The following is a 112,163-nucleotide window of genomic DNA, read 5'->3' as shown; positions in this document are numbered from 1 at the left end:
GTCGAGATCACGCATGTGCCTTACCGTGGCGGCGGCCCGGCGATGAACGACGTGCTCGGCGGCCATGTCGACATGATCGTGGGATCGGCGGCGCTGATCACGGCGCAGCTCGGCACCAACATGCTGCGGCCGATCCTGCAGATGGGGCGCGAGCGGATGCCGGTGCTCAAGGATACCCAGACAGCGATCGAGGCAGGCTTTCCCGATTTCGAGACGCTGGCCTGGTGGGGCATCTTTGCGCCCAAGGACACGCCGGCCGATATCATTGCCGCCATGGCGAAATCGGTGAAGGAGATTCTGAGCGAACCGGCGGTGGCGAAACAATTGCAGGAAACGCAGCAGATGACGCTGCTGCTCGCCGACGGCAAGGAATTTTCGACGTTCTTTGCCAAGCAGGTCGGCATCTGGGGCCAGGTGGTGCGCGAGAATAATATCAAGGCGTAGCGCGGCGGGACGCTAATTCCGTCATCTTCGTCATGCCCGGCCTTGTGTCGGGCATTCACGTCTTTGCTTCAACCAGGCACCATGCACCATGCTCATGAAAAAGGCCCCACCAAGGTGGGGCCTTAATCATCAAAGCGTCAGACGCCTCAGTTGTAGTCTGAATATTTGAACTGCGGCATCGCCTTGAGCTGCTCCTTGGTGCCGCTCATCATCGCGTGATCCGGCGTCCAGTCGTTCGCGTCGCTGGTGCGCGTTGTCGTGGTGGTCGTGGCCGCGCCGGTGGTCGTTTCGCGCGGCGCGGTCGCGGTGTCCTTCGTCGTTGTCGTCGCCGTCGAGCTGGTGCGGACAGGCTCCTCGATGAATTTGAGCTTGTCCATGGAAACGGCGATGTCGTGCTCGCCCATACCCAGGAAGCCGCCGACGCCGATGACCACGGCAGCGACCTTGCCGTTCTTGTCGAGGATCAGCTCGTTGATGTCGCCGAGCTTCTCGTTGGCTTCATTATAAACGTCGAGGCCCATGAGCTTGGACGCGCGCCAATTGCCCTTGAGCATCATCTTTTCCTGGGCACCGGCGCTGGTCGCGGCAGGCGCGGCTTTATCCGCGGGCTGGGGCGACTGCGCATAGGCGGGAGCACTGAACACGGCGGCGCTCAAGAGAGCCGCAGCTAAGATCTTCTGCATTTTATCCTCCTCGAAAGTGATCGATGCTCCTAGAACAGGGCGCATGCGCGAATGTTCCTGACCGTTTCGGAGAAGTTTCGAAATAGGCCTGAAGCGACGGCGCAGCGATACCGGCAGGCAGGGCCGGGCTGGCAAAACTAGTCCGCTCGCTAACGGACTTATTGCGTCTTGGTTCGGAAACATGTTCTGGCGGTCTGCGTTGAAATATCGGCTCATGCCGGGTGGCAACCGACCGCAACGGAGAACGATGGACGCAGTTATTTTGCCGGTTTCTTGCTGCGACACCAACGCACCGGTACGCGCTGACATCTAACCCGTTCCCGGCGTGAGCGCTCTTTGCTGGCCCGCTGCTCCTCAACATATGTGACCCGATTTCGGCAAATCCGTTATGCCCGGGCCTGTCCCGGGCATCCACGTCTTCGTCTCCGCCTGACAAGAGCGTGGATGGCCGGGACGTAGGCGAGCGGAAGCGACGCCGTCCCTCAGACGGCTATGCCCGGCCATGACGACGCTGAGACATCTGCGCAACCTGCGCTTTGCGTCTGGCGGCCTGGCGAAGAGGGCTGGCGATGCCAGACCTGCTTTGCTATGAAGCCTCCCAAGCACCTGCTTGTCCGAGCGGGTCCGCGGTCCCGTAGCTCAGCCGGATAGAGCGACGGTTTCCTAAACCGTAGGTCGGAAGTTCGAGTCTTCCCGGGATCGCCAGCTCTTAGCGCAATGAAGTCTTATTTGGTCCCGGAGCAATAGCTGGCGGCCGGGGTGGGCCGTCACTCACGCGCCCTTCTCCAACAACGCCCTGAAATCCGCCCGCGCGCGTTGCGCCTCGCGTCTCGCGGTTTCCGATGCTTCTCCAAGCCCGAAATAGCCGTGGATCAGGCCGAGGCCGTCGTAATAGCTGGTCGGCACGCCGGCGGCCTTTAGCGCTTCCGCATAGGCCTTGCCTTCGTCGCGGAGCGGATCGAACCATGCGGTGCAGACGATGGCGGGCGCAAGGCCTGTGAGGTTTTTGGCGCGCAGCGGCGAGACGCGCCAGTCGGTGCCGTTGGCGCTGTCTTCGAGGTAATGGCTGCAGAACCATTCCATGGTGGCGCGGGTGAGGAAATAGCCGTCCGCGTTTTCGGCGCGTGAGGGAAAGCGTCCGTTCTCTTTCGGGTCGGCGAAATTTCCGGCGACGTCGGTGACGGGATAGACCAGCAATTGCGCTGCGAGCTTGATGCCGGCGTCGCGGCAGGCGATGGCGGTGGTGGCCGCCAGATTGCCGCCTGCGCTGTCGCCGGCAACGCCGACGCGCGCCGCATCGCCGCCGAATTCGGCGATGCGGGCGATGACGTCCCGGGTGGCTGCGAAGGCATCCTCGAATGCGCCGGGAAAGCGCACCTCGGGCGGACGGCGATAATCGACGGAGACCACGACCGCGCCGGTCTCGATCGCGAGCCAGCGCGCCTGCCGGTCATGGGTCTCGAGATCACCGGCCACCCAGCCGCCGCCATGGAAGAAAACGACCGTCGGCGATTTGCCGCTTGAGTTCCGATAGGCACGCGCGGCCAGGAAGCCGGCTGCGCCTTTCACCTTGATATCCTCCGCGCTCATCACCGGCGGCGGCGGAACCGCTGCGCGCGAGGCCGCCAGGGCGCGCAGCGCATCGCGTGCGCTCTGCGGCGTCATCGTCGTGGGATCGCGCAGTGGCAGCAGCGGAATGATCTGGGCGACGACGGGATCGAGCGGCGGAATCATGCGGGACCTCACGAGGAGCGATGGAATGCCAGAATAGGTAACGGGCATGACTGCGGCAATTGCGCCGGACGCCGCCCAGACCTGCCGATTTCCTTCAATTGATAACGATTCGTGCAAGCAGGCGCGTTGGTAGAATCGGGGCACCGTTTACTTCTGGTTATCCCTAAACAAGCGTGCACGGGAACGGCTGGGGCACGCCGCTCATTACTCCCTCCAGAGGGAGTGTGTGATGGATCAAATTTCCGGATTGGATCGGGCGCTCGACGAAATGCTGGTGCATCTCGGCGGCATGGTGCTGAAACTGTCCAGCCCGCAGGTGACGCGCACGGCCGAGGAGCGGCACGCGCTGGCGTGCTCGGTCAATCAATATTCGGTTTGCGCAGCGCGCTCGGGCGATCCGCGCGTGCACCAGCTCAAGGCCGAACTCGAAGAGACGATCAAGCCGCATCTGCGGCTGGTTGCCAGCAGGTAATGCAGCCGTTCGATTGCGGCGACGTCGACGTGCAGATGGACGGCCCACAGCCGGGACACCGGCCGTGGTAGCGCCAACGGCTCAGAGCGTCTTGAGGTATTCGATCAGCGCCTTCCGATCGCCCTCCGACAGCTCCGGCCCGATCACGCCCTTGATTTCCTTGTCCTTGTTGTAGTCCTTCCGGAATTCGTGGCCTCTGTTCGAGTTTCCGCGAATGGAGGTATCGAATAGAAATCCGTTCTTGATCGGATCGGTCTTGTAACCGAGCTTCACGGGGTCGTACTCGCGGCTGCCGAGGAAGAATTTCTTCGGTCGTTTCTCGGGGTCACCGAGCAGGTCGTCGATGGTCGGCACCGAGCCGTTGTGCAGATAGGGCGGCGTCGCCCAGACCCCGTTCAGCGGACGGACCTTGTAGGCCAGTTCACCGCGGAGTTCGTTCGGCATGTAACCGTCGATTCGTTTCCGCTCTGCTTCGCTGACTGGCGGCTTCTTCTGGTCGAAGCTGTAATTGACGGTCTTCTCGACCAGTTCGCCCAGCGCGAATGCGAAGCTGGGATTCTTGATGCCGAGATTTTCGGGCACGGCGACCGTGCGGGCCAGCATGTCGGCGGCCTGTGCGTCGTCGGTTCCGATATGCGAGATCGGAACGTTCTCGACCTTGAGGATCGCCTCGCCGGCCTCGTTCTTGGTCCACCAGTCCTTGTTGTTGAAATCGTAGAACTCCGCGCTCGTCACCGGCGGCCGGTGACACTCCTGACAATGCGTCTTGTAGAGCCTGGCGCCCTCGTCGGCCAGTTTCTGGTCGATCGGCGACAGGATGTTGCCCGGCCATTTCGGCGACTGCAGGCCGGAGAATCCGTCCTTCGCGTTCGGCGGCTTCTTGCCCTTTATCATCATCTCCATGTCGTCGAGCGCCTTGATGTTGACGCTCGATTTGTAGAGTCCCTTCGACGGCTCGGTCAGATTGAGCTCCGCCGACACGCCGAGCGATTCGCCGGCGTTGCGCACCATCGGCTGCATGATGGAGCCGTTGTACTGCACCCAGTCGAACCACGGCGTGTTCCAGATCCGGGGGAAATGCACCGGCGCGGAGGAGCCGGCATAGTTTTCCGGCTTGTTCAGGTCGATGGAGAACACCTGATTGCCGATCCGGTTCAGCGCGTCGAGCCGTCCGTAACCCTCCAGAATGCTCTGGGAGGCGACGCGTTCTTCCAGATTCTTGACCCGCTTGTACTGCGCGAGCACCTGATCGAGCTGGGTCTTCAGCGTCTCGCGTTCGTCGACGGTGGAGTCCGGTCCCAGCACGGCGTCGGCGAAGCGGCTGAAGCGACCGGGCCACACCCGCGTCAGCAGGAGCGAGATGCCCATGCCCTGCTTCATCGCGAAGAGATTGGTGAGCGCCGGCCCACCGTCGATGACGACGGCGGTGCCGTTATAGGTGAGGCTGCCGGTGTGGCAGGCCGCGCAGGTAAGCCCGATGCCGTTCATCTCCTTCTTGTCGCGCGGGTTCTTCCACGTCGCCCCGGTCGGGTCCAGCATCGGGGTGCCCTCCGCAAACCCGATCGGAAGCGCCGTCTTGCCCGGGATGATCGTGTCAGCAATGAAGCCGTAGCGATCGAGATAGGCGGGGTCGCTGAACAGGCCGGGCGAGGTGAACAAGAGCCAGGGAATCGTCGGCTGCTCCAGCGCCATGAACCATTTATAGGGAAAGCCGAAGGTCCGCGTTCCCTGGTCGGCGTGATAGAACCAGCTCAGCGTTTCCTTATCGATCCCCTGGTCGAGCCAGACGGTTTTCTTCGGGGTCGGATGCTCCACGATCTTGACGTGAAGATTCTGCCAGGTCTTGGCGATGTCGTCCTTGAAGACCGCGTAACCGATGCCGACGACCGCCAGCGCGATCACGATTTTTGCAATCCTCCTGCCCCGCATGGCCTGCCCCTTCCTAAAACCGCGCTGCTCGCGCGCAATATCGGTCTGTTATCAAAAAACGCCGCAAGGCGAATCACCCTCGGCGTGCGATTGAATATGATCCCATCTTATAGTGGCGTCATAGGTCTGTCCATAAATCCAGCTTCTTCGCGCTCGGGTGATTTTGATGGTTGGTCTCTCGGTCCGGCTTTTCCAGTATTTTTCCAGTATAAAGTGCCGATGATGCCATTGAATGTCAGCCAGATCACATGACGGCAGCCGAGGCGCAATCGCTCCGGATTGAGGTGGGCTCCGATCAGGCGGTTTCCGCGCTGCTGATCGAGCCGCCGCAGCCTCGCGCCTGTTACGTGTTCGCGCACGGGGCCGGCGCCGGCATGGCCCATGCGTCGATGGAAACCGTTGCCACGGGCCTTGCCGAACGCGGCATTGCGACGCTGCGCTACCAGTTTCCCTATATGGAGAAAGGCAGCAAGCGGCCCGATCCGCCCGCGGTCGCGCACGCCGCGGTGCGGGCGTCGGTGGCGGTAGCTGGGCGGCGCTTTCCCGCGCTGCCGCTGATCGCGGGCGGCCGATCGTTCGGCGGGCGCATGACGTCGCAGGCGCAGGCGAAGTCAGCCTTGGCCGGCGTTCGCGGGCTGGCGTTTCTCGGCTTTCCCCTGCATCCGGCCGGAAAGCCTTCCAGCGAGCGGGCCGGGCATCTCGCCGACGTCAAGATCCCGATGCTGTTCCTGCAGGGCACGCGCGACACGCTGGCGGAATTGAGCCTGCTCAAGCCGGTCGTCCAAAGCCTGGGATCGCGGGCGACGCTGCATCTGCTCGATGGCGCCGATCATTCCTTTCATGTGCTGAAGAGCTCGGGACGAAACGATCGCGCGGTGCTGGATGAGGCGCTGGATGCGTTTGCGGCGTGGGTGGAGGAGGTTGTGGCCCAAGCTCTCAGATGACAGAGTTGCGCCGCGCGCCATCCTGGCTACGATGTATCAATGACAAAAATCCTGATCGTCAATCCGAACACGACCGCCGCGATGACCGAAACGATCGGCGCCGCCGCGCGCGCTGTCGCCGCATCCGGCACCGAAATAATTGCCATGACCTCGGCGATGGGGCCGGTCTCGATCGAAGGCTATTACGACGAGGCGTTCGCCGTGCCCGGCCTGATCCAGGCGCTGATGAATGCGCCGGACGCCGATGCGGCGATCGTCGCTTGTTTCGACGATACCGGGCTCGACGCCGCGCGGACCGCCGCGCCTTTTCCGGTGGTCGGCATTTGCGAGGCGGCGCTGGTGACGGCAGGCCAGATCGCCAAGCGCATCGTCGTCGTCACTACGCTGCCGCGCTCGATCGTGCCGCTGGAAGAGCTGGTGCGCCGCTACGGTTTTGCGGAGAGGGTGCAGGTCACCGCCTGCGACGTTGCGGTGCTCGATCTCGACAAGCCCGGCTCGGGTGCCGAAGCCAAGCTTGAAGCCGAGATTGCCCGCGCGCTCGACAAGGGTGCGGAAGCGATCGTGCTGGGCTGCGCCGGCATGGCCGATCTCCCGCAAAAACTGTCGCGGAAATTCGGCGTGCCCGTCGTCGATGGCGTGGCGGCGGCGGTGAAGCAGGCCGAAGCACTGGCCGGGCTGAAGCTGACGACGTCGCGGCGCGGTTCTTATGCGTCGCCGGGCGTGAAGAATTACACAGGGCTCTTGGAACAATTCTCGCCGTCGGAGCCGTCATTGCGAGCGAAGCGAAGCAATCCATAGAACAGCGTTGGGATAGATGGATTGCTTCGTCGCTTGCGCTCCCTTGCGCAAACGCTTCGCGTTTGTCGCAGGCAATGACGGTGGTCAGATTGATTGCGGCGCGCCGTAGATCTTGTCGCGCAGCCGCCGCATGCCTGTTAGCCAGCGGTCGCGGTTGGAAGCCTTGCGCTGCATGTATTCGGCGACCTGCGGGTGCGACAGGATGAGGAAGCGTTCTTCCGCCATCGCCTCGATCACCATGCGCGCCACTTCCGGCGGCTGCAGCACGCCGTCGACCCTTGCAGCGCTCGGGCCGGGCGTCGTCATGGCTGTCTGCACCGATTGCGGGCACAGCACGGAGACGCGGATGCCGCGGTCGCCATATTGAATGGCGAGATGCTCGGCGAGCGCCACCGCGGCGTTCTTGGTCACGCCGTAGGGCATCGAGTTCAGCGACGCCAGCAGGCCTGCGGCGGAAGCGGTGTTGAGGAGATAGCCGGAGCCGCGCGCCAGCATGCCGGGCACCAGCGCGCGCGCCGCGAATACATGGCTCATGACATGAACACGCCAGCTCACGTCCCAGTCGGCATCCGACGCGGTCTCCTGGCCCTTGCGGGAAAGCCCGGCGTTGGAAAAGAACACGTCGACCGGACCGTATTTGTTCTCCGCCGCAGCGATCAGCGCCTTGATGTCTTCCTCCAGTCCGACATCGGCCGTGATCGGCAGTCCGTCGATATCGCCCGCGACCTTGGCGAGCTTCTCGCGCGAGGTCTTGAGATCGGCGACCACGACACCGCGTGCTCCGGCCTCCGCATAAGCGCGCGCCACCGCTTCGCCAATGCCGCTGGCGGCTCCCGTGACGACACAGACCTTGCCCTTGACGTGCATGATGCGGTTTCCCCTTGCTGTTCTCTGGCCTAGTACAGCCCCTTGTCGCGCGCCTGGCGGATGGCGAGCGCGCCCATCATGTCGAGCATCGGTGTCGAAAGTCCGGCGGCGCGCGCGAAGGCGGCGGGCGCGCGGACCAGCGCGTCGATCTCCATGGCGCGGCCGAGTTCGTAATCCTGCAGGATCGACGGCTTGTGATCCGGCGCCGGACTGGAGCGGGTCACGCGCTTGACCTCGGGAAAACAGCTTCGGGCTATGCTGTTGGCCTCGTCGAGCAGGCGCGGCACGATGTCGGCAAGGTCAGGATCATCGCGCACGGCGCGCGCGGTCTGCCCGGTCAGGAGGCAGAGAACCGACATCGACATGTTGGTCAACAGCTTTGACCAGATCGTCTCCCTGATCTGCGCGACTTCGGGCGAGTCGATCGCGGCGGCGTTGAGCGCCATGCGCAGCTTTGCGGCTCGCTCGCTCTGGCGGTCGTCGCACTCGCCGATCAGCAGCCGGTTGCGCTCCGGCGAGAGGTTGGCGACCACGCCCGGCGCGACGACTTCGTTCGATGAAAACACCACGCCGCCGACGATGCGCTCTTTCGGGATCGCTGCGCGCAGTCGCCCGGCCGGATCGAGGAAAGCCAGATCCGGCACCGGCGGATGTTTTGGCGAGAGCCCGATATCGTACCACCAGGGAATACCGTTCTGCGCAAAGACGACCGCAGTATCGTCGTCGAGCAGCGGCTGCAGCCCGGTAGCGAGGCTGGAGAGAGCTGTCGCCTTCAGCGTGCAGATAACAGCGTCCTGCCGGCCCAGCGCCGCGGGATCGCTCGATGCACGCACCTTCGCCTTGAACTCGCCATCTCCAACCCGCAGCGTCAGCCCGTTCGCTTTCACGGCATCCAGATGCGCACCCCGCATCACGCAGGAAACGTCATGGCCCGCCAGCGCGAGCCGCACCGCAAAATGGCTGCCGACGGCGCCCGCACCGAAAATGCAAATCCGCATGGATAGGAAATCCTGCTGGGGGAAATGGCCGTGCTAGTTTTCACAAGCCTTGATCGGGCGCAACCGGCTCGCCGCACAGGCTGGGTTGCGGCGCACGCGGCCTTGTCGGCGCGGGAACTTTTGGCATTCGGTCGGCGTTCGCCCACATGCCGTCAAGCTTGCGGCCTAGTGATAATGGGACATGCGACGATGAGGGGACGTGCCATGTCAAGGATCGCCGTGGGAATTGCCGCCATTGTCTTCGCAACGGCGCTGTGCGTGGCGGACTTCGCGATCGCGAAAGGAGGACATGGTGGTGGCCACGGCGGTGGTCGTGGCGGCGGCCATCATGGCGGCGGCCATCGCGGTGGCGGACATGGTCACGGCCATCATTTCGGCGGGCGTCATCATGGCGGCCATTTTCACGGCAGGGCGCATCACCGTTCATTCAGGGCGCATCACCGTTCATTCTCTGCACACCGTTCATTCTCTGCACATCGCATGAACTTTGCCGGCAGCGGCCGCGCGCTGAATTCGCGCGCACTCGCCCGCAGCTATCGCCACACCGCTGCGCTGCATAGTCCCGCCATGCGGGCCAGCGTGACCGCGGGCGCCGCACTGGCAGGGTGGCAATACGGGCGCGGCAGGGGTGGCGGCTGGTGGCGGCACGGCAATGGCGGGTACGGCTGGGTCGGGCCGCTGTTCTGGCCGTTCGCCTATTACGACATCTACGACTATACGCTTTGGGGACCGAATGTCGGCGCGCCGTTCTGGTACTATGGCTACGACGATATTTATGCCGGCCTGTTCGGGCCCTACGACTATCAGGGCCTTACCGGCTACCTGCCGCCGCGCGGTTCTCCGGGCGGCGGACCGGACCGGCTGGCGCTGTTATGCGGTGAAGACAGCCGCGAAATCGCAGGGCTCCCGATCGACCTGATTGCGCAGACGATCGAGCCGACCGAAGCGCAGCGCACAGCCCTCGACGATCTTGCCAATGCGTCGGTGACATCTGCACAGAAGATCAAGGCGGCATGCCCGACGTCGATCGCGTTGACGGCGTCCGGCCGGCTGGCCTCGATGCAGCAGCGCATCGAGGCGATGATATCAGGTGTCGCGACCGTGCAGGCGCCACTGGACAGGTTTTACAGTCTTCTGAACGACGAGCAGAAAGCGCGGCTGAACGCCGTCGCTGAAGAACAGGAACGGAAAGCCGAAAGGCGCCGCAGCAGGTCCCTGGCGCGGCCCTGCGACGTCGCGCAATCATCGGCCCTGCAATGGCCGACCGAGGAAATCGATGCAAGGCTGCAGCCGACTGACGTGCAGCGCACCGGCCTGAAGGCCCTGCAGAACGCTAGCACCAAGGCCAGCGAGATGCTGAACGCATCATGCCGGCCCGAAGAGGCCGCCACGCCGTCCGCGCGGCTCGCCGCCGCAGGCAAGCGGCTCGATGTCATGCTGCAGGCGGTCAAGCAGGTGCGCACCGCGCTTGATGACTTCTATGTCACCTTGAACGACGAGCAGAAGGCGCAGTTCGAGGCCATCGGCCCGCGGCGGACATCTTTCGCCGACAGGGCGGACATGATGCAACGGCGCAGCCGCCGCTAGTTCGGAGGCGGTGACAACGCCTGCGATCCCGGCCTATGGTTCGGCATAACAACATGCCCAACAAAAGAGGCCGCCGAATGACTGCCAATCCGGTTCTGTGGAATCTCGACGCGCGCGGCGTCGCCACCGTCACGCTAAATCGCCCCGAGGTGAACAATGCCTATGACGCCGGGCTGATCGGCGGCGTGCTCGCGGCGATGGACGAGCTTGGCAGGAAGCCGAGCCTTCGCCTCGTGGTGCTGAAGGGCAATGGCAAGCATTTCCAGGCCGGTGCCGACCTGAAATGGATCAATGGCGTGCGGCCGAAATCAACGGAAGAGAACGAGGCGGTCTCGCGCGCGACGTTCGAAGCGGTGCAGCGGCTGAACACGCTGCCGATCCCGACGGTGGCGTTGGTGCAGGGTGGCTGCTTTGGCGGCGGCACGGGGGTGATCTCGGCCTGCGATGTCGTGATCGCCGCCGACAACGCGATGTTCTCGATCACCGAAGTGCGCTGGGGCCTGACGGCTGCCATCATCATCCCACAACTCTGCGACGCCATCGGCGTCCGCCAGGTCCGCCGCTATGCACTGACCGGTGAACGCTTTGGCGCGGAGGAGGCACGCCGTATCGGGCTGGTGCATGAAGTGGTGCCGCTGGCCGAGCTGGAGGCCGCGGGCGCCAAGGCGGTCGAGCAACTGCTTGCCAATGGCCCAGAAGCTTTGGCCGAAACCAAGCGGCTGGCGATGGAAAGTTCATTCGGTGGCATGAGCGTCGATGACGCGGCTTATGCGCGGCTGGTGAAGTTGCATTCCGCGCGGCGGCAGACCAGCGAGGCGTCCGAGGGGCTGGCGTCGTTTGCGGAGAAGCGGGCAGCGAATTGGGGGAAGGGCGCATAAGCTCAATCTCACGCGCTGTATGATGTCCATTGCAGGAGTATCGGATTTGCCATCCAAGCGAATCGCGATTGCCGGGCTGGGCGAGATCGGACGAACCGTGGCGCGCAAGCTGGCGGAGGGACTGCCGGGTCTTTCGCTCGCGGCCATCACGACGAGGGATCACGGGAAGGCGCAAGCCTGGCTCGATCGCGAAGGCTTCTCCTGCCCGCTGGTTACGCTCGATGAGATACCCGCTCACTCCGACCTCGTTGTCGAATGTGCGCCGGCAGCGATCCTCGATCAGATCTGCCGGCCGATGCTGAGCGCCGGCAAGCAGGTCATGGTGCTGAGCGCCAGCGCGCTGCTACCGCGTTCCGATCTCGTCGAACTGGCCAAAGCACACGGCGGTCAGATCATCGTGCCGACCGGTGCGCTGATCGGCTTCGATGCGGTTTCGGCCGCCGCCGAAGGCACGATCCATTCGGTGCAGATGGTTACGCGCAAGCCGCCGAAGGGGCTTGCCGGGGCGCCTTACCTGATCGAGAACCGGATTTCGGTGGAGGGGCTGACATCCGCTCTCTGCGTGTTCAAGGGCTCGGCGCGCGATGCGGCTGCCGCCTTTCCCGCCAACGTCAATGTCGTGGCGGCATTATCGCTGGCCGGCATCGGTCCCGACCGAACCACGATCGAAATCTGGGCCGATCCGGCCGTGACGCGGAATTGCCACCAGATCAGGGTCGAATCCGACTCGGCGTCGTTTTCGATGTCGATCGAGAACGTGCCGTCGGAAAATCCGAGGACGGGCCGCATCACCGCACTCTCGGTGATCGCGGCGCTGCGCAAGCTGACCTCGCCGCTGCAGGTCGGAACGTAATCCCTTTTCTACAGCGCCGGCGCTAGCGCGCGCTTCAATTGCTGTAGCAGCGCCTGCACGGCGGCGGCGTTGACCCGTCGTTCGGGAATAGCCGCCTTGACCCACAGCTCGGGAATTACAAATTCCGGCAGCACGGCCTGCAACGTGCCGTTGCTCAGCGCGTCCGCAACGAGATAGTGCGAGATCAAGGCAATACCATTGCCTGCAACCGCGCTCTTCACCAGCACGTGGCCTTCGTTCGAACTCAACAGCGGGCGCACCTGGATGCTGGTTCGGCCACGCGGGCCGTCAAAAGTCCATTCCGATCCGGTGGGCAGAAAGCTCAGGCACTGATGATCGACCAACTCGCGCGGATGCCGCGGCACGCCATGCTCGGCGAGATAGGCCGGCGAGGCGCACAGCAATCGCTTGAGCGAACAGAGCGGCTCGTCAACGACGCCGCCGAATGAATGCGGGAATGCGCCGATGGCGATGTCGAATCCTTCCGTCACTGGATCGACCGGGCGGTCGATCAGCACGATCTCAAGCTTCAGCCGCCGGTTTTGGGTCTGGAAGGCGCTGAACACATCGGCAAGCCGGGCGATGGTGAGCGAGGTCGGGGCCTTGATGCGGAGGTGATCGACCAGATCGCTGTCCTTCTCGCCCATGCGCGCGAGCAGGTCGCCGACGTCGGCCACCACGCCGCGGGCGCGATGCAGATAGCGTTGACCCGCCTCCGTCAATCGCAACTGGCGGGTCGAGCGTCGGAACAGCGCGATGCCGATCTGGGCTTCGAGCTGCGTGACCCGCTTGGACACCACCGAGGTCGAAACATGGAGCTTGCGGGCCGCGGCCGAAAAGCCGCCAGCCTCGGCCGAGGCCAAAAAGGCCTGAAGGTTGGTGAGCGTATCCATCCACTTTTCACGATTCGAGAAAGCTGATCGCGCAATTTGCTGGATTGTAGTCTGTTGCGCATCAATTCATAGTGCCGGCAACAAAACCAGGGACGGAAAGCCACCAGTGTCGGCCAAAACGATCGAAGAACCCGCGCGCCGGGTGCCCGTCTATGGCGAATATGAAGTTGCCGTCCTCGGCGGTGGGCCCGCCGGCATTGCGGCTGCCGTGGCTGCTGCACGCGCGGGCCGCCGCACGCTTTTGATCGAGCGCTACGGCTTTCTCGGCGGCATGGGCACGGCGGCGGGCGTGACCAATTTTTGCGGGCTGCATGCCAACGTCCATGGCGAGATGCACCGGGTGGTGCAGGGCATCGCCTCCGATCTGCTGGCGCGGATCGACCGGCTCGATGGGCTCAACACGCCGCATCTGATCCTCGGCAAGATTTTTGCGCAGGCCTACGACACCGCCGCCTACAAGATCGCGGCCGATGACCTCCTGGCCGCGCACAAGGTCGACATCCTCTTTCACGCGCTCGGCGCCGGCGTGGTGATGGATGACGACCGGCGCATCCATGCGCTGATGGTGGAGACCAAAGCGGGCCGTCAGGCCGTGCGCGCCGGCATCTTCATCGATTGCTCCGGCGATGGCGATCTCGCGGCCCGGGCGGGCGCGCCGTTCGAGGTCGGCGACAATGCCGGCAGCATGCTCTACCCGTCGATGATGCTTCGTCTCAACGGCATCGATCCCGAAAAGGCGGGCGAAGCCTGGCGGACGATACCGGCGCTGATGGAAAAGGCCGAGGCCGCGGGCACGCATCGTTTCCCGCGCAAGTCCGCGATTGTGCGACCGCAACGCTCCGGCATCGAATGGCGGGTCAACTTCACCCAGCTTGCGCGCGAGGACGGCAGCGCGGTCAGCGGGATCGACCCCGACCAGATGACGCGCGGCGAGATCGAGGGACGGCGGCAGGCGGTGCAGGCGTTCGAATTCCTGCGCACCGTGCCCGGTTTTGAGAAATCCTACATCGTCGATCTGCCGCCGCAGCTCGGCATCCGCGAGACGCGGCGCGTGATCGGCGGCTACATGCTGTCGGGCGAGGACGTGCTTGGCTGCGCCTCGTTCGACGATTCCATCGGCGTCAATGGCTGGCCGATCGAAGCGCATGTCGCGGGCGATGTGATCTTCAAGTTCCCGCCAATCCCGGAATCGCGCGGTTTCAACGAATTGCCGTATCGCATGCTGGTGCCCGAGGGCATAGACAACCTATTGATGGCCGGGCGCTGTGCCTCGATGACCCATGAGGGCCAGTCGGCGGCTAGGGTCTCCGGCGCCTGTTTTGCGATGGGCGAGGCGGCGGGTCTCGCGGCGGCGCTGGCGCTGTCGGGAAATACGATTCCGCGCGACATTGCGGTTGAAAAGTTGCAACAAACGTTGAAACAACAGGGCGCGTTCATCGGGCGGGACCAGAGCGTGCCCGAGGGGTTATAAAAGAGTTGCGGAGGAAACCGGATGTCAAAATTTGCACGGCTCGCGCTGGCGGGCCTGCTCGCGGTGGCGGCAAGCGGGATCGCGCGGGCTGACGAGGCGAAGGCAAAAATCGGCGTGCTCCGGCTGTCGTCGTCGGCGCCGGTGTTCATCGCGCAGGACAAGGGCTATTTTCGCGAAGCGGGCCTCGATATCGAACTGAAATTCTTCGACGCGGCGCAGCCGATTGCGGTCGCGACCACGTCCGGCGACGTCGATTTCGGCATCACGGCGTTTACCGCCGGGCTCTACAATCTCGCCGGCAAGGGCACGCTGAAGGTGATCGGCGGCATGAGCCGCGAGAAGGCCGGCTATCCCCTGATCGGCTATTTCGCCAGCAATAACGCCTATGCGGCGGGTTTGAAGACGCCGAAGGATCTCGCGGGCAAGCGCATCGCGGTGACACAGGTCGGCTCTTCCTTTCACTATTCGCTGGGACTGCTGGCCGACAAATACGGTTTCAAGCTGGCGGACGTGAAAGTGATGCCGCTGCAGTCGCTGTCGAACGCCGCGGCGGCGCTGAAGGGCGAAACCGTCGACGCCGCACTGCTGCCGATTTCGACGGCGCGGGCGCTGGTGGATTCCGGCGGCGCCAAATTTCTCGGCTGGGTCGGCGACGAGACGCCGTGGCAACTCGGCGCAGTGTTCGCCGCGCCGAAGACGATTGCCAACGAGGCGCTGGTCACCAAGCTCTTGGCCGCGCTGGTGCGCGCCGACCGCGAATATCACGACGTGATCCTGGCCTCCGTGAAGGACGGCAAGGCCGAGATCAACGACAAGACAAAACCGCTGCTCGAGATCATCGCCAAATACACCAATCTGCCGGTCGAGCAGGTGGTCGTCAATTGCGCCTATATCGATCCCGACGGCAAGCTGGATGTGAAGAATGTCGATAACCAGATCGCGTGGCTGCAGGAGCAGGGCTTTGTCGACAAGGGATTTGCAGCGGATGCGATCATCGCGAAGGAATATGTGAAGGCGGATTGACGGAGCCAATGCCGTCATTGCGAGCGAAGCGAAGCAATCCATCTCGCCAGGCAAAGGAAGAATGGGTCGCGTCGCTCCTCGCGATGACGGAGCCAGTATCGAGCGCGGAAGCACATGGACCTTATCGCCGACCATATCAGCCATCGCTTCGGCGCCCTCGACGTGCTCGACAAGGTGTCGTTCACCGTTGCCTCCGGCGAGGTGGTCGCGATCGTTGGTCCTTCCGGCTGCGGCAAGAGCACGCTGCTGTCGATCCTCGGCGGGTTGCTGCGCCCGAGCGGTGGAAGTGCGGAGCTGCGCGGCGCGCCGCCGGCCGACAGCCTTAATCCACTGACGTTCGTGTTTCAGGATTTTGCGCTGCTGCCGTGGTGCACGGTGGAGGCGAATGTGGAGTTTCCGCTGGTTCATACCGGCTTGAGTGTCGCCGAACGCTGCGCCGTTGTTGACGATGCGCTGCGCCGCACCGGGCTATCGGATTTTCGTACCGCCTATCCAAAGCAATTGTCCGGCGGCATGCGCCAGCGCGTCGGCATTGCGCGGGCGCTGGCGGTGCGGCCGGCGATCCTGTTGATGGACGAGCCGCTGTCGGCGCTGGATTCGCAGACACGCGAATTGCTGATGGAGGATTTCATCCGCCTGCTCGCCGACGGCGCGATGGGCGCGGTCTATGTCACGCATAATCTGGAAGAGGCGGTGCGGCTCGCCGACCGCGTCGTGGTGCTGTCGCGGCGGCCCGGCCGGGTCCGCGAGGTCGTGACGATCCCGATGACGCGCGCCGAGCGCGGCGGTATCGACGCCCGCGGCCAATTGCTGTCCTTGCAAAACCAGTTGTGGTCGCTGATCCGCGACGAGGCGATCGATGCCGAGCGCGAGGTGCAGCATGCTTGAGCGCATCCCCGCGCAGCAGCAGGACGAGAGCCAGAAGCGTCCGGTCGGCTTCCGCGGCGCGGGTTTTATGCCCGGCGGTGGTCGCGTCTCGGGGTGGATCGCGCTGGTGCTGGTGATCGCACTCTGGCAACTCGCCGGCAGCGCGGGCTGGGTCAATCCGCTGTTCCTGCCGGCGCCTTCGGCGATTGCGGTCGCGATCTACAAGCTCGCCATCAGTGGCGCGCTCTGGCAGCATATCTCGGCATCGGTCGTTCGCATCGGCTCAGGCTGGTTGATCGGCACGGCGCTGGGTGTGATCGTCGGATTTGCGATCGGGCTGTCGACGCTGGCGCGCGGCGTCGGCATCACCTTCATCTCGGCGCTGTTTCCGATTCCAAAGATCGCGCTGCTGCCGCTGCTGATTCTCTGGCTCGGAATCGGCGAGGAGCCGAAGATCGCGACCATTGCGCTTGGCGTGTTCTTTTCCACCGCGATCTCGGTCTATAGCGGCGTCGACGCGGTGCCGCGCAACCTGATCCGGATGGCGCAGAGTTTTAATGTGCCGTTCCATGCCATTGTCCGCCGTGTGATCTGGCCGGGCGCGCTGCCCTCGATCCTCGCGGGGTTTCGCATTACGGCGTCGGTGGCGCTGTTGCTGGTGGTCAGCGCGGAAATGATCGGCGCCCAGTTCGGCATCGGCGCCTTCGTGCTGCAGGCCGGCAATCTGATGCAGACCGATCAGCTCCTCGCCGGTGTCGTGATCCTGTCGCTGTTCGGGCTGGCGGTAGGGAAGGCGATCAACGTGCTGGAAGCGAAGCTGCTACACTGGCGGTGAAGCGGCGCGAGAAGCGGCCCTCGGCGTCATTGCGAGGAGCGAAAGCGACGAAGCAATCCATACTTCGCTTGCGGCACTATGGATTGCTTCGCTTCGCTCGCAATGACGGGGGAGAGACCGTCACATCACCTCACGCATTCCCGCGATCTTCGCGGAACAGATCCAGCTTCTGCTGCACCGGACGGTCGGAGAACGAGAACAGCACCGCATCGGTGTCGGCCTCGTGCGTGACCCAGTGCCAGCTCGGCACCACGAACAGGTCGCGCGCGCTCCATTCGAAGGTCTGCTCGCCGATCCGCGTGCGGCCCTTGCCTTCGATCGCCGCGAACACGGTGGCGTCGGTCGAGCGGTAGCGCGCGGTCTTGAAACCCTTCGGCAACAGCTGGATGAAGGTGCCGATGGTCGGCATCGCGAAATCGCCGGTCTCGGGGTTGGAGAATTTCAGCTTCAGCCCGTGGCAGGCGTCCCATTCGTCGCGCGTCTTGGCCTGCTCCAGCGCCTCGCGGGTGTAACTATAGGGGTAGTTGAAGATCGGCGAGGTCTTTGATTTGCGCTTCCCGTCGACCGGCAGCAGGTTGTGGCCATAGCGCGCAAAACTGTCGCCGGCGGGTTTGGAGAGCTTCTGCTGGTCCTCGTTCGATCCTTCGGCAAAGGAAGCGTCGAAGAATTGCACCATCGGGATGTCGAGGCCGTCGAGCCAGAACATCGGCTCAGAGGTCTCGTTGGAATGGTCGTGCCAGGTCATCGAGGGCGTGATGATGAAATCGCCGGGCTCCATCGCGGTGCGCTCGCCGTCGACGGTGGTATGGGCGCCCTTGCCCTCGAGCACGAAGCGGAGCGCCGACTGGCTGTGTCGGTGGGCCGGCGCGACATCGCCCGGGACCACCATCTGCACGCCGGCGAACAGCGAGGTCGTGACCTTCGATTGGCCGCGCAGGCCTGGATTCTCCAGGACCAGCACCCGCCGTTCGGCTTCCTTGGCGGTGATCAGCTTGCCCGCTTCGTTCATGTAGTCGCGGATGGAATCGAATTTCCACAGATGCGGGCGGCAGGCGCTGCGCGGCTCCGGCGTGACGAGGTCGCCGAGCACGTTCCACAATGCCGAGAGATTTTCGCCGTCGATCTTCTTGTAGAACGCCTCGCGCTCCGGGGTCTTCTGCACGGCTTCCATGGTCAAGCCTCCCGTCATTTTTGTGTTCTGCCGATTGACAGTATACTTACAATATGGGTAGCGTCAATGACCGCCGATCAAGGGCGTAATGACAATAGACCGGGAGGTTCCGATGAAGCTGCATGGCTATTTCCGCAGCAGCGCCGCGTATCGGGTCAGGATCGCGCTCAACCTCAAGGGACTTACGGCAGAGCACCTGCCGCATCACCTTCGCAAGGGCGAACAGACCGCGCCCGACTATCTCGCGATCAACCCGCAGGGGCTGGTGCCGACGCTGGAGGGCGACGGCGGGACGGTGCTGACCCAGTCGCTCGCCATCATCGAGTGGCTGGACGAGACCCATCCCAATCCGCCGCTATTGCCAAAAGATCCGCTGCGCCGCGGCAAGGTGCGCGCGTTTGCGCTTGCGATTGCCTGCGACATCCACCCCGTTCAGAATTTGAAAGTGCTGGCCCGGCTGCGCCAGCTCGGCCTGGCGGAGGAGAAGGTGACGGAGTGGGCGGCATGGGCCAATCGCGAGGGCCTTGCCGCCTGCGAAGGCCTGGTAAGGGACGAGAAGGGGTCGTTCTGCTTCGGCGTAGCGCCGACAATGGCCGATCTGTGCCTGGTGCCGCAGCTCGCGAATGCGCGACGCTTCGGCGTCGACGTATCAGGCTTTCCCCGCCTGCTCGAAGCCGAGGCCGCGGCCAAAGAGATGAAGGCGTTCGCGGATGCGGCGCCGGACAGGCAGCCCGATGCCGAGTAAGCCCCCGCCCATCACCATGGACGCGGTCTACACCGCGCCCGGCTATCTGTTCCGGCGGATGCAGCAGATCGCGGTCTCGATCTTCGTCGAGGAATGCAGCGCGTTCGACCTGACGCCGGTGCAATATGCGGCGCTGGTCGCCATCCACACCCATCCCGGCATCGACGCGACGCGGCTGTCGGCGGTGATCGCGTTCGACCGCTCCACGCTCGGCAACGTGATCGAGCGGTTGGAGAGCAAGGCTTTGATCGAGCGCAAGCCGTCGCGGGAGGACAAGCGCGTCAAGCTGCTCTATCTCTCGAAATCGGGCGCGATCGTGCTGCGCGACATCATGTCCTCGGTCGAGCGGGCGCAGGTCAGGATGCTGCAGCCGCTAAAGCCGGCCGACCGCAAGACACTGCTGGCGCTATTGACGCAGCTCGTCGATCTCAACAACGAGGCCTCTCGCGTACCACTGCGTGCCGAAGACGCGCTCGAACATCTCGGGAAATCGAACTGATGGACCCAGGGCCGGTTCTCATCGCAGGTGGCGGGATCGGCGGACTCGCCGCAGCGCTTGGGCTCGCGCAAAAGGGCATCCGCTCGATCCTGCTGGAAAAGGCATCGACGCTCGGCGAAATCGGCGCCGGCATCCAACTCGGGCCCAACGCCTTCCACGCCTTCGACTATCTCGGCGTCGGCGAAGCGGCGCGTGGCATGGCGGTCTATATCGATCAGCTCCGGCTGATGGATGCGCTGACGGCCGAAGAGATCACCCATGTCGATCTCGGCGAAGCGTTTCGCTCGCGCTTCCGCAATCCCTATGCTGTGGTGCATCGCGGCGATCTGCATGGGGTTTTCCTGCGTGCCTGCCAAAGCCACGAGCTGATCGAACTGCGCGTGAGCAGCGAGGTGGCCAGCTACGACCAGGACGGCGCGTCGGTGACGGCGCGGCTCTCGAACGGCGAACGCGTCACGGGGCGGCTGTTGATCGGCGCCGACGGGCTGTGGTCGAACGTTCGCAAGCAGGTGGTCGCCGATGGGGCGCCGCGGGTGTCCGGACACACGACGTATCGCTCGGTGATTCCGACCGAGCAGATGCCGGAAGATTTGCGCTGGAACGCGGCGACGCTGTGGGCCGGGCCGAAATGCCATATCGTGCATTACCCGCTGTCGGGCTGGAAGGTATTCAATTTGGCCATCACCTGTCACAACGACGCGCCGGAGCCGGTGGCGGGCAAGCCCGTCACCGACGAGGAAGTCATGCAGGGTTTTAGCCATGTGAATGAGCGCGCCAAGGAGATCATTCGTCACGGCAAGAACTGGCGGCTGTGGGTGCTGTGCGACCGCGATCCCATCGAGCGCTGGGTCGACGGCCGCGTCGCGCTGCTCGGCGATGCCGCGCATCCGATGCTGCAATATTTCGCGCAAGGCGCCTGCCAGGCGATGGAGGACGCGGTGTGCCTGTCGCACATGCTGGCGAGCCACGATGATTATGCGACGGCGCTGGAAGCCTATCGCGCGCAGCGTTTTCCGCGCACCGCGAAGGTGCAGTTGCTGTCGCGCGCGATCGGCGAGCACGTCTATCACCCGGCCGGCGAGCATGCCCGTATCCGCAACGCGATCATGAGCGCAAAGACGCAAGGTGAGTGGCAGGGCGATCTGGCGTGGCTCTATGGCGGAACCGGATTGGATAGTTGAGACCGTCATTGCCTGCGACAAACGCGAAGCGTTTGTGCAAGGGAGCTCGCGACAAAATTGCAGAGCAATTTTGCGCTGAAGTGACGAAGCAATCCATCTATCCCCGAGTGGAAAGATGGATTCCTTCGCGGAGCCTGTCATCGGGCGCGCATTGGCGCGACCCGTTGGCTCGCAATGACGGTGAAACCGCTACATCTTCATCAACGCCTGGCGGTCGATCTTGCCGGTGCCGGTTTTCGGCAATTCGGCGATGAAGGTGATTTCGCGCGGATATTTGTAGGGCAACAGTTTTGCCTTAACGTAATCCTGCAATGTCTTGGTGGCGCTCCTGGTGTCGAACTCGCCCTTGTTCATCACGACCACCGCCTTCAGCGTCATGCGCCGGTCGGGTAGTTCGGCGGCGAACACGGCGCATTCCCTGATGTCGGGGTGTTCCGCGAGGCAGAGCTCGACTTCGAGCGGGTAGACCCACTGGCCCGAAATCTTGATCAAATCGTCGGCGCGGCCGCGGAAGAAATGGAAGCCGTCGGAATCGCGCATGAAGCGGTCGCCGGTGTAGATCCAGCCACCCTCGCGGATAGTCTCGGCCGACTTGTCGGGCCGGTTCCAGTACAGCGGCGTGTTGGAATCGCCGCGCACCCATAAAATGCCTTCCTCGTTATCGCCGACTTCGCGGCCGTCCTTGTCCCTGAGCAGGATTTCGTAGCCGGGCACGCGCAGGCCGGCGGCGCCGAGCTTTTTCTGCTCGGGGCGGTTGGAGAGATAGATGTGCAGAACTTCCGTCGAGCCTAACCCCTCGATGATCTCAAGGCCGGTCAGTGTCTTCCAGCCGTTGAAGACTTCCGCCGACAGCACTTCGGCCGCCGATAGCGCCATCCGCAATGACGAGAAATCGGTGGCGGCCGCACCCTCGGCCTTGGTCAGCGAGGTGTAGAGCGTCGGCAATCCGTAGAACACGGACGGCCGGTACTTTTCGATCGCCTCGAAGATCGCGGCTGGCTTCGGCTGGCCGGGCAGCAGCAGCGTCGCCGCACCGACCGTGAACGGGAAGGTGATGGCGTTGCCAAAACCGTAGGCGAAGAAAATCTTTGGCACCGAGAAGCAGATGTCGTCGGGCCCGAGCTTGAGCACGCTGCGCGCAAAGGCCTGCTCGCTATAGGCCATGTCGTGCTGCAGATGCACGATGCCCTTTGGGCGGCCTGTTGATCCGGATGAATACATCCAGAACGCCATGTCGTCGCGTCCGGTGTCGGCCTCCGGCAGATCGGTCGGGAATCCCTGCAGCCATTGTGCTGCGTTGAGGGCCTTCGGCACGGCGTGTTCGCCTGCGGTCCCATTGACCACAACAAGGGTTTGCAGCGGCGTGTCCTTGCAGGCCTCGGCGTTGAACCGCGGCGCGAACTCGGCCTCCGCAACGGCCACGGCGGCGCCAGCGTCGGAGAGGTAGAACTGCAGGAGGTCCGGTGGCGTCAGCGTATTGATCAACAGCGGCACGAAGCCCGAGCGCACCGCGCCGAAAAAGGCCGCCGGATAGACCGGCGTGTCATCGAGGAACATCAGGATGCGGTCCCCACGCTTCAGGCCGAGCGACTGGAAGCCGTGCCCCCATTGCGAGGCCTCGGCGCAGAGCTCGGCATAGGTGCGCGTGCCACCGGGGCCGGTCAGCGCTAGCCGGTCGCCGCGACCAGCCGCGAGATTGTCGAACAGGATGCGGCTGGCGTTATAGCGTTCTGGGATCGCAAAGCCGATCTCGCGCGCGCCCGGATTGTCGCGGGGCACCAAATCGGAAATCGTCGTCGTCATGCCTGGCTCCCGATTTTCTTTGTCGATTCGTAGCGCGCCATGAATTCCGGCGACATCGCGCGCAGCCGCGCGTCGGCGATCCGCCCGGAACGGGTGATGTAGCTGTAGGCAAAATCCATCAGATCGAGCTTCATGTGTTCGCCGAAGCGTTCGTACCAGTCGGCGCTGGTGCGCGCCGCCGTCACCAGCTTCTGCACGATCGGCTTGCGCTCGGCCTGGTAGCGGGCAAGGCCAGCGGGAATATCGCCTTCCGCCTCCAGCGCCTTGGTCAGCGCGATCGCGTCCTCGATCGCGAGCCGGGTGCCCGAGCCGATCGAGAAATGCGCGGTGTGCAGGGCGTCGCCGATCAGCACCATGTTGGCGTGCGACCAGTTCTCGTTCCAGATCCACGGAAAATTGCGCCACACCGATTTGTTCGAGACCAGCGGATGACCGTCGAGCGTTTCGGCGAAGATCTCCTCGCAGATCGCCTGCGACTGTTCGATGGTCTTGTGCTCGAAGCCGTAAGATCGCCAGGTCGCCGCATCGCATTCGACCAGGAACGTGCTCATGGAAGGCGAATAGCGATAGTGATGCGCGTTGAACGAACCGCGATCGGTCTTCACAAAGGTCTGCGACAGCGTGGCAAAGCGCTTGCTGGTGCCGTACCAGGCGAATTTGTTGGTCGAGTGCGAAACCGAGGCGCCGAATTCCTTTTCAAAACCGCGGCGCACCAGCGAGTTCAGCCCGTCAGCGGCGACGATCAAGTCGTATCCCGCAAGTTCGTCCAGCGACTGGATCGTGGTGTCGTATCGCGCCGTCACGCCGGCTGCACGCACGCGCTGCTGCAGGATGGTCAGCAATTCGAGCCGGCCGATCGAGGAGAAGCCGATGCCGTCGATCTCGACGCTCTCACCCCGCAGATTGAGCGTGATATTCTTCCAGCTCTCCATCCGCGGCGCGATGGCATCGACCGTCTCGGGGTCGTCGGCGCGCAGGAATTCCAGCGCCTGCTCGGAGAACACCACGCCAAACCCCCAGGTCGCGCCTTCGGGATTCTGCTCGAACAGATCGATATGAGCGTCCGGATGACGCCGCTTCCAGAGATAGGCGAAGTAGAGGCCGCCGGGGCCTCCGCCAATGACGGCGATACGCACGTCTTCCTCCCAATCGACAGTATACTTACTAATTTGGATCGCAGACTAATCCGCGCTGGAAATTTGCGCTACAGAAAAATGATCAAGGAACGAGGCTTAACAGGGCTTGGGTCCGGTCCCGACCACATCAGGACCGGACGTATATGGTCTGGTCAGCCCCACCGGTTCTGTCCGCGAACGGTTGTCCGCTCTGCGGCAGCCCGGCGTGGCTGGGCCTTCGATGGAAACGCTGCGGGCTCAGGTGCAGCGGCGAACCTTCGCGCCGTTCACCCACACGGTCCTGCAGACCACGGCAGGCTTGCGGACGACGACCGCGCCGCGCGTTCCGGCGCAGCCGGCGCGATACACGCCCTTGACGCATACCACGGCGTTGGCTTCGGTCGACTCAAAGGTCATGGTGGTGCCGAAGGCGAAAAGGGCGGATGCAATGATCAGCAAGTAACGCATGTCAGTCTCCCGGACTTGTACTGTTGATGTTCAGCCTTGATCGGTCCTTTTCTTGAAAGTTTCTTCGGAAGGTTCTGCGGATGCGTGTCGCGGCATGCGTGCACGCCGATCTCGTTTCGGTTGCCGGCCGGCATGAACGCCGAGCGTCCCCTCATTTCTTCTCGGCGGCCGCCAGCACCTTCTTGCAGGCCGGCGCGAGCTTGTCGTTCTGTTTGGAGAGGCAGGCGATGATGCGTCCGCCGCCTGGGGTGACGCTTTTGCAATATCTCTCGAAGTCGCCCATGCAGGCGCTGCGCTGCTCGGCGGTCAGCTCCTGCGCTGATGCAGTCTGCGCAATGCACAGCAGGGCGGTAGCGGTCAGGAAGGTGCGTAGCATCGGTTCTTCTCCCTTCGCTGAGGCGGCCGACCGTTGACGTGAGTATCCGCGGATCAGGATGGCCGCCCTCCTTGCTTCTTGATCGCGGACCCGCTGTAGTGAAGCTCCCATTCATCGCTGCAAGAAAACCCAAGGAAAATTCGAGGAAAACTCATGGCGGAGGTCAGGGCCAGATGGCTGGCGTTCTATTCCGAACATGTCGAGCCGGTCTCCAAGGAAATATTTTCGCACGTCGAGAAGATGATCATCGGGACGTTGATCGTATCGGCCGGCGCCCATGTCTCCAGCAATGAGCCGGCGATCGTCCTGTTCGGCTATCTGCGCCATGGTCTCATCGGCCGCGGCGTCATGCTGTTCGGCGTCATTCTCCTGCTCTTGAACTTCGTCGACGGGCTTTACAGGCTCGCGAAGCTCAATTGGCATATTGCGTACCAAACCGTGATGACGATCCTTTATGTCTCGCTGTCAGTGCGGCTCATACAACTCATCCTCGCCTTTCGCGGCGGTGAGTGACCGGCGGTTTCCGGATCAATGGAAGACCGCTGCAGCAGGCGCGTGATCATCGCGCCGCGAACTGGGACAGAACGTCCTTGCACGCCGGTGAAAGCTGGGCGGCATTGGTCGCCAGACACTGCACGATCCGGCCGCCGCCGGCGGGAACGCCGCCGCAAATCGAGCGGACGTCGGCGCCGCAGGCCGATCGCAGCACGAACAGTTCTTCGCGCGGCCGCATCGGGCGAAGCGCGATGACCGTCGGCGCTGTTGCTGCCGGTGCCGCGCCGGCGGCTGCCGGAGCTGCGGCCGCCGGAGCCGCGCCCGCCGCAGGTGCTGCCGCTCCACCGCCGCTGGCGGCGGCGACGGCTTTCTCGCACCCAGCCGACAGCTTCCCCTTGTTCTTTTCCAGGCATTGCAGCGCCGGGGCGCCGCCGGTCGGCACGCCCGCGCAGACCTTCGGATAGTCGGAGCGGCAGGCGCTGCGGACGGCGGAAACCTGTACGCTGGTCGGCTGTCCCGCCGGAGCGGCGGCTGCGGCCGTTGGCTCGGCAGATTTAGCCGGCGCCGTTGCAGCGGCCGGTGCTGCGGTTTTCGGCGCCGCGGTCTCGGCCGGCTTGGCGGGCGCAGCCGCCGGCGCCGCTACCGCACGCACCGCGCTCTGGCAGCTTGATGAAAGGCTCGACATGTTCTTCTGCAGGCATTGCAGCGATGCCTCGCCGCCTGGCGGCACGCTAGAGCAGTGCGCCATATAGTCCGAGCGGCACTGGGATTTGATGGCGTCGCGTTGTGCCTGGCTTGGCGCTTGCGCAAACGCGGGCGCTGCAGTTGCGAATATCGCGGCCGCCAACAACGGCCCGTACGCTGTCGCGCGCGTCAACGTGTTGATCATTTGAATAAATCCTTTTGTCGTCGCCGGAAGCCGCCGCTTCAGCCGATGTGAAATATCGAACGTGCCGACATAAAAAATCGGGCTGCATCATTTTCGCTTTCCGGTTCCGCTGCAAGCGGATTGTTGCTATTTTCATGGGGTAGCGGAAAGCCGATTTCTGAATAAAGCCTTTTCCAGAACAGAACCTGTTGAGGCACTGAAAATGAAGGCTTCGCGCTCGGCTGCACGCTTGAGAACATACGGCACCGCCGCACAAAAAGGCGCCGCCGCCTGCCGTGCGGGTTTCGCCATTGCGGCGATGGGTATCTTAAGTGCCTGCGAACGAAATACTTTTGTCCCGCCGCCGCCGCCGAAGGTCGACGTCGCGGTGCCGGTGCAACGCTCCTTCACGCGCTATCTGGAGGCGACCGGCAATACCGCAGCATTCAAGAATGTCGATCTGGTCGCGCGCGTGCAGGGCTTTCTGCAATCGATCAACTACAAGGACGGCGCCTATGTGAAGGAAGGCACGTCGCTGTTCACGATCGAGCCTGATACCTACAAGCTGAAGCTTGAACAGGCGCAGGCGGCAGAGACCGGCTCACAAGCATCGCTGCGACAGGCCGAGGCGGACTTCAAGCGTCAGCAGGAATTGGTCCAGCGACAAGCCGTTTCCCAGGCCACGCTGGATACCTCCACCGCTAACCGCGACAACGCGCAGGCGAACCTGCTGCAGGCCCAGGTCAATACCAAGATCGCGGCGGTGAACTACGGTTATACCAATGTGACCGCGCCGTTTGACGGTGTTGTCAGTGCGCATCTCGTCTCCATTGGTGAACTCGTCGGCGCGTCGTCGCCGACGCAACTCGCCACCATCGTGGCGCTCGAACCGATCTATGTGAATTTCAACGTCAATGAGCAGGACGTGCTGCGGATTCGGGCGGAAGCCCGCCGGCGCGGGCTGACGCCGGATGATCTCAGGCAGTTGCCGGTCGAGGTCGGGCTGCAGACCGAGACTGGTTTTCCGCACAAGGGCAAGCTCGACTATGCCGCGGCGACGCTCAACCAGGCGACCGGTACGCTTCCCGTGCGTGGCGTGCTGCCCAATTCCGACCGCGCGTTGCTGCCGGGGTTCTTTGTCCGCGTCCGCGTGCCCGTGGATGAGGTGCAGAACGCGCTGTTCGTGCCTGATGTCGCGCTCGGCGCCGATCAGGCTGGACGCTATCTGCTGGTCGTGAATGGCGAAAATATCGTCGAACAGCGCAAGGTGCGGGTCGGGCCGCTGGAAGACGGCCTGCGCGTCATCGAGGAGGGCCTGAAGGCTGACGACCGTGTCGTCACCGCCGGGCTGTTGCGCGCGATTCCCGGCCAGAAGGTCGATCCGCAACTGAAGAAGATCGAAGCACAGCCTGCTGCAGCCAAGTAGGAGCCGGCCATGATTTCGAAGTTTTTCATCGAGCGGCCCGTTCTTTCCAACGTCATCGCGATCCTGATGGTCCTGATCGGCGGCGTCTGCCTGTTCCGGCTGGCTGTCGCGCAGTATCCCGAGGTCGTGCCGCCGACGGTCCAGGTCACGACCCGCTATCCCGGCGCCAGCGCGAAAACCGTGATCGATACGGTGGCACTGCCGATCGAGCAGCAGGTCAACGGCGTCGAGGACATGCTCTACATGCAGTCCTACAGCGGCGCCGATGGCACCTATACGCTGACGGTGACGTTCAAGATTGGCACCGACCTCAACTTCGCGCAGGTGCTGGTGCAGAACCGGGTGTCGAGCGCGCTGGCGCAGTTGCCGCAATCGGTGCAGAACCAGGGCGTCACGGTGCAGAAAAGATCGACGGCGATTCTGCTGTTCGTGACGCTGACCTCGCCGAAAGCGACCTATGACAGCCTGTTCCTGAGCAACTACGCCACCATCAATATACGCGATGAGCTCTCGCGCCTGCCCGGCGTCGGCAACGTCACGGTGTTCGGCGCCGGCCAGTACTCGATGCGGGTCTGGCTCGATCCGAACAAGCTGTATGCACGCAACCTGATGCCGCAGGATGTGATCAACGCGATCCAGCAGCAGAGCCAGCAGGTCACCGCGGGCCAGGTCGGAGCGCCGCCAACGCCCGCAGGGCAGGCGTTCCAATATACGCTGAACGTCAGTGGACGGCTCGACGACACCAGCGAGTTCGAGAACGTGATCGTCAAGACCGGCACTAGCGGTGACGTCACGCGCGTGCGCGATGTCGGCTGGGTCGAGCTCGGCGCCCAGACCTATAGCCAGGTGTTCTCGCTGAACAATAAGCCGGCCACCGGCATCGGCGTGTTCCAGTCGCCCGGCGCCAACGCGCTCGAGGTTCAGCAGGCCGTCGAGAAGAAGATGCAGGAGTTGGCGAAGGCGTTTCCGCAGGACGTGACCTACGACACGCCGTTCGACACCACCAAATTCGTCTCGGAATCGATCAATGAGGTCTACAAGACGCTGATCGAAGCAGGTTTGCTCGTTCTCGTCGTGATCCTGATCTTCCTGCAGGACTGGCGCGCGATGCTGGTGCCGGCGACCACGGTGCCGGTGACGATCATCGGCGCCTTTGCGGCGATGGCGGCGCTCGGCTTCACCATCAATATCTCGACGCTGTTTGCAATCGTGCTCGCGATCGGTATCGTGGTCGACGACGCCATCGTCGTGGTCGAAGGCGCCGCGCACAATATCGAGAAGGGCATGTCCGGCCATGACGCCGCGATCAGCGCGATGAACGCGCTGTTCGCGCCGATCATCGGCATCACGCTGGTGCTGATCTCGGTGTTCCTGCCCTCGGCGTTTCTGCCGGGATTGACCGGGCAGATGTATGCGCAGTTCGCGCTGGTCATTGCTGCAACCGCGCTGCTCAGCGCCATCAATGCGGCGACGCTGAAGCCTACGCAGTGTGCGTTGTGGCTGCGGCGGCCGGTGCCGCCGGAGCAACGCAACTTCTTCTACCGCGGCTTCAACGCGGTCTATAACCGCATAGAGGCCTGGTATGGCCGGCTGATCGGCCGGCTGGTCGCGCACAGCAATATATCTGTCATCTGCGCGCTGATCCTGATCGCCATCGGTGGCTACGGCCTGTCGCGGGTGCCGACCGGCTTCATTCCGATCGAAGATCAGGGCTATCTCCTGGTCGCCGTGCAATTGCCTGATGGTGCGGCGCTTGAGCGTACGCAGCGTGTGCTTACCCAGGTCAGCGAGATAACCGGCAAAACCGCGGGCGTCGATCAGGTGATCACCATTGCCGGCCTCTCTGCGCTCGACAATTCTTCCAGCCTCGCCAATGCGGGCGTCGCCTATTTGATCCTGAAAGAGTGGAGCGCGCGCGGCGTCGGCGAGGATCTGCGGTCGCTGTTCGTCGGATTGAATGAGAAGCTCTCGGTGATCGATGAGGCGCGGATCCTGGTGGTTCCGCCGCCACCGATCCAAGGCATCGGCAACGCCGCCGGCTTTGCGATGCAGGTACAGTTGCGTGACGGCAGTTCCGATTTCAGCAAGTTGCAGGCCATCACCGGGGCGATCGTCGCCAATGCGTCGTCACAGAGCGCGCTGCAGCGGGTGAGTTCGCCATTCCGCTCGACGGTGCCACAGTTCGACATCGAGGTGGACCGGATCAAGACCCAGACGCTGCATGTCACGACCGACCAGATCTTCTCGACGCTGTCGTCCTACATGGGTTCGAGCTTCGTCAACCAGTTCAACAAGTTCGGCCGTACCTTCCAGGTCTATGCGCAGGCGGACGCGCAATTCCGCCTGACGCCGCGCGACATCCAGAACATGATGGTACGCAACAGCAATGGCGACATGATCCCGCTCGGCACGGTGGCGAAGATCACGCCGGCGGTCGGTCCCTCGCTGATCAGCCTGTACAATCTCTATCCTTCCTCGACTATCATCGGCCTGCCGGCCACGGGTTACAGTTCCGGCCAGTCGATGAAGTTGATGGAAGAGATCGCCGCCAAGACCTTGCCGCCGGGCACGGGCTTCGAGTGGACGGCGATGTCGTACCAGGAGAAGGTCGTCGGCGGGCAGATCTACTGGGCGTTCGGGCTTGCGTTGCTGCTGGTCTATCTTGTGCTGGCTGGACAGTATGAAAGCTGGTACGCGCCGATCTCGGTCATTCTCGCGGTGCCGCTGTCCTTGCTCGGCCCGATGATCGTGCTGACCGGGCTGGGGATCGAGAACAATCTCTATACCCAGATCGGCATTATCCTCTTGATCGCGCTGTCGGCCAAGAACGCCATCCTGATCGTGGAAGTGGCGCTCGAGCTTCACGTGCGCGACCGCAAGCCGTTGCTGGAATCCGCCATCGACGCGGCGCGCGCCCGGTTCCGGCCGATCCTGATGACGTCGTTTGCGTTCATCTTCGGCATGATCCCGCTGGTGCTTGCGACCGGCGCCGGCGCCAACGCCCGGAAATCGATCGGCATCACCGCTTTCTCTGGCATGCTGGCCTCGACCTGTCTGGCCGTGCTGTTCGTGCCGACGTTCTTTGTCGTGGTCCAGCGGTTCGAGAACTGGCTGAAGGACCGGAAGCAGAAAAAGGCTGGGGTGCAGGCCGCGCCACAAGCGCCGGTCGCGGGGCATTAAATTGTAGGGTGGGCAAAGCGAAGCGTGCCCACCGCCATACGAGCGAATGGATAGATGGTGGGCACGGCGCTTTTGCGCCTTTGCCCACCCTACGCGTGCGGATCTGGCCCTACACCCTCACCATCCGTTTTCCGCGGTTCTCGCCGGCGAGCAGGCCGATCAGCGCTTGCGGCGTGTTCTCGATGCCGTCGATCACGTCTTCTTTCACCTTGAGTTGGCCTGACGCCACCCAGGACTGCAGGTCCTTCAATGCCGCAGCGCTCTGGTCCATGTAATCCATCACGATGAAGCCCTGCATGATGAGGCGCTTCACCACGATCAGGCCGGGCACGCCGCGCGGGCCGTGGGCCGACGGCACGCCGTCATATTGCGAGATCGCGCCGCAACAGGCGATGCGGCCGCGGTTGTTCATCAGCGACAGGCAGGCTTCGAGAATGTCGCCGCCGACATTGTCGAAATAGACGTCGATGCCCTTGGGGGCGGCTGATCGCAGCGCCTTGAAGGTGGCGCCGTCCTTATAATCGACCGCGGCGTCGAAGCCGAGTTCGGACGTCAGCCACTGGCATTTGTCCTTGCCGCCGGCAATGCCGATGACGTTGCAGCCCTTGATCTTGGCGATCTGCCCGACGATCGATCCGACCGAGCCGGCGGCGGCTGACACGACGACGGTTTCACCTTCCTTCGGCTTGCCGACATGCAACAGACCAAAATAGGCGGTGAGGCCGGCGACGCCGTAGACGCTGAGCAGATGCGTCATCGGCTCGATCCTGGGCATCTTCGTGAGATGCTTGGCGGACACGGCGGCATAATCCTGCCAGCCGGTGTCGCCGAACACGATATCGCCCGGCGCAAGTCCCGGCGCTTTCGAGGACACGACCTCGGCGATGCTGCCGCCCGCCATCACGGTGTTGGCCTCGACCGCAGCACGGTAGGTGGCGCCGTGCATCCACGCGCGATTGGCGGCGTCGAGCGAGATGTAGCGCGTCCGCACCAGCGCCTCGCCGTCCTTCGGCGCGGGAACGCTCCCGTTGACCATCTTGAAATGCTCAGGTCCCAGCTTGCCGGTCGGCTTCTCGACCAGCAGGATCTGACGATTGACGGTGTCGCTCATGACGTTCTCTCCCTCGGTGTTGCATTATGACGTGCCTTCCGGATCATGATCGCGGACAAGCCGTTCGGTTGCGCCGATTGTGCGCCACGTTCAGAAAAAATCCAAATCTTCCGCGCGGCCGCCCTTGACGACCGTCGCGTATTCGACCGCCAGGAATAATCCGCCCGCCACGTACACTTTTCGCTTTTGTGACCGGGCCATATCCTGCGAGAGGCGCACTGCCTCCGCGATCGTCGCGGCAACCTGAATGTTTGCTGTGGGATTGCCGAGCCGCGCCGCGGCGGCGATGGCTGGCGCGTCGGCGCCCTTGTGATGCGCCGTGGTGCAGATGATGGTATCGAAGGAGGGCGCCAGCGCACCGACGATCTCGTCCGCCTTCTTGTCGCGCGAAGCGCCGGTGACGAGAATCCAGCCGTCGGCGCCATGGACCGACGTAAGGCTCGCAAGGGATTGCCTGATGCCATCAGGGGTGTGGCCGACATCGATCACGGTGAGCGGATCTTGCTGGATCACCTCCAGGCGGGCGGGCCATCGCGCGTCACGCAGACCCGAACGGATGGCAGTTTCGATCCGCTCGGGCTCCTTGTGCGGCTGCTCGCGTTGCAGCCAGAGCAGAAAGAGTGTCGTTGCGATGGCCGCGTTGTTGAACTGGAACGCGCCGGGCAGGCTCAATTCGATGCCAGGGAAATCGTAATCTCCGAAATGGAAATCGAAATGCTGGCCTGACACGGCCACAACCTCATTGCCGATTCCGATCTCGTCGCGGACGAATAGCGAAGTGCAGCCGCGCCAGCGATTATACTCGACGAGGTGGCGCCGCAGGCCGCCGCAGTTCTCGCCATAGATGATCGTGCCGCCGGCGGCACAGGCGTCGCTCTTGTCTGATACAATCAGTTCAAGCGTGTTGCCGAGCAATTCGACATGCTCGTAATCAACCGAAGTAACGCAGGTTTCGCGGGCACCGATCAGGCGGACCGGATCGTAGCGCCCGCCGATGCCGGCCTCGAACACGGCGAAATCGCATCCGCTCTTCTGGAAGTGCAGGCAGGCCAGCGCGAACAGCGCTTCGAAGCTGCCGAATTGTTCACCGCGTCTCCTCGCGACATCGGCGACAGCGGTCTCGACCTGAGCCTGCAGCCGGGCGAACATATCGTCGCCGATTTCGACGCCATCGACCTGGATGCGTTCGTTGAAACGAAACAAATGCGGGGAAGTGAAAAGGCCTGTGCGCAGACCGTAGGCACGGCCGATTCGAGCGCACATCGCCGCCGTGCTGCCCTTGCCGTTCGATCCAGTCACCACCACCGAGATGCGTCGCAGCCAGGCGCGATCGACGGCCAGCACGTCCAACAGCTCCGCCATGCGCGCAAGGCAGATGCCGTCGCCGTATTTCGGCAGGTCGAACACTACAGCAATCCCATAGCGGCGAAGGTGTGATGCCAGATTTTCAGGATCAGGTCGCTGCGATTGGAATCCTCCAGCAAGCGGATCGCGGGGTTTGAATTCACCTCGATGATCTCGATTGTCTCCAGATTGCCACCGACATCGACGAACATGTCCACCGCCGCGACACGAAGCCCGAGCGCGCGGGCGGCCTGCCGCGCCATCTTAACTGCCTTTTCGGAAGGCGCCGGCGCCAGCATCATCGTGCCGCCCGCGCTCAGGTTCATCCGTCCGGGGATCTCGCGGCGCTCGCCCTTCGCCGGCACCGCATCGAGCGATGGATCGTTGACTGGCAGCGCAGCGGGCGACAGGCCACGGGCGCGCAGGGCGTCGTTATGGGCAGCGAGCAGTTCGCGAATGCTGTGAGCGCCGTCGCCTGTGATGGACGGTGGATATTTTCGTGCGCAGTAGAGCGAATCATTGTCGAGCACGAAAACGCGATACTCCATCCCTTCGATGATCGGCTGGATCAGGACCGCGTCGTAATACTTCGTTACGTCGTCGAGATAACGAATGAGCGCCGCTTCGCCGTGAACGGCCTGCGCGAAATCGCCACGCGATCCCGTGAGTGGTTTGACGAAGGCCGCGCCGCCCAATGTCTTGAAATGGTCGATCGCGTCGTTGCGCTCATGTCCCGCCGGGCGATGCGCGCGGTGGCGGTCGTGCAGGAAAAAATATTCGCCGCCAAGCGCCGGCACGCCGGCGTCGCGCAGAATCCGGCTTGCAAAATATTTGTCGGACGCCAGCGCCGAGGCGGTGGCGTTGTTCTGCGGATACCAGGAGCATCGGCCGGCGCCGAAATGAAGCTGCCGGTCGCGCGAGGCGACGCTGAACAGCAGTCCCGAGCCGCCGTCGAGGTCGCGAAATTCCAGCCCGAACTCGGCGCAGGCAAATTCCGCATAGACCGTCTGGTCCGGATAGAAGCCCGGTTTTCCCGTTCGAAACTCGCCTGGGCTTCGCATGCGATCTCTTTTGAAACGTTCTTAATTTGCCGTAGTCATTTATTGCCAGATCAGCGTCGAATTCAGCAAGTTAATTGCGTGAAAGCGGCATTAACGAAGCCAATCGAACCTTTTTGCAAAATAGACCGACAGCTATTCCGAGTTCTCAATTGTGCTGTAGGTCATATTGACTATGTGTGTGTCGTGCGCAAATGAAGCGCCAGATCGCCGATGATTTCGCTGATTTTCGGCACTTTGAGGCCCGAAGACCGAAACGTTCTACATCGAGACGTCAGGAAAAACGAAAACACATGAGCGCGTTCTATCGAGAGAAAGTTCTTTCTGTCCGCCACTGGACCGACACGCTTTTCAGCTTCCGGGCCACCCGCGATTCCGGCTTCCGCTTCCAGAATGGCCAGTTTGCGATGATCGGCCTCGAGGTTGAAGGGCGGCCGCTGCTGCGCGCCTACAGCATGGCGAGCGCCAATCACGAGGAAGAGCTCGAGTTCTTCTCGATCAAGGTCCCCAACGGTCCGCTGACTTCGAAACTGCAGAAGATCCGCGAGGGCGATGAGATCCTGGTCGGCCGCAAGGCGACCGGCACGCTGATCACCGACAATTTGATTCCGGGCAAGCGCCTGCTGCTGCTCTCGACCGGCACGGGGCTGGCCCCGTTCGCGAGCCTGATCAAGGATCCCGACGTCTATGAGCGCTACGAGACCATCGTGCTCGTCCATGGCTGCCGGCAGGTATCCGAACTCGCCTATGGCGAGGACCTGGTCGCCACGTTGCGCGACGACGAACTGTTCGGGCCGCTGTTGTCGGAGAAGCTGCTGTACTATCCGACCGTGACCCGCGAGCCGTTCCGCAACCGCGGCCGTATCACTGATCTGATCTCGTCCGAGCAATTGTTCAACGACATCCACCAGTCGCCGCTCGACATCGAGACCGACCGCATCATGATGTGCGGCAGCCCGGGGATGCTGGAAGAGCTGAAGCAGATGTTCGAATCCGGCGGCTTCATCGAAGGCAGCGGCAACACGCCCGGCCATTTCGTGATCGAAAAGGCGTTCGTCGAGCGCTGAAAAGTTCTCTGTCATTCCGGGGCGATGCGAAGCATCGAACTATGGTGCGCACTTGCGCACCTGAGAATCTCGAGATTCCGGGTCTGGTCCTTCGGACCATCCCGGAATGACGGCACCGTAGCCCACCCTATCCCCCCGCTGCTATAACAACTCCCGCACGTCGCGCGGCTCGTTGCCGACGCGGCGATGAGGGAGTGTGCGCGTGTCCGTACGCGACGAGATCGGCCGTGCCAAGACCGCCTTCGTGTTCGCAGGCGGCGGCAGCTTTGGCGCCATCCAGGTCGGCATGTTGCAGTCGCTGGCCGCCCACGGCGTACACGCCGACATGGTGGTCGGCTGCAGTGTCGGGGCGCTGAACGGTGCGTTCTATGCGGGCGATCCCACGCTCGATGGCGTGCAGCGGCTCGCCGCCATCTGGCGCGGGTTGCAGCGGCACGACGTCTTTCCGATGAGCTGGCGGACGGTGCTGAGTTTTCTGTGGCACCGCGATTTCCTGATTCCCCATGACGGTATCCGCAAGCTGATCGACGATCACATCCCCTATCGCAATCTGGAAGAGGCGAAGCTGCCGGTGCATATCGTCACCACCGACATCGTCTCCGGTGACAGCGTGGTACTGTCGGAAGGCTCCACAGCGGAGGCGATCGTCGCGTCCACCGCGATCCCGGGCGCGTTCTCGCCGATCCGCTACAAGGACTATTATCTCGCCGACGGCGCGATCTCCAGCAACACGCCGATACGGGTCGCGGTGAAGAAGGGCGCCAGGCGCCTGATCATTTTGCCGACCGGGCACGCCTGCGCGAGCCAGGCGCCGCCGGTCGGCGCGGTCGCCAACGCGCTGCATGCGCTTACGCTCCTGATCGCGCGGCAACTGGTCAACGAACTCGAAATGCTCGGTTCCGATATCGAGTATTTCGTGGTGCCGCCGCTATGCCCGCTGGTCGGCTCACCCTACGATTTCTCGCGAACCGCCGACCACATCGATCGCGCCATTCTGACCACCGATGCGTGGCTGGCCCAGCATGACCTGCAGCAGGGCAAGATTCCGCACGAGATGCGGCTGCACAGCCACTGACTGGCCGGGCGTTGGCTCGTTACGCTGCACTGCAAAAGTGCGACAGGTTTATTAAATCCGCCAACTATTTTTCTAAGCCGCCGTCACTTCCGCGAGTAGCGCTTCGTATATCGTGTAGCGCTCGTTCCGGCGGTTGGACTAAGCTGGCGCTGGCAACACGACAATCCGGCTGAGGGTTCTATGGAAACGCTGCTGCTGCCATTCTCGCCACGCTACATCGTGCTGACGGTCTGCGCCGTCGTCACGGCATTGCTGATCGGCATCGGGATTTTCGACCATAACGTGAAGGTGTGGGAAATTCTGCTGATCCCGATCGTGATTTTCGGCGCGCTCACGGTGCTCGGCATTCGCGATCTCTTGCAAAAGAATCATGCCGTCTTACGCAACTATCCGATCTCGGCGCATATCCGTTTCCTGCTCGAAGAGATCAGGCCGGAGATACGGCAATACTTCTTCGAGAGCGAGAAGGACGGCATGCCGTTCTCCCGCGATACCCGCGCCCTGGTCTATCAGCGCGCCAAGATGCAGCTCGACAAGCGGCCGTTCGGCACCCAGGAAGACGTCTATCGCGAGGGTTACGAATGGATGCATCATTCGGTGGCGCCGAAGGCTCATGGCGGCACGCAATTCCGCGTCACCGTCGGTGGCCCGGATTGCACCAAACCGTATTCGGCATCGGTCTTCAACATCTCGGCGATGAGCTTTGGCGCGCTCAGCCCCAACTCCGTGCGGGCGCTGAATACTGGCGCCAAGAAGGGCGGCTTCGCGCATGACACCGGCGAGGGCGGTGTCAGTCCCTATCATCGCGAAAACGGCGGCGACCTCATCTGGGAGATCGGCTCCGGCTATTTCGGCTGCCGCAACCGCGACGGTTCGTTCAATCCGGAGGAATTCGCCCGCGTCGCGGCCGACGACCAGATCAAGATGGTCGAGCTCAAGATCAGCCAGGGCGCCAAGCCCGGCCATGGCGGCGTGCTGCCGGCGGCCAAGGTGTCGGAGGAGATCTCCAGGATCCGTGGCGTCGCGATGGGCGAAGATTGCATTTCGCCGGCCAGTCACAGCGCGTTTTCGACGCCACTGGAAATGATGGCATTCATCGGCGAGATGCGCAGGCTGTCGGGCGGCAAGCCGGCCGGGTTCAAGATGTGTATCGGCCACCCCTGGGAGTTCCTGGCGATCTGCAAGGCGATGCTGGAGACCGGCATCTATCCCGATTTCATCGTCGTCGACGGCAATGAGGGTGGCACCGGCGCGGCTCCGCTGGAGTTCATGGATCATCTGGGCATGCCGATGCGCGAGGGCGTCAGTTTCGTCCACAACGCGCTGATCGGCATCAACGCGCGCGACCGCATCAAGATCGGCGCCGCCGGCAAGATCGCGACCGCCTTCGACATGGCGCGCGCCATGGCAATCGGCGCGGACTGGTGCAATTCCGCGCGGGGGTTCATGTTCGCGCTGGGCTGCATCCAGTCCTTGAGCTGCCACACCGATCGTTGTCCGACCGGCGTGTCGACGCAGGATCCGATCCGCGCCCGGGCGTTGGTGGTGCCGCTCAAGACCGAGCGGGTCTACATGTACCATCATGCCACCCTGCATGCGCTGTCCGAGCTTCTCGCCGCCGCCGGCCTCGACCACCCGAAGCAGCTGCGGCCAATCCACTTCTCGAAGCGCACGTCGAGCACAGAGGTGATGTCGTTCGCGAAACTCTATCCGGCGCTGCGACCGGGCGAGTTGATCGAGGGCACCCAGGATCCGCGCTTCCGCGATGCCTGGGCGATGGCACGCGCGGATTCGTTCCAACCGGCGGGATAAAAATCCCAGCGGCTTCCCACGCTCTTTTGACCTCATCCGGATGGGATTTCTGGTAAGAGATTTGCTTCCGTGGTGGGAAGTGGTGGGAACGGTACCCACAAGAAAAGGAGATAATGATCTACCTCGATCTCGGGATCGTTGCGGTCCTGATTGTCACCAACGGCTTGCTCGCAATGTCAGAGCTGGCCATCGTTTCTTCGCGGCCGGCGCGACTGGCCGCGCTAGTTGAAAAGAACGTCAAAGGGTCCCGCCGCGCGCTGGCTCTGGCGTCCGATCCGGGCAAATTTCTCTCGACGGTGCAGATCGGTATTACGCTGATCGGCGTGCTGTCCGGGGCATTTTCCGGCGCCACTCTCGGTCTGCGACTGACGAACATGCTGGTCGAAGCCGGATGGTCGCAAGCTCTGGCTGACGTCATCGGCGTCGGCACCGTGGTGACGGTTATTACCTACGCGTCGCTCATCATCGGTGAATTGGTGCCCAAGCAAATTGCCCTGCGCGATCCGGAATCGGTGGCGGTGCGCGTAGCGCCTTACATGACGCTGCTTGCTAAGATCTCATTACCTGCGGTGTGGCTTCTCGATCGATCGGGCAGAGCATTATTGTGGCTGCTGGGTCACCGTGGTGCGGCCGGCGAGAAAGTCAGCGAGGATGAAATCCGCACGCTGGTCGTCGAAGCCGAGAATGCCGGCGTGCTCGAACCCGGCGAAAAGGAGATGATCGCGGGCGTCATGCGCCTCGGCGATCTTCCCGTGGGTGCCGTGATGACGCCGCGCCGGGAGGTGAGCATGATCAACCTGACCGACGACATGCAAACCGTCCGCGCCGCGCTGGCCGCCAGCAGCCATTCCCGTTTTGTGGTCTTCGATCCGGCCACCGATGCCGCAGTCGGCATCGTCAATGCCAAGGACATGCTCGACTGCTGTCTGTCGGGGCAGGCGCCTGACATCGGCAAACTGGTCCGCGCGGCCCCGGTCATTCCGGAATTTCTCGATGCGAGGGACGTTGTCGCGATCCTGCGCGACTCCACCGTCCATATGGGACTGGTCCACGACGAATATGGCGTGTTCCAGGGCGTGGTGACCAGCGCAGACATCCTGGAATCGATCGTCGGCGGCTTTCACACGGAGGAGGGGCCGCCGGAAGCGGCAGCCGTCAGACGCGACGACGGTTCGTATTTGATCTCAGGCTGGATGCCCGCCGTTGAGTTTGCTTCGCTGCTGCGGTTCGAGGTGCCGGTGTCCCACGACTACGAGACGGTTGCCGGTTTCCTGCTCAGCCATTTCGGCAGGATACCTGACGTCGGCGACCACATCGAAGTGGATGGTTGGCGCTTCGAGATCGTCGATCTCGATGGCCGACGCATCGACAAGCTGCTGGCCGTCAGGACTGGCGACGCTTCTCCCGGTGGAGAAGCGTGACGCGGGGCTCGCTTGAGCCCCTGCCCCAAGTGGGTTGCTCGCAGTTGAGCGGAAGGCCCAGACTAAAACTCCCCGTGGAAACGGCCGGAGAAGATGTGGACCGGGCCACGGTCGGCGTTGTAGGCGGGGTTGGTGATCATCTGGTAATCGGCGGTGAACGTGAAGTTCTTGTCGATGGCGTAGGCGTAGTAGGTCTCGAGGATTCGTTCGTTGCTGTAGTTGAGACGGCCGTCGCCGATCAGCAGGCCGAGACCGCCGGCCGCCAGGAAATCGCGATGCGCGCCGGAAAGCCCATTGATTGCGCCGCCCAAACCGAATGTATCGCTCGGGCGTCCCCAATAGCTGCCCTTGACCGACAGACCTGCCGAGACGCTGCGGTCGATGTCGGTAAATGACAGGATTTCGTTGCGGCCGTCGTTCCAGCTCGCGCGGGCGAACAGGCCGACGTCCTTCATGACCTGTTGCTCGGCGTTGACGTAGAATCCGTATTTGAGATTTTGGCGCCGGATGTCTGTCATGACGTTATTGATGTCGAGCGTCGGGTCTGCGGCGCTGATCGCCAGCGCGTTGCGGTAGTTGCCGGTATTGCCGCGATTGGCGAAGATGCCGAGCCGCAATTTGCCGGGCTGGTCGAACACAGTGTGACGCTCTTCGAATTCGACAACAGCTCCGCCGGTCTTGAAGGTGAGGACATCGCTGTTGGGAGCAGAGGGCACCTGAAACAGGCCCGCGCGGACGGCCCAATCCTTGCGGTTGAGTTCGACCACGGCGCCGCGGGTAAATCCGGGGAGATCGGCCGGAAAGTCATAGGCCGCAGACGCCCACATTGCCCAGTTCATGAAATCCAGACGAGGGTCTTTTGCATAGGAATTGCCGTCGAAGAAATCTCCGACGGCAAATCGCCCGACCGTCACCGTGACCCGGTCGATGTCGCGCTTGCCCGGCAACTGATTGGCCGCGTCGGCCACTTCTTCCTGTTCGCCGCCCAGCCCGAACGTCTGCCGGAAGAAATAACGCTGTGCGCGGAATCTCGGATACTCGGCGCCGCCTTTTTGCGCTTCGCCGTTTGAAAAACCTCCCAGGCCTAACGTGCCGCCGATTCCGAAGCCCTGTGCAAGCTCGGGACCAAAATAGAACTCTCCGCCATCCCACAACCGCCAGCCGAGAAAGGCTCCGACCGTCCAGGTCTCTCGCACGCGCCCGGCGCCGGGCAGGCTGTTCGTACCTTGATACGGCGAGCGGAAGCTCGGATAGCCCTGCGGAAGGAATGTCGTCTGGGCGTGGACGTTCCAGTCCTTGGACGCGGGAGGGGTGGGTGGACTGATGGCGTAATCGCTTGATGCCGCGGATCCCGGCCCGTCCCAGATCTTGTAGTTCAATCCGAGCTTGACCGTGTGGATCTTCGGATCGACCCTGACGTCCGGCAGCGGCACATCCGCAAGCCCATAGGTTCGGGCTCCCAGATCGATATAGTCGTATTCGAGCTTTGCGCTCCATTTGGCATCGGCGGCATACTCGACGCCGATGCCTGCGGTCCAGCCGAGATGTGTATGCCCGCGCGTGGACAGCACGCTTCCATCGGCGTCATTGATGTCGACATGGGTCCGCGCCCAGGCAACACCGCCAGTCATATAGGGCAGCAGCGTTCCGAACGCGTATCCGACGCGCCCGCGGGCCGTGGCAATGTAGTCCAAGGTGGTGTTGAAAGGGGCTGGCACCAGCCTTGGACGATCGAGCGTGCTTGGGAACGAAACATCGACCTCGGCGCCCAGCACCAGATTGTTCGGGAGTTGAAAATTATAGCCTTCCTGATAGCCGCCGATCAGGCCCGTGATGCTGTGGGGAAAGAATACGCCTTGCAGCGGCAACGGATTGGTGTTGGGGCCAAAGCTGCCGCCGCCATAACCGACATGCCCGCCGATATAGAAGCCGCTCCAGTCGAACGCCGGGCGGAGATAGGGCGCTTTCAGCGGAATGTCGGCCGCCACCGCCGGGCTGCCGAGCGCCAGCGAACCAAGCGCGGCGCAGGCCAGCGCATGTTCCAGGGATCGGCGGTTGCGGTTCACAATGAGCAGACTCCCGGCGCGACCCGTACTGTCGCTGTCTGCCATTTCTGCAGATTCGAACGCCCGTCGCCAACCAGCAAATGCAGTCATACAACCCCGTCGCCTTCGATCGGATTCCTGCGGTCCCCCAGTCAGCGCCAAGCCGGGTCCTTCCGCAATTTACGCCGTGACGCTTATTGCAAGCAATTCGCAATAGCAAGAAGAGGCCGGCAGCTGCGATTTCATCGCACCGTTGCATGACGGGGCTGCAACATCGGCCGGCGCGTCATTACCGGTTCAGCGACCCGTTCGGACACATCGCCTACGGATGTTCGGAGACATGGTTGACAGATCGCGGCCGCCGTTGGGGAAGACGACGGTTGGCTTGGGCTGCAAAAGGTTGACCCGCCCGGTGGGACGCCGGGCGGGTCGTGTTCGGCACGGGGGTGGATGAGGCGCCCGTGCCGGACGCAAATCCACGACAAAGCGTTTTCGAGCGAAGTGGCCTTCCGGTTCGCGTGAAGAAAACGTGTTAATCAAGAGAAGCGTTTTCAGGGACTGATGTGGTTTGCCTGGAAAGGAAGACGCTTCTCAAACAGCAACCAAGTCAGCCGCAGAAATCAGTAAGCGCAGGTCCGGACGCGGCCGATGTAATTGCCGAAGGCGTCGTACTGGCGAACCCAGCCGCAGCGGCGATAGCCATCGTAGTAATAGCCGGGGCCGGAAGCGGCGATCGCGGTGCCGACGATGGCCGCGCCAACGAGGCCGGCGCCAACACCCCAGTGCAACGGCTTGGCCTGAGCCTGCGTGGAAGCCATGCCGCCGGTGACGGCAAGGGTGGCGAGAGCGATAGCGGCGAACTTGGTCTTGATCGACATGGAAGTCTCCATCCTGTGTTGAGCGGCCATTGTGGTCCGCATGCCCAGTTGGACGGAGCGCCCCGGAAAGCGGTTCGAAAAGACCGCCGGAAATATGGTTTCGTCAATTATTTCTTAGATATTACAAACAGTTAGGTGAGGAAATCTCAGCTTCCCATTTTCCGAAGAAACAATTCCGGATCGAATGTGTCGACGTCCTCGAGCAATTCGCAGAATGCGCGCGCGCCGTGATCAAGCAGTTGTTCGCCCTTCTCCGCGGAAGCTTGGGTGGCGTCGCCGACCGCGCCGCTCTGGTGCAGGTCCTGCGCCTGCCATGCGAAGGGGACCGGCCGATGCGCGGAGAGCCAACGAAATTTTTTCTCCATCGCGATGCTGGAGGATTGAAAATTGGCGATCGCTTCTTTCCGCACGGTGTGCGGATAGCGCGCCAGCATGATCGACGTCTCGACCGCGCCGCCATGAATGCCGTGACGGATCTCTTCGGCGGAAAACAATCCATCCGGCGCGCCGAAGCGCGACCAGCTCGTCGTCACCACGAGCAGGCCGTGATGCGCGCGCAGATCCTGCGCAACCAGCGACATCGCCGCGCTGTTGCCGCCATGGCTCGTGACAATCACGAGCTTGCGGATGCCCGCTTGCGCGACGCGCACGCCGATCGCCATCCATTCCTTCAATGCGACATCGGTCGGCAGCGTCTGTGTTCCCGGATAGTCGATATGCTCGGTGGAAATGCCGATCGGCTGCAGCGGCAGAAAGGTGACGGGCAGCGCCACAGGCACCAGCTCGCGTACCCGCGCCAGATAGGCTTCCCCGATCAGGACGTCGGTTTCCAGCGGCAGATGCGGGCCATGCTGCTCGGTCGCCGCCAGCGGCAGCACCGCGATCCAGCGCGCGGCGTCGGCCTTGGCGACCTTGGTCCAGTGGATCTCGGTCCAGTCGTGGGGCGGAACGGTTGAAGCCATCGAGCGAAGCGTTTCTTTGGATGAATTTGCAGGGTAGTTTGTTAGATATTCCGGGGATTGGTCCGATCTCCGGATCGAATCCTCGGGGACGTTGTTCAACGTCCACTGCCTCCATCATGGGCCAGAACGATCGACGGAGTCCAACCATGAAGCCGGGCTTTTTGCCGCGAGCGTTAACCGCAGGTCTTCTGGCACTGGTTTCCGCCATGATGCCTGTGCGCGCCCAAACCCTCGACAAGGTGTCGTTTGGAACCAACTGGGTTGCAGAGGCCGAGCATGGCGGCTTCTTCCAGGCGGTCGCCGACGGCACCTACAAGAAATACGGCCTCGACGTCACCATCGTGCCCGGCGGCCCCAATACCAACAACCGCATCCTGCTGACCGCCGGCAAGCTCGACTTCTTCATGAGCGCGAACACGCTGCAATCGTTCGACGCCGTCGCCAACAACGTGCCGCTGATTGCGGTCGCCGCGATCTTCCAGAAGGATCCACAGGTTTTCCTCACCCATCCGGAAACCAAGATTGCAAAACTCGAAGATCTCAAGCCGCTGACGCTCCTGGTGTCCAAGGAAGGCGTGGCGAGCTACTTCCAGTGGCTGAAGTCCGAATACGGATTCAGCGAGAGCAAGGTAAAACCCTACACCTTCAATCCGCAACCCTTTATCGTGAACAAGCAGAGCGCGATGCAGGGCTATGTCACCTCGGAGCCCTACGCCGTGGAGAAGACCGCAGGCTTCAAGCCCGGCGTGATCCTGCTGGCCGATCACGGCTTCAATGCCTACTCGACGCTGATCGAGACCCGCCGCGAGATCGTCGACAAGAAGCCGGATCTGGTGCAGCGCTTTGTCGATGCTTCCATGATCGGCTGGTACAATTATCTCTACGGCGACAATTCGGCCGGCAACGCGATGATCAAGCAGATGAACCCGGAAATGACCGACGAATTGCTCCGCTATTCCGTCGACAAGATGAAGGAATACGGCATCGTCGATTCCGGCGATACCTTGCGCGACGGCATCGGGGCCATGACCGACGCGCGGGTGGCGAGCTTTTTCGACAAGATGGTGCGCGCCGGCGTGGTTCGCCGCGACATCGACTACCGCCAGGCCTATACGCTGCGCTTCGTCAACAAGGGCGTCGGTCTCGACCTGCGGCCGAAGAACTGACGCGAGATGGCGGGGCCTGCATTGTCCGAGGCGGATATCGACGCGGCGGGCCTTGCCGTGCGTCTGCGTGCCGTTACCAAGATCTATGATAACGGCGTGACCGCGCTTGGGCCGCTTGATCTCGATGTCGCAAAGGGTGAATTCGTTTCACTGCTCGGGCCTTCGGGCTGCGGAAAATCGACCGCGCTGCGGCTGATCGCAGGACTGGCTGCGCCGAGCGCCGGCACGGTGGACGTTTCCCATCGCGCGAGCAAGGCGGATGGGCGGCATCCCATCGGTTTTGTGTTTCAGGAGCCCACCTTGATGCCGTGGGCGAACGTGCGCGAAAACGTTCGCCTGCCGCTGAAGCTGGCGCATGCGCCGGCGGCCGACGCCGACCGGCGTATCGCTGACGCGCTGGCGCAGGTGGGACTTGCCGAATTTTCCGAGGCCTATCCCCGTGAATTGTCCGGCGGCATGAAGATGCGGGTCTCGCTGGCGCGCGCGCTCGTCACCGATCCGGATATTCTCCTGCTGGACGAGCCGTTCGCGGCGCTCGACGAGATCACGCGCTTTCGCCTCAACAACGATCTGCTAGATCTGTGGCGCAAGCTGCACAAGACCGTCATCTTCGTCACCCATTCGGTGTTCGAGTCGGTTTACCTTTCGCAGCGGGTGATCGTGATGACGGCGCGGCCGGGCCGCCTGGCGAGCGAGTTTCGCATCGCGACAGTGGAGCCGCGCGGCGAGGCGTTTCGCACCTCGGCCGAATATGCAGCCTACTGCCGCGAAGTCTCCAGCGCGCTCGCGCCGTCCTATTCCGGGCAGCGCAGCGCATGAGTTCCCTGCAGCACATCGGCCGCATGCTGCTGCCCATCGTCGTGCTCGCGGCGGGCCTGGCGCTATGGGAGCTCGTGGTCCGCGTCAATGACATCCAGCCCTACGTGCTGCCGAGCCCATCTGTCGTGTTTCAGACGCTGGTCGGCGATTGGCCGGTGCTGTCGGAATCGCTCGGCGTCACCCTGCTCACCACGCTGGAAGGTTTTATCGCGGCCGCCATCGGCGGCATCGCGCTGGCGCTGTTGTTCAATCAGTCGAAATGGCTGGAATATTCGCTGTTTCCCTATGCGGTGATCCTGCAGGTCACGCCTGTCATCGCAATTGCGCCGCTATTGCTGATCTATCTGCCGCAGCAGACCGCGGTCATCGTCTGCGCCTGGATCGTGGGATTCTTCCCCGTTCTGTCCAACACCACGCTCGGGCTGAATTCGGTGGATCGCAATCTGGCAGGGCTGTTTCAGCTCTATGGCGCGTCACGGCTGCAGACGCTGCGGTACCTGAAACTGCCGGCGGCGCTGCCTTATATTCTCGGCGGCTTGCGGATCGCGGGAGGGCTGTCGCTGATCGGCGCCGTGGTCGCCGAAATCGCAGCGGGCTCCGCGGGCTCGGGCTCCGGCCTTGCGTTCCGGATCGCCGAGTCAGGCTATCGCCTCAACATTCCCCGAATGTTCGCGGCGTTGTTGTTGCTGTCGGTGGCCGGGATTGTCATCTATGGGCTGCTGGCGCTAGTTTCGCACCTGGTATTACGGCGCTGGCATGAAAGCGCGCTTGGAAAGGAAAATTGATGGCTGCCGCGAATGTTTCGTCCGAGAAGATCGATCTCCTGATCTACGGCCCGGTCCGGCCGATCCTGGAAAACGGCTTTTCGGATCAGTACGTCCTGCATATGGCGGAGAGCCGTGCCGACCTCGAGCGATTGACGCCGGATACGGTCGCGAAGATCCGCGGCATGGCAGTGACCTATCACATGGTGCCGGCCGATGGTAAGGCGCTGTCGCATTTCCCCAAGCTCGAAATCGTCGCGAGCTTCGGCGTCGGCTACGACCACGTCGATTCCGCGTACGCGCGCGAGCATAATATCGTGGTCACCAACACGCCCGACGTGCTGACCGAAGAAGTCGCCGACGTCGCCATGGGGCTTCTGATTTCGACCGTGCGCGAGTTCGTCAAGGCCGACCGCTATCTGCGTTCCGGCCTGTGGCAGACGCAGAACTATCCCTTGAGCGTCGGTTCGCTGCGCGACCGCAAGGTCGGCATCGTCGGCATGGGCCGCATCGGCCAGGCGATCGGACGGCGGCTGGAGGCCTCGCGCGTGCCGGTGTGCTATCACTCGCGCAACCCATCCTCGGCCGTCTCCTACAAGCATTATCCCGACCTGATCGAAATGGCGAAGGAGGTGGACACGCTGGTCGTGATCGTGCCTGGCGGCGCCTCGACCGCCAAGATGATCAATGCCGACGTGCTGAAGGCGCTCGGCCCGCGCGGCGTCTTGATCAACGTGGCCCGCGGCTCTGTCGTCGATGAGCCGGCGCTGGTCGCGGCGCTGAAATCCGGCACCATTCTGGCGGCCGGGCTCGACGTGTTCGCCAACGAACCGAACGTGCCGGACGAACTGAAGGCGATGCAAAATGTCGTGCTGCTGCCACATATCGGCTCAGCTTCCGTGGTAACGCGTAACGCCATGGATCAGCTCGTCGTCGACAATCTGAAGAACTGGTTTGCCGGCAAGGCGCCGTTGACGCCGGTTCCGGAAACCCCGGTAAAAGGACGCTGATGTTGCGCAGGTGGTCGGGCATGGCGGCAGCGCTGACGGCGCTGCTGGCGTTGGCGTCGCCGGCAGCGGCGCAGGATGCCTCGACCCTGAAGAAGGACATGGTCGGGCAGTGGGAGCTCGCGACCACCGAGCGCAGCAAGACCTGCGTCATTACGCTGAAGGGCGATACCACGCCGCAGGGGCTCAAGCTCGAGCTTGAGCCCGGCTGTGCAAAGGCGCTGCCGTTCACCAAGGACATCACGGCCTGGAACATCAAGGGGCTGGATATCGTCCGGCTGCAGGATGCGGCCGGCCAGCCGGTGATCGACTTCACCGAGGTCGAGAGCGGCATCTTCGAAGGCCTGCGGTCCGGCGCGGGGGTCTACATCCTGCAGAACCTCGCCGCCGCCCGCTCGCTCGCCAAGTCGATGGACCAGATGATCGGCGACTGGTCGATGGTTCGCGGCAACGGCCGGCCGATCTGCGGCCTGACGCTGACCAACACCGAGGCGACCGGCGATAATTTCCAGGTGTTCCTGAAGCCGAAATGCGATCCCGCGGTCGCAGCCTTCGCGCCGACGGAGTGGCGGCTGGAGCGCGGGCAGATGATCCTGACGTCGAAGGGCGGGGAGAGCTGGCAATTCGAGGCCGATGACAATGCGCAGTGGCGACGCGTGCCCGATACCGCCGATCCCCTGATCATGCTGCGGGGACAGTAGCGTCCGGTTGTTCGGATCGTGAACTCATAATCAGGCGCTTGGTCCTGGTCGCGCCTGATGTCGGCTCATCGCTCAGCAGCAGCACAAGAGCGGACATCGCCGGAGGTCCCTGAAGGGCCCATTTGCGGACATCGGTGGCGAGTCAATGTGCATCGCAATCCAAGAGACTTCCGCGGCTAGAAGGCCAGCGCAAACCAAGCGATCAGTGGATAAGACAGGGTAAGTTGCCCATTGAAAAGGGTATGGGCGAGCCAAGCGGGAGAGAGAGATTCATATCGCAGACGGAGCGCGTAAGTTACGACGCCCAACAGAATCATCGCTACACCCCATACGAACCCGAGCGGAATAATATGATTGGCAGCGAAGATCAGGCTGCCGAGTACCAAGATGTTGAAATCTTTCCAGCCAAGCCGACGCAGCCAAGCTACCAATACCCCACGGTAGAGAACTTCTTCGCTCGCCGGCGTTGTAAACACGAACAGAAAAACGACAATCGCGACTGAATGCGCATCGTGGAAATCGATGCGAACGTCCTGGCTTCGGCCCCCAGTTACGCTAGCTAGCCAATGTGTCACGATGGGCACGCTGAACGTAACGATCGCGAAACCAACAATGCTCGCTGCGAAGGCTGGCCAGGTCAGCCTACGAAACTTGAAGACGTCCCGTTCGCATTCCTGACGCTTCGCCCAGAGCCACGCCAATGCTACTGCGATCCAACTGCCGACCGCGTACGACAACAAGCCATACAGCCTGATGCTCGCTGGTGTCGCTGGCTCAACGGGTGCGCCGTGCATAACTAGCCACGCTGCTCGGGCAGCAAGGCCGATGGCCATTACAATCACGGCCAGCGCCATGGGGGCCAGCACTATCACGAGCGCAAGAATACTCTGGCGCCAGCCGCAAGCAGCCTGAAAAGCGACGTTTTCGCTTGCGGACGAACCCTCGGCTTGCGACATGCCCTTTCTCCAGTCGAAGATCAGTCATTATGAAAAATCGCGAAAAGCATAAGCTAACCTTAACGAGTGAGCGAGCCCTCTCGCACGGGAAGCGGGTGATGATGTCTGCAAGGGGTCACCAGCGGTCGTGCTTTAACCGATCAGAAGATTCCGCTCGGCTCCCAGAAGCCGACATCGCTTTTCTGAGTGCACGGCCTAGCGGCCGATCACTCCCGCGACCTGGGACGCAACTTGTTCAGCGAGCATATGGTAGCCCTCCGGGGTCAGATGCTGGCCGTCCGGCTGATGCGGTAATCCCCTGAACGCGCTGTTTGGAATCATGATCACCGGGATGCCGCGGCCGCTCAGCCGGCTTTGAATTTCCGACGTCCGATCGGGCGAGCCCTTGCGCCGGTCGTTGCCGCCGGGCTGCAGGATGACGGCACTGGTGCCTTTCGGCACGACCTGGTCCAGACGTCGCAACATGCCTTCCGTGGTGTCGCCGTTAATGCCGGCGTTCACAACACGGACGTTGGCCCCCTTGGCCCGCAATATCGCCTCGAGTTGCGCCGGATAGGCCTGACTGCGCGCGACCCCTTTGCCAAAGGTATTGCTGGCGCCAAGCGCTACGACCGTCGCGGCGCTGGCCGGCGCGAACGCGAATATGGCCGTGATCGCCAAAGAACCGAGAAATCCAAGCCGGAAGGCGCGCAATTTCATATTTGGTCCCCATACGCATTGATCCCAGAACCTACAAGGCGAATATCCCCCGTTGCAATCTTATGGGCCGGCCGCTCCAGGCAGCCGGACAAATTTTATCAAGCCCGTGTCGATCCGGCGCCTTCCCGTTCGTCGTCTCCCATAGCGAGCCAGTTTTGCGGGCGATCACCGCCGCAACTCGCCTTAACGGGAGTTTTGCCATGCGCTTCATGTATATTGTTACCTCGCCCCAGCCCGACAAAGGCCCGACGCCGGCCCTGATGGAGGCGATGGGCAAGCTCGCCGACCGCGAGATCAAGGCCGGCCGCATGCTCGATACCGGCGGACTGATGCCGATTGCCATGAGCGGTGCACAGGTCAAAATAACCGACGGCAAGCTCGGCGTCATCGACGGGCCGTTTGTCGAGACCAAGGAACTGATCGGCGGCTACGCGATCTTCGAGCTTCGCGACATGGCAGAGGCTGTGGCTGCCGCGAAGGAGTTCATGCAACTGCACCTTGAGCACATGCCGGGCTGGGAAGGCACCTGCGAGGTTCGCGTGCTTGCGACGCCGGGGGTGGATGGCGCGTGCGAGGCCGGCATTCGCGCCCACGCATGATCGGGACGATCGGCAGAGATAGTCGGCGGCGATGACGGCCGCCGACATCCATCGCACCATCCTCGCGGTCTGGCGCATCGAGCAGCCGCGCCTGATCACGGGCCTGTCGCGAATGCTACGCGACGTGACTCTGGCCGAAGACCTGACGCAGGAAGCCCTGGTCGCGGCGCTCGAGCATTGGCCCGTCACCGGCGTACCGGACAAGCCCGGCGCGTGGCTGATGGCGACCGCCAAACGCCGCGCGCTCGACGGTCTGCGCCGCCGCCGCATGCTCGCGCGCAAGCACGAGATGCTGACGCGCGAGCTGGAGCAGGAGCAACAGGCGATGCCCGACCCGGACGCCGCCCTCGATGATGATATCGGCGACGAGCTGTTGCGGCTGATCTTCACCGCCTGCCATCCGAAACTGTCGCGCGAAGCCCGCGCGGCACTGGCGCTCAGGATGATCTGCGGCCTCACCACTGAGGAAATCGCGCGCGCCTTTCTGCAGCCGGAGGCGACCATCTCCCAGCGCATCGTGCGCGCCAAGCGCACGCTGTCGGAATCCGGGCTCGCCTACGAAACCCCACGCGGCGAGCAGTTGTCGGAGCGGCTCGCCTCGGTGCTGGAGGTCGTCTATCTCATCTTCAACGAAGGCTACACCGCCGCCCGCGGCGACGAATGGCTGCGGCCGCAGCTCTGCAACGACGCGCTGCGCATGGGCCGCCTGCTGACGCTGGTCGCGCCGCAGGAAGCCGAGGCCCACGGCCTGCTCGCGCTGATGGAGCTGAACGCTTCGCGCGCTGCGGCGCGCACCGACGCAGCCGGTGATCCGATTTTGTTGATGGACCAGAACCGCGCGCGGTGGGACCGGCTTCAGATCCGCCGTGGGTTGCTGGCGTTGGACCGGGCGCACGAACTTGGCGGCGGCCAGGGCTTCTATACGCTGCAGGCGGCCATCGTCGCCTGTCACGCCAGAGCCGGTACCCCCGCCGACACCGACTGGCCGCGCATCGCAAAGCTCTACGCTGAACTCTCGGCGTTGGTGCGCTCGCCGGTGATCGAGCTCAACCGCGCCGTTGCGGTTGGTATGGCCGAGGGGCCGGCAGCGGCGCTCGCGATCGTGGATGGGCTCGCGGGCGAGCCGGCGCTGAAAAACTACCACCTCCTGCCAAGTGTCCGCGGCGATCTGCTTCACAAGCTCGGCCGCGCCGCAGAAGCGCGCGCCGCGTTCGAACTCGCGTCGACGCTTGCGGCCAACACGCGCGAACGCGAATTGTTGCGGCGGCGGGCCACCGAGGCCGGTGGCGGCCCGCCGCAGCCTTGCTGATGTCAGATGAAGCGGAACTGCGAGCGCTCGCGCTTGGCAAGTTTCGGGATCGCCTGCGTGAGGATGATGTTCTTGAAGTGGTCGGTCTGCTGATGCTCGGCGAAGGCTGCTTCACCCGCGAATACCTCGTAGAAAAAGAACTCCCGCGGCTTTGCGATGTTCTGGTGGATCTGGAACTCCCTGACGCCGGGCTCGCGCTGCGCCTGCGGCAGAAAATCCTTCAGAAGCTCCGCGACAGTTGCTTCCTCGCCCGAATTGACTTCCCAAAATGCGGTGACGATCAGGTTCTGGTTTGCGTTGCTGGTGGCAGCCATGGCGTTCTCCTGTGAAACGACCGGCTCGGTCCTGAGCCGGCGAGGCACGCGATCATGGCCGATTTGGTGACAACAATGCTTCGATGGTTGACGAACTATGATGTCAAGGTCGCGGTAGGAACCTGTCGGCTGACGCGCGCGTTTCTCCGGCAATCATTGGAGCACCCGCATGACGAAAAAGACCGTGCTCGCGATCGGGATCGAGCCATCCCTCGTCGACTTCAGCGCCTTTCCGGGCCTAACGGCCGAACTGGTGACGAGCTACCTCACGGCTCAGATCGAGCAGCTTCGCGCGATGGGCTTTGAGGTCGACGGCTGCCTGATCGATCTCGGCGAGACCGCCGAAGCCGTCGCCGCCGCAGCGCTGGGGGCCAAGCATTATGACTGCGTGGTGATCGGCGCCGGGCTGCGTGTGCCTCCGGAGCGGCTGCATCTGTTCGAGCGGATCATCAACCTGGTTCACCTCGCCGCGCCGCAAAGCAGGATCTGCTTCAACACCACGCCGGCCGACACGGCGGACGCCGTGCGGCGGTGGATCGCGCCATGAGCGCGCCTGCGCCTATGGCGTGCGGAAGGTGCCGAGCAGGTTGCCGATGATCTTTTGCCCGCGGGCGCGGAGCCTTTTCGGATTGTCCGCGCCTGGCAGCAACAGCGCCATCTCGCAGATCATCGCATCGACCATCCGGCTCAGCAGCTCGATGTCCTCGAAGTCGAGCTCGCCCTGGCGCTTCAGCGCGGCCAGCGTCGCGGTGAGCAGAGCCATCGGATGGGCTTCCTCGATCTCCCGGTAGCGCGCATTGCCGAGCGCGGCCGGCGCTTCCTGAATCACAATGCGCGCATAGGCCGGCTCGAGGCAGACGTCGAGATAGGCCTCGATGCCCTCGGTCAGGCGGTCCCATACTTTGCGCTGCGTCTTCGCGCGTGCCTCGATCTTGGCGGCGGCCTCGATCTGCAAGACGACGACCACGGCGTCGAACAGCGCCTTCTTGTCTTCGAAGTGGTGATAGAAGGCGCCCCGCGTCACCCGCGCGGCGCGCGAAATCGCCTCGATCCCTGCCGCCTGATAGCCCTCGCTCGCAAAAATCTGTCGGCCGGCCGCCAGCAGCGCCTGTCTCGTGGCCTCCGTGTATTCCTCGCGGCGGCTTCGTTCGCGTCCACTTTCCTGCATGCCCCGACATACCACTTGACGCCTGTGAGCCTACCAACATATAACATACAGACGGTATGTAAAAAACATGCAGTATGAACTTGGGCGAGTCTGCCGCGATGATGTTGGGAGGATCGATCATGAACAGCGATCGGATGTTCGAACTGGCGCAGGCACTGGCGACAGCCAAAAGCCGTCAGGACGTGCCGGCGGCGTTAGAGGTCCTGCACGACGATATGCTGCTGGAAACGCCGGCCTTCGGCACCCGCGCCCGCGGCCTGGCTGAAAACGAAAAGGTGCTGACCCGGTTCTTCACCTCATTCCCGGATTACGACGTCGTCCTGGAGGGCCACGCGGCCAATCAAGATACGCTGGTCTGCTGGGGCCGCGTGCAGATGACCATGACCGGTGACCGTTTCGGCGTGACGCCGAACGGCCGGCGCGCCGAGCTTCCGGTCTTCATCCGGTTTGCCTTCAAGGACGACCGGATCGTCCGCGAGCAATTCTTCTTCGATCTGTCCGAGCTTTGCTCTCAATCCGGCGTCTCGACCGACGCAGTGCGCCGCAAGATTTTTGGCGATGCCGGCGTTCGCCAACTTGCCGCCGAATGACATCTCCCCCGAACCAGGACACCAGACAATGACAGCAGATCCGCGCGTCAAGCCCGTCGCAGCGATCCGGACGGTGCCGCTGTTCGATATTGTCGTCGATCTCAACCCGAAACTGAACATCGGCGACGGCCCGCTCGGTCGCCGCATCCTGTTCGGCGCGGCCGGTGGCACCTTCGAAGGCTCAAGGCTGCGCGGCGAGGTGGTGCCCGGCGGCGGCGACTGGGCGCTGTTTCGCGCCAACGGCGCTATGTCGCTCGACGTCCGCCTGACGCTTCGCACCCATGACGATGCGCTGGTGCACATGACTTACGGCGGCCGCTGGATCACGCCGCCCGAATTGCGGGCCGAGATGGCTGATCCCGCGAGGCGATATCAGGTCGATCCATCGCGCTATTACTTCCGAACCAATCCGCTGTTCGAGACCGGCGCACCGCAATATGCCTGGATGAACGACATCGTCTGCATCGGATCGGGATATCTGGTCGAGGGCGGCATCGCCTACAATGTTTCGCAGGTCCTCTGACGGATACGCTCCACCCATGTTCAGCGGGATGTACGGGCGCCGCTAATGAGAACGGCATTTTGGCGTATCACGCTCCTTACGAAGCCGATTGCGGCGCGCACCGGTTCAGAGCTTTTCAACTCGCGCCGATAGACGAGCAGGAAGGTTTGCGTCGCGAGCACGCGCGGAGTAAGGCGCGTGAGCGTCGCCTCCTGGTCGCCGAGCATGCAGGGGAGGAGGGCCACACCTATACCGCTCAACGCGGCGCTCAACATATCGGTCATTTGCCGGCTGCGTAGCACGATGCTGGCGTTCGTGGCGTGCTTCTCCAGCCACCTGGAAGGCGGCACAGCGGACAGGCTGGCGTGATAGCCGATGACATCATGTCCGCTGAGATCACGTGGATCGCGGGATGCGGGCCGGCGCGCGAGATACGCATCCGAGGCATAGAGCGAAAAGCCCGCCTCGCACAATTTGCTTGCGATCAGGTCTTGATCTGCAAGCGGTCCGCTGCGGACGGCAAGATCGGTCTCGCTATTTTTGAGGTCGCGTGGATTGGCTCCACTCAGAATATCCAGAGAAAACTTCAGTCCCCTGGCGTTCGGCTGGCCGAGGGCGACTGCAAAGATCCGCGTGAACCCGGACGGAACGGCAAGCCGAATGGCAGTCTTCCGCGAGTTGAGGAGACCGTCCACGGCGGCTACGGCGCGCGCCATATCATGAACAAGGGGCGTGAGCTTCTCGCCCAAGGGAGTGAGCTGCAGGCCATGCGGCCCGCGCAGCACGAGCGGTGCGCCAAGCGAACGCTCCAGCGCGGACAGGCGGCGTCCGACGGTGGTGTGTTCAACCCCAAGGCTGCGTGCAGCGCCGGTAAGCGACTTCGCCTCCAGCGCCCGCAAGAAATAGCGCAAGTCATCCCAGTTGATATCATCCGTGCCGGCCATCGAGCTATTTTACAGCCTGATGTCGTGGCTGTGCAACTTTGCACAGCGCTGGGCGTGGCTGCGGAATCGACCTCGGGCGGAAACACGCGCTATTCGTGACGGGTTCGCGAACATGCCTTCGTTGCAACAAAGAAAAGCACTGCACACATGCTGCTGACACGTCGGAAGCTGATAGCCGGTTGCGCCGGAGGCGTGGTTAGCCTGGCGGCGTCGCACGCCGGTGCCGAACCCGCTTATCCCGCAAGAACGATCACCATCGTCGTGCCCTATCCGGCGGGAGGGACGACCGACCTGCTCGGGCGGCTCGTGGCCGACCAATTCAAGACCGGCATGGGCGCAACCGTCATTGTCGAAAACAAGCCGGGAGCCGGCACGATCTTCGGAGCCAGCCAGGTCGCGAAAGCCCAGCCGGACGGTTATACGCTGTTGATGGCGACCTCCACGACGCTGGCCATCAACAAGACGCTCTACCGAAAACTGCCTTACGATCCGGCCGCCGATTTCACTCCGATAGCGCTGGTGGCCGCGGTGCCGTTCGTGCTCGTCGTCAACCCCTCGCTGCCGGTCCATTCACTCAACGAATTCATTGCCTATGCAAAGTCGAAGCCGGGTGAACTGTCTTACGGCTCCGCCGGAATTGGCAGCCCCCAGCATCTGGGTGCCGAGATGCTCAAGACGGCCGCTGCGCTCGATATCAAGCACGTGCCCTATCGGGGCAGCGTGCCGGCCATGCTGGACGTGATCGCCGGTCATATCCCGCTGATGGTGGTCGATCTGCAGCCCGCATTGCCCCAGATTCGCGAGGGCAAACTCAGGGCGCTTGGTGTCACGGCCGCCGCCCGTGTCGGATCGGCGCCCGACATTCCGACGCTTGCCGAGACTGGTCTGTCAAATTTCGAGCTGGTGGCCTGGCAGGGCGTCGTAGCGCCTGCCGGCGTGCCGCGAACTGTCATCGATCGGCTCGCCGGCGAAATCGCCGCGCTGGTGGCCGCTCCCGAGACACGCGCGAAGCTCAACGCGCTGGCCCTGGAGCCGCTGACAGGCTCTACGCCGGACAGCTTCGCGGCCTATGTGCGAAGCGAGATCGAACGTTGGGCGCCGATCGTCAAGGCGTCAGGCGCCACGCTGGAATAGGTGGCGCGCGGCAGCAGGCTCGGAGCAAGACAGATGTCGCACGTCGATGAATCCGCCGTTCTGATCGTCGGCGCCGGACCGGTCGGGCTCACGCTCGCGATCGATCTGGCGTGGCGGGGGATCAAGGTCACGGTAGTTGAAACGCGCCCGCGCGCGCAGCCGCCGGAGCCCAAGTGCAACCACGTCGCAGCCCGGACGATGGAAATCTTCCGGCGGCTTGGCCTGGCCGAAAAGGTGCGCGACGCCGGCTTGCCTCCCGACTATCCCCACGACATCAGCTATCGGACGACCTTCACCGGGCAGGAGCTGACGCGGATTCCAATTCCGTGCCGGCGTGACAGGTTTACGGACATGAGCGGCCCTGACGGCAATTGGCCGACGCCGGAACCGCCCCATCGCATCAACCAGATTTTCCTGGAGCCCATCCTGTTCGCGCACGCTGAAAGCCAGCCGCGCATCGAAATCCTCAACCGGACTGCCGCTGAGGACATCGAGATCGCTGACGACTGCGCGACGGCGACGCTCCGGGACCTCGAAAGCGACGCCACGCATCGCCTGAAATTCCGCTTCGTGGTCGGGTGCGACGGCGCCCGGTCCGTCGTTCGCAAGGCGATCGGGGCGAAGCTGCAGGGTGACGCGGTCATCCAGCGCGTGCAGTCGACCTACATTCGGGCACCGGACCTGATCGATCGTCAGCGACATGCGTCCGCATGGGGGACCGGCGCGATCAATCCACGCCGCGCCGGCATGGTCTATGCGATCGACGGCCGCGAACGATGGCTGATGCACAACTACTTGCGACCCGACGAGACGGATTTCGATTCCGTCGACCGCGACTGGGCTATCAGGACGATTTTAGGAGTAGGATCGGATTTCCGTTACGAGATCATTTCGAAAGAGGACTGGTATGGCCGCAGGCTGCTGGCCGACAAGTTCCGCGATCGATGCGTCTTCATCGCCGGCGATGCGGCGCACATCTGGGTGCCCTATGCCGGCTACGGCATGAACGCCGGCATCGCCGATGCCGCGAACCTTTCCTGGTTGCTGGCCGCCCATCTCAACGGCTGGGCGCCATCAGCCATTCTCGACGCCTATGAGGCCGAGCGTCTGCCGATCACGGATCAGGTTTCGCGCTTCGCCATGGCGCATGCCGAGGCCGAAATCCGCAGACGCGGCGCGGTGCCCGACATGATCGAGGATGCGGGGTCCGAGGGGCTGCGCGCGCGTGCCGAAGTCGGCAATGAAACCTACGCCACCAACGTCCAGCAATATGCTTGCGCGGGCCTCAACTTTGGCACCTATTACGACCGCTCCCCGATCATCGCCTATGACGGCACGGCATGTCCGCCCTACACGATGGCAAACTACACGCCGTCGATCGTGCCTGGATGCCGGACGCCGCACATCTGGTTGGGGAAAAAGAAGTCGCTATACGATGCGCTCGGTCCTGAATTCACGCTGTTGAGGTTTCACGAAGCAACCGACACGGCACCGCTGGTTGCCGCAGCCGAACGCCGGCGTGTGCCGCTGGCGGTGCTGGATATCGACGCGGCCGATGCGGCCGATCCCTATAGTCGCAGGCTGGTGCTGTCGCGGCCGGATCAGCACATTGCATGGAGCGGCGACGCATTGCCCGCCGACCCGCTCGCCTTGATCGACCGCGTTCGCGGCGCAGCTAGTTGAGGATGGGCATCGGAGTCATGCGGGTGAAGGCGATCGGCGCTGACGGATGACCGCCCAGAGCCAAGCTGCAATGGCGAGCGCGAGGGCGGCAGCAGGAAACCAGGCCTGCAGCTCTCCCATCGTCTGCAGGGTCAGACCGCTCAGAAGGCACCAGAGCAGGGGAATCGGCAGCAGCAACGGCAAAAGCCTGCCGCGAGCGAGAAGCAGAACGCCGAGCGTCGCCATAACAGTCGGATCTGGCGCGATGCCAAAGACTTCCGACGAGGCCCAGCCGCGTCCCTGCAGCGGCGCAAGCAGCGGCTGTCCGGCGAGCGCGAAGCCAAGCAGGACATATCCGATCCAACCGGCAGGTCGGCGCCAGTCGAAGGTGAGGGCGTTGAGCAGGGATGCGACGAGGAGCAACACACCCTCGATGAAGAAAGCCGGCGCGAGATAGGCGGCAGCCAAGTTGATGGTGGCGTAGCGGTTCCACAGGAAAGACCAGCCGACGAAGATCCAAAGCATCGCCAGGATGAGTGCGATCCAGCGCGCCCGGGTCCCCGGCCGCCACGCGATGAACAGGACGATGGCGAGGCCGGCGGCGAGCGTCACGACGTGCAGCGGCCAGAGCGCCGCATTGTGCGATTCGAACATGCGCCAGTAGACGCGGGGTGAGAACAGCAGGAAATCTTCCGCCCGATAGGTCCACCACTCCGACATCAAAGCGCCTTCACTTGAGCGGCGATGCGCTCGCGCATGGTGCTATCAGGCATCGGTCCGGCAGCAGCCGAGAGATTTTCGCGGACGTGATCGACACGGGTGGTCGCTGGAATGGCGACGGTGACGGCTGGGTGAGAAAGGATGAATTTCAGCATGAGCTGCGCCCAGCTTGAGGCGCCGAGGTCGGCCGACCATTCGGGCAGCGGCTTGTTCTTGAGCCGGTCTGTCAGCGCGCCCTGCCGGAATGGGCGGTTCACAATGACGGCAATGCCGCGCTCCGACGCCAGCGGCAGCAGCCGCGTCTCGGCCTCGCGGTCGACGACATTGTAGGAGAACTGCACGAAATCGATCGGCTCGCTCCGCATGATCTGTTCGACGAGATCGTGCCGGCGGCCTTCGGATGTGGTGATGCCGACGTACCGCACCGTCCCGGCCGCCTTCATCTGGAATAGCGTCTGCAGATGCGGCTTCCAGGTGAGGAGATTGTGCACCTGAACAAGGTCGAATTTCGGCACACCCCAGTAGCGACGCGATTGTTCGATCTGGGCCGGACCTGCCGTCGCCGAGGACGTCCAGACCTTTTCGGCCGAGAACAGCGCGGCAGGCCGCTGGAGCTTTTGCAGGCCGTAGCCGACCACCGGTTGCGACGAGCCATACATCGGGGAGGAGTCGATCATGCGGCCGCCCGCCTCGAAGAAGGCGGCCATGACGCCAGCGCATTCGTTTCTGAGCGCCGGATCGTCGCCGACATTGAAGGTGATCCAGGTCCCCAGCCCGACGATCGGAATCTCCTCGCGGGTCGAGGGTATGGGACGGCGAATGGGAGAGCTCCCCTCGGCGTGCAGAAAGACTGGCAGGAGCGGCGCGGCGACTGTCGCCGCCAAGGAGGCCTGCACGAACGTTCTGCGTGTCGCCCACATCCGATCCTCCAGCATCGCGGCGAGGAAACTCCCGCGCAAAAGGCGCATAGTAACGGAACGCCGCCGCCAGCTTTGCAATACAAAATTGCAGTTTAGGCGCTGCACCAGATATGTAGTCGCGCACCGTGCTCAATCCAGGATGGACCGCCGACGTCGCGGGATGAACCGCAGTCCTCTCAAACCTGCGTGACCGTATGACCGGGCGCTGATGAATCCGTCGCCGGCATTGCGCGCCGTTGCACGAGCCCTCGCGCTTATTCGTCTTCGTCGGGTTCTCTGACGACCGGCGGCTCTTCGTCCGGTTCGGTATCGTTGTCTTCTTCGTCCTCGTCGTCATCATCATCGTCATTGTTGGGGACACGCGGCGGCATCGTGCCCATGATGGTGACGAGCCTCCACTCGGCCGCGGAATAGTTCACAGGGATACGCTGGGTCATGGTCGGCTCCTTTCTGGGATTCGCGACATTCATGCGTGGATGTTATGGCGCGGGGCCAGGGCCCCAGCCCCTAGTTACGCTGCTTCGGGCCCCGCGTGAGCATTGTGCGTGGAAAAACAATCCATTCTCGCCGGAGTGCGCGTGCCTCCCTAAGCGGCGGCGATGAGCGCAGCGGCAAGTTCCTCAGGTTGATCAATCATCACGTCGTGCCCGCAGGAGAAGCTGACGAACTGCCAGCCTCGATCGGCCTTGAAGCGCGCGCCGAATTGCTGGAAGGGCGATGACCGCCGGCCGGTGGCAAGCATATACACGCGCTTCGGTACCTGTCGGCCACTGACCTCGAGCTTCTGCTCGAATGTCGCCAGCGGCTGCTTGACGCACATCGCATCGACCCATGCGGCGTCCTGGTCATTGACGGCGAAAGCAGCCGCTGGAATGGGCGTGATCTTGTAACCTTCGCCGTTCTGCGTGGCGTCGTCACGCATCTGTCCCGATTGCTCGGCCGGCAGATAGTCGAACAAAGACTTGCCGTTCTCGGGCACGAAGGCGTCGAGATAGACCAGGGAACGGATCTTCGCCGCGATCTGCTCGGCGACGCCGGTGATGACCATGCCGCCATAGGAATGGCCGCACAGCACCACGTCCGACAATTCCTCGCAGCACATGACACCGACGATGTCCTTAACGTGCGTGTCGAGATCGATCCCGCGATGCATCAGGTGAGCGCGCTCGCCGAGGCCGGTCAAAGTAAGCGTATAGACCTCGTGCCCGGCCTGGCGCAACAGTCGCGCCACCCGCTTGTAGCACCAGCCGCCGTGCCAGGCGCCGTGGACGAGAACGAAAGTGGTCATGTTCGTCCTCCCGCTATCGGTCGGGTCGGCGCTACCTTACCATTTTTGCGCTGTCTTGTCGTCCCGTTCCTGAAGCGGCGGCCTCCATGCCGCATCGAAGAAAGCGAGGGCCCTCGGGTCGTCGAGAGAAGCCGTCGAGAGAAAAGTCTCATGAGTAGATATTGTCCGCTATGCCCCAGAACTTACCGCGTTCAAACGCCTCTGAGTTGGGTCATTCGCGTCTTAGATGGGTCCAACAGCGGACTCGTGCACCGCAGCAAATAGCACAATTATTCGCTTACTCCGTTGGGCGTCGACCCGCGTTACGGATCGATGAGCACTCCCGGGTTGAGCATGCCTTGTGGATCGAGTTCTCTTTTTGCTGCCCGAAGCGCGGCCGCGAAAAGACCCGGGCGCTGGCGATCGTACCAAGGCCGATGATCGCGGCCGACAGCGTGATGATGCGTGATCGTACCACCCGCCTCAATCAGCGCGTCGCTGGCCGCACTCTTGATCGCCTGCCACTGCTTCAGAAGCGCACCGTGGCGGCCGAGAGCGTGGAAAGAAAAATAGGGCGCGGGCCCGTCCGGATAGACATGGGTGAAGCGGCAGGTGACCTCGCCTTTCAGGCCAGTCGCTTCGAGGATCGCACGCTCCGTCGCCGCCTTCACTTTGTCGTGGAAACTTTCGAACCGATCCCAAGTGATAGCAGTCTCAAACGTGTCGTTGATGAGACCGGCCGGTGTCAAAAACTCGCGCGCGTATGGCATGCGAATAAATGCGTTCCGCCAGATTCCTGCTGCGCCTTCGAGATGTGCATCGCCGGCTTTTGCGGCCTCCGGCGTCCCGCCATGGTCGGCGCAACATTCGAGCGCACGTGTCATCCAGGAATCCGGCGAATGGTCGCCGGATTCAAAGCCGAGCACCATGATCGCGACACTGCCGTCGGCCGCACCGGTGTTGAACGCCTCTTGCGCGTCAAGGATGCGGCAGTTCGATGGATAGAGGCCGGCCTGTGCGATGGCACGCAATGCGCGTGCCGCACCGAAGAATGAATGGAAACGAACCGATGCGCCGGCACGGAATTTCGGACGTGGCTGCAATCGCATCCAGGCGCGCGAGATCACGCCGAGCGTGCCTTCCGAGCCTATGAACATGCGGTCGGGGCTCGGTCCAGCGCCCGATCCCGGCAATCGACGCGTTTCCAGTATGCCGCGCGGCGTCACGACGCGCAGGCTTTCGACGAAATCGTCTATGTGCGTGTAGAGACTGGCGAAATGGCCGCCCGAACGTGTCGCGATCCAGCCGCCAAGGGTTGAATATTCGAAACTCTGCGGAAAATGCCGCAACGTGACGCCGTGCGGCTTAAGCTGGTTCTCCAACGATGGACCATACGCACCGCCTTCGATCAGTGCGGCGCGCGATATCTGATCTACCTCGACAACCCTACCGAGATTGCGTAGGTCAAGTGTGACGGCCGCCTTATAGCGAAGCCCATCGACTCGCGGCTCGACGCCGCCGCAGACGCTCGACCCGCCCCCGAACGGCGTCAGCGAGGCGCTGACGCCACCGGCCCAGTCCATCACAGCGGAAATCTCTGCTTCGTTGCGCGGATATGCGACTACGTCGGGCGCGCTATCGTAGTCGCCAAGCATGGCTCGCACGTAGTCTGGATAGGATTTGCCGTAGGTGTGCGCTACCCGGTCGTAGCGTTCGCTCGTGCAGAAAGCGGTAAGTGAGGCCGGCGGCGCTACGCGCTGCGCCCGCAGTGCCAGGTCCTCAAGACGCGGCACGGCTTTTGTCTCGAACGTATCGCGCGCGAACTTCGCATGGTAGCGGCCAAGCACAAAAGCCTGCTCCTCGGAAGTCATGCCTTCGTCTTCGCGGCCCCAGCCGTAATGTTTTAGCCTTGCACCGCTCATGGCATCCTCCCTGCTTTTTTGTCTGTGATTTCCGAGATAGCCACGTAATCCAGCACGCCGCTGCAGTTCCGAGCGTTACCTCAATGCGCGGTGAAGGTGAGGCCGGCGCGTTCCGTCAGACGCTTGCGCAACGCCGGACCCATCAGCGCGCCCGGCGTCCAGGCGCCGCCCTCGCCCTGTACGTCGCGCACGAGGCAGAGAGCGCTTTCCGTGATCATTCTGCTGGTCGAGCCGTAGCCCGGATCGCGGTCGCCCGTGACCACCGCCTCGACCCGTCCGCCATCCGGCAGTTCGCCCAAAAAGAGGATCTCGTAGAAGCCCTTTTCGCGCTCCTCCCGCGTCGGGCCTCCGCCGGGTTTGAGACCGCCGGTCCTGAACAAGGAAACCATCGTGGTGAGCGTCTCGGTCGCCACGCCAGCGATTTCCCCAAATCCCGGCGCGACCATCATCTCGTCGTAAACGAAATCCTTTCCGTAGAGATGATCCAACAGAAAGTTCGTGCGGTGGACGTTCTTGGTGTTGATCGGCGCCATTGGGAACGGAACGAGCCACATGTTCATGCTCGGGTCGTACTCGGGGATAAGGCCCGACGGCTGAGACGGCCCGGTGAACCCCGGCGTCAACGCGAAGGGATCGGCCAGCAGCCGGATCAGGGCCGGGTCGCGCGCAGCGGCGGCCAACGTCGCCTGGGCGCTCGCCACGGTGCCGCCGGACATACCGCCTTTTATCTTGCGCAGGCGAGCCTTGACCCGCCGCGCCGGGCGTCCGAATTTCTCGCGCGCCTTCTCCTGCAACGTGAGCACGCCAAGATCGAACGGGAGGGAATCGAAGCCGCAAGAAAACACGATGCGCGCGCCGGTCCGTTTCGCTTCGTCGTGCTGGGCGTCGATCATGCGCCGCATCCAGACCGGCTCGCCGCACAGATCGACATAGCCGGTGCCCGTGGCCGCGCAGGCCGCCACAAGGTCGGGACCGTGGAGCTGATAAGGCCCGACCGTGGTGATGATCACGGCCGCACGCTCGCACATCGACCGCAGGCTGGCCGGCTCGGCGGCGTCCGCCTTCACCAAGGGCACATCGTCCGGTGCGCCGATGTCGGCACGCACCTTCTGAAGCTTGTCGATCGAGCGTCCAGCAATCGCCCAGGACGGAGCATCATCGCCGCGATAGGACGTCGCCAGATATTCGGCGATCAGACGGCCAGTGTAACCTGTTGCACCATAGACGATGAGGTCGAGGTCCCGCTTCACGACGTTGGTCCTCCTCCATCGCGTTTCACGGACGATACCACAGTTCCCGTCTTCAGGGCGCGATGTCCGGTTGGGGTCACAAATGGCGGTGGGGGACCGCGCGAGGCAAGTTCAGTCTACCCCTAACTGCGAACGCCCCGGGGCCGCTTCGAGTTCCTTCGGGTGGGGGGACACATCCGGAAATCCAAGCATCCCAATTTCAGTCGCAGGTCAATTCCGCTAAACTTCTGCGGCGAACGGGGTGTGAACGTTACCATACAAGCCCGCGGTTCTAACCCAGTGGCTCGACCGACACTCGTCTGCTGGCGAAAATTGTGGCGTCAAACTACGCGGCTCGCAGCGTGGAGGCGACCCGGACAACTTCTTCCGCATTATCCAGAATAACGCTCCGCCGAGGGAGTGGAGCATCATGGAGGTGCAGATGGCTGATCAATGGCTCTTCAAGAGCGAGACTTATGATAACTGCAATTGCGCCATGAACTGCGGTTGCCAGTTCAATTTGCCGAGTACCCACGGCTACTGTCAGTCGGCCTTCGTCGGCACCATCGTTGAAGGCCACTTCAACGATACGCCACTCTCAGGCTTGAATTGGGCGGCGCTGTACAAGTGGCCCGGCGAAATCAAGGACGGAAGCGGCCGGCGCCAGATGGTTATCGACGAGCGTGCCGATGAAGCTCAACGGATCGCGCTTGAAACGATCCTCTCAGGCGAGGCCTGCAAACCATTGAGCAATTTCTTCGCCGTATTCGCGTCCACATGCTCGGAAGTTTGCGAGACGTTGTTCCTGCCGATTCATCTCGATGCGGACCTGGAACTCAGAACCGCAAGAGTAGAGATACCCGGCGTCATGCAGAGCAACGGCAGGCCGATGATCGATGAGTTTACCGGTCAACCATTCCACGTTGCGCTGGCGCGTCCCAGTGGCAGTTTCGAGTTTACCTACGCAGAAATCGGGCTAGGTACCACCTCGATCACAGGTGACATGGAAATGGCGTACGAAGATTCATGGGCGCACTTCTGTATTCACCACTTCAATCAGGACGGTTTGGTCAGGCAAAGATCAAGGCTCACGGCATGGCTTGGCGCATGACCCCGCATTCCCCGTAAATGACGCCAGTCGCCTATGGCTCAGAACGATCCCGCCACCGAGCCGAGCGCGATGACGGCGGCGAGGGCGACGAGTGGGCCGACGATGCCGGCCATGACGATATCGCGATAGCTGTCCCGGTGCGTCGATCCGCAGACGGCTAGCAGCGTGACGACCGCGCCGTTATGAGGCAGGCTGTCGAGCGTACCGGCACTGATCACCGCCACGCGATGCAGCAGCGCGGGATCGAGACCGATCTCCGCCGCACGCGTCATGTACGTTCCTCCGAGTGCGTCGAGTGCAATGGTCAGCCCGCCTGATGCTGAGCCCGTAAGCGCGGCGAGCACGTTGGTCGCCACCGCGAGCGAGACCAGCGGTCCGCCGCCGATGCCGAGCACGGTGTCGCGCACGACATCGAAGGCGGGCATCGCGGCCACCACGGCGCCGAAGCCGACCAGGCTCGCAACGCTCACAGCCGGCAGTACGGCGGCGTTGACGCCGGCGTCCATGGTGGCACGCAGGGCCGGCAATCGCCGATGGCTGACGGCGAGGACCGCCACGATCGCACAGGCGAGGGCTGTGATGACAGCCCATACGCCGCCGACGGCTGCGAGCGACGTTCCGCCCCAGCGCGCCTCGGCGAGGAAGCGGGTGTCGAGAGCCGGCAGGATGAACAACGACATCGCGAGATTGACGATAATCACCACAATGAGCGGGAGCCCTGCGAGCACAACCGACGGCGGCGCGTCGGTCACCGCACCGTGTACGATCTCCGCCGGATCGAACTCGCGCGCGGTGGTGGCGCGTTCGCGCAGCGTTTCGTCGGAGGCAAGGCTTGCGGAAGGCATTGGCACGCCGTCGCCGAAGCCTTCGCCGTTCTTTCTTGCGTTGGCTTCCTCGCGGTTGAGCCACCACAGGCCGAAGCCGAGCATGATCAACGATGCCATAATGCCAAGGCCGGGCGCGGCGAACGGCGTGGTGCCGAAGAACGGCATCGGGATCGCGTTCTGGATCGACGGCGTGCCTGGTAGCGCCGACATGGTGAAGGTCGAGGTGCCGAGGACGATCGCCGCCGGCATCAGCCGCCGCGGGATGCCGGCGTTACGAAACAGCTCATGCGCCATCGGTGCGAGCACGAAGAAGGCAACAAACAGACTGACGCCGCCATATGTGACGAGCGCTCCGGCCAGCACCACCGCGAGCACTGCCCGCCGTGTGCCCAGCCGCTCGGTCATGAAGGCCGCGATCGCGGCGACCGAGCCGCTGTCTTCCATCAGTTTGCCGAACAGGGCGCCGAGCAAAAACAGCGGAAAGAACTGGGCCAGAAAGCCTGCCGCGCTGACCATGAAGGTCTGGGTCCAGTGGGCCAGCAGCGGCTCGCGCGAAAACAGCGCGGCAACCATCGCGGCAACCGGCGCGAGCAGCAGCACGCTCCAGCCCCGATAGGCGAACAGGATCAGCAGCCCGAGCCCGATCAGGATGCCGAGAAGTCCCAACAGAGTCATCGCCCCTAGCACTCCGCCAGCAGTGCATCGAGATCGGCGGTGGAGCGCTGGCCGAGGTCGTCAGCGTGCGCCTTGAGGAATGCGTCGGCGCTCCTGCGGCCCTCTTCTTTAAGCATTGAGACGAACGCCCACTCCGCGTTGAGTTTTGACGACGCGCCGAACTCCGCGAGCGTATCTGTCATGATCCGGTGCGTGCGCATTCCGGCCCAGCGCGCGCCCTCGCCGTGTCCGGGGTCCGCCACCTGGCGTAAGAGCGCCATCATCCGCAATTCCTTCATCAGCGGCGAGTTGAAGGAGATTTCGTTGAGCCGGTTGAGGATTTCGTTTGCGGTGCGGGGCGGTTCCGGCCGTTCGCGCGGATTGATCTGCACCAGAATGGTGTCGTGCGCGTTGCTTTCGCGCACCAGCGGCGTCAGCGTCGGATTGCCGGCATAGCCGCCATCCCAAAAAGGTTCGCCGTCGATCTCGATCGCGTGGAACATGGTCGGCAGGCAGGCCGAGGCCAGCAGGACATCGGCCGTGATCTCCTTGTTGCGGAAAATGCGGCCGCGGCCGGTGCGCACGCTGGTCGCGGTGACGAACAGCCTGATCGGCGCGCGGGCGAGCCGATCGAAATCGATGCTCTCGGCGAGGATGGCGCGCAACGGGTTGAGGCCGAGCGGATTGAGATCATAGGGCGAAACCACGCGGGCCATCAGGTCCATGGCGACGTAGGCGGGCGAGGTGTCGAGCGTCCAGCGGCCCATCAGCCGGTCGAGCGGCGAGCGCTGCAGCGGGCTGAACGCCGCAGCCTGCGACACGCGCCGCCAATAGGCCGCGAGCGCCGCCCGCGCGCCTTCGGCCCCGCCTTGCGTCCACCCGTCGGCCACCAGGGCTGCATTCATCGCGCCCGCCGACGTGCCGGAGATCGCCTCGATCCGTAGCCATGGCTCCTCGATCAGCCGATCGAGCACGCCCCAGGTGAACGCGCCGTGGGAGCCGCCGCCCTGCAAAGCTAGGTCCACGAGGACAGGTTCGCGCGCTGTTTCATCCATCGTCATCCTCGCTGGTCGGAGATGAAACGACACTCAATCAGGACGCTCCGAAACCTCCTCTCGACTCTTCGTAGGATCGACGCAGCAGCGCGAACAGGCTGCCGCCCGTCGCCGCCCCGAGCAGGTAGGCGACGGCGGCGAGCAGCGCGAGCGGCACGCGGGCATTCAAGCCGAGGAACGACATGGTGACGATCTCGAAGTTCTGCAGCGCGAAGATGACGGTCGCGGCGACGAACAGAATGATGACGGCGAGGTAGATCCAGCGCATGGGCGCCTCCTTTTCGTCGCTTAGGAGACTGCGCCGCGCGCAGTCCGCCAACCACACCTCAACGAGCGCGGCGCAAGCCGAAGCCGAGCCCGATCCAGCCGGCGCCGGCCATGATGAGATCGATGGCGAGGAACAGGCCGAGGATATAGAGGCTCGACACCGGCCAGCGCGCCAGGATCAGCAGGCCGAGCAGAAGCGTGATCACACCTGATAGCGCCACCCAGATCCACGGCGTTTCGCGTTTCATGCTGAAGGCCAGCACGATTCGCATGATGCCCGAGACCACCAGCGATGCGCCGAGAATGAGGGTCAGGAGCACCGCCGCGAGCAGCGGATTCTGGAACGTGACGAAACCGCCTATGATATAGAGCACGCCGAGCAGGACCCAGAGCAGGAATTTGCCCCAGCTCTTGATCTGGAAGGCGCTAATCACCTCGGCGACGCCGGCGATGATCATCATTACGCCGACAACAAAGACGCTGACGACGGTGGCCATCGCGACGCTGCCAAGCGCGATAAACCCGGCGAGCAGATAGACGACGCCGAGCGCGACGATCCAGCCCCATTTGGCGCGCAACGGCGCTGTATCCGAGCCGGCTGTTCTCACGGTGTCTGAAGTGCTGGTCATGACGGTCCTCCGAAAACGAAAACCTATCCGACGTCAGTTTGTCGGTCCCTCGACGCGACAGGGCGCGGGGTGCTCGACACCTGGATACTAGCGCAACTGCGCGTTGCGAACACCCAATTTTGGTATTTTCGGTCGCTATTTCATTCGCGAGACCTTGCCGCGGCGATGCCGATCGCGTCGTCGGGTAGGCGATTGTTGAGCCGTAACAGTAGACTAGATCAGCCGCATTCCCTTGAGACCCGCATGTCCGTTCTTGCCGACGACGTGTGGTCGTGCACGGAGATACCGAGCGGGGTGGCGATCTGGGCGATCGCCTTGGTCATCTGGATGTCGGCCGACGACGGCGTCGGATCGCCCGCTTGGATGATTGTGCAGGAAAACGCCGTTCGCAAAACCGCGTGCTTCCGCGGTTTTGCATTCGAGCATGGGTTGGCTCTCGCCACCTGTTCGACAGTCACTCGGGCTTGATCCCCGCGTCCTTCACGACCTTGCCCCAGTGCGCCATCTGCGACTTGATATGCGCGCCGAACTCGCCAGGTGTGCCGCCGGCGGGCTCCGCCGCGATCTTCGCGAACGCCTCGCGCACGCTCGCCGTCGCCAACGCCTTGTTGATTGCCTCGTTCAGCTTGCCGATGATGGCGTCCGGGGTGCCGCTCTTCACCACGAAGCCAAGCCAGTCCGCGATAACGAGCTCCGGGAATCCCTCCTCGACGACGGTGGGAACGTCCTTCAGGGCTGCCATGCGTGTTGGCGCCGTGACGGCGAGCGCCCGGAGCTGGCCGGAGGCAATCAGGTCGAGAACAGGCAGAGGCGTGATGAACTGATAGTGGTTGGTGCCATTGATGAGATCCCCGATCGCCTGCGGCAGGGCCCGATAGTGGACGTGGCTCGCACGTACTCCCGTCTGAAGTCTGAACTGTTCGCCTGCGAGATGGGCCGGTGTGCCGAACCCGCCCGATGAGAATGTGAATTTGTCGGGCTGGCTCTTCAGCAAGGCGACAAGCTCCGCCATCGACTTCGCGGGTACCGCCGGATTGGCAACCAGAACGTGATGCGCGGTCATGACCTTGATTACCGGCGCGAAATCGGTGTCGTGCCGAAAGGTTATGTTCGACAGCAGTGCGGGAGATGCCGAGGCGCCCAGGGCGAGGGCCAGGATCGTATATCCATCCGCGGGCTGCTTGAGGACCTCGCCGGCTGCAAGCGTCCCTATGGCCCCAGGCTTGTTCTCGACGACAATCCGCCAGCCCTCGCTCCGCCCAAGCTCGTTCGCGACGATGCGCGTGATGATATCCGGCGGCGCGCCCGCGCCGCCTCCGACGACGATGCGGATCATGCCGGACGGGTAGGATTGCGCGACCGCTGGTTGGGCCATTGCTCCTAGGCTCACTGCCAGCAGGAGGTGCCCCCACCAATAGATTCCACGAAATGCTTGCGCTGCCATTCTCACCCTCCTCGTAGATGCACAGCATCGTGCCGCCTCGGATGTCCCGCTCGTGAAGGATCGGGCTCTGTTGTGCAGGAAACCACAGAAATCGGAGGCGATTCCGCTAAGCGGAACGCTGAATTCCGGACTCCGGAACGCTGGACTCCGCGAAGCGGAACGGAAAGAATGGCCGAGCTCGACGGGCGAGAGGCATCGGCAATGCCGAGGGTCGAAACAATCAGAGGACTGGAGCGAGGACTGCAAGTCCTGCGGTTTCTCCATTCCGAGCCAATTTCGTCCCTGCACGAGATCCACGCTGCAACGGCGATATCCAAGCCCAGTCTGCTGCGCATTTTGAACACGCTGGAGCGGGCGGGCATGGTCGCGCGGCGTCTGGCCGACGGCCGCTATCGGCTAAGCGTTTTCACGGATGTGGTGCGAAAGCGGGACCGGTACGACCGCGTTGCCGAGGCAGCAGCACCCGTTCTGGCGCAGCTGTGTAAGAAGGTTAAGTGGCCGTCCGATCTGTTCGTGCCCGCCGGCAACTGCATGGAAAGACGCGAGACGACTGTGCCGCACAGTCCGTTCGTGCTCCCAGGGCTGCACAGCCGGGTTGGTGGCCGGGTGGGGTGGCTGATGACGGGCGTCGGGCGCGCTTATCTCGCGTGGTGCCCGGAGAAGGAACGGGAGGCGACTTTGCGCACACTCCGGAAATCCAACAACCCGGAGGATTGGTTCGCGCGCGACCCGAGGAAGCTCGAGCGAATTCTCAGTGAGGTGCGGCGCCGGGGTTACGCCACACGTGACGCAAGCTACGTGGCGGGTCGATACGGAGAAACCCCGGCTGATGATGGGGCAGCCGCAATTGCCGTGGCGCTGTTCGATGGCAGGCGTGTTCATGGCTCGATCAATTTTCGCTGGATCAGGACGGCGTTCACGGTAGAGGACTTCGCCGCCCGGCACCTTGCCGATCTGCAGGACGCCGCGCGCGAGATCGTGGGCTCTCTGCAGCGGCCGGCAAGGTAGCTAATCCCCAACGTCTATGGTTGATGGCGAGCAGGCTTGGGGCTAAAGGGCGCCGTTCCTGCGCGTCCGGTGCACGTCCGCTTTGCGCCTGAAAGCTGATTAAATCAGCTTCATCCCCTTCAAACTCGCATGCCCGTTCTTGCCGACGATGATGTGGTCGTGCACGGAGATGCCGAGCGGCGTGGCGATCTGGACAATCGCTTTGGTCATTTGGATGTCGGCTTGCGACGGCGTCGGATCGCCGGATGGGTGGTTATGCACCAGGATCAGCGCGGTCGCCGATAGTTCGAGCGCGCGCTTGATGACCTCGCGCGGATAGACCGGCGTGTGATCGACGGTGCCGGTCTGCTGGATTTCGTCGGCGATCAACTGGTTACGCTTGTCGAGGAACAGCAGGCGAAACTGCTCCTTGTCGGCGAATGCCATGCCGCTGCGGCAATAGTCGATCACGTCGTTCCAGGACGACAGTGCAATCTTGCGCTTGATCTCGCCCTTCGCCACCCGGCTCGCGGCGGCTGCGAGCAATTTGATCTGGTTGATCGAGGCCTCGCCGATGCCGTCGACCTCGCGCAGGCGTGCGACCGGCGCGTGAATCACTTCGGCGAACGAACCGAATTTTTTCAACAGCGCTTTCGCCAATGGTTTGGTATCGCGCCGGGGCAGGGCCGGGAAAAGCGCCATCTCCAGCAGTTCGTAGTCGCTCAGCGCCTCCGGCCCGGCCGCATAGAAGCGCTCGCGCAAGCGTTCGCGGTGGCCGTGATAGTGCGGCTTGTCGGCTGGTTGATCCGGGGGATTGCTGGTGTCGGTTGGCATCGATCGTAAACATGCCGTGCCGGCCAGCTTTTGCAACTCGGAATTGCGGGGCAGTTGACGAAAAGGCGCCACGCGGTAAGCGCGGCGCCTTCAACCGTTTCAGATCGATACGCTATCAGGCCTTCACGGCGGCGAAGGCATAGCCGTTGCCGTCCTTGGTCAGTGTGCCGACATTCGGGAAGCCGAAATGATAGCCGGCGATCATGCCCTTTTCGGCGATGACGCGATCGAAGAACGCGCGGCGCGTCGCTTCCGCCTTCGGCCCGTCGGCGTCGAATGCCGAGAACCAGCCCGGATTTCTCACGAACAGCTGATGGATGCCGGTAACGTCGCTCTGGATGAAGAGCTGCTGTCCGCCCGACGCCACCAGGAAGGACATGTGTCCGACGGTATGGCCCGGCGTGGCGATGGCCTTGACGCCAGGCGCGAGGTCGGCGCCATCGTTGTATTGCTTGACGTTCTTCCAGGTCGGGAAGGTCGCCTGAATCCGCTTGATGAAGGGACGATTGGCCTCCGGCACCTTCTCCACCAGCGCCGGATCAGTCGCGAACTTGAATTCCACCTCAGGCATCATGATTTCCGCGTTCGGGAACACCTGTGCGCTGGTCTCCTTCACCCACAGGCCCGAGATGTGATCGGGATGGAAATGCGAGATCACGACCGCCGAGACCGTCGTGGGATCGAGGCCAGCCGCCTTCATGTTGTCGGCGAGCTTGCCGACAGTCGCCGGGCCGTTGCCGCCAAAGCCGGTGTCGAACAGGATGACCTTGCCGCCGGTTCGGATCGCGGTGACGGTGAAGGGATTGTCGATCTTGTCGGGACCGATGCCTGCAGCGGTAAGCGCCTTCTTGACGTCGTCGAGCGAGGCGTTCTTGACCATGCCCTCGGCGACCGTGCGCTCGATGGTTCCATCATGCAGGCTGAAGACCTCGATGTCCCCGACCTTGTATTTGAGGCTGTCCGCAGCACGCTGCGCATGCGCCGCGCCGATGAACGAAACCGGTCCCTTGAGGCCGAAAACCAGCGCCGCCCCCGTGCTTCCGAGGACCAGATCGCGACGTGAAATCTCGAACATTGCCCTTGCTCCCTTTAATTGATCCCTAGCCCGCAAGCCTTCTCTTTTGGAAGGCTCGCGCATTACTACCCCGGACAAGGCGAGCTATTCCTGTGTGAAGCCGCTTCAATTACAGGCAGAGGTTGCTGCAACGCCCGCTGGTTTTTCCGCCGTCTCAGCAAATGCGAGGCATTTGCAAACAGGGCTCGCGGCCAGGGCGGCCGACGCGAAACGCTTCGATGAAGCCGCCGTCCTTCTGGGTCACGAAGACGGTTTTGCCGTCGGGACCGCCAAAGGTGAGGTTGGTCGGCTCCTTGCCGCGCAGCGGCACCTCGCGTTCGAGCGATCCATCGGCGCCGATAATGGCGATCGTGCCGGCGGAAAGCCGGGCGAGATAGATCCGGCCGTCGACGTCGGTGCGCAGGCCGTCGACCTCGAAATCCGCAAAACCCCTGATCAGCCGCGGGTCGAGCAATTTGCTGCCGTCGAGACGATAGGCCCATACCTGCCGCGAATTCGACTCGCTCACGTAAAGGGTAGCGCCATCCGGGCTCAAATCGATGCCGTTGGTTACGCCAAGACGCCTGGTAGAGGACATCACTTCACCTTGCCCCTTGCCATCCGGCCCACGGACAATGCGCCAAATCTGGCCGCCCGAGGGTGGTGCAAATCGCGGGTCGCTGGCATAGAGCGTGCCGTCCGCCGCGACCGCGAGGTCGTTCGGCTGATTGAATCGATCGGAATGAAAGTAAATTCGTGGTGTGGTTTCGCCTGATGCGATGACCCACACATTGTGTTTCTTGAAATCGGCAATGTACATCCGCCCCTGCCTGTCGAAGCGGATCCCGTTGCCGATGCTATCACCGGGAAGCGATGTGAAGAGCTGGGATTGCGAGGCGCCTGGCGCGACCTTGCCGATGTTGCCGCGCTGTCGAAAATTGACGACGTAGAGGTTGCCGGACGCGTCGACCGCGGGACCTTCGATGCCGGACGTGTACTCGCCCTGCGGCGTGATCCGCTTGCTCACGAACAGGGCGTCCTCGGCGGCGGTGCCATGACTTGCGAAAAAGGGGCTTGCGAAAAAAGCGGCCGATGCGACCAGGCAGGTGGCGGCCAATCCCGCTCGAAGGTCTCGTTCGCGGGTCGTCATCGCCTGTCCCCTGCTGAACGCCATCGGCACAAGCGCGCTCCCAGGGGCGCGAGCAGGTCAGGCTGAATGCGCTACCTCAGATGGCGGCGTACGGCTTCTCGCCGTGGCGCTCCGACAGCGTGAAAATCTCGACGCCGGTCGCGGTCACGCCGACCGAATGCTCGAACTGTGCCGACAGCGAGCGGTCGCGCGTCACCGCGGTCCAGCCATCGGACAGGATTTTTACATGCGGCTTGCCGAGATTGATCATCGGCTCGATGGTGAAGAACATGCCGGGCTTGAGCATAACGCCTTCGCCGGGCCGGCCGATATGGATGATGTTGGGCTCGTCGTGGAACATGCGCCCCAGCCCATGGCCGCAGAAATCGCGCACCACGCTCATGCCTTGCGGCTCGACGAAGCTCTGGATGGCGTGGCCGATATCGCCGGTGGTGGCGCCGGGCTTCACCGCGGCAATGCCGCGCATCATCGCTTCATAGGTGACCTCGATCAGCCGCTCCGCCTTGCGGGCGATCGGGCCGATCACATACATGCGGCTGGAATCGCCATACCAGCCGTCGACGATGAAGGTGACGTCGATATTGACGATGTCGCCCTCTTTCATCGCGCGGTCGCCGGGCATGCCGTGGCAGACAACATGATTGATCGAGGTGCAGGTCGAGTAGCGGTAGCCGCGATACATCAGCGTCGCCGGGTAGGCGCCGTGGCTGAAGGCGAAGTCGCGGACGAATTCGTCGATCCGGGAAGTCGGGACGCCCGCCTTGACGATGTCGGTGAGCTCGTCGAGGCATTTGGCCACCAGCGCGCCGGCCTTGCGCATGCCGGCAAAGCCGCTCGCGCCATGCAGCTTGATCTGGCCGGTTTTTCGCAAGGAGGTATCTGTTGCTTCGATATAGCTCATGGGCGGGTCATGCTTCGGGAACGGAAAAAAGAGGCTGATTTGAACGTCTAATTTAATGATCCGACCGCTCAGTGCAAGCCAAGGTTGGGACTCCGAGCCGCCTTAAAAAGCTTGCATCTAGCCGGAAACCTCCACCACCTGCTCGACCGGCAGCGCGCCGCCGCGGACGCGGATTTCGCGGACCGGATAGGGAACGCGGATGCCCTCGCGCTTGAACGCGTCCCACAGCGCCAGCATCACCTCGCTCTTGACGTTGTCCATGCCGTCGGGGTCGGCGATCCAGAAGGTCAGCGAAAATTTCATGCCGGCTTCGGCGAACTCGGTGATGATGCAGTTCGGCGGCTTGTTCTTGATGGCGCGCGGGGCGGCCGCCGCAACCTCGATCGCCAGCTTGCAGACGAGGCGGGGATCAGCGTCGTAGTTGGTGCTGAACAGCACCTTCACCAGCGTATTCTTGTCGGTGTAGGTCCAGTTCACGACCTTCTGCGTCACCAGATCCTCGTTCGGGATCAGGAACTCGCGGCCGTCGCCGGCGGCGACCGAGATGTAGCGCGTCTTCATCGCGCTGATCCGGCCCGAACTGTCGCCGATGGTGACGAGGTCGCCGGGTTTCACGGATTTGTCCGCCAGCAGGATGATGCCCGAGATGAAATTGGCGACGATCTTCTGCAGGCCGAGGCCGATACCGACGCCGGCCGCGCCGGTAAAAACCGCTAGCGCCGAAAGGTTGATGCCGACGGTACCGAGCGCGATCGCGATCGCCACCACCATCAGTCCGATGCGGATAATCTTGACCAGCAGCACCTGGACCGACGGCGTCAGGTCGCTGGCGCGGGTAATCCTGCTTTCGATGAAGTTGCTGGCGATGTTGGTCAGCCAAAGCGCAGCGATCAGCAGTGCGCCAGCCTTGATCAGCAGCAGCGGCGTCAGCCGCAAGCCGCCGATCTCGATCGCAAACGAGTCCAGCGTTTCCGCTGCCGGGTCGAGTTGCCCAAGGATACTCAGCGCCGCGACAAACCATGCCGTTATCGACACCAGCTTGACGATGAAGGCGTTGCGGATCACCGAAGTCACGAGCCGGATCACGAGCCACGCCAGCGCCAGCTTGGCGGCGACCATCAGAAGATAGCTGCGGCTTGGCCACGTCAGGTGGTACATCGTGACGCGCTCCGCGATCACCAGGACCGCGAACACCGCGGTCGACGCGCTGCCGACCAGCACGCGGACGAAATGCCGGAGCGGCAACGGCCAGCGCATCGCCAGCGACGTCATGTCGACCCGCGCGCGGATCGCCGCATCCGCCGCATAGGCGATGCCGGCGGCGGTCAGCATCAGCCCGAACTGCAGATAGAACCATGGCGAGGTGACCTCTGCGCCGACCGATCGCGCAGTCGATTGCAGAAACTCAATGATTTCCTTCAGGGCCATGTCCATCGGTAAATCTCGTCAGGCGGAGCGCAGGCAATTTGATTCGAACGGTTGGCAGATTTCCACAATCCGGGCGGGCGGACCATCGATACATCGACCGGCCAAGTCAGGTTAGCCCTTAAAACAGGGCGTATTGCCGCTATTGCAGAAATGGGTTGGCGTTCAACTGTGGCAACGATATGGATGCAATTGCAAGTATTTGCGATAATTACAGAGGTTCATGGCTTCTCTCGACTCGGTCAGCATCGCCATCTTTCTGGGCGCCATTCTGGTGATGGCGGGCATCCTGTCGAGCCTGCTCGCGTTGCGCTTCGGGGCGCCCTTGCTGCTGGTGTTCCTTGGGATCGGCATGCTGGCGGGCGATGCCGGGCCGGGCCAACTCAACTACAACGACGTCCGCACCACCTATCTGGTGGGGTCGGTGGCACTGGCGCTGATACTGTTCGATGGCGGCTTGCGAACGAAATTTCAGAGCATCCGCACCGTGCTGGCGCCCTCGATGGTGCTGGCGACGATCGGCGTATTGCTTACCGCGCTGGTGACCGCGCCGGTCGCCAGATATGTGCTTGATCTCAATTGGACCGAGTCGCTCCTGGTCGGCGCGGTGGTGGCGTCGACCGATGCAGCCGCGGTATTTCTGCTCGTCCACACCCAGGGCCTGCGCCTTCGCCCGCGTGTCGGGGCGACGCTGGAGGCGGAATCCGGCACCAACGATCCGTTCGCGATCTTCCTCACTTTGATGCTGGTCGAATTCATTTCGATCGGTCAAAGCTCACCCGGACATGTCGTATTCGAACTCGCCCGCGAGGGCCTGCTCGGCGGCGTGATCGGCGTGATCGGCGGCCGCCTGGTGGTACTGGCGCTCAATCGGGTAGCGCTGCCGCAGGGCCTGCATGCGCCCTTCGTCACCACGGCCGCGCTGGTGATCTTCGGCGTGGCGCAGATCGCGCATGCCTCGGGCTTTCTCGCGGTCTATCTCGCCGGCATCATAATCGGCAACCGGCCGACGCGCGCGCATAATTCGGTGATCACATTCTTGGATGCCGCGACCTGGCTGGCGCAGATCGTGATGTTCGTCCTGCTCGGGCTGCTCTCGTCGCCGCAACGGCTGCTGGACAGCGTAGGGCCGGCGGTGATCGTGGCACTGGTGCTGATGCTGGCGGCGCGGCCAATCGCGGTGTTCCTGTGCCTGGTGCCGTTCCGCTTCAACTGGCGCGAAAAGATCTTCATCGCCTGGACCGGCCTGCGTGGCGCGGTCGCAATCTTCCTCGCCTCGATCCCGATGCTGGTCGGATTGCCAAAGGCCTACCTCTATTTCGACGTTGCCTTTGTCGTGGTCATCATCTCGCTGTTGCTGCAGGGCTGGACGCTGGCGCCGGCGGCGCGCTGGCTGCATGTAGCGCTGCCGCGCGTGGACCGCGGTCCCAGGCGCGTCGAGCTCGATCTGCCCGGCCAGCTCGAGCAGCAGCTGGTCGGTTATCCCGTGCGTCCGAAAAGCCTATATTTCCGGCGCGGGTTGCTGCCATCCTGGTCCAAGCCGACGCTGGTGATCCGCGAGGAACGGATTCTCTCTCCCGCCGAGGCCGATCCGATTGCCGCGGGGGATTACATCTATCTGCTGGCGCCGCCGGAAAAGGCCGAGGCGCTGGACCGTTTCTTTGTCGACATGGCGCCGAGTTCGGCGCCCGACCCGCATCTGCTCGGCGATTTCATGGTTTCCGGCGAGCATACCCTCGGCGAACTGGCCCAGATCTACGGCGTATCGGCCGGCGAAGAGCATGCCACGCTGACGCTGGCGGATTATTTCGACATTCATCTCGATCATGCGCCGAAGGTGGGCGCCGAGCTCGTGCTCGATCCGATCGTGCTGGTCGCGCGCAGCATCAGCGGTGGCCGAGTCAATGTGGTCGGCCTGCGCCTGCCTGAGGATGAGGAGGCCGTGCCGCTGACACGCAGGCAGAAGGCCAGGCGCAAGCTGGCGGAGATCTGGTCGTCGGTCGCCGGGGTTTGACTCCGCGGGAATGCGAACCATGGCTTGCGCCTGTCGCGCGCGTTGCGCTGGAATTACTCTTCCAGGGTAAATCCAACCCTCAAGGTGACCTGGTAGTGGCGAACAGATCCATTTTCGATATGGCCTCTGGTCTGCACGACTTCGAACCATTTCATTTCGCGAATGGTTTTTGACGCACGGGTAATGGCGTTCTGAATCGCGTCCTCGATGCTTTTTTCGGAAGACCCTACGAGATCGAGGATCTTGTACACGTGATCCTTCATTCCGGCGGTATCGGGCATGGCAAACCTCCATTGCGGCCATCGGTGCTCAATTCTGAACGAGTTGGCGACCTCCACAGTTCCATGATTTTCTGCTGACTTGTGCATCGCGGTGCACTGCCGCGCGACTGGGCCAACGATCAAAGGCTCCGCGTGCAATGCATCGATGCGCAGCCGCCGTGCATCATCCGGCGCATTCCGCTGTTGAGGAATAGGCGAACTATCATTAGCTTAGCCGGAGGTCAGCCGATGACCTCACGGTGGAAACGCAGGAGAGACACAACAATGTCCGGCCCGTCAGACGATCAACTCGGCTTTGCACCCGATTACGATTCTCCTGTCCCCTATATGCAGCGCACGCGCGACTACTATGCTGCGATCGGCTACACCACGCCGTACCGCTGGGCGCACTATGTCGATGCGCCGTTTCAGCCGCTGAAGAAGCCGCTGGCGCAGTCACGCGTGACCATCGTCACGACCGCCGCGCAATATGATCCCGCCAAGGGCGATCAGGGTCCCGGCGCGGCCTATAATGGCAGCGCTAAGTTCTACACGGTCTATGACGGCGATACCTCGAAACAGCACGATTTGCGGATCTCGCATATCGGCTACGACCGCAAGCATACGACCGCGACCGACAGCGGCACCTGGTTTCCGCTGCCGCAGCTTGTGAAGGCGAGGGCCGCGGGACGGATAGGCGAGGTCGCGCCGCGCTTCTTCGGCGCGCCGACCAATCGCAGCCATCGCGTCACCATCGATGTCGACGCGCCCGACATCCTCGCCCGTTGCCTCGCCGATCAGGTCGATGTCGCGGTGATCGTTCCGAACTGTCCGGTCTGTCACCAGACGTCAGCGCTGGTGGCGCGCCATCTCGAAGCCAACGGGATCGCCACCGTCGTGATGGGTTGCGCCAAGGATATCGTCGAGTTCGCGGCCGCGCCCCGTTTCCTGTTTTCGGATTTCCCGCTCGGCAATTCCGCGGGCAAGCCGCATGACGTGGAGTCGCAGGCGCAGACGCTGGAGCTGGCGCTGCGGCTGTTGGAGTCTGCACCCGGCGCGCGCACCACGATGCAGTCGCCGCTGCGCTGGAGCGAGGATGCTTCCTGGAAGCTCGACTACAACAACATCGCCCAGATGAGTCCGGAAGAGCTGGCGCGGCGTCGCGCCGAGTTCGACAAGCAGAAGGAGATCGCGCGCGGCAACCGGGCAGCGTGAGGCTGCTTTCCTTCTCCCCTTGTGGGAGAAGGTGGCGCGGACGCAGTCCGCGCCGGATGAGGGGTATCTCACTGCGCACTCGGTATTCGCGGAGAGAACCTCTCACCCGTCTTCGCTTCGCGAAGCCACCCTCTCCCACAAGGGGCGAGGGAAGAAAGAAGAAAGAGGCAGGAGGATCCCCTTTGACCCGACCGTTTGAAGGCGTGAAGATTCTCGACCTCACGCAGGTGCTGGCTGGGCCCTATGCGAGCTACCAGCTCGCGCTGCTCGGGGCCGACGTCATCAAGGTGGAGCGGCGCGAGGGCGAGGATATGCGCCGCACGCCGTTGAGCCGGGAATGGGCCGAGCGTGGGCTGGCACCGGGCTGGCAGGCGATCAACGGCAACAAGCGCAGCCTCACCCTCGACCTCTCGAAGCCGGAGGCGATCGCCATCGTCAAGCAGCTCGCCGCGCAGGCCGACGTGGTGATGGAGAACTTTCGTCCCGGCGTGATGGACAAGCTCGGCATCGGCTACGCCGCGCTGTCGGCGATCAATCCGCGGCTGATCTACTGCGCCATTTCCGGCTTCGGCCAGACCGGCCCCGAGCGGCTCGGCGCCGGCTATGACGGCAAGATGCAGGCGCTGTCAGGCATCATGTCGATTACGGGCCACGCCGAGACCGGGCCGACGCGGGCGGGCTTTGCCGTCTGCGACGTGCTGTCGGGCGCCACCGCGGCCTTCGGCGTGTCGAGCGCGCTGTTCCAGCGCACCCATACCGGCAAGGGCCAGCTGGTCGACGTCTCCATGCTGGAGGCGACGCTGGCGTTCCTGTCGGGCCAGGTGGCGGACTATTCAGTGGCCGGCCACCGCCAGCAGCTTTCCGGCAATCAGGCCGTCAGCCGCCGGCCGACCGCCAACCTCTTCAAGGCGGGCGAGGGCTATCTGCTGCTCGCCGTCAACAGCGAGAAGCAATACATTGCCTTGATGACGGCGCTCGGCCGCGCCGACGCGCTGGAGGACCCGCGCTTCGTCGATTGGTTTGCCCGCCAGGAGAACGAGAAGGCACTGCGGGCCATTATCGAGGAGGCGCTGTCAAGCAAGGACCCGCGCGAGTGGGAGAAGATACTGGAAGCCGCGGGCGCGCCCTGCGCCAGCATCTGGAAGGTCGAGGAAGTCATCGACCATCCGCAGATCGCGGCGCGCGGCGCCATTCAGGAGATCGAGACGCCCTATGGCCGCCTGCGCTTTGCCGGCAACGGTTTCCAGCTCGCCCATGGCGGCGGCAGGCTCGACCGGATGGCGCCGGCGCTGAGCGCCCATACCGAGGAGGTGCTGGCCTCGCTCGGCTACGACACGAAGGCGATCGCAGAACTGCGGGCGCGCGAGGTCGTCTAAAGCGTGATGGGATTAGGTTCTATTGCGACCACGAAGAAGGTGCGGCTCCCTCTCCCGCTTGCGGGGGAGGGCCGGGGTGGGGGTGTCTCCGCGGGTCACACTGGCCGAGTGGAGAGAGCCCCCACCCGGCGCTTCGCGCCGACCTAAGAGCGAGCTTCGCTCGTCTCGACCCCGCAAGCGGGAGAGGTGAAGCGCGTCCGCTGCCAAACCTAACCAATGCACTAGCGGCGCGGGAGGTCCGGTTCCTGTCCCGTTTTGGGGTCACCCGCGCATGGCGACCCTGCGCCAAGCCGCTTTGTGCGGCCGGGCTTCCCGTCTAAAAGACGCCTTTCCCGATCCTAGAAGGATAGATCATGCCCGCCTACCGCTCTCGAACCACGACCCATGGCCGCAACATGGCGGGCGCCCGCGGCCTCTGGCGCGCCACCGGCATGAAGAACGAGGACTTTGGCAAGCCGATCATTGCCGTGGTCAATTCGTTCACCCAGTTCGTGCCCGGCCACGTGCACCTGAAGGACCTCGGCCAGCTCGTCGCGCGCGAGATCGAAAAGGCGGGCGGCGTTGCCAAAGAGTTCAGCACCATCGCGGTCGATGATGGCATCGCGATGGGCCATGACGGCATGCTCTACAGCCTGCCGTCGCGCGAAATCATCGCCGACAGCGTCGAATACATGGTCAACGCACATTGCGCCGACGCCATGGTCTGCATCTCGAACTGCGACAAGATCACGCCCGGCATGCTGATGGCTGCGCTGCGGATCAACATCCCGACCGTGTTCGTCTCGGGCGGGCCGATGGAATCGGGCAAGGTCAATCTCAAAGGAAAAATCCGCGCGGTCGACTTGATCGACGCCATGGTCGCCGCTGCCGACACCAGCGTCAGCGACGCGGATGTCGAAGTGATCGAGCGCTCGGCGTGCCCGACCTGCGGCTCGTGCTCGGGCATGTTCACGGCCAATTCCATGAACTGCCTCACCGAGGCGCTCGGCCTTGCGCTGCCCGGCAACGGCTCGGTGCTGGCCACGCATGCCGACCGCAAGGGGCTGTTCGTCGAGGCCGGCCATCTGATCGTTGACCTCGCGCGGCGTTATTACGAGCAGGATGACGATACCGCGCTGCCGCGCACCATCGCCAACTTCAAGGCGTTCGAGAATGCGATGACGCTCGACATCGCCATGGGTGGCTCGACCAACACGGTGCTGCATCTCTTGGCGGCCGCTTACGAAGGCAAGGTGCCGTTCACTATGCAAGACATCGACCGGCTATCGCGGCGGGTGCCTGTGCTGTGCAAGGTGGCGCCGTCGGTGGCCGACGTGCATCTGGAAGACGTGCACCGCGCCGGCGGCGTGATGGCCATTTTGGGCGAACTCGACCGCGCCGGCCTGCTCAATCGTGGCCTGCCGATGGTTCACAGCAAGACGCTGGAGGACGCGCTCGGCCGCTGGGATATCGTGCGCACCAAGAGCGAAAGCGTGCGGAAATTCTTCACGGCCGCGCCGGGCAATGTGCCGACCCAAGTCGCGTTCAGCCAGGAGCGCCGGTTCGAGGAGCTCGATACCGACCGCGCCACCGGCTGCATCCGAGATGCCGCGCACGCGTTCTCGAAAGACGGCGGCCTCGCCGTGCTGTCGGGCAATCTTGCGCTGGACGGCTGCATCGTGAAGACCGCCGGCGTCGATGAGAGCATTCTGAAGTTCGAGGGACCGGCGCGGATCTTTGAAAGCCAGGACGCCGCGGTCGAAGGCATTCTGGGCGGCAAGATCAAGGCCGGCGACGTCGTCGTGGTCCGCTACGAGGGCCCGCGCGGCGGTCCCGGCATGCAGGAGATGCTGTATCCGACCAGCTATCTGAAATCGAAGGGGCTCGGAAAGGTCTGCGCGCTGATCACCGACGGCCGCTTCTCCGGCGGCTCCTCGGGCCTGTCGATCGGGCACATCTCGCCGGAAGCCGCCGAAGGCGGTTTGATCGGGTTGGTGGAGGATGGCGATCTCATCAAGATCGATATCCCCGCGCGTTCGATCAGCCTCGTGGTCGATGATGTGACGCTGGCGAAACGTCGCGAAGCCATGCTGGCCCGCGGGGCGGAGGCATGGAAGCCCGCCAAGAAGCGCAGCCGCAACGTGTCGATGGCGCTGAAGGCCTATGCGGCGCTGACGACCAGCGCAGCGCGCGGCGCAGTGCGCGTCGTTCCGGAGTGAGCTACTGCAGCGGGATCTTGTTCGATTTTGCGGAGAGTCTTCTTACCTCTCCCGCTTGCGGGGGAGGTCGGATCGCATCGTTAGATGCGATCCGGGTGGGGGCTCTCTCCACACGGGCAGTGTGACTCGCGGAGACACCCCCACCCCGGCCCTCCCCCGCAAGCGGGAGAGGGAGTCGAGCCCTTCACGGTCGCTCGCAGCTAACTCAACTACCCGCTACGTCGTCAGCACCTTGACGCCGCCGAGCGCGGTCACCCGGCCGCGCTTGAGCATCACGATCTGCGTCGCGAGCTGGCGCAGCTCGGCCGCGTCGTGGCTGACATAGACCATGGGAATGCCCTCGTCGCGCAGCCGCACCAGGTAGGGCAGGATTTCCTCCTTGCGGCCCTCATCGAGCGAACCCAGCGGCTCGTCCAGCAGCAGCAAGCGTGGCTTTGACAACAGCGCGCGGCCGAGCGCGACGCGCTGACGCTCGCCGCCGGAGAGTTTTCCGGGTCGGCGATCCCTGAGGCCGCCGATGTCGAGCAGGTCCGTGATGCGCGCAGACTGCACGGCATCTTCCGCAAGGCCGTTCATGCGCCGGCCGTAGTCGAGGTTCTGCTGCACGTTAAGATGCGGAAACAGTCGCGCGTCCTGAAACACGTAGCCGATCCGGCGCCGGTGCGGTGGCAGATGGACGCCTTTCGACGTGTCATCCAGCGTTTCGCCGTCGAGCGCGATGATGCCGCGGTCGGGCCGCAGCAGGCCCGCGATCATGTTGATCAGCGAGGTCTTGCCGGCGCCGGATGCGCCGAACAGGCCGGTGACGCGGCCCTGGCTTTCGAACGAGGCTTCGAGCGAGAACTCGCCGAGTTGCTTGGTGACGTCGACGCGCAACATGGTCAATTCCCGTGCAGGCGTTTGGTCGCGCGCCGCGCGAACCATTCGGATGCGATCAAAGCGCCCATTGCGATCACGGTGGAAACGACAACCAGCCGTCCTGCCGCGGCGTCGCCATCGGGGGTCTGGATCAGCGAATAGATCGCCGACGAAATGGTCTGGGTCTCGCCGGGAATGTTGGAGACGAATGTGATGGTGGCGCCGAACTCGCCGATCGCCTTGGCAAAGCCCAGCACCATGCCGGCTAGTACGCCTGGCAGCGCCAGCGGCAAGGTGACCGTCGCAAATACTTTCCACGGTGGTGCACCGAGAGTGCTTGCAGCCTGCTCCAGACGGCGATCGATCGCATCGATCGAGAGCCGGATCGGTCGCACCAGCAACGGAAACGACATGATGCCGCAGGCGAGCGCAGCGCCGGTCCAGCGAAACGCGAACACAATGCCGAGATGGTCGGCGAGCCATGCGCCGACCAGGCCGCGACGGCCAAAGGTCAGCAGCAGCAAATAGCCGGTGACGACCGGCGGCAGCACCAGCGGCAAATGGACCAGGGCGTCGAGGATCGATTTGCCCCAGAATTCACGCCGCGCCAGCAGCCATGCCAGCGCAACGCCGAACGGCGTCGCCACCAGCGTTGCGATGATGGCGACCCGCAGCGACAGCAGGATGGCGGTCCATTCGGCCAGCGAGATTTCGAACATCAGGTTGACGGGCTGACGAGGAATTTGAAGCCGTATTTCTCGAGGATGGTCTTTGCTGCCGTCGAACGCAGGAAGGCGAGATAATCGGAAGCCCCCGGCTTCGCAGTCGTCGTCGCCGCTACCGGATAGATGATCGCGGGATGGGAATCGGCCGGGAAGGTGCCGACGATCTTGACACCGGGCTCGATCTTGGCGTCGGTGGCATAGACAATGCCCAGAACAGCCTCGCCGCGCGCCACCAGCGTCAGCGCGGCACGCACGCTTTCGGCCATCGCAAATTTGGACTCGGCGGCCTGCCATACGCCAAGCTTCTCCAGCGCCGCCTTGGCGTATTTGCCGGCGGGTACGGATTTGACGTCGCCGGTGGCGATCCGGCCATCGCCCGCGAGCCTGGCGAGATCGAAGCCGGGGCCGATGTTCACATTGTCGGTCTTGGAGTCCTTCGGCGCGATCAACACGATGCTGTTGCCGAGCAGATTGACCCGGCTCGATTCATTGATGGTCTTCCTGGAGGTCGCGTAATCCATCCAGTCGGTGTCGGCAGAGATGAACACGTCGGCCGGTGCGCCCTGTTCGATCTGCCGGGCGAGCGCCGAGCTGGCGGCGTAGCTGACGGTGATCTTGGCTCCGGTCTTCGCGGTATAGGCGGCGTCGATCTCGTCTAGCGCGTTCTTCATCGAGGCCGCGGCAAACACCGTCAGGGATTTTTCCTGCGCGGCGGCGGGTGAGGGGGTGGTTGTTAGTGATATGGCGAAGGCCAGGAAAAGGCCGGCAAGACGATTCATCGGGCGCTCCATGCCTGATGGCGAGCGGCGGTTGCCGTGCGCAAGACAGGCGTTGGTTGGGTGAGACGACTGTCGGAAGCGCCGTTCCGTGATCCCTGGTGGACTTGCGGTCGATCGGGATGTCGCCAGCCCTGACAATAGTCAGGAAGGGGGCAGAGGTAAAGGCGGCTGCACCGCCTTGCAAGATGCAACCGGGTCACTTGTCGGTTGGTTAGTGGTGATGATGTCGCTTGTGCCCACCGCTGCCGTAGCCCCGCAGTTCCGCATATTTTGTCATTTGCGATGGGGTCAGGATGGTCCCGGTCGACAAATGATATTTCAGATGGGTCTCGCGCAGCATCCCCTGCGTGGCGGCGACGGCCGCGGTAGACGCTTTCAGGCTTTCCGGCGTGACGGTGCGGGTCGCAAACTGCTTGTCCAGTTCGGCTTCCTGCTCGATCAGTCTCGCGCCGAGCGGCATCGCCTCGGCCTTCATGGAATCGAACAGGCGCTGCATGCTGGCGCGTTGCTCGGTGGAGAGTTCGAGCTTGTCGGCGAGTTCGAGAACGTGCAACGGCCCCGGATAGCCGTTCAGTTCGGCCGCGAGCGCCAGGCCCATTCCGCGGCCGGCGCCGAGGTCGGCAATCTGCTGCTCGGATAGCGCCTTGATCGAGCGTGCCTGCATCCCCGCGTAGGGCGTTTGTGCATGCACGCTGGTGACGAAAGCGATGGATGCGATCACGGGCCAGATCTTCATCGATATTCTCCAGTGGGTCTGTTCGCTTACATCGTCAGTGTTTTGCATCAGGCGCGTTCAGCACCGCCTTGCAGGCCGGCGGCAGCGACGCCATCGTCATCGGCGGCTTCGGTTTTGGCGGCACTTTCGGCGGCTTCGGATGCAGCACCGCATCGCTGAACCAGTAGGCGAGATCGGCAGGTTGGCAACCTTCGCCCTCGTTCGGCTCGGGTTGGCTCTCGCATTCGCCGGCGCCGGGCGGGCATCTGATGCGGATGTGGAAGTGATAGTCATGGCCGTACATCGGGCGCACCTTGTGCAGCCAGTATCGGTCCCCCTTGGCCTCGCGACACAGCGCCTTCTTGATCGCGGCATTGACGAAGATGCGCTGCACGCTGGGCTCCTGCGCGGCGGCGCGGATGACGGCAAGATGCGTCGGCGTCCAGGCGTGCGGATCGATGTCGAGCCGATCGTTGCGCACCATCATCACCGCCGACATCTCCTCGCGCTCGTTGCGCGATAGTTGCCGGTTCGGCATCGGCGTCAGCCAGATGTCGGCATCTAACCCCACCTGATGGCTGGCATGTCCAGTAAACATCGGCCCGCCGCGCGGCTGCGACATATCGCCGACCAAGATGCCCGGCCAGCCGGCATCTCGCCGTGCCCTTGCTGCCAGCCGCTTTACCAGCGCGACCAGATCGGGGTGGCCCCAGTAGCGATTGCGCGACAGCCGCATCACCTGCCAATTGTCGCCGTTGATCGGCAACCCTTCCGCGCCCGAGATGCAGCCACGGGCGTAGAATCCGTGCACGCGCGTCGGCATGGCCGCCGGCAGCAGCTTGCGGCCGAACAGCTCCTTGGCGGCGACATTGGGATCGTTGGGGTTGGCAAGCGGCGGCAGCGGCTTCGGATTGACCGTGCCCTTGTCCTGCGCCCATGCGCTGGCGGCATGGGCGGCGGCGATCAAGGTGATGAGCGGGATCAGAATCAGGCGAGGGTTCATCGGATCACTCTATTCGCGCCAGCGTAGCATGAATGGGCAGGGGAGGACAGGCACGGCAAACACAATTGCTCTCGCCTACAAGGTCGCGGCTCGCCCACGCGCAACGGCCCGCGCAACACACGCATCGAAATAAACCAGAGCGGGACAATCATTTCGGACGATCCCGCTCCAGCTTCCGATCTTGAGTTCTGTTTACCCGCGCGCCTGCAACGCCAGTCGGATGGATATCTCAACCGGCGAATAATCGCCGTCGGGTCGCGCAAGCCTGAACGGCTTCGCGGGGTGCAGCGGCGGTTGCGCCATGAAACGTGGCGCAGAACCCCGGTGCATCTGCGCGGCGTGAACGAGGAACGGGTGGCACAAATAGACCGTACCGGCCTCGCCGGTCGCCAGTACCTCGGGCCGGCCGCTTCCCATCGTATCCGGTATGAAATGCGACATGCCGGCCTCGCCGGCCGGTTCGAGATAGCGCGCCATATCCAGATGCGAGCCCGGCCTTATTCGGGTAGGCGCATCGGACTCTCCCACATCGGAGAACAGGAACAGCATCAGCAGCGCGCGCCCACGGGACGTCACGTTCACACGCCAATCGGTGTAATCAGGGTTGTCGGCGCTTGCGTGCTCCGCCGGGAAGCTGACATCGACATGCCAGCCGGCATCGCCGGGATCGCGCGGGCTCGGAAACCGCACCGGGAAAGTTCCGAGGTCGGCCCGCGGCCACCAGCGCCCCCGTCCGACAAGCTGGTCGAAGGCCGTATGAAGCTGCGGGGTGTTGACGGCTTTCCTGAACGGTTCGTCGCCGTAGTAACCGAGGCGGATCACCGGCTCAGTCCACGTCGCGGGATCGTCGGGATCGCAGGGCAGATCGCGCCACAGAATGGCGCGCCCCTGTTCCGCAAGCTCGCGCGGAAAGGCGTGATCGATCCGAACGAAGCCGTCTTGAATGAACTGCTCGATCTGCGCGTCGCCGAGCGCGCGCACTTGTTTGCTGGTAGGCATGAAAATCCTCTTATCGCTGGGCAAGCGGCCATGGTCCTGCGCGAAGCAGGAGCGGCCGGACTGTTCTGTCGAAAACTTCCGCCCGCCTGAGCGGGCAACGCGGTCAGCGCGCGAGGAAGTAGACCGAAGCGATATTGGAGGTACGGATCATCATGGCATGCGCAGCGTAGCAAACCGGCCGCCGGCGTTCAACGCCGCCGCGCTCATTGCAGCTCGATGTTAGCGGACTTGATCACCGCGGCCCAGCGGTCGATTTCCTCCCGCATGTAGGATGCTGAGATATCAGCACATGCGGCGTTCCGCAGGCGGCTTTACGACCACGATGTCGTACCGGAGCGGCAATCTCTCTGGGCTGAACGGGCGTTGCACGCGATCGCATTAACCGTGCAATAACCTTCCCGGCCACTGAAGGACATTCATGCAGACGCGCGGCTTTTCGCGCATTCCTTGTGCAGTCGCCGCGCGAGCCGCTGTGCTCCGGCGGCCACACGGCGAATTTGCCTCTTGTATCTGCGACGCGCATCGAGGTCACACACGCAAGGCGTGTGTATGTGCTTTTTCTCGGACGGAGTATCTAAACGTGCGATGGGAGTTTCTACGACAAGAGATACCTTTTTTTCAGATACTTGTCTGAAAACTTTGCACGCAGAGTGCGAATAGAGCGTGGTAATGCCGAAGAAGAAGCCAACAACAGCCGGAAAACCGAAGAAGTCGATTGTCCGTTTTCCCGGCCGGCCGGCAAAGCCTGCTGCGAAGCTGTCAACCAGCCGCCGAGATGGCGGCATCATCGGTCTGGGCGTCGACATCACCGAGTTGAAACAGCGCGAGGCGTCGTTCCGGCTGCTATTCGACAGCAATCCGGTTCCGATGATCGTCTGCGCGCAGGGTGACGAACGAATCCTTGCCGTCAACGACTCCGCGGTTCAGCATTACGGTTACAGCCGCAGCGAATTCGAGAAGCTGACGATCCGCAACCTGCAGGCCTTCGACGTCGAGCCGCCATGGGCCGGCGAGCACGCCGGCGACGAGCGCGCCGCCCACGCCTGGAAGCATGTCAGGGCCGACGGCGAACTGATCGATCTGGCGATCTATTCGCGCCAGCTCGTTTACGGCGGCCGGTCCGCGGTCCTGCTCGCGCTGATGGACACCACCGAACGCAAGCGCGCCGAGGCGCGGCTGACGTTCATGGCCCAGCATGACGGCCTGACCGGACTGCCGAACCGCAATTTGCTGCGTCAGCAGATGGACGACATCCTGCTCCACACGCGCCGCAACGCCGAGAAGGTGGCGGTGCTCGTGCTCGGCCTCGACCACTTCAAGGCAATCAACGATACGCTCGGCCACGGCGTCGGCGACAAGCTCCTGCGCGGCGTCGGCAAGCGATTGCAATCGATGCTGCGCAAGGACGATGCATTGGCCCGGCTCAACTCCGACGAATTCGCCATCGTCCTGACCGGCGTGACACGGCCCGAGGATGCGGTGTTCATGGCGAGGCGCCTGCTCGACGCGATCGGCGATCCCTATCTGCTGGACGGGCACTCGATCGTGATCGGCGCCAGCATCGGCATCGCGATGTCGCCCGGCGATGGCGATGAATCCGAGAAGCTCCTGAAGAATGCCGACCTCGCTTTGTCGCGCGCCAAGAACGATTCCCGTGGCACGTTCTCGTTCTTCGAGGCCGGGATGGACGCGCGCGCCCAGACCCGCCGCAAGATCGAAACCGAGTTGCGCGAGGCCGTCCAGGGCGATGCGCTGCGGCCCTATTACCAGCCGCTGGTCGACCTTTCGAGCGGGCGCATCACCGGCTTCGAGGCGCTGGTGCGCTGGCCGCATCCCGAGCGCGGCATGATCTCGCCGGCCGAGTTCATTCCCGTGGCGGAGGAGACCGGTCTGATCAACGCCGTCGGCGGCTTGATGCTGCGCCGTGCCTGCATGGACGCAGCGCAATGGCCCGACGACGTCCGCGTCGCGGTCAACCTGTCGCCGCTGCAGTTCCGCGTCGGCAATCTGTTGTCGCTGGTGGTGGATACGCTGAAGCAGTCCGGCCTGCCGGCAAAGCGCCTGGAGCTCGAGATTACCGAGACGTTGCTTCTGGAAAAGAGCAGCGAGGTGCTGGCGACGCTGCATGCGCTGCGCGCGCTCGGCGTTCGTATCTCGATGGACGATTTCGGCACCGGCTATTCCAGCCTGAGCTATTTGCGCAGCTTTCCGTTCGACAAGATCAAGATCGACCAGTCCTTCGTGCGGGACCTGGCCGCCAACCCCGACGCGCAGGCGATCGTGCGTTCGATCATCAGCCTCGGCAAGGGCCTGGGCGTCACGATCACGGCCGAAGGCGTCGAGACCGAGGCCGAGGTGAGTTGCCTGCGCAATGAGGGTTGCCACGAGGGCCAGGGTTTCCTGTTCAGCCGCGCGCGGCCCAATGGGGAGATCGTGAGCCTGTTGCAGACGCAGGGCAACTGGAGCGCAGCGGCGGGCGCGGCGCTGGTGGCGTAGTCGCAAACGTAGCAACCGTAGCCCGGATGGAGCGAAGCGAAATCCGGGGCCGTCGTGCCGCGGGCGAGCCGTCCCGGATTGCGCTTCGCTTCATCCGGGCTACGGGCGTCTATTTCCCGCCTTCTTCCTCGCGTGATACGTCAGCGCCAGCGCCACGCAGTGGCGCAGCGCTTTCTCGGGAAGCTTCTCGCCGGCGTCGAGCAGAATGGCGCGGTTGCCGCTATAGCGCAGCTCCGGATAAAGCTCGCGAAAGGTCTCGACCAGATCGGTCTGGCAGTGGAAATAAACCGCGTAGCGGCCGGCTTCCGGCTTCACCTGGTCGATCCGGATCGTGCTGCCGCTCTTGCTCTCGGTCGTGAGATAGCTCGGCTGCCCCCATTTCAGCGTCTCTTCCAGCGCGCCGACGCCATCGGTTGTCTTGGCAGTATCCAAGATCAGCCGGCGCAGCGCCAACAGCCTCGCCTTGATCGGACTGGGATAGGCGCCGAAGACGACTTCCACCGCGGAATTCGCAGCCACACTCGATGGCTTCCCGGCGCTACGCTTTGCCGCCTTCTTCCGTGCCGTAGCTTTCATGAAGGTCCGCGCACCCTGCCTGGAGCTGTCGCGCGCAGCCTAGAGCAGGATGCAAACCGGCGGAAGCGAAAACGAAACGCCTATCCCCGTCGCGCGGTCTTGCGCGTGCCTGTCTTGCGTGCGCTGGATCGTGTCGTCTTGCGGGCGCTGGACCTTGCCGCGGCCTTTCGCTTGCGCGTGGCGGCTGCTTTCTTCGCCGAGCGTGATCGCGCCGCAGCCGGCCGGCGTGCCGCGGCCTTGCCGCCGCGCGGCCCACCGATTCGGCCGCCCTTCTTCGCCGCGACATTGGTGTCCTTCACGCCGCGACCGGAGCCGCTCTTGTTGCCGCCGCCGGTTTCCTTGTTGACGGTCGCCCAGGCACGCCGCTCGGCTTCCTTCTTGCCGATGCCGCGCTTCTCATAGCCTTCCTCGATATGCTCGGCCTTGCGTTTCTGCTTGTTGGTGTAGCTCGATTTGTCTCCGCGGGGCATGGGTCATCTCCCTCGCTGTTACGGTCGCCCATGAGGCGCAACGCATGGCGCGCGTGCGGGTTCCGACACGAGAGCGGTGCGGTTCAAGCATATCGATTGCCGTTCATCGCATCGTCGGCGGGGCGTCGAGATTGCCTGACAGGATCGCCTTGCCGGCATCTTCATAATGCGCGTCGCGGCCCTGGATCTGTTGCGCGATTGCATGCATGTCGCGAAAGCGGCGCTCGAACCTGTTGGCGTTGAACACGGCGGTGGCGCCGGCCATGCGATAGGCGGTGTCGACCACGGCGGCCGATTGATGGATGGTCCAGGTAGCGGCGATGCGCAGCGCGACGCGATGCGCTTCCGTGATGGCCTCGCCGCGTGAAAGATCGCGCCAGACTTCAGCGGCGGTCGCATAGAGATAGGCGCGGGCGGCGCGCCATTGTGCTTCGGTGCGGCCGATCAATCCCTGCACGGCATTGTTGTCGCGCATCGCCTTCAGTGCCTGCGGGGTCTTGGCGCGGGCAAGGTCGATCGCCGCGTCAAGCGTGGCGCGGGCGACGCCGAGCGAGGTTGCAGCAAAGCCCATGCCGAACGCCATGTTGGTGGAGAGCTTGTATAGCGGGCCGCTTTCGCGCCGGGCTACCGGCTCGTCGCGAAGCGCTGCGAACTTTTCCGGGATGAACAGATTGTCGACCGAATAGGAATCGGTGCCGGTGCCCCGCAGGCCGATCACGTCCCAGACGTCGTGCATGGTAGCGCTGGTCACCGGAAACAGGATGGTGCGAATTTCGGGCGTGCCGTCCGGCCTGCGTCGCGGCGTGCCGTCGGCCTCGACGACGCGGACATGGGCGCCAAGCCAGCTCGCCTGCCGCGAGCCGGAGGCAAAATCCCAGCGCGCGCTGGCCTTATAGCCGCCCGGAACCGCGTGGACTTCATGATTGATCGCGCCCCATGCGAGAATGCCGGGCGCGACATTGAAGATTTCGTTGGCCGCATCGGGATCGAGATAGGCCGCCGTCATCGCGCAGACGCTGCACTGGCCAAGGCACCACGCGGTCGAGGCGTCGGCCTTGGCGATCTCCTCCTGCATCAGCATGAACGCTTCGAGCGAAGCCTCGATGCCGCCAAAACTCTTCGGCAGCAGCGCGCGGTAAAGCCCGTTCTCGATCAGCGCCGCCGTTACCGCCGGCGTCAGCCGCCGCGTCCGCTCGATCTCGTCGGCCTCGCGCATGATCAATGGCGCCAGCGCCCGCGCGCGTTCCACGAGGTCGATCCCGGGCTGCCTGTTCATGCGTTTCCTCGCATTCTCTTGTTCTTTTCGTGTCCGCAATCGTGACCCATCGGCCACCGCCGATCAAGCCGGCGCGCCGGTATGGCATGGCTTGTGCTGATAGCTACAACCGCAGGTGCGTCACGTCGAGGAGTGGGTTACAGTCGAGGTGGAGCAGGGGAGCTGAAAATGGCAGATATCAGCCTTTTCGAACCTGAAGATCTCAACAATATCCCGACCTTCCGGGCCGCCTATTCGGATCGCACGGCGTTGCTGATGGCCAAGCTGGCCTATCGCGCCTACAACGATTTCGACGTCGACGATGCGACGTTCAAGACGTTCAGCACGGATTTGTGCAAGCAGGGATTTGTCGACTGCCGCGCCCTGATCGACCGCGATGTCGGCACGGCAGGATATATCGTGGAAGGCAACGACATCATCGTCGTCGTATTCCGGGGAACCGAGAACGAACTCGATTGGAAAACCAATGTGAACGCTCGATTCGTTGCGCTGCAAGGCGGTACGCGTGTTCACACGGGCTTCTTTCAGGCCTACTGGCCGATCCGTGACGCCATGTTCGAGGTCGTCAAGCGCGTCATCAAGGCGAAGCAGCGTCCGATCTACATTACCGGCCATTCGCTCGGCGGGGCGTTGGCGCTGATGGCCACGGCGGAACTGGCCAATGACGAGGATGCGAGCGTGCGCGATTGCGTTGCGGCCTGCTACACGTTTGGCTGTCCGCGCGCAGGCGACGCCTCCTTCGACGTGTACGTCAAAGCTCCATTGTATCGAATCACCAACGGTGTCGATCTAGTGCCGGCAGTCCCTCCAGCCATCCTTGGCTATCGTCACGTCGGCGATACCCGGTATTTCGGAAAAGTTGGCGTCGCCCCGGTGCGGCGGTCGCCGAACTGGCCACAGAAGATCTGGCGTACGATCTGGGGCCTGGTTGCGCTGGTCAGGACCGGAAAATTTCAGAACATCGCCGACCACAGCATGACGATCTATGTCGGAAAGCTGGATGCCTGGGCAAAGGTCAATCTCAAGCAGACGCAAGACAGGCGCGAAGTAACGGCCGACCCGGCGATCGCATCAAAGGCATAGCCAAGTTGTTGTCGGCCCTCGCGTGGGCTCACGCCGCCGCGCGTTCGAGATCGAGCGACGATTGCGGCGGCCGCTTCGCCGACGGGAAGCTCAGCGCCACCGCGACGGCAGCCATACCGATGGCGAAGGAGCCGACAAAGAGCCAGTTGTAAGCGTGGAAGGTATCGAACACCCAGCCGCCGGCCAGCGGCCCCAGCGCCATGCCGAGGCTGGCAAAGGCGGAGACGGCGCCGAACATGCTGCCCATGATGCGCACGCCGAAATATTCGCGCACGAGCACGGCGTAGAGCGGCATCACGCCGCCATAGGCGAGGCCGAAGACCACCGACAGCGCATAGAATTCGCCGAGTTGGCCGACCGCGAGGTAGGTGGCGATCGACAGCGCCTGCACGAACAGGCCGCCGACCAGAACGTGCTTGGCGCCGAAACGATCGGCCAGCACGCCGAGCAGCAGCCGGCCGCCGAGACCGGAAAACCCGGCGAGGCTGTAGACCGTGACCGCGGTCAGCGGCGCGATACCGCAGACCATGGCGTAGCTGACCAAGTGGAAGATCGGCCCGGAATGCGCCGCGCAGCAGGCGAAGTGGGCGCCTGCCAGAATGACGAATTGCGGTGTTCGCAAGGCCTGCGCGACGGTCCACTGCCCGTCGGGCGCATCGGTTCCATTTGCAGCCTCCGGCGTTGAAGGCTCCGGCGGCTGTCGCACCAGCAAGGAGGCCGGAATCAACAGCACCAACGCGACGATGCCGATCACCAGCATCGCCGTGCGCCAGTCATAGGACGCGATCAGCCAGCTTGCGAACGGAGCGACGGTGAGCGGCGATACACCCATGCCCGCCGACACCAGCGCCACTGCAAGGCTGCGACGCTGCTCGATCCAGGCGCTCGCGGCGGCCACCATCGGCGCATAGAAACTGCCGGCTGCAATGCCAATCAGGACGCCGAACGCAAACTGGAACTGCCACAGGCTGGTGGCCTGGCTCGCGCCGATCAGGCCGGCGCCGAGCAACAGCGTGCCCGAGAGCACCACGATGCGGGTGCCGAACCGGTCGGACAGGTTGCCCCAGAAGAACGCCGCCAGCCCCATCGCCAGAAAGTCGATCGTCGCGGCCGCCGAGATACCGCTACGCGACCAGCCCATGTCTTGCGAAATCGGCTGCAAGAACACCGCGAGCGACAGCATCGACCCGAACACCACGCACGTCATCAGCGCACCAACGCCGACGACGACCCAGCCGTAGGAAGACCCGGCGGACTTGCCCATGCGATTCCCCGCTCATTTGTCGTTCTGGTCTGAGCGGGGGAGATGGTGGCCTATTCGCTGTCGCGGGGCAAGGAGGGGGCGGGAATGCCTCTTACCTGGATTTCGCCGGTTCGAATGAATTTGGCAAGCACCGCACTGATCACGCGCGCCGCGATGATGGCGTCGTGCCGCTGAATTGCCCGACGTGTCAAATGGTTTCGCAAGATGCGCAGCACGACGGCAGTCGTCGGTTACTTTGCATGGGGTTGTTTTCGGTATTTTTGTTGTCCGGTCACGGAAGCTTCAGACCGAACTCGCTCTCATGCTCTGGCGCTTGAGCTTTTCCCTCAGCTATCCACCTTCAGCGCGGCAATAAACGCTTCCTGCGGGATGTCGACCTTGCCGAACTGCCGCATCTTCTTTTTGCCTTCCTTCTGCTTCTCCAGAAGCTTGCGTTTGCGGGTGATGTCGCCGCCGTAGCACTTGGCGGTGACGTCCTTGCGCAGCGCGCGGACGGTTTCGCGGGCGATCACCTTGCCGCCGATCGCGGCCTGGATCGGGATCTGGAACATGTGCGGCGGGATCAGTTCCTTCATCTTCTCGACCATGGCGCGGCCGCGGCCTTCCGCGCGGGTACGGTGCACCAGCATCGACAGCGCATCGACCGGCTCGGCGTTGACGAGGATCTGCATCTTCACGAGATCCGCCACCTTGTAGTCGGTCAAATGATAGTCGAATGAGGCGTAACCCTTCGACACCGATTTCAGGCGATCGTAGAAATCGAACACGACCTCGTTGAGCGGCAGATCGTATTTCACCATCGCGCGGGAGCCGACGTAAGTCAGCTCCTTCTGCGCGCCGCGGCGGTCCTGACACAGCTTCAGCACGCTGCCGAGATATTCGTCCGGCGTGAGGATCGTCGCCTCGATCCACGGCTCCTCGATGTCGGCGATCTTGACGACATCGGGCATGTCGACGGGGTTGTGGATCTCGATCTCCTGACCGTCGGTCAGGTGCATCTTGTAGATCACGCTCGGTGCTGTTGCGATCAGGTTGAGGTCGAACTCGCGCGACAGCCGCTCCTGAATGATTTCCAGATGCAGCAGTCCCAGGAAGCCGCAGCGGAAGCCGAAGCCGAGCGCCGCCGAGGTTTCCATCTCGAAGGAGAAGCTCGCGTCGTTCAGCCGCAACTTGCCCATCGCCGCGCGCAGCGTTTCGAAGTCGTCGGCGTCGACCGGGAACAGGCCGCAGAACACCACAGGAATCGCCGGCTTGAAGCCCGGCAGCATCTCGGTGACTGGCTTCTTGTCGTCGGTGATGGTGTCGCCGACGCGGGTGTCGGCGACTTCCTTGATCGCCGCGGTGATGAAGCCGATCTCGCCGGGGCCGAGTTCGTCGATCTGCTGCATCTTCGGCGTGAAGAAGCCGACGCGCTCGACGTCGTAGGCCGCGCTGGTGCCCATCATGCGGATGCGCTGGCCTTTCTTCATGGTGCCGTCGACCACCCGGATCAACACGACGACGCCGAGATAGACGTCGTACCAGCTATCGACCAGCAGCGCCTTCAGCGTCGCATCCCGGTCGCCCTTCGGCGGCGGCAGGCGGGTGACGATCGCTTCCAGCACGTCGGGCACGCCAAGGCCGGTCTTGGCCGAAATCATCACGGCGTCCGACGCATCGATGCCGATCACGTCCTCGATCTGCTGCTTGACCTTGTCGGGCTCGGCCGCCGGCAGGTCGACCTTGTTGAGGACGGGCACGATCTCGTGATTGTTGTCGAGCGCCTGGTAGACGTTGGCGAGCGTCTGCGCTTCCACGCCCTGGCTGGCATCGACCACGAGCAGCGATCCCTCGCAGGCCGCCAGCGACCGCGAGACTTCGTAGGCGAAGTCGACATGGCCGGGCGTGTCCATCAGGTTGAAGATGTAATCCTTGCCGTCCTTGGCGCGGTAGTTCAGCCGCACCGTCTGCGCCTTGATGGTGATGCCGCGCTCGCGCTCGATATCCATGGAATCGAGCACCTGTTCCTTGCCCGCCATTTCGCGGTCCGTCAGCCCGCCCGTCATCTGGATCAGGCGGTCGGCCAGCGTCGATTTGCCATGGTCGATATGGGCGACGATGGAGAAGTTGCGGATGTTGGAAATGGGCGTGGTTGTCATGGGGCGCGGGATAGCATTCACGCCCCGGTGCGGCAACCATCTTGCTGTATTTTAAGGGGGTTTCTTCACGCCAAGCTGATTCCACTCGGCCCCAAAACACGCTACGGAATGGGCCATGTCGACTGCATCCATTTCGCCCACGGCCGCGCGCGGCAAGCGTTTTCCATCAATCCGGCGGCTGGCGGCGTGGCTGGCCTCGCAGGCCAGCGACCCCAAGGCCGGTCTGTGGCTGGTGATCGGCCTTGCCGTGGTCCACGCCGTGCTGTGGACGCTGATTCTGGTCAACCTGAAGACCGGGCAGGACGTTCACATGGACGTCGCGGAGGCCTTCGCCTGGGGGCAGAAGTTCCTGCTCGGCTATGGCAAGCACCCGCCGCTGTCCGGCTGGGTTGCCGGCGTCTGGTTCATGCTGTTTCCGGTCACCGACTGGTCAAGCTATGCGCTGGCGATGACGACGTTGGGCTGCGCCCTCGTGATCTGCTGGTGGCTGGCGCTGCGCGTAGTGGATCATCGCCGCGCGTTCTTCGTCGTGGTGGTGCTCGCGCTCTATCCGATCTTCAATTTCAAGGGCTTCAAGTACAATCCGGATCTGTTGCAGCTCGTCACGCTGCCGCTCGTCGTGCTGGCCTATCTCGATGCGTTCGAAAAGCGCAGCATCAAATCCGGCGTGTGGCTCGGGCTTGCCGGCGCGCTGGCGTTGATGACCAAATACTGGGCGGTGACCATGATCGGCGCCATCGGCCTTGCCGCGCTGATCCATCCGCAGCGCCTGCAGTTCCTGCGCTCGCCGGCGCCATGGGTCGCGATCGTCACGCTCTTCGTCGCGATGCTTCCGCATTTGATGTGGCTGAAGCAGGTGGACTTCGTCCCGTTCACTTACGCTGGCGACACCTATTCGCTGACCGACCGCGCGATGATCGACGATCTCGCGCTCGGATATGTCTTGCATAATCTCGCGTTGCTGGCCTTGCCGGTGGTGCTCGGCGCGATCGCGCTGTTGTGGCGGCCGTGGCGTCTGACGCCGTTTCCGTTCCTGGCGCGCGGCGCCAATTCAGGCGTGAACACGTCCCAGGCGCTCAATGTCTGGATCATCCAGGCGGTGGTGGCGATCGGGCCGCCGCTCGGTGCCGTGACATTCCATGTCTACATCAAGACCGACTGGGGCATTCCGCTGTTCTTCCTGACGCCGCTCGCGCTGGTCGCGATATCAGCGGTGCGGGTCCGGAAAGTCGCGCTGATGAACCTGACGGCGACCTGGCTGGTGATTTCGCTGATCGTGCTGGCGGCATCGCCCAAAATTGTCGCCTATGAGCTCAGTGAAAAGCGCACGGCAGGCGCGACCTACCGGGCGCGCTCCGAACTCGCCCGCGAGCTGACGGAAGCCTGGCATACCCGCTTCCGATCGCACTGGCCGGTGGTCGCCGCCTATACCGATACCGGCCAGCCCGTCACCTTCTACAGCCCCGATCATCCGGCGCCGCTGACGCCGGATGAGCCGTGGTCGTCGGGCCTGACCTCGCTCGAAGAGGCGAAGCGATCCGGCTTCATCGGCATCTGCGAAACCGGCGACTGGAAGCTGGAAAAATGCGAGGCATGGATGAAGACCCATGCCGCCAATGCCGAGCGCATGGTGATGACCACGCGGCGATTCTTCCTAGGCATGCCCGGTCCCGCGACAGCCTGGAACATCTTCATCGTGCCGCCGGCCAAATAGAAGCGACCAACCAAGAAACGTGAGGGCGAACGCATGAATCTCGATCTGACGGACAAGACAGCGCTGGTTACCGGCTCGACCCGCGGCATCGGGCTTGCAACGGCGATTGGCCTTGCGCAAATGGGCGCGGAGGTGATCGTCAACGGGCGCGAGCAGGCTACGGTTACCGAAGCCGTGGCAAAAGTCCGAGAGGCTGCGCCCTCGGCCAAGGTGCATGAAGCGGCGTTCGATCTCGGCCATGCTGCGGGCTGCGGCGCGCTGGTGGCGCAATTCCCCGACGTCGACATCCTCGTCAACAATCTCGGCATCTATGAGCCAAAGGGATTCTTCGAGATCGAGGATGCCGATTGGTCAAAAATGTTCGAAGTCAATGTCATGAGCGGGGTGCGGCTGACGCGACACTACCTGAAGCGGATGCTCGATCACAAGGACTGGGGCCGCGTCGTGTTCGTCTCCAGCGAATCCGGCGTCTTCATTCCGAAGGAGATGGTGCATTACGGTTTCTCGAAGTCGGCGCAGCTCGTCATCGCACGCGGCGCAGCCGAGACGACCAAGGGCACAAACGTAACAGTCAATTCGGTGATGCCCGGTCCGACCTGGGTGGAGATGGCGCCGGTGCGTCTGGCCGCACGCGCGAAAGCCGCGGGGACGACCGTCGACGACCTCGTTTCGCGCACCTTCAGCGAACGCCGCCCGGCGTCGCTGCTGCAGCGCTATGCCAAGCCGGAAGAAGTCGCCAATCTGATCTGCTACGTCTGCTCAAAAGCCTCCAGCGCTACCAACGGCGCCGCGCTCCGCGTCGACGGCGGGATCGTGACGAATCCGTTTTGATTTTCTTCTCCCGCGCGCCCCTCTTGCGGGGTCGAGACGAGCGAAGCTCGCCCTTAGAGGGTTGGGGTGAGGGGCTCTCTCCGCGATACTGGTGCGAGTTGATAGACAGGCACCTCCTTGCCCGGATCGCATCTGTCGATGCGATCCGACCTCTCCCCGCAAGCGGGGCGAGGTAAGAAGAGCCGTCAGGCTCTCTCGCTCACACGCCTTCTTCGTTGAATTTGTCGGCGACCAGCGCGGCGATGGCGTCGACCGCCTGCTGCGCCTCTGGGCCGGTCGCGGAGACCGTAACAGTGGTTCCAGGCCCAGCCGCCAGCATCATCAAGCCCATGATCGAGGTCCCGCCGACGGTTTCACTGCCGCGGGTCACCCAGACCTCGGCGTTGAAGCGCTCGACCATCTGGACGAACTTGGCCGAGGCCCGCGCATGCAGGCCGCGCTTGTTGATGATGAGAAGTTCCCGGGAAATCGCGCCGGCAGGCACGCCGGACCCGAGTTCCTTTCCGGGCGCGGCGTCGTCGCTCATTTGCCGGCGAGCACGCGGCTGGCGATGGTGACGTATTTGCGCCCGGCTTCCTGCGCCATGGCGATGGCATCGGGAAGCGAGCGCTCTTCGCGCACCTTGGCAAGCTTGACCAGCATGGGAAGATTGATGCCTGCGAGCACCTCCACCTTCGGGCGGCTCATGCAGGAAATCGCCAGGTTGGAAGGGGTGCCGCCGAACATGTCGGTGAGGATGGCGACACCATCGCCGCTGTCAACGCGATTCACCGCTTCAATGATGTCGCTTCGACACAGATCGGAGTCGTCTTCCGCTCCAATCGTGATGGCTTCGATTTGTTTTTGCGGACCCATGACATGTTCAAGCGCCGCCTTGAACTCGTCGGCAAGGCGCCCATGGGTCACAAGCACTAGACCAATCATCGGAAACTCCTCGCGGGTGCTTTTTGGTGCACCGCACGAACGCGCCACTTTGACCATCCAGAGGCCCCGCGCAAGAGGGCATCTTGGCTATTGTTCCGGAATTTGCCGGTAAGAAGTGAGGCCTGCGCCGGATTAATCGGTGGCGATATTGGGGCTTATATGGTTACCAATTCCCTTCGGGCAATTGTCCAAAGGTTTGACGGAGCCGGAACCATCGGTTGTGGTCAGGGCGGCTACAATCAGTGGGAAGGGGTCAAAGCCCGCTGCGACGGGGATTCGCGGTAATTCAACACCATTAAGGCAGATACTGAGCGTTTCCGGCGGCGGCAGCCGCTCCGCATCGCTGGCCGCGAGATCAGCGACGAGGCCGACTATCGCCTCGCTCACGTAGTCGCAGCGGCGTATGCCGAGGCCCCGGAGCTCGATCAGGCCGGCCAGTTCCCGCGCTGGGCGGACCCACAATTGTCCGGCCACTGTGTCGAGATGGACACGGTCATCCCCGACCAAAACGGCCGGCGGAAGCTGTCCGGCACGCCCCGCGAGAATCAGATCGAAGGCCAGGCGTGATTTGCCGGACCCCGACGTCCCGCGGATCAGGACGGCGCGCTCGCCCACCAGTACGGCGGAGGCGTGCACGCTGGCTTCCCCCGTCATAGCGCGGGCAGCCGGACCACGAAGCGCGCGCCGGCCACGCTTGGCTTGCCGTCAGCGTCGGCCGGGCCGTGGCGATTTTCCGCCCAGATCCGCCCGTTATGCGCTTCGATGATCTGCTTGGAGATCGAGAGCCCCAGCCCTGAGTTCTGGCCAAAGCCCTGATGCGGACGGTCGGTGTAGAAGCGCTCGAAGATGCGCTCCAGCGCATCCTCGCCGATGCCCGGCCCGTCGTCATCGACGATGATTTCGATTTCCGAGCGTGCGCGGCGGCAGGTGACGCGCACTTTCCCGCCGGGGGTGGAGAAGGATTGCGCATTGGACAAGAGATTGGAGATCACTTGTCCGAGCCGGGAATCATGGCCCGGCACCAAGAATGGGTCGGTAGCTCCGCGGCCCTCGAAGCGCGCCTCGACTGCGACGTCGTGTCCAAGCCTGGTTTCGTTGGCCACCGACGTCAGCGTCGTCAAGAGCCGGCGTAGATCGACCGGCGCCATGTCCTGACGCTGCAGTTCGGCATCGAGGCGGCTGGCGTCCGAAATGTCCGAGATCAGCCGGTCGAGCCGCTTGACGTCATGCTCGATCACCTCGAGCAGGCGCGCGCGGCTGGTGTCGTTGCGCGCCAGCGGCAGCGTTTCCACCGCTGAGCGCAGCGAGGTCAGCGGGTTCTTCAGTTCATGGGCGACGTCGGCGGCGAACATCTCGATCGCCTCGATGCGGCTATAGAGCGCATTCGTCATGTCGCGCAGCGCGCCGGACAGATGGCCGATTTCGTCGCGGCGGCGGGTGAAATCGGGAATCTCGACGCGGGTCTGGATGCGCCGGCGGACGCGCTCGGCCCCGTCGGCCAGTCGCCGCACCGGGCCCGCGATCGTGCTCGCGAGCAATAGCGACAGCACGATCATGACCGCGGAAGCGACGCCGCCCACTTTAAGGATCGCCAGCCGTTCGGCGGTCACCATCTGGTCGATGTCGTCGCCCTGCGTCGACAGCATCAGCGCGCCGTGCACGGCGCGGAAGCGCTGCACCGGGACTGCGACCGAGACGATCACCTCGCCGCGGTCGTTGACGCGCACCATGCTGCTTTTGACGCCGTCGAGCGCCTGCACGATTTCCTGGTAGCCCTTGCCGTTTTCGGGACCGAGCTCGCGATAGAGCGGCAGGTCGCCGCGATTGAGCCAGGTGCGGATCGAGATCGTGGCGCGCTCGACAAAGCCCGGCTTCTCCGTCGAGGGCGGCGGCAGCTCGAACCGCATCACGTCGCCGCGGCCATAGAGACTACGGCTGTCGAGGATCATGCCGCCGTCGCCGCCATAGATGCGCGCGCGCGTCTTGGTCGGCGAGATCAGCCGCCGCAGTACCGGCGCGACGCGCTCCGGATTGATCGGAAAATCGAGCCCTGAGGATTCGTCCGGCGCGCCATAGCTTTCGCCGGGCTTGAGATCGAGCAGGCGGTCCGGGTCGATGGTGATGGTATTGGTTTCGACGGTGGCGGAGGCGGCGATTGCGCCGGCGATGATTTCGGCCTGCACCAGGAGGCTCTGCGCCCGCGCATCGATCAGGCCGGCGCGGAATTGCGAGAGATAGAGAATGCTCGCCACCAGCGCGACCAGGCCCGCCAGATTGAGCGAGACGATCCGGCGCGTGAGGCTGGAGAAGGAGAGCGCGAAGAAGAACTGTCCGGCCCGGCGCAGCCAACCGAGCGGCCGCCGCCAGCCCTTCTCGCCCACACTAGCCTCGGCGGCAACACGTTCCCGTTCGAGGAGCTCCAGAGCATCCTCGTGGTTCAGGCTGGGATCGGGCTGCGTTCGATCTAGCAATGGCCGAGCTGCCGGTTGTGATGCGCCGTCTAGTCTACGCTTCTACGTCGTCCGGGCGGATGTGTCAGTCAACACTTCCGCCCGGTGAACGCAGATCAGGCTTCCTTGAAACGATAGCCGACGCCGTACAGCGTCTCGATCATTTCGAAATCGTCGTCGACCACCTTGAACTTCTTGCGCAGCCGCTTGATGTGGCTGTCGATGGTGCGGTCGTCGACATAGACCTGATCGTCATAGGCGGCGTCCATCAGCGCGTTGCGGCTTTTCACCACGCCGGGCCGGGTCGCCAGCGCTTGCAGGATCAAAAATTCCGTCACCGTCAGCGTCACCGGCTCGTTCTTCCAGGTGCAGGTGTGACGCTCCGGGTCCATCCGCAACAGGCCGCGGTCCAGCGCGCGCGCATCCGGTTCCTTCGGCACGGCGGTCGGATCCTTGGGCTGGCCGCGGCGGAGCACGGCCTTGACGCGCTCGACCAGGAGGCGCTGCGAGAATGGCTTGCGGATGAAATCGTCGGCGCCCATCTTGAGGCCGAACAATTCGTCGATCTCTTCATCCTTGGAGGTCAGGAAGATCACCGGCAGATCGGACTTCTGCCGCAGCCGGCGTAGCGTTTCCATGCCGTCCATGCGCGGCATCTTGATATCGAGGATCGCGAGGTCCGGCGGCGAAGTGCGGAAGCCGTCCAGCGCCGAGGCACCATCCGTGTAGGTCATGATGCGATAGCCTTCGGCTTCGAGCGCGATCGACACGGAAGTGAGAATGTTGCGGTCATCATCGACCAGGGCGATTGTGGGCATGAGCCTGCTTTCGAATAAGAGAGTGGCTTAAACGGCGGGCACTTCAGCCAGACGCCGCATAAATGGGCTTCGTACACGGTCAACGAGCAATGCAAGCTGGGCTGAACTATGACCGAGTTCCGCAAAACGCCCCCAGGGAGACGCACTGTCCCCCATATAGCACCCTGTCCAGCCGAGAAAAGGCCCTTTTTGCAATAAGATGGCCGGGAAGAAACCATGCAGCCGACCGCAAATTTTGACGCTTCCAAACTCGCCCGTTCGCTGCTACGGCGCAGCCGGCAGGGCGCGCTCGCCACGCTTATGCCTGAAAGCGGCGACCCTTATTGCTCGCTCGTCAACGTTGCGAGCCATGCCGACGCCTCGCCAATCCTGCTGGTTTCGAGGCTGGCGCTGCATACCAAGAACATTCTCGGTGACAGCCGAGTATCGTTGATGCTGGACGAGCGTGCCGCGGGCGATCCGCTGGAAGGCGCGCGGATCATGCTGGCGGGCCGGGCCGAGGAGGCCGTCGGGGAGCCAGCGAAAATCTTGCGCCGGCGCTATCTGAACGCCCATCCGTCCGCCGAAGCCTTTGTGGATTTCAAGGATTTCTCGTTCTTCCGGATCGTCCCGTCGGGCCTGCATCTGGTCGCCGGATTCGGCCGCATCATCGACCTTAGCCCCGCGCAGTTTCTGACCGAGATCGGCGATGCCGCTGATCTGCTGGAAGCCGAGCAGGGCGCGGTGGAGCATATGAATGAGGATCACCGCGACGCGATGAACCTCTATGCTACCAGACTGCTGGGCGCCGAGTCCGCCGATTGGCGCTGCACCGGCTGCGACCCCGACGGCATGGATATGCAGGCTGAAAGCGCGACGCTGCGGCTGGATTTCCCGGAGCGGGTCACCAGCGCGATGGCGCTCCGCAAGATGCTGGTGCGGCTGGCGGGCGAGGCGCGGGCCAAGGGCTGACAAAGGGCGCACAAGGGTTAACGCCTGCCAATAGCGAACGCGGATTGAACGGGTGCGGACGTTTCCGCGACCTAATGCAAGCCTGCGCGTAGTTGACCAGCGAAAGCCCGCATGAGATCCCGCAATCGATTGATATTTTCCCTGTGTCTGGCGCTGTTGTCGGGCACCTGCCTCTCCGTGCCATCGCTGGCGCAAAAAGGCGATCTCGCCGCGGTCAGCGCCAAGGTCAACGAGCTTGGCCGCGCCGGAAAATATGCGGAAGCCGTCGCATTGGCGCAGGCACAACTCGAAAGCCTCGAGAAAAGATTCGGCCCCGTGAACCGCGAGGTTGGCGTGGCGCTGAGCAATCTGGCGCAGGTTTACGGCAATCAGGGCAGGGATGGCGAGGCGGAGCCTCTGCTCAAGCGATCCATCGCGGTCCTGGAGAAGACGACGGGTCTCGAATCGCCGGAGATCGCGGCTGCGTTGACCAATGTGGCCGCGCTGTACCAGCGCCAGCAGCGCTATGCCGACTCCGAGCCCTTGTTCAAGCGCGCGCTGTCGATACGCGAGAGGTCGCTGCCATCAGGCCATCCGGACATCGGGCAATCCCTCAACAATCTGGCGACGCACTACGAGAAGCTCGGCCGCCACGGCGATTCCGAACCGTTGTTCAAGCGGGCGCTGACGATCTATGAAAAGGCCGCCGGCCCGGAGCATCCCGCGGTGGCGACGCTGTTGAACAATCTCGGCCAGGTGGCAAAGGTGCGGAGCCACTATGCCGAGGCCGAGCCGCGGATCAAGCGGTCGCTGGCGATCCGCGAAAAAGTGCTGGGCCGCGAACATCCCGATGTGGCGCGGTCGCTGAACAATCTCGCCGATCTCTATGAACGGCAGGGCCGCTACGCCGAGGCGCAGCCGTTGTTCGAGCGCGCCTTGGCGATCCGTGAACGCGCCGTCGGTCCCGACCATCCGGATACCGCGACCTCGACCAACAATCTGGCGTCGTTCTATCAGGCCTCGGGCCGTCCCGGTGACGCGCTGCCATTGGTGCAGCGGCTGATCGGAAGCGGACGGGCTCAACCCCGCGCCGTCCTTCCGGTACTGGCGGATGCGGAGCGCCAGCATCTGGTGCCCCGCGACAAGGCCGTGAACGATATGCTCAGCGTGATCCAGCGCGGCACCCGGTCATCGGTTGCTTCTGCCGTGAACAAGCTGGCGGTGCGGCTGGCAGCGGGGAGCGATCGCCTCGCCGAACTGGTGCGCCGGGATCAGGATCTCGCTTCTGAAGCGGAAGCGCTCGACAAGTCGATCGTGGCGGCGGTCTCGAAGGAGCGCTCGAAGCGCGACCCGGCTTCCGAGCAGCGCGCCCGCGCCCGGCTCACCGCGATTGCGACCGAGCGGGCGTCGCTGCAGAAGACGTTGTCGGCGGAATTTCCCAACTACGCCGCGCTATCGAATCCATCGCCGATGACGGTGAAGGAGATCCAGTCGCTGTTGTCGGAAAACGAGGCGCTGGTGCAGTTCGCGGTCACCGAGGTGGAAAGCTATGTCATTGCGATCACCCGTGAGAGCTTTGACTGGAAGCCGATTCCGCGCGGTGCGGAAATCTTGTCGCAGCAGGTGGCCGCGTTCCGTCGCGGTCTTGATCTCGGCAAGGCGAATGATGCTTCCGGCAAATCCGGACTGTTCGATCTCGCGCTCGCCAATGAACTGCACGGGACGTTGCTGGCGCCGATCGATGCGTTGATCAAGGACAAGCCGTCGCTTCTGGTGGTGGCGTCGGGCGCGCTGACGGCGCTGCCGTTCCATCTCTTGGTGACCGAAAGACCGAAGGCCGCTATCCCCGAGACATTCGAGGGCTATCGCGATGCGGCCTGGCTGCTGAAGCGTCAGGCGGTGTCGGTATTGCCATCGGCCGCGAGCCTGAAAGCGCTGCGTGTGTTTGCGCGCAAGGAGCAGAGCACCAAGCCGATGACGGGCTTTGGCGATCCCATTTTCAATCCGGCTGTGAAGCCTGCCGATGGCAATCGTTCCAGGACCGCCGCGCGCAGCCTTGCGAACGGCGCCTACACCGATTTCTGGCAGGGGGCCGGCGTCGATCGCGCGCGGCTCTCGGATGCGCTGCCGCAACTGCCCGATACCGCGGACGAACTCAACACGATTGCGAAAAATCTGGGCGTTGCGACGGTCGACATTCATCTCGGGGAAGACGCCAGCGAAACCACGCTCAAGCGTACGGCACTCGCCGATTACAGCATCGTCTATTTCGCCACCCATGGCCTTGTCGCCGGCGACGTGAAAGGGCTTGCCGAATCGTCGCTGGTGCTGAGCATCCCGAAGCAGCCGAGTGAACTTGATGACGGCCTGCTCACGGCGAGCGAAGTCGCGCAGTTGAAACTCAACGCCGATTGGGTGGTGCTATCCGCCTGCAACACCATTGCCGGCGACAAGCCCGGCGCCGAAGCGCTCTCGGGGCTTGCACGATCCTTCTTCTATGCCGGCGCGCGGGCGCTTCTGGTGTCGCACTGGGCGGTCAGTTCGGAGGCCGCCACGCGGCTTTCGATTTCGACCTTCGACCGCCTGAAGGCCGATCCCAGGCTCGGGCGCGCCGAGGCGCTGCGGCAGGCCATGCTGGCCTATCTCGACGACCCGTCCTCGCCGCGCAATGCCTACCCGGCGTACTGGGCGCCGTTTGCGCTGATCGGAGAGGGCGCCGCGCGCTAAAAAATTTCGATTGTGCGACGCAACAATTCCGGCCTCTGCCGCGTTGAGGCGGATGGTCGCGCAACCATGACAGCAAATGGCCAAAAAAGCGCCGCAGCAAGCGATTGATGCAGATCAACCGCCCGCGCGTGCATAAACCAATTCGCGTGGATCGGCTTGGCAAGCCCGGCGTTCATCAGTATTAGGTCGCCGGACCGAGGCCGGAAGGCTATATTGAGGGGTCACCGCGACAGAGCGCGTCAAGCGACATGCGCGCGACGAGAGTAACGCGGGTTCGAGGAGGAGTCTTCGTGCAAGAGACGGGTCTACGTAACGGTGCCTTCGGCGCCGATAAATTCGGTTTAAAGAATCTCAAGACGGTGCACTGGAATCTCGGCGCGCCGCAGCTTTATCAATATTCACTTGCGGCAGGCGAGGCCGTGCTGTCGGCGGACGGCGCGCTGTGCGCTGATACCGGCGAGTTCACCGGCCGCAGCCCCAAGGACAAGTTCACGGTTCGTGATGCCACCACCGACAAGAACATGTGGTGGGCCGGCAACCAGTCGATCACCTCGGAGCAGTTCTCCGCTCTGTATGCTGATTTCCTCAAGCATGCCGAAGGCATGACGCTGTTCGCGCAGGATCTCTATGGCGGCGCCGATCCGAGTTTCCAGATCAAGACCCGCGTGTTCACCGAGCTTGCCTGGCACTCGCTGTTCATCCGCACGCTCCTGATCCGCCCCGAGGCTTCGGCGCTGCGCGATTTCGTGCCCGAACTCACCATCATCGATCTGCCGAGCTTCCGCGCCGATCCCAAACGTCACGGCGTGCGCTCGGAGAACGTTGTCGCGATCGATTTCGCCCGCAAGATCGTCCTGATCGGCGGGTCTTATTATGCCGGCGAAATGAAGAAGTCGGTCTTCACCACGCTGAACTATTACCTTCCCGCCAAGGGCGTGCTGCCGATGCACTGCTCGGCCAATGTCGGACCCAAGGGCGACACGGCGATCTTCTTCGGCCTGTCCGGCACCGGCAAGACCACGCTCTCAGCCGATCCGAACCGCACGCTGATCGGCGACGACGAGCACGGCTGGGGCAATGACGGCGTCTTCAATTTCGAAGGCGGCTGCTACGCCAAATGCATCAAGCTGTCGCAGGAAGCCGAGCCGCAGATCTTTGCCGCCAGCAACCGCTTTGGCGCCGTGCTCGAAAACGTGGTGCTCGACGAACACACCCGCGTGCCCGATTTCGACGACGGTTCGAAGACCGAGAACACCCGTTCGGCCTATCCGCTCGATTTCATTCCGAACGCCTCGCGCACCGGCCGCGCCGGCCAGCCGAAGAACGTCGTGATGCTGGCGGCCGACGCCTTCGGCGTGTTGCCGCCGATCGCAAAGCTCTCGCCGGCGCAGGCGATGTATCACTTCCTGTCCGGCTATACCGCGAAGGTCGCCGGCACCGAGCGCGGTCTCGGCAACGAGCCGCAGCCGGAATTCTCCACCTGCTTCGGCTCGCCGTTCCTGCCGCTCGATCCTTCCGTCTACGGCAACATGCTGCGCGAGCTGATTGCCAAGCACAATGTCGATTGCTGGCTGGTCAACACCGGCTGGACCGGCGGCAAATTCGGCACCGGCAGCCGCATGCCGATCAAGGTCACGCGGGCGCTGCTCACCGCGGCGCTCGACGGCTCCTTGCGCAATGTCGAATTCCGCACCGACAAGTATTTCGGCTTTGCGGTGCCGACGGCGCTGCCGGGCGTGCCCAGCGAGATCCTCGATCCCGTCAACACCTGGAAGGACAAGGCCGAGTTCGACAAGACCGCGCGCGCGCTGGTCGGCATGTTCCAGAAGAATTTTGCCAAGTTCGAAGCCCAGGTCGACGCCGAAGTCCGCGCCGCTGCGCCGGACACCAAGCTCGCGGCAGAGTAACCGTCTCGGTTCAATGGCGGACCATTCGAGAATGACGAAGGCGGCCGCAAGGCCGCCTTTTTCGTTTTACGCGGCGCTGTGCGTCCGTGGCTCGATGGAGGCAAACATCGTGGTTCGCAGCTCCAGTAGCGCCCGCCGCAAATGCGTCTTGACGGTGTTGGCAGGAATGCCCAATCGCTTCGACAGGTCATGGCGGCTGCGGTCCCTGAGATAGGCCAGCATGATCAATCGGCGCTTGTGTTCGGGTAGTCGCGCAAACGCCGCCAGCGCCTTCGGACGCAGCCGCGCGAGATGGATTTCGTCGACCGGATCGGAATCGTTCGACGCGAACGCGGCGATCTTGTCCTCTGCTTCGAGCGCGTCGACCTGACGTTTTCGTAAGCTGTCGATGGCGCCGTGCCTGACGATGGTTGCCATCCAGGTCATCGGCGAGGCGATCGCAGCATCGTAACTTGCGGCGTGGCGCCAGATCTTCAGATAGCTCTCTTGCAGCACGTCTTCGGCCAGCGCTCGGTCCCTCAGGACGCGAAGGGCTATGCCCAGCAGCTTGGCGTGGGTGAGGCCGTAGAGCCTTGCGAAGGCAGATTTGTTGCCGCGGGCGACTTCCGCAAGCAATTGCAGAAGAACCGCTCTGCCGTCCTGTTGTCCGGTCGTACCCTGCGGCGTCGCGTTCACCATGGTTTCCCCAGCTCGATTGTCGGATCGCCTGCCCGCGAACACACTGCGTTGAGCAGGCCGTATGCCGCCAGTACGGATGATCAGCGAAAAAAGTTTCGGCCGCCGAGCCCCCGGCGATGATTTATTTGGCCGCCGGCCGGGCCGCTTGCTTTGAAACCAAGGCCCGTTGAACCGTAGCTTCCTGAGCCCTATAGTCCCGCGAGGAACAGCCACCCTTGATTGCATATCCGGCCTATCCCGCTCAGAATGCGACAGATTTCCGAGGACGATTTGGGGCAGGTGCTCAGGTCTGTCGCCAAAGGCGACCGGGCGGCATTTCGTCAGCTCTACGAGCAGGCGGGCCCGACGCTGTTCGGGATCTGCAGCCGGATACTGCGCGACCGCAACGCCGCCGAGGACGCCTTTCAGGAGGCGATGCTGCGGATCTGGCAAAAGTCCTATCTGTACGACGCTGCCAAAGGTGGCGCGATGAGCTGGATGGTGACCGTCACGCGCCGGGTGGTGCTCGACCGGTTGCCGGTGCGGCGGAGCGGGCCGGTGTCGCTGACCGACGAGAGCGTCATGGCCGTGCTCGAAGCGCTGTCAAACCAGGCGCCGCACGATCCCGCACTGGCGCCGGACTTGCGAAAGTGCCTCGGTCTTCTGGATCAAAACTACCGGCAATCCGTGCTTTTGGCCTACTATTACGGTCTGAGCTACGAGGAGCTGGCGGCGCATTCGGCCGTTCCGGTTGGAACGATCAGGACCTGGATTCACCGTGCTGTTGAGAAGTTGCAGCTATGTCTAAGCCAGTGAAGCCCGGGGCAAGCGATGCCGCCGAGTATGTCCTTGGGCTGCTCGGCAAGGAGGCGAGAAGCGCCTTCGCGCAGCGATTGAAATCGGACGAGGCGCTGCGTGCGCAGGTCGAATATTGGGAGAGCATGTTCGCCAGCCTGCCGGGGGCGGAGACCGAGCCCCCGCCATCAGGGCTGTTCGAAAAGATTCTCGACCGGATCGAGGGCGAGGGCGCCGACCTGCCGGGCACTGTGACCAAACGTGCGGGGATGGCGAACTGGTTCGAGATCGGCCCCGGCATCAAAGGCCGTTTGCTGCATGTCGACCGCGCGCAGCACCGGCAACATCTATTGATCCGAATGGCGCCCGGCGCGTCCTATCGGTCGCATGCCCACGACGCCGACGAACAGACGCTTGTCATCGAAGGCGATCTCTCGTTCGGCGATCTCAACCTGAAAGCCGGCGACTTCCATGTCGCGACGCCGTCATCCTCGCACCCGCCGGGGCGCACTGTGAATGGCTGTCTCGTGCACGTCATCATGAGCCTTGACCAGCATTAGCCTCCCGGCGTCGAGCCGTTGCCCGGTAACATCGCATTGCTCGGCGTGCGCCGATCGGTGATCTGCAGGCCGAACAGGCTGCCGATCAGTTCGACAGCAACGCGGGCGGTGCGGCCGCGCTCGTCGAGAAACGGGTTGAGCTCGACGACATCGACCGAGCGCACCAGCCCGGAATCGTGCAACAGCTCCATGATCAGGTGCGCCTCGCGATAGGTCGCGCCGCCAGGCACGGTGGTGCCGACCCCAGGAGCGACGGTGGGATCGAGGAAGTCGACGTCGAAAGAAACATGCAGCACGCC

At 63.3% G+C, this 112,163-nt stretch carries 107 protein-coding genes, 1 tRNA gene and 1 pseudogene (2 of these 109 running past the window's edge); 50 read left to right on the top strand and 59 right to left on the bottom strand.

Annotated features, from left to right (window positions below; all coding sequences use genetic code 11):
- Window positions 1–444, top strand: partial view of a Bug family tripartite tricarboxylate transporter substrate binding protein gene (locus AC0QUY_RS06345; RefSeq protein ID WP_475386191.1) — the final stretch only. 516 nt of this gene lie to the left of the window's left edge; 444 of the gene's 960 nt are visible here — the last part of the coding sequence; its start codon lies off the left edge, out of view; the stop codon is at window positions 442–444.
- 146 nt (window positions 445–590) lie between these two features.
- On the opposite strand, the gene AC0QUY_RS06340 is transcribed toward AC0QUY_RS06345, so the two are convergent.
- On the bottom strand, window positions 591–1,127 hold the full coding sequence (locus AC0QUY_RS06340; protein ID WP_161856337.1) for a PRC-barrel domain-containing protein: 537 nt from the start codon (window positions 1,125–1,127) through the stop codon (window positions 591–593).
- A 628-nt stretch (window positions 1,128–1,755) separates the two neighbouring features.
- Here AC0QUY_RS06340 and AC0QUY_RS06335 point away from each other — a divergent pair.
- Window positions 1,756–1,832 (top strand) — tRNA-Arg (locus AC0QUY_RS06335).
- Between the two features lie 66 nt (window positions 1,833–1,898).
- On the opposite strand, the gene AC0QUY_RS06330 is transcribed toward AC0QUY_RS06335, so the two are convergent.
- The gene (locus AC0QUY_RS06330; RefSeq protein WP_475386190.1) at window positions 1,899–2,861 is read right to left on the bottom strand and encodes an alpha/beta hydrolase; all 963 of its coding nucleotides are present in this window, start codon (window positions 2,859–2,861) and stop codon (window positions 1,899–1,901) included.
- 229 nt (window positions 2,862–3,090) lie between these two features.
- Here AC0QUY_RS06330 and AC0QUY_RS06325 point away from each other — a divergent pair, with 229 nt between their 5' ends.
- Window positions 3,091–3,333 carry a hypothetical protein gene (locus AC0QUY_RS06325; RefSeq protein WP_161851336.1) on the top strand — a complete coding sequence of 81 codons (243 nt, stop codon included), beginning with the start codon at window positions 3,091–3,093 and terminating at the stop codon, window positions 3,331–3,333.
- Between the two features lie 81 nt (window positions 3,334–3,414).
- Here the strand turns inward: AC0QUY_RS06325 and AC0QUY_RS06320 are convergent, their stop codons facing one another.
- Window positions 3,415–5,262 (bottom strand): di-heme-cytochrome C peroxidase, encoded by a 1,848-nt coding sequence (locus AC0QUY_RS06320; RefSeq protein WP_475386189.1) that lies wholly within the window; start codon window positions 5,260–5,262, stop codon window positions 3,415–3,417.
- A gap of 248 nt (window positions 5,263–5,510) precedes the next feature.
- Between AC0QUY_RS06320 and AC0QUY_RS06315 the strand changes: the two genes are divergently transcribed.
- Together AC0QUY_RS06315 and AC0QUY_RS06310 are read left to right on the top strand one after the other, a co-directional pair.
- A complete protein-coding gene (locus AC0QUY_RS06315; protein ID WP_161851338.1) occupies window positions 5,511–6,206 on the top strand; it encodes an alpha/beta hydrolase family protein in 696 nt (231 codons plus the stop codon).
- A gap of 39 nt (window positions 6,207–6,245) precedes the next feature.
- A complete protein-coding gene (locus AC0QUY_RS06310; RefSeq protein ID WP_475386188.1) occupies window positions 6,246–7,004 on the top strand; it encodes an aspartate/glutamate racemase family protein in 759 nt (252 codons plus the stop codon).
- Window positions 7,005–7,088: 84 nt separating this feature from the next.
- Here the strand turns inward: AC0QUY_RS06310 and AC0QUY_RS06305 are convergent, their stop codons facing one another.
- Complete coding sequence (locus AC0QUY_RS06305) at window positions 7,089–7,871, bottom strand: SDR family oxidoreductase (RefSeq protein WP_475386187.1); 783 nt, start codon at window positions 7,869–7,871, stop codon at window positions 7,089–7,091.
- Between the two features lie 29 nt (window positions 7,872–7,900).
- Entirely contained in the window at window positions 7,901–8,869 is a 969-nt protein-coding gene (locus AC0QUY_RS06300; protein WP_475386186.1) for a ketopantoate reductase family protein, read from the bottom strand.
- A gap of 289 nt (window positions 8,870–9,158) precedes the next feature.
- On the opposite strand from AC0QUY_RS06300, the gene AC0QUY_RS06295 reads away from it, so the two are divergent.
- The 4 genes from AC0QUY_RS06295 (at window position 9,159) to AC0QUY_RS06280 (ending at window position 12,187) form a co-directional block, all read left to right on the top strand.
- Window positions 9,159–9,353 carry a hypothetical protein gene (locus tag AC0QUY_RS06295; RefSeq protein WP_475386185.1) on the top strand — a complete coding sequence of 65 codons (195 nt, stop codon included), beginning with the start codon at window positions 9,159–9,161 and terminating at the stop codon, window positions 9,351–9,353.
- On the top strand, window positions 9,350–10,456 hold the full coding sequence (locus AC0QUY_RS06290) for a Spy/CpxP family protein refolding chaperone (RefSeq protein ID WP_246738511.1): 1,107 nt from the start codon (window positions 9,350–9,352) through the stop codon (window positions 10,454–10,456). The genes AC0QUY_RS06295 and AC0QUY_RS06290 overlap by 4 nt, the downstream gene beginning before the upstream one ends.
- A 77-nt stretch (window positions 10,457–10,533) precedes the next feature.
- Window positions 10,534–11,334 (top strand): enoyl-CoA hydratase-related protein, encoded by an 801-nt coding sequence (locus AC0QUY_RS06285; protein WP_161851343.1) that lies wholly within the window; start codon window positions 10,534–10,536, stop codon window positions 11,332–11,334.
- A 22-nt stretch (window positions 11,335–11,356) separates the two neighbouring features.
- A complete protein-coding gene (locus AC0QUY_RS06280) occupies window positions 11,357–12,187 on the top strand; it encodes an aspartate dehydrogenase (protein ID WP_475386184.1) in 831 nt (276 codons plus the stop codon).
- Between the two features lie 8 nt (window positions 12,188–12,195).
- On the opposite strand, the gene AC0QUY_RS06275 is transcribed toward AC0QUY_RS06280, so the two are convergent.
- Window positions 12,196–13,080 (bottom strand): LysR family transcriptional regulator, encoded by an 885-nt coding sequence (locus AC0QUY_RS06275; protein ID WP_475386183.1) that lies wholly within the window; start codon window positions 13,078–13,080, stop codon window positions 12,196–12,198.
- A 106-nt stretch (window positions 13,081–13,186) separates the two neighbouring features.
- Between AC0QUY_RS06275 and AC0QUY_RS06270 the strand changes: the two genes are divergently transcribed.
- The 4 genes from AC0QUY_RS06270 (at window position 13,187) to AC0QUY_RS06255 (ending at window position 17,276) form a co-directional block, all read left to right on the top strand.
- A complete protein-coding gene (locus AC0QUY_RS06270) occupies window positions 13,187–14,551 on the top strand; it encodes an FAD-dependent oxidoreductase (protein WP_475386182.1) in 1,365 nt (454 codons plus the stop codon).
- Between the two features lie 21 nt (window positions 14,552–14,572).
- Window positions 14,573–15,574 carry an ABC transporter substrate-binding protein gene (locus AC0QUY_RS06265; RefSeq protein WP_475386181.1) on the top strand — a complete coding sequence of 334 codons (1,002 nt, stop codon included), beginning with the start codon at window positions 14,573–14,575 and terminating at the stop codon, window positions 15,572–15,574.
- A gap of 114 nt (window positions 15,575–15,688) precedes the next feature.
- Entirely contained in the window at window positions 15,689–16,462 is a 774-nt protein-coding gene (locus AC0QUY_RS06260; protein WP_475386180.1) for an ABC transporter ATP-binding protein, read from the top strand.
- On the top strand, window positions 16,455–17,276 hold the full coding sequence (locus AC0QUY_RS06255) for an ABC transporter permease (protein WP_475386179.1): 822 nt from the start codon (window positions 16,455–16,457) through the stop codon (window positions 17,274–17,276). Before AC0QUY_RS06260 ends, AC0QUY_RS06255 begins: the two co-directional genes overlap by 8 nt.
- 130 nt (window positions 17,277–17,406) lie before the next feature.
- On the opposite strand, the gene gtdA is transcribed toward AC0QUY_RS06255, so the two are convergent.
- Window positions 17,407–18,447: a gentisate 1,2-dioxygenase gene (gene gtdA, locus AC0QUY_RS06250; protein ID WP_475386178.1), complete on the bottom strand. Its 1,041-nt coding sequence runs from the start codon at window positions 18,445–18,447 to the stop codon at window positions 17,407–17,409.
- Between the two features lie 112 nt (window positions 18,448–18,559).
- Between gtdA and maiA the strand changes: the two genes are divergently transcribed.
- The 3 genes from maiA to AC0QUY_RS06235 are packed head-to-tail and all read left to right on the top strand — an operon-like array spanning window position 18,560 to window position 20,872.
- Window positions 18,560–19,192, top strand: coding sequence for a maleylacetoacetate isomerase (maiA, locus tag AC0QUY_RS06245; RefSeq protein ID WP_475386177.1), 633 nt, complete (start codon window positions 18,560–18,562; stop codon window positions 19,190–19,192).
- Window positions 19,182–19,691 (top strand): MarR family winged helix-turn-helix transcriptional regulator, encoded by a 510-nt coding sequence (locus tag AC0QUY_RS06240; RefSeq protein ID WP_161851351.1) that lies wholly within the window; start codon window positions 19,182–19,184, stop codon window positions 19,689–19,691. The genes maiA and AC0QUY_RS06240 overlap by 11 nt, the downstream gene beginning before the upstream one ends.
- Window positions 19,691–20,872, top strand: a complete 1,182-nt coding sequence (locus tag AC0QUY_RS06235; protein WP_475386176.1) for a 3-hydroxybenzoate 6-monooxygenase — start codon at window positions 19,691–19,693, stop codon at window positions 20,870–20,872. Before AC0QUY_RS06240 ends, AC0QUY_RS06235 begins: the two co-directional genes overlap by 1 nt.
- A gap of 189 nt (window positions 20,873–21,061) precedes the next feature.
- Here the strand turns inward: AC0QUY_RS06235 and AC0QUY_RS06230 are convergent, their stop codons facing one another.
- The 4 genes from AC0QUY_RS06230 to AC0QUY_RS06215 form a co-directional block, all read right to left on the bottom strand.
- A complete protein-coding gene (locus AC0QUY_RS06230) occupies window positions 21,062–22,675 on the bottom strand; it encodes a benzoate-CoA ligase family protein (RefSeq protein ID WP_475386175.1) in 1,614 nt (537 codons plus the stop codon).
- Window positions 22,672–23,811: an FAD-dependent monooxygenase gene (locus AC0QUY_RS06225; RefSeq protein WP_475386174.1), complete on the bottom strand. Its 1,140-nt coding sequence runs from the start codon at window positions 23,809–23,811 to the stop codon at window positions 22,672–22,674. The genes AC0QUY_RS06230 and AC0QUY_RS06225 overlap by 4 nt, the downstream gene beginning before the upstream one ends.
- A gap of 237 nt (window positions 23,812–24,048) precedes the next feature.
- Complete coding sequence (locus AC0QUY_RS06220) at window positions 24,049–24,258, bottom strand: hypothetical protein (protein WP_475386173.1); 210 nt, start codon at window positions 24,256–24,258, stop codon at window positions 24,049–24,051.
- A 151-nt stretch (window positions 24,259–24,409) separates the two neighbouring features.
- Window positions 24,410–24,634 carry a cysteine rich repeat-containing protein gene (locus AC0QUY_RS06215; protein ID WP_475386172.1) on the bottom strand — a complete coding sequence of 75 codons (225 nt, stop codon included), beginning with the start codon at window positions 24,632–24,634 and terminating at the stop codon, window positions 24,410–24,412.
- A gap of 153 nt (window positions 24,635–24,787) precedes the next feature.
- On the opposite strand from AC0QUY_RS06215, the gene AC0QUY_RS06210 reads away from it, so the two are divergent.
- Complete coding sequence (locus AC0QUY_RS06210; protein ID WP_475386171.1) at window positions 24,788–25,147, top strand: hypothetical protein; 360 nt, start codon at window positions 24,788–24,790, stop codon at window positions 25,145–25,147.
- 46 nt (window positions 25,148–25,193) lie between these two features.
- On the opposite strand, the gene AC0QUY_RS06205 is transcribed toward AC0QUY_RS06210, so the two are convergent.
- Entirely contained in the window at window positions 25,194–26,018 is an 825-nt protein-coding gene (locus AC0QUY_RS06205) for a hypothetical protein (protein WP_475386170.1), read from the bottom strand.
- 298 nt (window positions 26,019–26,316) lie between these two features.
- Here AC0QUY_RS06205 and AC0QUY_RS06200 point away from each other — a divergent pair, with 298 nt between their 5' ends.
- Window positions 26,317–27,423: an efflux RND transporter periplasmic adaptor subunit gene (locus AC0QUY_RS06200; protein ID WP_475386248.1), complete on the top strand. Its 1,107-nt coding sequence runs from the start codon at window positions 26,317–26,319 to the stop codon at window positions 27,421–27,423.
- Between the two features lie 9 nt (window positions 27,424–27,432).
- Window positions 27,433–30,603: an efflux RND transporter permease subunit gene (locus AC0QUY_RS06195; protein ID WP_475386169.1), complete on the top strand. Its 3,171-nt coding sequence runs from the start codon at window positions 27,433–27,435 to the stop codon at window positions 30,601–30,603.
- A 109-nt stretch (window positions 30,604–30,712) separates the two neighbouring features.
- Here AC0QUY_RS06195 and AC0QUY_RS06190 read toward each other — a convergent pair whose 3' ends face one another.
- The 3 genes from AC0QUY_RS06190 to AC0QUY_RS06180 all read right to left on the bottom strand — a co-directional run bounded on the left by AC0QUY_RS06190 (window position 30,713) and on the right by AC0QUY_RS06180 (window position 34,119).
- Window positions 30,713–31,714, bottom strand: a complete 1,002-nt coding sequence (locus AC0QUY_RS06190) for an NADP-dependent oxidoreductase (RefSeq protein WP_475386168.1) — start codon at window positions 31,712–31,714, stop codon at window positions 30,713–30,715.
- A gap of 90 nt (window positions 31,715–31,804) precedes the next feature.
- The gene (locus tag AC0QUY_RS06185; protein WP_475386167.1) at window positions 31,805–33,121 is read right to left on the bottom strand and encodes a bifunctional folylpolyglutamate synthase/dihydrofolate synthase; all 1,317 of its coding nucleotides are present in this window, start codon (window positions 33,119–33,121) and stop codon (window positions 31,805–31,807) included.
- Window positions 33,121–34,119, bottom strand: a complete 999-nt coding sequence (locus tag AC0QUY_RS06180; protein ID WP_475386166.1) for a hypothetical protein — start codon at window positions 34,117–34,119, stop codon at window positions 33,121–33,123. Before AC0QUY_RS06180 ends, AC0QUY_RS06185 begins: the two co-directional genes overlap by 1 nt.
- Before the next feature lie 290 nt (window positions 34,120–34,409).
- Between AC0QUY_RS06180 and AC0QUY_RS06175 the strand changes: the two genes are divergently transcribed.
- The 4 genes from AC0QUY_RS06175 (at window position 34,410) to AC0QUY_RS06160 (ending at window position 39,491) form a co-directional block, all read left to right on the top strand.
- Entirely contained in the window at window positions 34,410–35,183 is a 774-nt protein-coding gene (locus tag AC0QUY_RS06175) for a ferredoxin--NADP reductase (protein ID WP_161851363.1), read from the top strand.
- Window positions 35,184–35,385: 202 nt separating this feature from the next.
- A complete protein-coding gene (locus AC0QUY_RS06170) occupies window positions 35,386–36,258 on the top strand; it encodes a patatin-like phospholipase family protein (RefSeq protein ID WP_475386165.1) in 873 nt (290 codons plus the stop codon).
- Between the two features lie 180 nt (window positions 36,259–36,438).
- Window positions 36,439–38,070, top strand: coding sequence for an FMN-binding glutamate synthase family protein (locus tag AC0QUY_RS06165; RefSeq protein ID WP_475386164.1), 1,632 nt, complete (start codon window positions 36,439–36,441; stop codon window positions 38,068–38,070).
- A gap of 113 nt (window positions 38,071–38,183) precedes the next feature.
- Complete coding sequence (locus AC0QUY_RS06160) at window positions 38,184–39,491, top strand: hemolysin family protein (protein WP_475386163.1); 1,308 nt, start codon at window positions 38,184–38,186, stop codon at window positions 39,489–39,491.
- A 62-nt stretch (window positions 39,492–39,553) separates the two neighbouring features.
- Here AC0QUY_RS06160 and AC0QUY_RS06155 read toward each other — a convergent pair whose 3' ends face one another.
- The 3 genes from AC0QUY_RS06155 to AC0QUY_RS06145 form a co-directional block, all read right to left on the bottom strand.
- Complete coding sequence (locus AC0QUY_RS06155) at window positions 39,554–41,557, bottom strand: carbohydrate porin (RefSeq protein WP_475386162.1); 2,004 nt, start codon at window positions 41,555–41,557, stop codon at window positions 39,554–39,556.
- Between the two features lie 599 nt (window positions 41,558–42,156).
- A complete protein-coding gene (locus AC0QUY_RS06150; RefSeq protein ID WP_161851368.1) occupies window positions 42,157–42,414 on the bottom strand; it encodes a hypothetical protein in 258 nt (85 codons plus the stop codon).
- 146 nt (window positions 42,415–42,560) lie between these two features.
- Window positions 42,561–43,376, bottom strand: coding sequence for a creatininase family protein (locus AC0QUY_RS06145; protein WP_475386161.1), 816 nt, complete (start codon window positions 43,374–43,376; stop codon window positions 42,561–42,563).
- A gap of 146 nt (window positions 43,377–43,522) precedes the next feature.
- Between AC0QUY_RS06145 and AC0QUY_RS06140 the strand changes: the two genes are divergently transcribed.
- From AC0QUY_RS06140 to AC0QUY_RS06120, 5 genes are read left to right on the top strand one after another with little or no spacing between them, the layout of a single operon-like run.
- The gene (locus tag AC0QUY_RS06140; protein WP_475386160.1) at window positions 43,523–44,542 is read left to right on the top strand and encodes an ABC transporter substrate-binding protein; all 1,020 of its coding nucleotides are present in this window, start codon (window positions 43,523–43,525) and stop codon (window positions 44,540–44,542) included.
- Window positions 44,543–44,548: 6 nt separating this feature from the next.
- The gene (locus AC0QUY_RS06135; RefSeq protein ID WP_475386159.1) at window positions 44,549–45,361 is read left to right on the top strand and encodes an ABC transporter ATP-binding protein; all 813 of its coding nucleotides are present in this window, start codon (window positions 44,549–44,551) and stop codon (window positions 45,359–45,361) included.
- Window positions 45,358–46,146, top strand: coding sequence for an ABC transporter permease (locus tag AC0QUY_RS06130; RefSeq protein WP_475386158.1), 789 nt, complete (start codon window positions 45,358–45,360; stop codon window positions 46,144–46,146). Before AC0QUY_RS06135 ends, AC0QUY_RS06130 begins: the two co-directional genes overlap by 4 nt.
- On the top strand, window positions 46,146–47,135 hold the full coding sequence (locus AC0QUY_RS06125; RefSeq protein ID WP_475386157.1) for a 2-hydroxyacid dehydrogenase: 990 nt from the start codon (window positions 46,146–46,148) through the stop codon (window positions 47,133–47,135). Before AC0QUY_RS06130 ends, AC0QUY_RS06125 begins: the two co-directional genes overlap by 1 nt.
- A gap of 20 nt (window positions 47,136–47,155) precedes the next feature.
- Complete coding sequence (locus AC0QUY_RS06120) at window positions 47,156–47,833, top strand: AprI/Inh family metalloprotease inhibitor (RefSeq protein ID WP_475386156.1); 678 nt, start codon at window positions 47,156–47,158, stop codon at window positions 47,831–47,833.
- A gap of 176 nt (window positions 47,834–48,009) precedes the next feature.
- Here the strand turns inward: AC0QUY_RS06120 and AC0QUY_RS06115 are convergent, their stop codons facing one another.
- A complete protein-coding gene (locus AC0QUY_RS06115) occupies window positions 48,010–48,789 on the bottom strand; it encodes a CPBP family intramembrane glutamic endopeptidase (protein WP_475386155.1) in 780 nt (259 codons plus the stop codon).
- 195 nt (window positions 48,790–48,984) lie between these two features.
- A complete protein-coding gene (locus AC0QUY_RS06110; RefSeq protein WP_475386154.1) occupies window positions 48,985–49,488 on the bottom strand; it encodes a GDSL-type esterase/lipase family protein in 504 nt (167 codons plus the stop codon).
- Between the two features lie 200 nt (window positions 49,489–49,688).
- Here AC0QUY_RS06110 and AC0QUY_RS06105 point away from each other — a divergent pair, with 200 nt between their 5' ends.
- Window positions 49,689–50,087: a YciI family protein gene (locus AC0QUY_RS06105; protein ID WP_475386153.1), complete on the top strand. Its 399-nt coding sequence runs from the start codon at window positions 49,689–49,691 to the stop codon at window positions 50,085–50,087.
- A gap of 31 nt (window positions 50,088–50,118) precedes the next feature.
- Window positions 50,119–51,396: an RNA polymerase sigma factor gene (locus tag AC0QUY_RS06100; protein WP_161851379.1), complete on the top strand. Its 1,278-nt coding sequence runs from the start codon at window positions 50,119–50,121 to the stop codon at window positions 51,394–51,396.
- Between the two features lie 2 nt (window positions 51,397–51,398).
- Here the strand turns inward: AC0QUY_RS06100 and AC0QUY_RS06095 are convergent, their stop codons facing one another.
- Window positions 51,399–51,710 carry a putative quinol monooxygenase gene (locus AC0QUY_RS06095; RefSeq protein WP_161851380.1) on the bottom strand — a complete coding sequence of 104 codons (312 nt, stop codon included), beginning with the start codon at window positions 51,708–51,710 and terminating at the stop codon, window positions 51,399–51,401.
- Between the two features lie 169 nt (window positions 51,711–51,879).
- Between AC0QUY_RS06095 and AC0QUY_RS06090 the strand changes: the two genes are divergently transcribed.
- Window positions 51,880–52,257, top strand: coding sequence for a hypothetical protein (locus tag AC0QUY_RS06090; RefSeq protein WP_161851381.1), 378 nt, complete (start codon window positions 51,880–51,882; stop codon window positions 52,255–52,257).
- A gap of 12 nt (window positions 52,258–52,269) precedes the next feature.
- Here AC0QUY_RS06090 and AC0QUY_RS06085 read toward each other — a convergent pair whose 3' ends face one another.
- Window positions 52,270–52,878 carry a TetR/AcrR family transcriptional regulator gene (locus AC0QUY_RS06085; protein ID WP_475386152.1) on the bottom strand — a complete coding sequence of 203 codons (609 nt, stop codon included), beginning with the start codon at window positions 52,876–52,878 and terminating at the stop codon, window positions 52,270–52,272.
- Window positions 52,879–52,997: 119 nt separating this feature from the next.
- Here AC0QUY_RS06085 and AC0QUY_RS06080 point away from each other — a divergent pair, with 119 nt between their 5' ends.
- Both AC0QUY_RS06080 and AC0QUY_RS06075 read left to right on the top strand, forming a co-directional pair.
- Window positions 52,998–53,468 carry an ester cyclase gene (locus AC0QUY_RS06080; RefSeq protein ID WP_475386151.1) on the top strand — a complete coding sequence of 157 codons (471 nt, stop codon included), beginning with the start codon at window positions 52,998–53,000 and terminating at the stop codon, window positions 53,466–53,468.
- Window positions 53,469–53,496: 28 nt separating this feature from the next.
- On the top strand, window positions 53,497–53,991 hold the full coding sequence (locus tag AC0QUY_RS06075; protein ID WP_475386150.1) for a DUF3237 domain-containing protein: 495 nt from the start codon (window positions 53,497–53,499) through the stop codon (window positions 53,989–53,991).
- Window positions 53,992–54,011: 20 nt separating this feature from the next.
- Here the strand turns inward: AC0QUY_RS06075 and AC0QUY_RS06070 are convergent, their stop codons facing one another.
- Window positions 54,012–54,914 (bottom strand): LysR family transcriptional regulator, encoded by a 903-nt coding sequence (locus tag AC0QUY_RS06070; RefSeq protein ID WP_475386149.1) that lies wholly within the window; start codon window positions 54,912–54,914, stop codon window positions 54,012–54,014.
- A gap of 147 nt (window positions 54,915–55,061) precedes the next feature.
- On the opposite strand from AC0QUY_RS06070, the gene AC0QUY_RS06065 reads away from it, so the two are divergent.
- Together AC0QUY_RS06065 and AC0QUY_RS06060 are read left to right on the top strand one after the other, a co-directional pair.
- Window positions 55,062–56,048, top strand: coding sequence for a Bug family tripartite tricarboxylate transporter substrate binding protein (locus AC0QUY_RS06065; protein ID WP_475386148.1), 987 nt, complete (start codon window positions 55,062–55,064; stop codon window positions 56,046–56,048).
- Between the two features lie 33 nt (window positions 56,049–56,081).
- On the top strand, window positions 56,082–57,731 hold the full coding sequence (locus AC0QUY_RS06060; RefSeq protein ID WP_475386147.1) for an FAD-dependent oxidoreductase: 1,650 nt from the start codon (window positions 56,082–56,084) through the stop codon (window positions 57,729–57,731).
- 15 nt (window positions 57,732–57,746) lie between these two features.
- Here the strand turns inward: AC0QUY_RS06060 and AC0QUY_RS06055 are convergent, their stop codons facing one another.
- The 6 genes from AC0QUY_RS06055 to AC0QUY_RS06030 all read right to left on the bottom strand — a co-directional run bounded on the left by AC0QUY_RS06055 (window position 57,747) and on the right by AC0QUY_RS06030 (window position 63,789).
- A complete protein-coding gene (locus tag AC0QUY_RS06055) occupies window positions 57,747–58,364 on the bottom strand; it encodes a DUF6064 family protein (protein WP_475386146.1) in 618 nt (205 codons plus the stop codon).
- 65 nt (window positions 58,365–58,429) lie between these two features.
- Window positions 58,430–59,350 (bottom strand): aldo/keto reductase, encoded by a 921-nt coding sequence (locus AC0QUY_RS06050; RefSeq protein WP_475386145.1) that lies wholly within the window; start codon window positions 59,348–59,350, stop codon window positions 58,430–58,432.
- Between the two features lie 254 nt (window positions 59,351–59,604).
- Window positions 59,605–59,787 (bottom strand): hypothetical protein, encoded by a 183-nt coding sequence (locus AC0QUY_RS06045; RefSeq protein ID WP_475386144.1) that lies wholly within the window; start codon window positions 59,785–59,787, stop codon window positions 59,605–59,607.
- A gap of 149 nt (window positions 59,788–59,936) precedes the next feature.
- Window positions 59,937–60,638 (bottom strand): alpha/beta hydrolase, encoded by a 702-nt coding sequence (locus AC0QUY_RS06040; protein WP_475386143.1) that lies wholly within the window; start codon window positions 60,636–60,638, stop codon window positions 59,937–59,939.
- Window positions 60,639–60,940: 302 nt separating this feature from the next.
- Entirely contained in the window at window positions 60,941–62,539 is a 1,599-nt protein-coding gene (locus tag AC0QUY_RS06035) for an FAD-binding oxidoreductase (protein WP_475386142.1), read from the bottom strand.
- An 80-nt stretch (window positions 62,540–62,619) separates the two neighbouring features.
- Window positions 62,620–63,789, bottom strand: coding sequence for a saccharopine dehydrogenase family protein (locus AC0QUY_RS06030; RefSeq protein WP_475386141.1), 1,170 nt, complete (start codon window positions 63,787–63,789; stop codon window positions 62,620–62,622).
- Between the two features lie 409 nt (window positions 63,790–64,198).
- Between AC0QUY_RS06030 and AC0QUY_RS06025 the strand changes: the two genes are divergently transcribed.
- The gene (locus AC0QUY_RS06025; protein WP_475386140.1) at window positions 64,199–64,879 is read left to right on the top strand and encodes a DUF1326 domain-containing protein; all 681 of its coding nucleotides are present in this window, start codon (window positions 64,199–64,201) and stop codon (window positions 64,877–64,879) included.
- A 38-nt stretch (window positions 64,880–64,917) separates the two neighbouring features.
- On the opposite strand, the gene AC0QUY_RS06020 is transcribed toward AC0QUY_RS06025, so the two are convergent.
- The 6 genes and pseudogenes from AC0QUY_RS06020 to AC0QUY_RS05995 all read right to left on the bottom strand — a co-directional run bounded on the left by AC0QUY_RS06020 (window position 64,918) and on the right by AC0QUY_RS05995 (window position 69,686).
- Entirely contained in the window at window positions 64,918–66,372 is a 1,455-nt protein-coding gene (locus AC0QUY_RS06020; RefSeq protein WP_475386247.1) for a GntP family permease, read from the bottom strand.
- Window positions 66,373–66,386: 14 nt separating this feature from the next.
- On the bottom strand, window positions 66,387–67,415 hold the full coding sequence (locus tag AC0QUY_RS06015) for a patatin-like phospholipase family protein (RefSeq protein WP_475386139.1): 1,029 nt from the start codon (window positions 67,413–67,415) through the stop codon (window positions 66,387–66,389).
- Between the two features lie 37 nt (window positions 67,416–67,452).
- A complete protein-coding gene (locus tag AC0QUY_RS06010; RefSeq protein WP_161851390.1) occupies window positions 67,453–67,683 on the bottom strand; it encodes a LapA family protein in 231 nt (76 codons plus the stop codon).
- Between the two features lie 58 nt (window positions 67,684–67,741).
- On the bottom strand, window positions 67,742–68,311 hold the full coding sequence (locus AC0QUY_RS06005) for an HdeD family acid-resistance protein (protein WP_475386138.1): 570 nt from the start codon (window positions 68,309–68,311) through the stop codon (window positions 67,742–67,744).
- A gap of 213 nt (window positions 68,312–68,524) precedes the next feature.
- Window positions 68,525–68,692, bottom strand: a pseudogene (locus tag AC0QUY_RS06000) (JAB domain-containing protein); the annotation flags it as partial.
- A 73-nt stretch (window positions 68,693–68,765) separates the two neighbouring features.
- The gene (locus AC0QUY_RS05995) at window positions 68,766–69,686 is read right to left on the bottom strand and encodes a Bug family tripartite tricarboxylate transporter substrate binding protein (RefSeq protein WP_475386137.1); all 921 of its coding nucleotides are present in this window, start codon (window positions 69,684–69,686) and stop codon (window positions 68,766–68,768) included.
- 237 nt (window positions 69,687–69,923) lie between these two features.
- On the opposite strand from AC0QUY_RS05995, the gene AC0QUY_RS05990 reads away from it, so the two are divergent.
- Window positions 69,924–70,763: an IclR family transcriptional regulator domain-containing protein gene (locus AC0QUY_RS05990; RefSeq protein ID WP_475386136.1), complete on the top strand. Its 840-nt coding sequence runs from the start codon at window positions 69,924–69,926 to the stop codon at window positions 70,761–70,763.
- A 99-nt stretch (window positions 70,764–70,862) separates the two neighbouring features.
- Here the strand turns inward: AC0QUY_RS05990 and radC are convergent, their stop codons facing one another.
- The 5 genes from radC to AC0QUY_RS05965 form a co-directional block, all read right to left on the bottom strand.
- Window positions 70,863–71,576 carry a RadC family protein gene (gene radC / locus AC0QUY_RS05985; protein WP_475386135.1) on the bottom strand — a complete coding sequence of 238 codons (714 nt, stop codon included), beginning with the start codon at window positions 71,574–71,576 and terminating at the stop codon, window positions 70,863–70,865.
- Between the two features lie 115 nt (window positions 71,577–71,691).
- Window positions 71,692–72,651, bottom strand: a complete 960-nt coding sequence (locus AC0QUY_RS05980) for an MBL fold metallo-hydrolase (RefSeq protein WP_475386134.1) — start codon at window positions 72,649–72,651, stop codon at window positions 71,692–71,694.
- Between the two features lie 154 nt (window positions 72,652–72,805).
- Complete coding sequence (locus AC0QUY_RS05975) at window positions 72,806–73,780, bottom strand: SMP-30/gluconolactonase/LRE family protein (RefSeq protein ID WP_475386133.1); 975 nt, start codon at window positions 73,778–73,780, stop codon at window positions 72,806–72,808.
- Between the two features lie 76 nt (window positions 73,781–73,856).
- Window positions 73,857–74,681 carry a type I methionyl aminopeptidase gene (gene map / locus AC0QUY_RS05970; protein ID WP_475386132.1) on the bottom strand — a complete coding sequence of 275 codons (825 nt, stop codon included), beginning with the start codon at window positions 74,679–74,681 and terminating at the stop codon, window positions 73,857–73,859.
- A gap of 117 nt (window positions 74,682–74,798) precedes the next feature.
- Complete coding sequence (locus AC0QUY_RS05965; RefSeq protein WP_161851443.1) at window positions 74,799–76,115, bottom strand: mechanosensitive ion channel family protein; 1,317 nt, start codon at window positions 76,113–76,115, stop codon at window positions 74,799–74,801.
- 214 nt (window positions 76,116–76,329) lie between these two features.
- On the opposite strand from AC0QUY_RS05965, the gene AC0QUY_RS05960 reads away from it, so the two are divergent.
- Window positions 76,330–78,120 (top strand): potassium/proton antiporter, encoded by a 1,791-nt coding sequence (locus AC0QUY_RS05960; RefSeq protein ID WP_475386131.1) that lies wholly within the window; start codon window positions 76,330–76,332, stop codon window positions 78,118–78,120.
- 53 nt (window positions 78,121–78,173) lie between these two features.
- Here AC0QUY_RS05960 and AC0QUY_RS05955 read toward each other — a convergent pair whose 3' ends face one another.
- Entirely contained in the window at window positions 78,174–78,383 is a 210-nt protein-coding gene (locus AC0QUY_RS05955; protein ID WP_156435839.1) for a dodecin, read from the bottom strand.
- A 282-nt stretch (window positions 78,384–78,665) separates the two neighbouring features.
- On the opposite strand from AC0QUY_RS05955, the gene AC0QUY_RS05950 reads away from it, so the two are divergent.
- From AC0QUY_RS05950 to ilvD, 3 genes are all read left to right on the top strand, one after another.
- The gene (locus tag AC0QUY_RS05950; RefSeq protein WP_475386130.1) at window positions 78,666–79,595 is read left to right on the top strand and encodes a glycine reductase; all 930 of its coding nucleotides are present in this window, start codon (window positions 78,666–78,668) and stop codon (window positions 79,593–79,595) included.
- Window positions 79,596–79,777: 182 nt separating this feature from the next.
- Window positions 79,778–80,971 (top strand): CaiB/BaiF CoA transferase family protein, encoded by a 1,194-nt coding sequence (locus AC0QUY_RS05945; protein ID WP_475386129.1) that lies wholly within the window; start codon window positions 79,778–79,780, stop codon window positions 80,969–80,971.
- A gap of 353 nt (window positions 80,972–81,324) precedes the next feature.
- Window positions 81,325–83,169 (top strand): dihydroxy-acid dehydratase, encoded by a 1,845-nt coding sequence (gene ilvD / locus AC0QUY_RS05940; RefSeq protein WP_475386128.1) that lies wholly within the window; start codon window positions 81,325–81,327, stop codon window positions 83,167–83,169.
- A gap of 216 nt (window positions 83,170–83,385) precedes the next feature.
- On the opposite strand, the gene modC is transcribed toward ilvD, so the two are convergent.
- The 6 genes from modC to AC0QUY_RS05910 form a co-directional block, all read right to left on the bottom strand.
- A complete protein-coding gene (gene modC / locus AC0QUY_RS05935; RefSeq protein WP_475386127.1) occupies window positions 83,386–84,048 on the bottom strand; it encodes a molybdenum ABC transporter ATP-binding protein in 663 nt (220 codons plus the stop codon).
- A 2-nt stretch (window positions 84,049–84,050) separates the two neighbouring features.
- On the bottom strand, window positions 84,051–84,746 hold the full coding sequence (gene modB / locus AC0QUY_RS05930; protein ID WP_475386126.1) for a molybdate ABC transporter permease subunit: 696 nt from the start codon (window positions 84,744–84,746) through the stop codon (window positions 84,051–84,053).
- A complete protein-coding gene (modA, locus tag AC0QUY_RS05925; RefSeq protein WP_475386125.1) occupies window positions 84,746–85,531 on the bottom strand; it encodes a molybdate ABC transporter substrate-binding protein in 786 nt (261 codons plus the stop codon). The genes modB and modA overlap by 1 nt, the downstream gene beginning before the upstream one ends.
- 211 nt (window positions 85,532–85,742) lie before the next feature.
- Window positions 85,743–86,267, bottom strand: coding sequence for a Spy/CpxP family protein refolding chaperone (locus AC0QUY_RS05920; RefSeq protein ID WP_475386124.1), 525 nt, complete (start codon window positions 86,265–86,267; stop codon window positions 85,743–85,745).
- A 34-nt stretch (window positions 86,268–86,301) separates the two neighbouring features.
- Window positions 86,302–87,249 carry a penicillin-insensitive murein endopeptidase gene (mepA, locus tag AC0QUY_RS05915; RefSeq protein WP_475386123.1) on the bottom strand — a complete coding sequence of 316 codons (948 nt, stop codon included), beginning with the start codon at window positions 87,247–87,249 and terminating at the stop codon, window positions 86,302–86,304.
- A gap of 192 nt (window positions 87,250–87,441) precedes the next feature.
- Entirely contained in the window at window positions 87,442–88,248 is an 807-nt protein-coding gene (locus AC0QUY_RS05910) for a phytanoyl-CoA dioxygenase family protein (protein ID WP_475386122.1), read from the bottom strand.
- A 669-nt stretch (window positions 88,249–88,917) separates the two neighbouring features.
- On the opposite strand from AC0QUY_RS05910, the gene AC0QUY_RS05905 reads away from it, so the two are divergent.
- Window positions 88,918–90,744: a putative bifunctional diguanylate cyclase/phosphodiesterase gene (locus tag AC0QUY_RS05905; protein ID WP_475386121.1), complete on the top strand. Its 1,827-nt coding sequence runs from the start codon at window positions 88,918–88,920 to the stop codon at window positions 90,742–90,744.
- A 99-nt stretch (window positions 90,745–90,843) separates the two neighbouring features.
- Here AC0QUY_RS05905 and AC0QUY_RS05900 read toward each other — a convergent pair whose 3' ends face one another.
- From AC0QUY_RS05900 to AC0QUY_RS05890, 3 genes are all read right to left on the bottom strand, one after another.
- On the bottom strand, window positions 90,844–91,263 hold the full coding sequence (locus tag AC0QUY_RS05900; RefSeq protein ID WP_475386120.1) for a DUF1801 domain-containing protein: 420 nt from the start codon (window positions 91,261–91,263) through the stop codon (window positions 90,844–90,846).
- Window positions 91,264–91,400: 137 nt separating this feature from the next.
- On the bottom strand, window positions 91,401–91,790 hold the full coding sequence (locus AC0QUY_RS05895; RefSeq protein WP_475386119.1) for a hypothetical protein: 390 nt from the start codon (window positions 91,788–91,790) through the stop codon (window positions 91,401–91,403).
- A 103-nt stretch (window positions 91,791–91,893) separates the two neighbouring features.
- On the bottom strand, window positions 91,894–93,066 hold the full coding sequence (locus AC0QUY_RS05890; protein ID WP_475386118.1) for an acyl-CoA dehydrogenase family protein: 1,173 nt from the start codon (window positions 93,064–93,066) through the stop codon (window positions 91,894–91,896).
- A 168-nt stretch (window positions 93,067–93,234) separates the two neighbouring features.
- On the opposite strand from AC0QUY_RS05890, the gene AC0QUY_RS05885 reads away from it, so the two are divergent.
- Window positions 93,235–94,149 carry a lipase family protein gene (locus AC0QUY_RS05885; RefSeq protein ID WP_475386117.1) on the top strand — a complete coding sequence of 305 codons (915 nt, stop codon included), beginning with the start codon at window positions 93,235–93,237 and terminating at the stop codon, window positions 94,147–94,149.
- Window positions 94,150–94,177: 28 nt separating this feature from the next.
- Here AC0QUY_RS05885 and AC0QUY_RS05880 read toward each other — a convergent pair whose 3' ends face one another.
- A complete protein-coding gene (locus AC0QUY_RS05880) occupies window positions 94,178–95,413 on the bottom strand; it encodes an MFS transporter (RefSeq protein WP_475386116.1) in 1,236 nt (411 codons plus the stop codon).
- A gap of 326 nt (window positions 95,414–95,739) precedes the next feature.
- The gene (lepA, locus tag AC0QUY_RS05875; RefSeq protein WP_475386115.1) at window positions 95,740–97,551 is read right to left on the bottom strand and encodes a translation elongation factor 4; all 1,812 of its coding nucleotides are present in this window, start codon (window positions 97,549–97,551) and stop codon (window positions 95,740–95,742) included.
- A gap of 115 nt (window positions 97,552–97,666) precedes the next feature.
- On the opposite strand from lepA, the gene AC0QUY_RS05870 reads away from it, so the two are divergent.
- Together AC0QUY_RS05870 and AC0QUY_RS05865 are read left to right on the top strand one after the other, a co-directional pair.
- Window positions 97,667–99,265: a glycosyltransferase family 39 protein gene (locus AC0QUY_RS05870; protein WP_475386114.1), complete on the top strand. Its 1,599-nt coding sequence runs from the start codon at window positions 97,667–97,669 to the stop codon at window positions 99,263–99,265.
- A gap of 33 nt (window positions 99,266–99,298) precedes the next feature.
- Window positions 99,299–100,096 carry an SDR family NAD(P)-dependent oxidoreductase gene (locus AC0QUY_RS05865; RefSeq protein ID WP_475386113.1) on the top strand — a complete coding sequence of 266 codons (798 nt, stop codon included), beginning with the start codon at window positions 99,299–99,301 and terminating at the stop codon, window positions 100,094–100,096.
- 199 nt (window positions 100,097–100,295) lie between these two features.
- On the opposite strand, the gene AC0QUY_RS05860 is transcribed toward AC0QUY_RS05865, so the two are convergent.
- From AC0QUY_RS05860 to AC0QUY_RS05840, 5 genes are all read right to left on the bottom strand, one after another.
- Complete coding sequence (locus tag AC0QUY_RS05860) at window positions 100,296–100,622, bottom strand: HPr family phosphocarrier protein (RefSeq protein ID WP_475386112.1); 327 nt, start codon at window positions 100,620–100,622, stop codon at window positions 100,296–100,298.
- Complete coding sequence (locus AC0QUY_RS05855; RefSeq protein ID WP_024339151.1) at window positions 100,619–101,020, bottom strand: PTS sugar transporter subunit IIA; 402 nt, start codon at window positions 101,018–101,020, stop codon at window positions 100,619–100,621. The genes AC0QUY_RS05860 and AC0QUY_RS05855 overlap by 4 nt, the downstream gene beginning before the upstream one ends.
- A gap of 132 nt (window positions 101,021–101,152) precedes the next feature.
- Window positions 101,153–101,674 (bottom strand): HPr kinase/phosphorylase, encoded by a 522-nt coding sequence (locus AC0QUY_RS05850; protein WP_475386111.1) that lies wholly within the window; start codon window positions 101,672–101,674, stop codon window positions 101,153–101,155.
- Window positions 101,671–103,491 (bottom strand): stimulus-sensing domain-containing protein, encoded by a 1,821-nt coding sequence (locus AC0QUY_RS05845; RefSeq protein WP_475386110.1) that lies wholly within the window; start codon window positions 103,489–103,491, stop codon window positions 101,671–101,673. The genes AC0QUY_RS05850 and AC0QUY_RS05845 overlap by 4 nt, the downstream gene beginning before the upstream one ends.
- Before the next feature lie 95 nt (window positions 103,492–103,586).
- Window positions 103,587–104,288, bottom strand: a complete 702-nt coding sequence (locus AC0QUY_RS05840; protein ID WP_027541437.1) for a response regulator transcription factor — start codon at window positions 104,286–104,288, stop codon at window positions 103,587–103,589.
- Window positions 104,289–104,504: 216 nt separating this feature from the next.
- On the opposite strand from AC0QUY_RS05840, the gene AC0QUY_RS05835 reads away from it, so the two are divergent.
- The 3 genes from AC0QUY_RS05835 (at window position 104,505) to AC0QUY_RS05825 (ending at window position 109,852) form a co-directional block, all read left to right on the top strand.
- The gene (locus AC0QUY_RS05835) at window positions 104,505–105,239 is read left to right on the top strand and encodes a HugZ family pyridoxamine 5'-phosphate oxidase (RefSeq protein WP_161851466.1); all 735 of its coding nucleotides are present in this window, start codon (window positions 104,505–104,507) and stop codon (window positions 105,237–105,239) included.
- 111 nt (window positions 105,240–105,350) lie between these two features.
- The gene (locus AC0QUY_RS05830) at window positions 105,351–107,945 is read left to right on the top strand and encodes a CHAT domain-containing tetratricopeptide repeat protein (protein WP_475386109.1); all 2,595 of its coding nucleotides are present in this window, start codon (window positions 105,351–105,353) and stop codon (window positions 107,943–107,945) included.
- 290 nt (window positions 107,946–108,235) lie between these two features.
- The gene (locus AC0QUY_RS05825) at window positions 108,236–109,852 is read left to right on the top strand and encodes a phosphoenolpyruvate carboxykinase (RefSeq protein ID WP_475386108.1); all 1,617 of its coding nucleotides are present in this window, start codon (window positions 108,236–108,238) and stop codon (window positions 109,850–109,852) included.
- A gap of 66 nt (window positions 109,853–109,918) precedes the next feature.
- On the opposite strand, the gene AC0QUY_RS05820 is transcribed toward AC0QUY_RS05825, so the two are convergent.
- On the bottom strand, window positions 109,919–110,527 hold the full coding sequence (locus AC0QUY_RS05820) for an RNA polymerase sigma factor (protein ID WP_475386107.1): 609 nt from the start codon (window positions 110,525–110,527) through the stop codon (window positions 109,919–109,921).
- A 282-nt stretch (window positions 110,528–110,809) separates the two neighbouring features.
- Here AC0QUY_RS05820 and AC0QUY_RS05815 point away from each other — a divergent pair, with 282 nt between their 5' ends.
- Window positions 110,810–111,325: a sigma-70 family RNA polymerase sigma factor gene (locus AC0QUY_RS05815; protein ID WP_475386106.1), complete on the top strand. Its 516-nt coding sequence runs from the start codon at window positions 110,810–110,812 to the stop codon at window positions 111,323–111,325.
- Window positions 111,310–111,864: a cupin domain-containing protein gene (locus tag AC0QUY_RS05810; protein ID WP_475386105.1), complete on the top strand. Its 555-nt coding sequence runs from the start codon at window positions 111,310–111,312 to the stop codon at window positions 111,862–111,864. Before AC0QUY_RS05815 ends, AC0QUY_RS05810 begins: the two co-directional genes overlap by 16 nt.
- On the opposite strand, the gene rocF is transcribed toward AC0QUY_RS05810, so the two are convergent.
- Window positions 111,861–112,163, bottom strand: the 3' portion of a protein-coding gene (gene rocF / locus AC0QUY_RS05805; protein WP_475386104.1) for an arginase. 687 nt of this gene lie beyond the right edge of the window; the window shows 303 of its 990 coding nt (coding positions 688–990); its start codon lies off the right edge, out of view; it ends in the stop codon at window positions 111,861–111,863. The two genes, AC0QUY_RS05810 and rocF, sit on opposite strands and share 4 nt — an antisense overlap.

The organism is Bradyrhizobium sp. WYCCWR15520 (genome assembly GCF_056174665.1).
The sequence above is the reverse complement of the archived record's forward strand: the minus strand, read 5'-3'. Positions and strand labels throughout refer to the sequence as shown.

Coding starts and splice junctions, on each gene's coding strand:
- AC0QUY_RS06340 (WP_161856337.1), bottom strand. CDS start 1,127: ATGCAGAAGATCTTAGCTGCGGCTCTCTTGAGCGCCGCCGTGTTCAGT.
- AC0QUY_RS06330 (WP_475386190.1), bottom strand. CDS start 2,861: ATGATTCCGCCGCTCGATCCCGTCGTCGCCCAGATCATTCCGCTGCTG.
- AC0QUY_RS06325 (WP_161851336.1), top strand. CDS start 3,091: ATGGATCAAATTTCCGGATTGGATCGGGCGCTCGACGAAATGCTGGTG.
- AC0QUY_RS06320 (WP_475386189.1), bottom strand. CDS start 5,262: ATGCGGGGCAGGAGGATTGCAAAAATCGTGATCGCGCTGGCGGTCGTC.
- AC0QUY_RS06315 (WP_161851338.1), top strand. CDS start 5,511: ATGACGGCAGCCGAGGCGCAATCGCTCCGGATTGAGGTGGGCTCCGAT.
- AC0QUY_RS06310 (WP_475386188.1), top strand. CDS start 6,246: ATGACAAAAATCCTGATCGTCAATCCGAACACGACCGCCGCGATGACC.
- AC0QUY_RS06305 (WP_475386187.1), bottom strand. CDS start 7,871: ATGCACGTCAAGGGCAAGGTCTGTGTCGTCACGGGAGCCGCCAGCGGC.
- AC0QUY_RS06300 (WP_475386186.1), bottom strand. CDS start 8,869: ATGCGGATTTGCATTTTCGGTGCGGGCGCCGTCGGCAGCCATTTTGCG.
- AC0QUY_RS06295 (WP_475386185.1), top strand. CDS start 9,159: ATGGTGGTGGCCACGGCGGTGGTCGTGGCGGCGGCCATCATGGCGGCG.
- AC0QUY_RS06290 (WP_246738511.1), top strand. CDS start 9,350: ATGAACTTTGCCGGCAGCGGCCGCGCGCTGAATTCGCGCGCACTCGCC.
- AC0QUY_RS06285 (WP_161851343.1), top strand. CDS start 10,534: ATGACTGCCAATCCGGTTCTGTGGAATCTCGACGCGCGCGGCGTCGCC.
- AC0QUY_RS06280 (WP_475386184.1), top strand. CDS start 11,357: ATGTCCATTGCAGGAGTATCGGATTTGCCATCCAAGCGAATCGCGATT.
- AC0QUY_RS06275 (WP_475386183.1), bottom strand. CDS start 13,080: ATGGATACGCTCACCAACCTTCAGGCCTTTTTGGCCTCGGCCGAGGCT.
- AC0QUY_RS06265 (WP_475386181.1), top strand. CDS start 14,573: ATGTCAAAATTTGCACGGCTCGCGCTGGCGGGCCTGCTCGCGGTGGCG.
- AC0QUY_RS06260 (WP_475386180.1), top strand. CDS start 15,689: ATGGACCTTATCGCCGACCATATCAGCCATCGCTTCGGCGCCCTCGAC.
- AC0QUY_RS06255 (WP_475386179.1), top strand. CDS start 16,455: ATGCTTGAGCGCATCCCCGCGCAGCAGCAGGACGAGAGCCAGAAGCGT.
- gtdA (WP_475386178.1), bottom strand. CDS start 18,447: ATGGAAGCCGTGCAGAAGACCCCGGAGCGCGAGGCGTTCTACAAGAAG.
- maiA (WP_475386177.1), top strand. CDS start 18,560: ATGAAGCTGCATGGCTATTTCCGCAGCAGCGCCGCGTATCGGGTCAGG.
- AC0QUY_RS06240 (WP_161851351.1), top strand. CDS start 19,182: ATGCCGAGTAAGCCCCCGCCCATCACCATGGACGCGGTCTACACCGCG.
- AC0QUY_RS06235 (WP_475386176.1), top strand. CDS start 19,691: ATGGACCCAGGGCCGGTTCTCATCGCAGGTGGCGGGATCGGCGGACTC.
- AC0QUY_RS06230 (WP_475386175.1), bottom strand. CDS start 22,675: ATGACGACGACGATTTCCGATTTGGTGCCCCGCGACAATCCGGGCGCG.
- AC0QUY_RS06220 (WP_475386173.1), bottom strand. CDS start 24,258: ATGCGTTACTTGCTGATCATTGCATCCGCCCTTTTCGCCTTCGGCACC.
- AC0QUY_RS06215 (WP_475386172.1), bottom strand. CDS start 24,634: ATGCTACGCACCTTCCTGACCGCTACCGCCCTGCTGTGCATTGCGCAG.
- AC0QUY_RS06210 (WP_475386171.1), top strand. CDS start 24,788: ATGGCGGAGGTCAGGGCCAGATGGCTGGCGTTCTATTCCGAACATGTC.
- AC0QUY_RS06205 (WP_475386170.1), bottom strand. CDS start 26,018: ATGATCAACACGTTGACGCGCGCGACAGCGTACGGGCCGTTGTTGGCG.
- AC0QUY_RS06200 (WP_475386248.1), top strand. CDS start 26,317: ATGGGTATCTTAAGTGCCTGCGAACGAAATACTTTTGTCCCGCCGCCG.
- AC0QUY_RS06195 (WP_475386169.1), top strand. CDS start 27,433: ATGATTTCGAAGTTTTTCATCGAGCGGCCCGTTCTTTCCAACGTCATC.
- AC0QUY_RS06190 (WP_475386168.1), bottom strand. CDS start 31,714: ATGAGCGACACCGTCAATCGTCAGATCCTGCTGGTCGAGAAGCCGACC.
- AC0QUY_RS06180 (WP_475386166.1), bottom strand. CDS start 34,119: ATGCGAAGCCCAGGCGAGTTTCGAACGGGAAAACCGGGCTTCTATCCG.
- AC0QUY_RS06175 (WP_161851363.1), top strand. CDS start 34,410: ATGAGCGCGTTCTATCGAGAGAAAGTTCTTTCTGTCCGCCACTGGACC.
- AC0QUY_RS06165 (WP_475386164.1), top strand. CDS start 36,439: ATGGAAACGCTGCTGCTGCCATTCTCGCCACGCTACATCGTGCTGACG.
- AC0QUY_RS06160 (WP_475386163.1), top strand. CDS start 38,184: ATGATCTACCTCGATCTCGGGATCGTTGCGGTCCTGATTGTCACCAAC.
- AC0QUY_RS06150 (WP_161851368.1), bottom strand. CDS start 42,414: ATGTCGATCAAGACCAAGTTCGCCGCTATCGCTCTCGCCACCCTTGCC.
- AC0QUY_RS06145 (WP_475386161.1), bottom strand. CDS start 43,376: ATGGCTTCAACCGTTCCGCCCCACGACTGGACCGAGATCCACTGGACC.
- AC0QUY_RS06140 (WP_475386160.1), top strand. CDS start 43,523: ATGAAGCCGGGCTTTTTGCCGCGAGCGTTAACCGCAGGTCTTCTGGCA.
- AC0QUY_RS06135 (WP_475386159.1), top strand. CDS start 44,549: ATGGCGGGGCCTGCATTGTCCGAGGCGGATATCGACGCGGCGGGCCTT.
- AC0QUY_RS06130 (WP_475386158.1), top strand. CDS start 45,358: ATGAGTTCCCTGCAGCACATCGGCCGCATGCTGCTGCCCATCGTCGTG.
- AC0QUY_RS06125 (WP_475386157.1), top strand. CDS start 46,146: ATGGCTGCCGCGAATGTTTCGTCCGAGAAGATCGATCTCCTGATCTAC.
- AC0QUY_RS06120 (WP_475386156.1), top strand. CDS start 47,156: ATGGCGGCAGCGCTGACGGCGCTGCTGGCGTTGGCGTCGCCGGCAGCG.
- AC0QUY_RS06115 (WP_475386155.1), bottom strand. CDS start 48,789: ATGTCGCAAGCCGAGGGTTCGTCCGCAAGCGAAAACGTCGCTTTTCAG.
- AC0QUY_RS06110 (WP_475386154.1), bottom strand. CDS start 49,488: ATGAAATTGCGCGCCTTCCGGCTTGGATTTCTCGGTTCTTTGGCGATC.
- AC0QUY_RS06105 (WP_475386153.1), top strand. CDS start 49,689: ATGCGCTTCATGTATATTGTTACCTCGCCCCAGCCCGACAAAGGCCCG.
- AC0QUY_RS06100 (WP_161851379.1), top strand. CDS start 50,119: ATGACGGCCGCCGACATCCATCGCACCATCCTCGCGGTCTGGCGCATC.
- AC0QUY_RS06095 (WP_161851380.1), bottom strand. CDS start 51,710: ATGGCTGCCACCAGCAACGCAAACCAGAACCTGATCGTCACCGCATTT.
- AC0QUY_RS06090 (WP_161851381.1), top strand. CDS start 51,880: ATGACGAAAAAGACCGTGCTCGCGATCGGGATCGAGCCATCCCTCGTC.
- AC0QUY_RS06085 (WP_475386152.1), bottom strand. CDS start 52,878: ATGCAGGAAAGTGGACGCGAACGAAGCCGCCGCGAGGAATACACGGAG.
- AC0QUY_RS06080 (WP_475386151.1), top strand. CDS start 52,998: ATGAACAGCGATCGGATGTTCGAACTGGCGCAGGCACTGGCGACAGCC.
- AC0QUY_RS06075 (WP_475386150.1), top strand. CDS start 53,497: ATGACAGCAGATCCGCGCGTCAAGCCCGTCGCAGCGATCCGGACGGTG.
- AC0QUY_RS06070 (WP_475386149.1), bottom strand. CDS start 54,914: ATGGCCGGCACGGATGATATCAACTGGGATGACTTGCGCTATTTCTTG.
- AC0QUY_RS06065 (WP_475386148.1), top strand. CDS start 55,062: ATGCTGCTGACACGTCGGAAGCTGATAGCCGGTTGCGCCGGAGGCGTG.
- AC0QUY_RS06060 (WP_475386147.1), top strand. CDS start 56,082: ATGTCGCACGTCGATGAATCCGCCGTTCTGATCGTCGGCGCCGGACCG.
- AC0QUY_RS06055 (WP_475386146.1), bottom strand. CDS start 58,364: ATGTTCGAATCGCACAATGCGGCGCTCTGGCCGCTGCACGTCGTGACG.
- AC0QUY_RS06050 (WP_475386145.1), bottom strand. CDS start 59,350: ATGTGGGCGACACGCAGAACGTTCGTGCAGGCCTCCTTGGCGGCGACA.
- AC0QUY_RS06045 (WP_475386144.1), bottom strand. CDS start 59,787: ATGACCCAGCGTATCCCTGTGAACTATTCCGCGGCCGAGTGGAGGCTC.
- AC0QUY_RS06040 (WP_475386143.1), bottom strand. CDS start 60,638: ATGACCACTTTCGTTCTCGTCCACGGCGCCTGGCACGGCGGCTGGTGC.
- AC0QUY_RS06035 (WP_475386142.1), bottom strand. CDS start 62,539: ATGAGCGGTGCAAGGCTAAAACATTACGGCTGGGGCCGCGAAGACGAA.
- AC0QUY_RS06025 (WP_475386140.1), top strand. CDS start 64,199: ATGGAGGTGCAGATGGCTGATCAATGGCTCTTCAAGAGCGAGACTTAT.
- AC0QUY_RS06015 (WP_475386139.1), bottom strand. CDS start 67,415: ATGGATGAAACAGCGCGCGAACCTGTCCTCGTGGACCTAGCTTTGCAG.
- AC0QUY_RS06010 (WP_161851390.1), bottom strand. CDS start 67,683: ATGCGCTGGATCTACCTCGCCGTCATCATTCTGTTCGTCGCCGCGACC.
- AC0QUY_RS06005 (WP_475386138.1), bottom strand. CDS start 68,311: ATGACCAGCACTTCAGACACCGTGAGAACAGCCGGCTCGGATACAGCG.
- AC0QUY_RS05995 (WP_475386137.1), bottom strand. CDS start 69,686: ATGGCCCAACCAGCGGTCGCGCAATCCTACCCGTCCGGCATGATCCGC.
- AC0QUY_RS05990 (WP_475386136.1), top strand. CDS start 69,924: ATGGCCGAGCTCGACGGGCGAGAGGCATCGGCAATGCCGAGGGTCGAA.
- radC (WP_475386135.1), bottom strand. CDS start 71,576: ATGCCAACCGACACCAGCAATCCCCCGGATCAACCAGCCGACAAGCCG.
- AC0QUY_RS05980 (WP_475386134.1), bottom strand. CDS start 72,651: ATGTTCGAGATTTCACGTCGCGATCTGGTCCTCGGAAGCACGGGGGCG.
- AC0QUY_RS05975 (WP_475386133.1), bottom strand. CDS start 73,780: ATGACGACCCGCGAACGAGACCTTCGAGCGGGATTGGCCGCCACCTGC.
- map (WP_475386132.1), bottom strand. CDS start 74,681: ATGAGCTATATCGAAGCAACAGATACCTCCTTGCGAAAAACCGGCCAG.
- AC0QUY_RS05965 (WP_161851443.1), bottom strand. CDS start 76,115: ATGGACATGGCCCTGAAGGAAATCATTGAGTTTCTGCAATCGACTGCG.
- AC0QUY_RS05960 (WP_475386131.1), top strand. CDS start 76,330: ATGGCTTCTCTCGACTCGGTCAGCATCGCCATCTTTCTGGGCGCCATT.
- AC0QUY_RS05955 (WP_156435839.1), bottom strand. CDS start 78,383: ATGAAGGATCACGTGTACAAGATCCTCGATCTCGTAGGGTCTTCCGAA.
- AC0QUY_RS05950 (WP_475386130.1), top strand. CDS start 78,666: ATGTCCGGCCCGTCAGACGATCAACTCGGCTTTGCACCCGATTACGAT.
- ilvD (WP_475386128.1), top strand. CDS start 81,325: ATGCCCGCCTACCGCTCTCGAACCACGACCCATGGCCGCAACATGGCG.
- modC (WP_475386127.1), bottom strand. CDS start 84,048: ATGTTGCGCGTCGACGTCACCAAGCAACTCGGCGAGTTCTCGCTCGAA.
- modB (WP_475386126.1), bottom strand. CDS start 84,746: ATGTTCGAAATCTCGCTGGCCGAATGGACCGCCATCCTGCTGTCGCTG.
- modA (WP_475386125.1), bottom strand. CDS start 85,531: ATGAATCGTCTTGCCGGCCTTTTCCTGGCCTTCGCCATATCACTAACA.
- AC0QUY_RS05920 (WP_475386124.1), bottom strand. CDS start 86,267: ATGAAGATCTGGCCCGTGATCGCATCCATCGCTTTCGTCACCAGCGTG.
- mepA (WP_475386123.1), bottom strand. CDS start 87,249: ATGAACCCTCGCCTGATTCTGATCCCGCTCATCACCTTGATCGCCGCC.
- AC0QUY_RS05910 (WP_475386122.1), bottom strand. CDS start 88,248: ATGCCTACCAGCAAACAAGTGCGCGCGCTCGGCGACGCGCAGATCGAG.
- AC0QUY_RS05905 (WP_475386121.1), top strand. CDS start 88,918: ATGCCGAAGAAGAAGCCAACAACAGCCGGAAAACCGAAGAAGTCGATT.
- AC0QUY_RS05895 (WP_475386119.1), bottom strand. CDS start 91,790: ATGCCCCGCGGAGACAAATCGAGCTACACCAACAAGCAGAAACGCAAG.
- AC0QUY_RS05890 (WP_475386118.1), bottom strand. CDS start 93,066: ATGAACAGGCAGCCCGGGATCGACCTCGTGGAACGCGCGCGGGCGCTG.
- AC0QUY_RS05885 (WP_475386117.1), top strand. CDS start 93,235: ATGGCAGATATCAGCCTTTTCGAACCTGAAGATCTCAACAATATCCCG.
- AC0QUY_RS05880 (WP_475386116.1), bottom strand. CDS start 95,413: ATGGGCAAGTCCGCCGGGTCTTCCTACGGCTGGGTCGTCGTCGGCGTT.
- lepA (WP_475386115.1), bottom strand. CDS start 97,551: ATGACAACCACGCCCATTTCCAACATCCGCAACTTCTCCATCGTCGCC.
- AC0QUY_RS05870 (WP_475386114.1), top strand. CDS start 97,667: ATGTCGACTGCATCCATTTCGCCCACGGCCGCGCGCGGCAAGCGTTTT.
- AC0QUY_RS05865 (WP_475386113.1), top strand. CDS start 99,299: ATGAATCTCGATCTGACGGACAAGACAGCGCTGGTTACCGGCTCGACC.
- AC0QUY_RS05860 (WP_475386112.1), bottom strand. CDS start 100,622: ATGAGCGACGACGCCGCGCCCGGAAAGGAACTCGGGTCCGGCGTGCCT.
- AC0QUY_RS05855 (WP_024339151.1), bottom strand. CDS start 101,020: ATGATTGGTCTAGTGCTTGTGACCCATGGGCGCCTTGCCGACGAGTTC.
- AC0QUY_RS05850 (WP_475386111.1), bottom strand. CDS start 101,674: ATGACGGGGGAAGCCAGCGTGCACGCCTCCGCCGTACTGGTGGGCGAG.
- AC0QUY_RS05840 (WP_027541437.1), bottom strand. CDS start 104,288: ATGCCCACAATCGCCCTGGTCGATGATGACCGCAACATTCTCACTTCC.
- AC0QUY_RS05835 (WP_161851466.1), top strand. CDS start 104,505: ATGCAGCCGACCGCAAATTTTGACGCTTCCAAACTCGCCCGTTCGCTG.
- AC0QUY_RS05830 (WP_475386109.1), top strand. CDS start 105,351: ATGAGATCCCGCAATCGATTGATATTTTCCCTGTGTCTGGCGCTGTTG.
- AC0QUY_RS05810 (WP_475386105.1), top strand. CDS start 111,310: ATGTCTAAGCCAGTGAAGCCCGGGGCAAGCGATGCCGCCGAGTATGTC.